The following is a 113,668-nucleotide window of genomic DNA, read 5'->3' as shown; positions in this document are numbered from 1 at the left end:
CCTGCTGCTGGACGAGCCGGCGGCGGGCCTGCGCTACCAGGAAAAGTGCGAACTGGCGGACCTGCTGAAGCGGCTGCGCGCCGAAGGCATGGCCATCCTGCTGGTCGAACACGACATGGACTTCGTGATGGGGCTGGTGGATCGCGTGGTGGTCATGGACTTTGGCGAGAAGATCGCCGAAGGCCTGCCGGCCGAGATCCAGCAGAATCCCGCGGTGCTTGAGGCCTATCTGGGCGGAGTGGAATGATGAGCGCGAAACTGCTGGAAGTGCGCGACCTGCGCGTGGCCTACGACAAGGTGGAAGCCGTCTCGGGCGTCGGCCTGGACGTCGGCGAAGGCCAGATCGTCACCGTGATCGGCCCGAACGGCGCGGGCAAGACCACCCTGCTGTCGGCCATCATGGGGGTGCTGCCCTCGCAAGGCCGGATCGTGTTCGGCGGCAAAGCGCAGGAACACGCCGAGATCGAGGAAATGGTGGCCGCCGGCATGAACCTGGTGCCCGAAAAGCGCGAACTCTTCGCCGAGATGACGGTGGAAGACAACCTCATGCTGGGCGCCTTCGACCGCTATCGGCGCGGCGTGCGCGACCAGGACCAGACCCTGGCCGAGGTCTATGGCCTGTTCCCCCGCCTGCAGGAGCGGCGCGACCAGCTTGCCGGCACGCTCTCCGGCGGCGAGCGCCAGATGCTGGCCGTCGGCCGCGCATTGATGGCCAAGCCGCGCCTGCTGATGCTGGACGAGCCGAGCCTGGGCCTGGCGCCGCGCATCGTGCGCGAGGTGTTTCGCATCGTCGCGCGGCTGCGGGAGATGGGCGTGTCCATCCTGCTCATCGAGCAGAACGCGCGCGCGGCGCTGCAGGTGGCCGACTACGCCTACGTGCTGGAGACCGGCACGGTCACGCTGGAAGGGCCTGCCGCCGAGGTGGCGCAGGACCCGCGCGTGGTGGAGGTATACCTGGGGCTGGGGCATGGCGCGCCCGCCTGATGTGGCCGGCCAGTAGCGGCGGCCTGTCGCGGCCTGCCTGACGCGCGCGGCGGTGCGGCTAGGCCACGCCGCGGCGGCGGTCGCGGCGGTACAGCGCATAGCCCAGCGGATACATCACCCCCACGAGAAACGCCGCGAGGGGGTTGTTGAGCCGGTAGGCCTGCACGGCCGTCGGCACGCCCGAGTGCTTCAGGTGCAGGCGAAAGCGCGTGTAGCGCGCCGCCGCCATCATGAATTCGCGCGGCCGGTAGCGGAAGAATTCCAGGTGGTGCTGCAGCATGTCCCAGGCCAGCAGGTACAGGCCCTGGGCATTGTTGGACACGGATACCGCGCCCTGGCTCAGGCCGCCGGGCGTGTCGTGGTAGGTGCGAACGACGCGGTTGATGAAGCGGCTCAGGTAGCCGGCACGCGCCACCGCCCACCAGACCAGGCTTTCCGGCACGAAACCCGCGACGTCCTCGGGAAAGGGGTACTTCCTGAGGATGTCGGTGCGCATACAGCCGAATTTCTCGCCCTTGATGCGATAGCGGAAATATACGTCGACCGCCGTGCTGTCGAAGACGTCCTGCGGGTAGCGGTCGCCCACGATGGAGCCGTCGGGACGCGCGCACAGGCCGGTGATGGCGAAATAGGATTCGCGCCGGGCGGGCGGGATGGCGTTCCAGGCCTCGTGAAAAATGGCCAGCGCGTCGGCCGGCATTTCGTCGTCGCTGTCCAGGCCGACGATCATCTGGCCGCGCGCCTCGCGCACGCCCCGGTTGAAGGCCGTCTTCTTGTGCTGATTGTTCTGCCAGACGTAGCGGATCGGAAAATCGGCCAGCGACTGCCAGTGCAGGATGGACTCGTGCGTGTTGTCGGTGGAGCCGTCGTCCACCACCACCCATTCGAAATTGCGGAAGCTCTGCCGGCAGAGCGATTCATAGACGCGGTGCAGAGTGCCTGCCCGGTTGTAGGTTGGCGTCAGAACGGTGAAAAAAATCGGTGTGTCGGTCATGCCTGCTGAGCCCCTTGCGATCTTCAGGAAACCGCTGCGGTCTTGGTTCTTATGTTGTCGCCTGCAGTGTAGGGGATATGCCTGGGCGAACCGATGCCACGGCATTTGAATTTGCAATCAAATCTGACAATCCGTGCGGCTTTTTCGATGCCCCGCGCGCCGCGGGTCATTGGGCCGTGCGCCGTCCTGGCGTAAACTCGGGCGGCCCAATTCGGAACGCCTATGGAAGCCTCGCCCGTCCAGCTTAATGACATCGCCCTGTTCGTGGAGGTTGCCAAGCGCAAAAGCTTCAGCCAGGCGGCGCGCGCGCTGGACATGCCGACCTCGACGCTATCGCGCCGGATCAACGAGCTCGAGCGCGCGATCGGGCTGCGCCTCATCAACCGCAACACGCGCCGGCTCGATCTCACGGAGGCGGGCGCGGCCTACATGCGCCGCTGCCAGGGCCTCATCGACGAAGCCCGCCTGGCGCACGAGCAGCTCCTGTCGCTGTCGGGCGGCCCGTCGGGCAACCTGCGGGTGTCCATGCCGTTCAGCCTGGCGATCTGGCTGCTGCCCGAAACCATCAACGAGTTCCTCGAACAGTATCCCGACGTGGAATGCGAGTTCGACCTGAGCATGATGACCGCCTCGGACGCGCAGGGCACGCCGTTCGACGTGGTGCTGCGCTTCGGCCGGGAGGCCGATTATCCGGTCGCGTCGACCGACAACGGCAACGGCAACGGCACGCCGCTGCGCGCCATCGAAGGCGCGGTGGTCCAGGAACTGGTGGTGCTGGAAACCCACCTGTACGCATCCGACCGCTATCTGGAACGCCACGGCGAACCGCAGACGGCCGCCGACCTGTCGCAGCATCAGTGCCTGCGCACGACCATCGACGAAGCGCACTCCTACTGGACGCTGCAAAACGGCGTCATCTCGCAGCGGGTGCCCGTCAAGGGCCATCTGGCCGCCAACAACATGAGCATCGCGGGCACGCTGGCCGGGCTGGACCTGGCCATCACCCGCATGCCGCATTGCCAGGCGCTGGAACCCATCATCCAGCGCAATTCGCTCCGGCGCGTGCTGCCGGGCTGGTCGGTGGACCCGATCTCGATCTACGTGGTGTACCCGTCCAGCATCCAGCCGGCCAAGACGCGCGCCTTCATGGATTTCATCCGGCCCAAGCTCGGTCCGCCGCAGGGCTAAGGCGCCCCCGCGCAGGCAAAAAAAAACCGCAAGGCTCGCGCCCTGCGGTTTTTTTTCCGGCCAGCCGGCCCAAGGATCCACCAGCCAGACACGTCGATTAGACGCGCTTGATCTTTTCCAGCATCTTGAACACACCCTTGGGCGACTTGACGAACAAGCGCTTGAAGGCCTTGCCCAGGCAACGGCGTTCCAGGGTGTTACGACGCACGCGTTTGCGTTCAGCCATGTTGATTTCTCCTGTTGAATTCGCGGAAATTGGCCCGCACAACCGGAAAATGGGCTGGCGGAAAAAAATTCGGATAACTTGGCATTTTAGCCTGAAATCTGAAAAGCACGCCAACGGGCCGATTCCAGGGGCTCAGCCGCCTGTTTTGAGGCGTTCCCACACCTGTTCGGCGCGCGGCAGGGGGTCGACCGCGCCATAGCCCAAGGTGGACAACGCCGCCGCCGTATTGGCATAGCGCACGGCCTCTTCCCAGGAATCCCCCTGGCACCGGCGCGCCAGCAGGCTGCCGGCAAAGCAGTCGCCCGCCCCTGTCGCGTCGACGGCCTGCACGCGCAGGGCCGGCATGGGCGTGCGGGTGCGCCCGTCGTCGATGATGGAGCCGTCCTTGCCCAGCTTCAGCACCACCACGCCCGGCGCGCCGCCGTCGCGGATCCAGTCCAGCGTGCGCTCGGGGTCGTCGTTGCCCGTCAGGTGCTGCATGTCGTCCATGCTGGGCAGGAAGAGATCCGCCGCACGCATCGCCTCGCGCAGGATGGCGCGGGCGCGGTCCACCGGCCACAGGCGCAGCCGCAGGTTCGAATCCAGGCTGACCTGGACGCCGGCGCCCTGCGCGCGCGCGATGGCGGCGAAGACCGTATCGCAGGCGCTGGTGCTGATGGCCATGCTGATGCCGGAAACGTGCAGGAAGCGGGCGCGTTCGATCAGTCCGCCGTCCAGGCTGGCCGGCGTCATCCGGCTGGCCGCGGAATCGCGCCGCAGATAGCTGAAGGCATGGCCGTCCGGCCCGTGCTGCACGAAGTACAGCCCTGTGTGCGCGTCGTCGTCCACCTGCACGCCAGACGTGTCGACGTTCTCGGTGCGCCACAGGTCCAGGAACTGCTGGCCGAAGGCGTCATTGCCGACCCGGGTCAGGTACGCGCAGCGCGCGCCCTGGCGGGCCGCGGCGATGGCCGCATTGGAGGTGTCGCCCCCGAAACCCTGCAGGTATTGGCGCTGGCCCTTGTGGGTCTGGTTCAGCTCGACCAGCGGCTCGCCCAGCGCAACGATGTCGAAATCAGCCATGGGCGGCCTCGCGGGTCCGGGTGATCTGGGCCACCAGCGCGGCGGTGTCGCGCGCGGCGAACGCGGCCTTGTCGTAAAGATTGCTGCCGATGCCGACCAGGCCGGCGCCGGCCGCGAAGTACGTGCCCATGTTTTCCTGCGTGATGCCGCCCGTGGGGCAGAAGATCGTGTCCGGGAAGACCGACTTCAGCGCGGCCAGGTGCCGGGGACCGCCGGTGTCCGCGGGGAAGACCTTCACCACGTCCACGCCCGCCCGGCGCGCGGCCAGCACTTCCGTGGGCGTGAAGGCGCCCAGCAGGCACAGGGCATCGGCGGCGTGCGCCATGTCCACGATTTCGGTCGACAGCGCGGGCGACACCAGGAAGTCCGCGCCCGCCACCAGCGCTTCGCGCGCCTGGGCCTCGTCCAGCACGGTGCCCACGCCCAGCAGCAGCGCCGCGCCGTGCTTGTCGCGCAGCGCGCGCACGAGATCCGTCACCCCCGGAATGGTCCAGGTGAGCTCGAGCGTGGTGCAGCCCGCCGCGACCGCGACTTCGGCCGCATACGCCGCGGTCGCGGCGTCGGTATAGCGCAGCACGGGCACGACCCGGGCGGCGAGCAGGGCGGCAAGCTTGGAGGCGATGGGAGCAGCAGTTGCGGTCATGGTTTTCCTCTGGGGCTGACGGTCAGGCGCCGCCGGACGATACCGGCAGGACGGCGAGTTTGGCCGCGGCGGCGTCGCGCAGCCGCAGCAGGGGTTCGATATAGGCCGACTGCGGGTCGTCGCGCCGGCGGAACAGCAGCGTGCTGACGCTGACGCCGGCGACCGGCCTGCCGGCCGCGTCGCACAGCGCCACCCCGTAGCAGACGATGCCGGGTTCGTTTTCTTCGTTGTCGATAGCGTATCCCCGCGCGGCCGCCTCGCCCAGCGCCTCGCGCAACGCGGACAGGCTGTTCAAGGTGGCGGGCATCCTGGCGGGCAGGGGCAGGTCGCGCAGCACGCGCTCGCGCGCGGCCTCGTCCAGCGCCGCCAGATAGGCCTTGCCCACCGCGCTGGAATGCAGCGCGACCGAGGCGCCCACGCGCGACACCATGCGCACGGGGCCGGGGCTTTCCAGCTTGTCGATGTAGATCATTTCGTGGCCGGCGGGAACGGCCAGGTGGACGGTTTCGCCGGTCTGGTCGCGCAGCGACTGGAGCTCCGGCGCCAGCGCCGCGCGCAGGTCGAACTGGCCCCACGCCCGGCTGGCCAGCGACATCAGGCGGTGCCCCAGGCGATACGCGCCGCCGGACTCGGACACCATGCCCTGCTCGGCAAGCGCCGCAAGGATGCGGTAGACGGTGGGACGGGGATAGCCGCAGGCGCGCGCCAGCACGGCGGCCGTGGGGGGCTGCGGCGCATCGGCCACGGCCTGCAGCACCGCCATGAACTTTCCGAACGCCGCCGCGCCGGCGACCTTGGATTCCTGCACAAACGTCCCCAAATAAAGGTGATGGCTCGGCAGATGCGCAACGCGCCCAGCGCGATTTTCAGACGAATCTGCGATACTGTTTATTTGTACAGCTAACGAGACCGGCTTTGTCCACATTATGGACAGCCGCCTCACAATATAGTCAATTATTCCATATCGACGCGCCCGGAACCAGCGATGGGTCGCCGCGCCGGCATGCTCCCTCATCAGGCTACGATACCGTCCATGAGCTCCCATATCCGCATCGTTGGCGCCCGCCAGAACAATCTCAAGAACCTGGACCTGACCATCGCCACCGGCGAACTGGTCGTCGTGACCGGCGTTTCGGGGTCCGGCAAAAGTTCGCTGGCCTTCGACACGCTGTACGCCGAGGGACAACGGCGCTATGTGGAAACCTTTTCGCCCTACGCGCGCCAGTTCCTGGACCGCATGGACAAGCCGCAGGTGGACCGCATCGAAGGCATCCTGCCGGCCATCGCCATCGACCAGACCAACCCGGTGCGCAGCTCGCGCAGCACGGTCGGCACGATGACCGAACTGAACGACCACCTTAAGCTGCTGTTTGCGCGCGGCGCGCGCCTGTATTGCCGCGGATGCGGCAAGCTGGTGCGGCGCGACACGCCTGAATCCGTCTACCACTCGCTGGCCGAGCGCGCCGCCGTCGCGGGCGATCCGCGCCTGGTCGTGACCTTCCCGATCGCCGTGCCCGCCAACTTCACCGAAGACGAAGTGCGCGGCTTCCTCGAACAGCAGGGCTACACGCGCGTGCATGCCGAGGAAACCGCCATTCCTCGCGCCGCCGCGCCCGCCAAGGGCGCCAAGAAGGGCAAGGCCGCGAAGGCCGCCACCGAAGCGCGCCGCATCCTGCACGTCATCCAGGACCGCTTCCGCTTTGCCGGCACCGAGCGCGAACGCGTCATGGAAGCCCTGGACACGGCGCTGCGCATGGGCGCCGGCCATATCGCGGTTTACGCCATGGACGCCGAAGGCGGCAACGCGCACCTCTGGAAGTACAGCGACCGCCTGCACTGCGCCGACTGCGACATCGAATACACCGATCCCCTGCCCAGCAGCTTCTCGTTCAATTCCCCGCTGGGCGCCTGCGAAGCCTGCCGCGGCTTCGGCCGCGTGATCGGCATCGACTTCGGCCTGGTCATCCCCGACGAGAAAAAGACCCTGCTGGAAGGCGCCATCAAGCCGTGGACGACGCCCTCCTACAAGGAGTGCCAGGACGACCTGCAGAAATACGCGCCGCGCGCCGGCGTGCCGCTGGGCGTGCCCTGGAAGGACATGAGCGAGGAGCACAAGCGCTGGGTGCTCTACGGCACGCCCGACTGGAAGGGCGGCAACGACGCCTGGAAGCACCAGTGGTATGGCGTGCAGCGCTTCTTCGACTGGCTGGAAACCAAGGCCTACAAGATGCACGTGCGCGTGCTGCTGTCCAAATACCGCAGCTACACGCCCTGCCCCACCTGCAACGGCGCGCGCCTGAAGCCCGACGCCCTGCTCTGGCGCCTGGGCAGCAAGGACGAGGCCGATGCGGTGCTGCCGCCCGAGGACGGCCGCTACAAGCGCTTCATGCCCGTCGGCACCACCTGGAGCCGAGAGCAGCTCGATGGCCTGGATGGGCTGTCCATCCATGACGTGATGCTGCTGCCCATCGAGCGCGTGCGCAAATTCTTCGACACGCTGTCCTTCTCCGGCGCGCTGGACGCCGCCACCGACCTGCTCATGACCGAGGTGCGCGCGCGCCTGAAGTTCCTGTGCGACGTCGGCCTGGGCTACCTGACGCTGGACCGCCAGAGCCGCACGCTGTCGGGCGGCGAAGTGCAGCGCATCAACCTGACCACCGCGCTGGGCACCTCCCTGGTGAACACGCTGTTCGTGCTGGACGAGCCCTCGATCGGCCTGCATCCGCGCGACATGCACCGCGTCGTGGAGGTCATGCACCGCCTGCGCAATGCCGGCAACACGCTGGTGGTCGTCGAGCACGATCCGCAGGTGATGGTGGCCGCGGACCGCATCATCGACATCGGCCCTGGCCCCGGCGAACGCGGCGGCCGCATCGTCTTCGACGGCACGCCGGCGCAGTTGCGCGCGGCGCCCACGCTGACGGGCGACTATTTGGGCGGCCGCATGCGCGTCGAAGCGCCGCGTCCCATGCCGGTGGCGGCCAACACGCCGCGCCTGCTGCTGGAAGGCGTCAACGCCCACAACCTGAAAAATGTCTCGGTCGAACTCCCGCTGGGCCGCCTGGTCTGCGTGACCGGCGTGTCCGGGTCCGGCAAGTCCACGCTGGTGCAGGACGTGCTGTACCCCGCGCTGCTCAAGCAGAAGGGCAAACCGTCGGAAGCGCCGGGCGCGTTCGACCGCCTGCTGGGCGCGGAACAGATCGCCGACGTGGTCATGGTGGACCAGACGCCCATCGGCAAGACCGCGCGCTCCAACCCCGCCAGCTACGTCGGCGCGTTCGACGCCATTCGCAAGCTGTTCGCCCAGGCCCCGCTGGCGCGTGAGCGCGCCTATACGGCCGGCACATTCAGCTTCAACGGCGGGGACGGCCGCTGCCCGACCTGCGGCGGCACCGGCTTCGAACACGTGGAAATGCAGTTCCTGTCCGACGTGTACCTGCGCTGCCCCGATTGCGACGGCAAGCGCTTCCGCCCCGAAGTCCTGGAAGTGCGCGTCGAGCACCTGGGCAAGAGCGCGTCCATCGACGAAGTGCTGGAAATGACGGTCAGCGAGGCGCTGGAGTTCTTCAAGGGCCTGCGCGACGTGCAGACCGGACTGGCGCCGCTGGCCGACGTGGGCCTGGAATACGTGCGGCTGGGCCAGCCCGTGCCGACGCTGTCGGGCGGCGAGGCGCAGCGCCTCAAGCTGGCCGGCCACCTGGCCGAGGCCGCGCGCAGCGGCATCTCGACGGCCAAGGTCGCCAAGAAAGGCAGCCTGTTCCTGTTCGACGAGCCCACCACCGGCCTGCACTTCGACGACGTCGCGCGCCTGATGCGCGCTTTCCGCAAGCTGCTGGCCGCGGGCCACACGCTGCTCGTCATCGAACACAACCTGGACGTGATCCGCGCAGCCGACTGGCTGATCGACCTGGGTCCGGAAGGCGGCGACGCCGGCGGCCTGGTGCTTGGCACGGGCACGCCGCAGGACCTGATGGACAACCCCAAGTCGCACACGGGCGCCGCGCTGCGCGACTATGAAACCAGCATCCTGCCCGCCGACGCCGTCGCCGGCGGACAGGCCGACGTGGTGGTCAGCAGCGACGCCGATGCACAGGAAGCCGAACAGGCGGGCCTGACGGCGCGCATCGCCGAACCCGAGGCCGATTATGGCGAGGGCGCGGACGTCGGCACGCCGCTGCAGTCGCTGGTGCGCAAACGCCGCCAGGGCAGCATGGCGATCGAAATCCGCAACGCGCGCGAACACAACCTGAAGAACATCAGCGTCGAGATCCCCCACGACAAGTTCACCGTCATCACGGGCGTGTCGGGCTCGGGCAAGTCCACCCTGGCCTTCGACATCCTGTTCAACGAAGGCCAGCGCCGCTATCTGGAATCGCTGAACGCCTACGCCCGCGCCATCGTGCAGCCGGCCGGCAAGCCCGACGTGGACGCCATCTTCGGCATCCCGCCCACCGTGGCGATCGAACAGCGCACCAGCCGCGGGGGCCGCAAGTCCACCGTGGCCACGATGACGGAAATCCACCATTTCCTGCGCCTGCTGTATGTGAAGCTGGGCACGCAATACTGCCCCGACTGCAATGTGGCGGTCGAGCCGCAGAACACCGACCAGATCGTGGCGCGCCTGCTGCGTGAGCACAAGGGCGTGCACATCGGCCTTTTGGCGCCGCTGGTCACCGCGCGCAAGGGCTATTACACGGACCTGGCCAAGTGGGCCGGCTCCAAGGGCCATTCTCACTTGCGCGTGGACGGCGAGTTCATCCCCGTGGCGCCGTGGCCGCGCCTGGACCGCTACAAAGAGCACACCATCGAACTGCCCGTGGCGGACGTGGTGGTGGACCCGGCCAACGAAGCCGAGCTGCGCGCGGCCGTCAAGAGCGCGCTGGAAAACGGCCAGGGCGTGATGTCGGTGGTCTGGCCGGTGAACAAGCTGCACGAGGCGCTGAACAGCGAACTGCAGCAGCAGCATTTCTCGGTCAAGCGTGCGTGCCCGTCGTGCGGCACGAGCTTTCCCGAACCCGATCCGCGCCTCTTCTCGTACAACTCCAAACATGGCTGGTGCACGGGCTGCTACGGCACCGGCCTGCAACTGCAGGGCTTTGACGAAGAGCAGACCGGCGAGGAAACCGCCTGGAACGCGTGGTACGAAGGCGAAGCCAAGACCTGCACGCAGTGCGACGGCCAGCGGCTGAACCGCGTGGCGCGCGCCGTGCGCTGGCGCGACAAGTCGATCGCCGAACTGGCCTCGCTGCCCGTGTCCGATGCGCACACCTTCTTCACCGGCCTGGTGGCGCGCGGCCGCGAAGGCGAGATCGCCCGCGACATCCTGGCCGAAATCCGCGGCCGCCTGAACTTCATGCAGGAAGTGGGCCTGAACTACCTGGCGCTGGACCGCGCCGCCCCCACGCTGTCCGGCGGCGAGGCGCAGCGCATCCGGCTGGCCGCGCAGCTCGGCTCCAACCTGCAGGGCGTCTGCTACGTGCTGGACGAGCCCACCATCGGCCTGCACCCGCGCGACAACCGCATCCTGCTGGACGCGCTGGCGCGCCTGGAAGGCAACGGCAACACGCTGGTGGTCGTCGAACACGACGACGACACCATCCGCCGCGCGTCCCACGTCATCGACATCGGGCCGGGCGCGGGCATCCGCGGCGGCCGCGTGGTGGCGCAGGGCACGGTGCAGGACGTGATCGATTCGCCCGAATCCGTGACCGGCCGCTACCTGAAGACACCGCTGGCCCACCCGCTGCAAGGCCGCCGTCCGGTCGAGGCCGACACGCCCATGATCGAGATCCGCGGCGCGCGCCTGCACAACCTGCGCAGCGTGAACGCGCGCATTCCCGTCGGCCGCCTTAGCGTGGTCACCGGCGTGTCCGGGTCAGGCAAATCCACCCTGGCGCGCGAAGTGCTGCTGGACAACCTGACCCAGGCCGTCTCGCAGGGCAAGGCGCCGGGATGGGCGGGCTGCGACAGCATCACCGGCTGGGAAGCGATCGACCGCGTGCTGGAAGTCGACCAGACCCCCATCGGCAAGACCCCGCGCTCGTGCCCGGCCACCTACGTGGGCTTCTGGGACGACGTGCGCAAGCAGTTCGCCGACACCCGCGAGGCCCGCATGCGCGGCTGGACCGCGGCGCGCTTCTCGTTCAATACCGGCGATGGCCGCTGCCCCATCTGCGAAGGCCAGGGCATGCGCACCATCGAAATGAACTTCCTGCCCGACGTCAAAGTGCCGTGCGACGCGTGCAACGGCGCGCGCTTCAACAACGACACCCTCAGCGTGCAGATGCGCGGCAAGAACGCCGGCGAGCTGCTGTCCATGGAAGTGGACGACGCCATCGGCTACTTCGCCGCCCATCCCAAGATCCACCGGCCGCTGCAACTGATGCAGGACGTGGGCCTGGGCTACCTGACGCTGGGCCAGCCTTCGCCCACCCTGTCGGGCGGCGAGGCGCAGCGCATCAAGCTGGTGACCGAACTGTCCAAGGCGCGCCTGACCGATGGCCTGATCAAGACCGGCCGCGCCTCGCGCATCCCGCACACGCTGTACGTGCTGGATGAGCCGACCGTGGGCCTGTCGATGGCCGACGTCGAAAAGCTGATCCACGTGCTGCACCGCCTGGTCGAGGCGGGCAACACGGTGGTGGTGATCGAGCACAACCTGGACGTCATCGCCGAAGCCGACTGGCTGCTGGACCTGGGCCCCGAAGGCGGCACGGGCGGCGGGCAACTGGTGGGCGAAGGCTCCCCCGAGCACGTGATGACGCTGGCCGGCCATTCCCATACCGGCCGGGTCCTGACGGAGTTCCTCGCGCAACAACAGCGCTAACGCATCATGGATTGTCGTTTTGAAGACCGGCTGGCCGGCCGCGCGTTGCGGCTGGACGGCTTCTGCTCCCGGATCGAGGCGCGCGCCGCCGCCGAGGTCGGCCCGGCGCTGGCTGCCATCGAGGCCGCGCGCCGGCAGGGGCGCTGGATCGCCCTGCTGCTGGACTACGAGCTGGGCGAATGGCTGCTGCCCGAAGCCACCCGGCCCGCGCCGGCCGGCCCGTGCCCCCCGCCCCGCGAAGACGGCCGCCCCCGCCTGACCGCGCTGGTGTTCGAGCGCAAGATCGACGAGGCGCCGTGGGCCGCGCCGGACGCGGACGCCCCTGCCGCGTCCATCAGCCTGCCCGCGCCGCGCATGACCGAGGCCGCCTACGTGCGCCAGATCGACGCCATCCGCGGCCTCATCCGCGACGGCGAGCTGTACCAGGTCAATTTCACGCAGCCGCTGGACGTGCAGTTCCAGGGCAATCCGGCCACGCTTTACCGCCGCATCGCCGCGCGCAATCCGGTCGCGCACGCCGCCTTCATCCAGGACGGCGACCGCACGGTGCTGTCGTTTTCGCCCGAGCTGTTCGTGCGGCGCGACGGCCCCCGGCTGACGACCCGGCCCATGAAGGGGACCGCGCCGCGCCATCCCGACCCGGCCGAGGACGAACGCCTGGGCCGCGAACTGCTGGCCAGCGACAAGAACCGCGCCGAAAACCTGATGATCGTCGACCTGCTGCGCAACGACCTCGGGCGGCTGGCCGAACCCGGATCGGTCAAGGTGGATGCGCTGTTTTCGCTGGAGCGCTACCCCACGGTCTGGACCATGACGTCCACCGTGTCGGCGACGGCCCCGCGCGCGACGCTGTCGGACGTGCTGCACGCCCTGTTTCCCTGCGGCTCCATCACCGGCGCCCCAAAAGTGGCCGCCATGCGCCGCATCCGCCAGATGGAAGCCGCCCCGCGCGGCCTGTATTGCGGCAGCATCGGCTGGCTGGCCCCGGATGGGGACTTCTCGCTCAACGTCGCGATCCGCACCCTGGTCCTGGACCGGGACGGCCACGGGGTCTACAGCGTGGGCGGCGGCATCGTCTACGATTCGGACCCCGCCGGCGAATGGCAGGAGTGCCACTGGAAGGCCCGCATCCTGCGCGCCTGAGCCGCAAACCCCGCCACCGGTAGTAGCATAGAGCGCGGCCCGCGCCCGCCATGTTCCAGGAGAGTCCCATGCAGCCCGAATTGATCGAGACCATCCTGGTGGAAGCCTCCGGCAACGTGCCTCTGCTGGCGCGTCACCTCCACCGCCTCGAAGCCTCCTGCAAGGCGCTGGGTTACGCCTGGGGCGGACGCGACGTCGAAGGCGACATCCTGGTCGCGGTGACGGCCCTGGGCACGCCCGGTCCGCACCGCCTGCGCCTGCTGGTCGCGCGCGACGGCAGCCGCCACATCCAGACCGCCGTCCTCCCCCCGCTGCCCGCGCATCAGGAAATCATGCTCGCGCCCGAGGCGCTGCGGTCGTCGGAGCCGCTGCTGCGCTACAAGACCACGCACCGGCCCTGGTACACCAAGACCATCGAATGGCTGCCCGCGCATCCGCACATTTTCGACCTGGTCTACCTGAACGAACGCGGCGAACTGTGCGAAGGCAGCCGCAGCAACATCTATCTGCGCCTGGGCGACGCCTGGTATACCCCGCCCGTGGACAGCGGCTGCCTGCCGGGCGTGCAGCGCGCGCATCTGCTGGAAGCCGGCAAGGCCAAGGAACGCGTGCTGACGCTGGCGGACCTGCACGCCGCCGACGAGATCCGGCTGTCGAATGCGCTGCGCGGGTGGTTCACGGTAACGTTCCGGGAAGCGTAGCTGCGGCGGCTGCGCGCCCGATCACTCCGCAAACACGTCCACGACCACCTGCCGCAGCCACTGGTTCGCGGCCTCGCGATGATTCCGGGCGTGCCAGAACACGTTGATCACGGATTCCGGGATCTTTACCGGACAGGGCGCCGCCGCCAGCCCGAACGGCCCGCAGGCGCAGTCGGCAAAGCGCTGCGGCACCACCGCGATCATGTCGGTGGCCTGCAGCACCGGCCCCACCGCCATGAAGTGCGGCACCGTCAGCCGCAGGCGGCGGCGGATGCCGGCGCGTTCGATCACCTCGTCCACCACGCCGTGCCCCGTGCCCTCGGACACGATGGCGACGTGTTCGGCCGCCCGGAACTGGCGGGCCGACACGCCGGAGCGCGCCAGCGGATGGTCCTGGCGGAAGATGCAGACATAGGGTTGGTGGAACAGCCGGCGCTGGAAGAAGCCGCCCTTGAGCCCCGGCAGGAAGCCCATGGCCAGATCCATGCGGCCGCGTTCCATTTCATCCCGCACGTCGATCGAGGTCGTGCGCACGGTGCGGATGGTGACGCCGGGCGCCACCTGGTCCAGCGCCCGCATCAACCGGGGCAGGAAGTAGGTCTCGCCCACGTCGTTCACGCCGATCACGAAAGCGCGTTCGCTGCGCGCCGGGTCGAACGCCACGCGCGCATTCAGCGTGCCGTGCAGCGCGCCGAGCGCATCGGCGATGGGCTGGGCCAGGCTCTCGGCATACGGCGTGGGCACCATCCCGCGCGAGGTCCGCAGAAACAGCTCGTCGCCCAGCAGCTTGCGCAGCCGGCCCAGCGCGTTGCTGACCCCGGGCTGCGAGATGCCCAGGCTTTCGGCGGCCGCCGACACCCGTCGATGCTTGTGCAATTCATTGAAGACGACGAGCAGATTCAGATCCACGTCTTTCAGGTTCATGCGCTTGTCTCCACCGGCACCAATATTGATTCTGGTGATTTATGTAATTAGCCAGATTCTATTTATTAATTTGATGCGCTGCCCGATGATGCGACAAACGCCTGCGCCCATGTCGCGCAAGGCTCTGCCCGGCCGCCACGCGGCCCGATGGAAAAATGGAGACACACCCCATGCGCGCCTGCCCGCAACGCATCGCCACGCCCTGTAAAAGGGGCCGTCCATGAACGCCCCCGAGCATCCCATCCATATCGTCCCGCCCTGGCAGGGCGACGGCTCCCATCGCATCCCCTTCGGCGTCTATACCGACGCCGCGCTGCACCAGCGCGAGCTGGAGCGCTTTTTCTACCGGGGCCACTGGAGCTACGTGGGCCTGGAGGCCGAAATCCCCCATCCCGGCGACTTCAAGCGCACGGTGGTGGGCGAGCGGTCCGTCATCCTGCTGCGCGACAACGACGGCCAGGTCCGCGTCGTGGAGAACGTCTGCGCCCATCGCGGCGTGCAGTTCTGCCGCGAGCGCGCCGGCAACCGCAGCGAATTCGTCTGCCCCTATCACCAGTGGAACTACGACCTGCAGGGCAACCTGATCGGCGTGCCCTTCCGACGCGGCGTCAAGCAGGACGGCAAGGTGAACGGCGGCATGCCGCCCGACTTCAAGCCCGAGGAGCACGGTCTCACCAAGCTGGCGGTGGCCTGCCGCAACGGCGTGGTCTTCGCCTCCTTCGACCACGACGTCGAGCCGCTGGAAGACTACCTGGGCCCGGACATCCTGCACTACTTCGACCGCGTCTTCGACGGCCGCCAACTGGTGATCCACGGCTACAGCCGCCAGCGCATTCCGGGCAACTGGAAGCTGATGCAGGAGAACATCAAGGACCCCTACCATCCCGGCCTGTTGCACACCTGGTTCGTGACCTTCGGGCTGTGGCGCGCGGACAACCGGTCGGAACTGAAGATGGACCGGCATTTCCGTCACGCCGCCATGATCTCCACGCGCGGCCAGGGCGGAAAAAGCACCGTCACCAGCGGCGTGTCCAGCTTCAAGGAACAGATGTCGCTGCACGACGACCGATTCCTCGACATCGTGCCGGAGCCCTGGTGGAACGGCCCGACCGCCGTGCTGATGACGCTGTTTCCCAGCGTCATCATCCAGCAGCAGGTCAATTCCCTGTCCACCCGCCACATCCAGCCCGTGGGCCACGACGCCTTCGACTTTGTCTGGACCCATTTCGGCTTTGCGGACGACACCCCGGAAATGACGCAGCGCCGCCTGCGCCAGGCCAACCTGTTCGGCCCCGCGGGCTTCGTGTCGGCCGACGACGGCGAAGTCATCGAGTTTTCGCAATCCGGCTTCGAACAGAAGCCCTGGCACCGCAGCGTCGCGGAACTGGGCGGCAAGACCGCCGAGAACACCGACCACATGGTCACCGAAACGCTGATACGCGGCATGTACGCCTACTGGCGCCGCGTGATGGAGGCCTGACATGCTGGACTTTCCGCTCTATTACCAGCTGTCCCGCCTGTACAGCGACTATGCCGCCGCCCTGGACGCCGGCGAATGGGAAAAGTGGCCGGACTTCTTCGTGGAGGACTGCATCTACAAAGTGCTGCCGCGCGAGAACTACGAACGCGGCTTTCCCCTCGCGACCATGGCATTCGAAAGCCGCGGCATGCTCAAGGACCGCATCTACGGCGCTACCGAAACGATCTTCCACGACCCCTACTACCAGCGCCACGTCGTGGGCGCGCCGCGCGTGCTCCTGGTGCAGGACGGGCGCATCGAAGCCGAGGCCAACTACGCCGTATTCCGCACCAAACCCAGCCAGCTCACCACCGTCTTCAACGTGGGGCGCTACCTGGACGTCATCCGCCAGACGCCGGACGGCCTGAAATTCCAGTCGCGGCTGTGCATCTTCGACAGCGAACTGATTCCGAACTCGCTGATCTACCCCATCTGAACCAGGAGACGACGCAATGACTGTGCAATGGATCAAGGCCATCGGACGCGACGACGTCCCGGAAGATGACGTCATCGCCGTGCAGGCCGGCGGGCGCGAGATCGCGCTGTACGGCGTGGACGGCGAGGTCTACGCCACCGACAACCTCTGTACGCACGGCAACGCCAGGCTGTGCGATGGCTTTCTGACCGGCCACGAAATCGAATGCCCGCTGCACCAGGGCCGCTTCGACGTGCGCGACGGCCGCGCCCTGTGCTCGCCGCTGCGCGACAACATCGCGACCTACCCCGTCCGCATCGAGGACGGCGTCGTGTTCGTGGCCATGTAAGGGCGCGCGCCGCCGCGGCCTTCAGACCGCCAGGCGCAACGCCTCGTTGGCCGCCGCCATGCCCATGGCGGCGGTCACGGTAACCACCGACCCATAGCCCGCGCACGACAGCCCCTGCGGCGCCAGCGTCAGCCCCGACGCCCCCATGTCGTCCTCGCCCTCGAACGGACGGGTCCACGCGTCGGGCAGGATCGCCGGCTGGTCGAACCACAAGGCATGCACGCCCATCTTGGGCACGCGCTTGAGCGCCTTGCCATTCTTGTCGGACGCCCGCGGAAACCCGTGTTCGCGCCGCAGCTTATTGCGCAGCTTGGCAAGCAGCGCATCATTGACCGCCGCGGACAGATCCCCCGCCCGCAGGGCCAGCGGATCCGTCTTGCCCCCCGCCCCGCCGCACAACAGCATCGGCACGCCCAGCGTGCGCGCATGCAGGATCATCGCAATCTTGGCGGCGGCCTGATCGGTGCAGTCGATGATGACGGTATACGGCCCCGGCAGCACGTCGCCCACATTCTCGGGCGACACGAAATCATCCACCCGCGTGATCCGGCATTCCGGATTGATGGCCAGCACCCGCTCAGCCATCGCATCCACCTTCGACTGCCCCAGGGTGGACGTCAGCGCGTGGATCTGCCGGTTGACGTTGGATTCGGCAATGTGATCCAGGTCGATCAGCGTCAACGCCCCGACACCGCAGCGCGCCAGCGCCTCGACGGTCCACGAGCCCACACCCCCCAGTCCGGCGACGGCCACGTGGGCATTGCGGATGCGGGCGGGCGCCTCGGGACCGTACAGGCGCGAAAGGGCGCCGAAGCGGCGGTCGAGGTCGGCGGGTTCAGGAAGCGGTTCGGGCGAGTTCATGAACGCGATTTTATTGCAGGCGCGGACCCTGCCCGCCTGGCGATATACGCGACATTCCACCGGCGCCGCGATCCGCCGGGCTTCCGATCGCGTGCGCCGCATCCTGTCACTCCCACGTAACGCCCGGATGGGGTAATACGCCGCCGCGGGCTGGCGACGGCGCGAACCGTCCTCACGCCCGCTCCCCACAATCAGGTGCCGCGCGCCGGCATCGTCCGACAGGGCGTAGTAATCACCATGGACCGCAGAAAATTCCTCAAATGGGGCAGCTTCCTGACCGTCTCCGCCGCCACCGCCGGCCTGGCCGGCTGTAATGGCAGCAACGACGACGATGACGACAATGGCGGTGGCGACGGCGGCAACGAGGGCGGCGGCGCCCCGGCGCGCTTCCAGTACCCGCAAGGCGTCGCCTCCGGCGACCCGCGGCCCGACAGCATCATCCTGTGGACGCGGGTGCTGGGAGACGATGGCGCGGCCGTGCCCGTGCGTGTGCAACTGGCCCGCGACGCATCCTTCACCCAGCTCCTGGTCGACGCCTCGATCAGCGCCGAGCCGGATTGGGATCACACCGTGCGCCACAAAGTCACGGGCCTGGACCCGGCAAGCAACTACTACTACCGTTTCGTGGCCGGCGGCAGCACCAGCCCCATCGGCCGGACGCGCACCGCGCCCGCCGAAAACGCCGCCGTGTCGCAACTGAAGTTCGCCTTCATTTCGTGCCAGGACTGGAGCGTGAACCACTGGGCGGCCTTCGACGACCTCGCCGCGCAGGACCTCGATTTCGTGGTGCACCTGGGCGATTACATCTACGAAACCGTCAAGGCGGGCTTCCAGACCGGCGGCGTGGAAAGCGCCCACGCGCCGCTATCGCTACCCGACGGCACCGCGCGGGCCGACGGCGCCATCTACGCCACCACCCTCGCCGACTACCGCAGCCTGTACCGCAGCTACCGCTCCGACCCCCGGCTGCAAGCCCTGCACGCGCGATTCCCCGTCATCGCCATCTGGGACGACCACGAATTCTCGGACGACTGCTGGCAGGACCACCAGACCTACGGCGTCGCCGACGACGAAACGCCCATCACATCGCGCCGCCGCGGCGCCAGCCAGGCCTGGTTCGAATTCATGCCGGCCGACGTGTCGCTGGACCTGACCAACCCGTCATTCCAGAACATCCAGATCTATCGCGCCTTCCGCTTCGGCAGCCTCGCCACCCTGCTCATGACGGACGAGCGCCTGTACCGGACCGACCACATCATTCCCGAACAACAAGTGGGAAGCGAAATCGGCAGCCGCTACTTCGTGCCCAAAAGCCTGCTGGCGCAAGTCGAGACCTTGAAAATGACCAACGCCGGCGGCCAGTTGACGCCCGTCTCGATCCTGGGCGACACCCAGCGCGACTGGTGGAAGGCCCAACTGGGCGCCAGCACCACGTCATGGAACCTCTGGGGCAACGAAGTCTCGCTGCTGCGCATGCAGTTCAACGGCACCCAGGCCGTCTCCGGCCTGCTCGCCCAGGGCCTGGCCGCCGCGCAATCCGCGCTGGCCCCCCTGGTCACGGCCATGGCCGCCGCGCTGGCGCAGGACCTCACGGCCGCCGACCACACCAGCGGCAAACCCGTCACGGCGTATCCCATGCTGTCGGGCCTGCTGGACATACAGGCCGGCATTCCCCCCGCCGCCTTCGCCGCACAGATCAAACCCCTGCTGGACGCCCAATTGCCGCCGTCGCTGCTGCTGAACGAATACCTGCTGAACGCCGACCAATGGGACGGCTACAACGCCGAGCGCAAACACCTCATGGCCTTCGTGCGCGACGCCGGCGTGCGCAACCTCGTCGCGCTGACGGGCGACATCCACGCCTTCTTCGCCGGCCCCGTGATGGACGACTACGACGCCGCCACCCCCAAGCCCGTGATGGTGGACCTGGTGACAGCCGGCATCTCCAGCAACTCCTTCTTCAGCTACTTCAAGACTGTCGTCGACACCGACCCAAGCTTCGCGGCCGCCAAGCCGCTGATCTATGGCGAGGCGGCAGGCAAGATCCAGAACGCGTTCAACGACACGCTGCGGCAGTTCAACGCAAACTGGATGCGCCACATCGACACCGACGCACAGGGCTACGCCGTCGTGACGTTGACCGAGACCGAACTGCGCTGCGTCTTCAACAAGCTCAAGCCGCTGGACGGCACGCAAGCCCCGTCGGCACCCGTCGTCGCATCGCAAACCGTGCTGAAGGTGGCGTCAGGCACGCCGGATGTAATCGTGACAACGTAAACGCCCGCCCCCCCCTGCGCAGCCCACACGCGAAGCGTCACCGCCACGACGCCAGACACCGCGTAAGCCCCCCAAGGCCGCCCGCGCGGCCGGCCGGGGGGCGGGCCCCGCAAGACGCTCCAAAGCCATCCCGACACCCGCAAGAACCTCAAGAACCCCACCCGTCCCAGCGCCCGGCAAGATCCAGCCGCCCGAGCCCGGTGTGGCGCGGGCCTGGGGTGGGCGGGGCGTTTAGGTGCGCCCGGCGGAATCCGAAGGCAGCCGCCGGAGGCGGCAACGAGGATGAGCACGGGGCAGTCCGGAGCGAAGGCTCCGGACCGCAACCGGAGCCCCGCCCGCCCCAGGCCCGCGCCGCGCCGGGCGTCAATAGAAAATAGCACCTACCCTCAAGCAACCAAAGCCGCCCGCCGCACCATACGCCCTAAGAACTCACATCCCCCGAAGCCGCGCCATCCACATCATCCCCGCCCAACGCCTGATAAACCGTCACCTGATTCACCAACCGGTTCAGCATGTTCTCGTCGCTGGCAACTTCCGCCGTCCTGCGCCGTTCCTGCGCATCCAGCCAATCCCGCAACGGCACAGCCCCCGCCCGGTATCGAACCTCGTACAGCCGCTCCGCCTCGCGCGCCGCCCGCAACGACAGCTCCAGCTGCTCGGCCCGCCGCGCCAACTGGGTGCGGTTCGACAGCGCATTCTCCACATCCGCCATCGCCTGATACAGCGACTGCCGGAAGCTCACCACCCGCTCCTCGTAATCCGCCTTGGAGATCTTGATATTGAGCTGCATCTGATTCCACTGCAGAAACGGCAGCGTCAGCCCCGCCCCCAACGTCGCAATGGGATTTTGCAGCACCTCCGACAGCGTCGGGCTCGAACTGCCCAGCGCCCCCGTCAGCGTCACCGGCGGATAAAAGCTCGCGCGCGTCGCATCCACCGTCGCCAGCGACTCGCGCAGCCGCAGCTCCGCCGCGCGCAAATCCGGCCGCCGCCCCAGCAGCTCCGCCGGCACGCCCGCGCGGGCCGCCGGCAACGCGCTCGACGGCAGGCGGGCCGGATCGGCCATGATCCGGTCCGGCGGACCGTCGAAAAGAATCGCCAGCGCATTCGTATACTCCACGCGCTGCTGCACCAGCAGCGCGTGCGCCGCCTGCTGGCTCGCCACCGTCTGCTCGGCCTCCGCCAGCTCCAGCGCCGACGCCCCGCCCGCCGCATACTGCGCCCGCACCAGCTCCTGCGTGCGGCGCGCATACGCGATGCTTTCCTCGCTGCTCGCGATGCGCTGATTGATGAACGCCGTCTGCCAATACAGCGTCGCCGTCGTGCCCACCAGCGACAGCGCGGCGCTCTGCCGGTCCTGCTCCGTCGCCAGCGCCTCCCACTGCGCCGCGTCCCGCTGGCGCGCCAGCTTGCCCCACAGATCCACCTGGTAGCTGACCGTCAGCTCCGCCGAATTCGCGCGCGTAATGGCGCGGTCCCCATAGAGATTGCGGATGCGCGACACATTCGCGTCCCCGCCGAACTGCGGCATAAGCTGGTCATCGGCCAGGCCCGCCTGATACTGCGCGCGGCGCACGCGGATCGCCGCGGCGGCCAGATCGTTGTTGCGCGCCAGCGCCGTCTCGACCAGCCCATTGAGCACCGGGTCGTCGAAATTGCGCCACCACGCGCCCCCTTCGAACAACATCACCTGCGCGCCCGTGTCCGCGTCCGCGCCGGCATGGGTCCAGGCCGCCGGCACGTTCGCGGCCGGCGGCTCATAATCCGTGCGCAGCAGACCGCTGCAACCGCCCAGCGCCAGCAGCAGCGCCAGAACGGCCGGTTTGCACATAGGGAAAACTGCTTTCATCGTCCTCATTCCCGGGCCAGCGCCTCGACGGGATCCAGGCGCGCCGCATTGCGCGCCGGCAGATAGCCAAAAATCACACCGATCAGCGTCGAGCACGTAAAGGCCGCCACCATCGATGCCGTGGAATAGATCATCTGGAACGAGCCGCCCGTCGCCTTGCTCACCAGCACCCCCAGACCCAGCGACAACAGGATGCCCACCGCACCCCCGATCAGGCAGACCAGCACCGCCTCGATCAGAAACTGCTGCATGATGTCGCTGCGGCGCGCGCCCACCGCCATGCGCACCCCGATCTCGCGCGTGCGCTCGGTCACCGACACCAGCATGATGTTCATCACCCCGATGCCGCCCACCATCAGCGAAATCAGCGCGATCAGCGACACCAGCAGCGTCATCGTGGCCGTCGTGCGCTCGATCGTCTTGCGCACCGCGTCCGTGTTGAACACAAAAAAGTCCTTCACCACATGGCGCCGCGTCAGCACCCGCACGATCGCCTGCTCGGCCGCCGCGGGCGGCGTGGCGTCATTCACGCGCACCGTAATGCTCTTGAGATGCTGCTGGCCCAGCACGCGCGACAGCGCCGTCGTATAGGGAATCCACACGTTCAGCGAATCATTGTTGCCAAAGACCGTGTCTTTCTTCTGCGTCACCCCGATCACGCGCGCCGGCATCGACCCCAGGAAGATCACCTGCCCGATGGGCTCGGTGTGCGAGCCGAACAGCTTGCGCCGCGTGCTCTCGTCGATCACCACCTCCTGCGCGCGGCGCGCCACGCTGGTCTCGTCGAAGAACTTGCCCTCGAAAAGCTTGATCCCGCGCACCCGGAAATACTGCTCCCCCACGCCCTGGATCGAGCCGTTCACCGACACATTGCGATACCGCAGCGTATTGCTGGTGGCCACCTCCGGCGTCACGCTGTCCACATAGGACTCGCGCGCCAGCGCGTCGGCGTCGGCCGGCACCAGCGTGCGGATGTTGACCGCCTTCTCATCGCCGAAATCCTTGCCCGGAAAGACCTCGACCGTATTCGTGCCGATCGCGCTGATGTCCTCCAGGATCTTGCGCCGCGAGCCCTCGCCCAGCGCCACCACCGACACCACGGCGGCGATGCCGATGATGATGCCCAGCATCGTCAGCGACGTGCGCAGCCGGTGCGCGTTCATGGCCAGCAGCGCCATGCGCAGCGCCTCGCCGCAACGGTCCAGATAGGCCTGCCAGGCCGGCCGCCGGGCCAGCGCCGGCGCCTCGTCTCGCGCGGCCTGCTGCCGCGGCGCTTCCGGATTGCGCTTGTCGGCGATGATCTCGCCGTCGCTGATCTCGATGATGCGCTGGGCATGGCGCGCCACATTCATATCGTGCGTGACGATGATGATCGTGTGCCCGGCCGCGTTCAGCTCCTCCAGGATGCGCAGCACCTCCTGCCCGGTATGCGTGTCCAGCGCGCCGGTGGGCTCGTCGGCCAGGATGATGTCGCCGCCGTTCATCAGCGCCCGCGCGATGCTCACACGCTGCTGCTGACCCCCGGAGAGCTGGCCGGGCCGGTGCCCGGACCGGTCGGCAAGCCCCAGCCGCGCCAGCAGGGCCGAGGCGCGCTCCAGCCGGGCCTCGCGGCGCTTGCCCGCATACACGGCCGGCACCTCCACGTTGCCCTGCGCGCTCAGGTCGGCCAGCAGGTGATAACGCTGGAAAATGAAGCCGAAGTGCTCCCGGCGCAGCTCGGCCAGCTCGTCCGGATCCAGCTCGCCGGTGCTGCGGCCATCGACCTTGTAGTCGCCGACCGTGGGGCGGTCCAGGCAGCCCAGGATGTTCATCAGCGTGGACTTGCCCGAGCCGGACGCGCCCACGATGGCGACCATCTCGCCGGCCTCGATCGTGAGGTTGATGTCCTTCAGGACGGCAATCGTCTGGTCGCCCGCGGGAAACTCGCGGCGCACCCCGGACAGGGAGATCAACGGGCCGGCCATGTCAGGCCCCCGGCTGCACGCCGGCCGCCGGGGCAGAGTCCGCCGACACGACGCGTTCGCCCACCTCCAGGCCTTCCAGCACCTGCGCCTGCACATTGTTGTTCATGCCGATGCGGACCTGCCGCGTCTCGGTCTTATTGCCGTCCAGCACCACCCGCACCGCATAGCGCCCGTCCTCGCCGCGCTTGCCCAGCGCCGAGGCGGGCACCACCACGGCATTCTTGGCCTCGCCCAGCACGATGAACACCTGCGCCGTCATCGAAATGCGCAGCTTCTCGTCCGGGTTGGGCACGTCGAACAGGCCGTTGTAATAAACCGCCGCGCTGGTCGACGTGCTGGTGGACGACGTCAGCGACGAGGTCGCATCGTCCTTCTGGATGGAATCCGGCGCCGGTTCCACCGCGCGCAGCGTCGCCCGGTAGCGCTCGTCGGGCTCGCCCAGGATGGTGAAGTAGACCGGCAGGCCCGGCTTGACCCGGGTCACGTCGGCCTCGGAAATCTGCGCCTTGATCGTCATGGTGTCCACCTGCGCCACCTTGATGATGGTCGGCGCGCTCTGGATCGAGTTCACCGTCTGGCCTTCCTTGGTCACCACCGCCACCACCATGCCGTCGATCGGCGAGACGATGCGCGTATAGCCCAGGTTGACCTGGGCGGTGTCGACCTGGATTTCCGCCTGGGCGATCTGCGCGTCCAGCGAGGCGATCTCGGCGCGGGTCACGCCCAACGTGGCCTCGGCGGATTCGTAGGCCTCGCGCGAGCTGGCGTCGGCCGCCAGCATCTGGCGCTGCCGCTTGAAGGCGAGCTCGGCCTGTTTCAGCATCGCGACCTTGGCGGCGCGCTCGGCGCGCCGCGTCTGCAGCGCGGCCTCGGCGTTGCGCAGCTCGTTCTGCTGGGTCAGGTCGTCGATCTCGGCCACGAGCTGGCCCTTCTTGACCCGGTCGCCCAGCTCCACCTTCAAGGACTTCAACTGGCCCGTGGCCTGGGCGCCGACGCTGACCCGTTCGATGGCGTCGATGGTGCCGCTGGCCAGGACGCTGTCTTCCAGGTCGGCGCGGGTGACCTCGGCCACCGCGAAGGTCGGCGGCGGCGGCGCGGAGAAGAACGCGGCCCGGGCGGCGAACACGAGAAGCAGGAGGATGACGGCGATCAGGCCATAGCGCTTGAGCTTGCTGCGGGACTTTTTCATTGAACTGGATAAGAGGGACGGCTGGCGCCGAGAACGGCGCCGGTGATGCTGGCGAATGACACCCGCCACGATTGTTCCGTTGCGAGAACGATACAACGAGTGCGGATCAAAGACGGAACCCTTTTTACCGCACCTGCCGTGAACGTGCTGTCATCTGTATGAATAAGAACACGACTTGGCGGCTAGATGACAGCTAACTCCCCGCCGTGACCCGCCCCCGATTGCGGCGGCGCAAAAAATCCTCGCCTCGACATAGGCGGATGTTACGAACAGAATGGCTGCAGTTAAGCCGTGTCTACCTCCAACAGATCCCCCTCCGCGCCATCCAGTTCCCCGGAATTTTCCGGGGCGGTGCTGTTGTGCCTGCTGGCCATGATGAATCACGTGGCGCTTACCGGGGGACGGATCACCGTTTCCCTCACCGCGCTGCAGATGGGGCTGTCGACATTCAAGGTCGGCACCCTGGTCGCCGTGTTCGCGGTGCTGCCGATGCTGTTTTCGGTGCGCGCGGGGCGCTGGGTCGATCGGGTCGGCATCGTGCGCCCCCTGGTGATCGGCACGGCTTTGGTCGCCTTCGGCACCTTACTTCCCTTTATCTCGCAGACCCAGGCTGCCCTGCTGGTCGCCTCGTGCTGCATCGGCATCGGGTTCATGCTGCATCAGGTCGCCACGCAGGATCTGCTGGGCCATGCCGAACCCGAACAGCGCCTGCGCAATTTCTCGTTCATGTCGCTGGCGCTGGCGGGCTCCGGTTTCTCCGGCCCGCTCATCGCGGGGCTGGCGATCGACCACCTGGGCACCCGCACGGCATTCGGCATCCTGGCCCTCGGGCCCCTGCTGTCGGCCGGCGGACTGTATGCGCTCCGTCACCAATTGAAGGCCGTGGACGCCGCGATCACCGTCGTGCGCGAGGCCCAGCGCCGCCGCGTCACCGAACTGCTGGCCGTCCCCGCCCTGCGCCGCATCCTCATGGTGAACACCATCCTGTCCGGCGCCTGGGACACCCATTTGTTCGTCGTGCCCATCTTCGGCGTGGCGATCGGCCTGTCGGCCACCACCATCGGCGTCATCCTGGCGTCCTTCGCGGCGGCAACGTTCGTCATCCGCCTGGTTCTTCCCTTGATCCAGCGGCGCGTCCGCTCGTGGACACTGGTGCGTGTGGCCATGGCCACGGCCGCCATCGACTTCATGTTTTACCCGCTGTTCACCGACGTTACCGTCCTGATCGTGCTGTCGTTCATCCTGGGCCTGGCGCTGGGCTGTTGCCAGCCCAGCATGCTGGCCTTGCTGCACCAGCATTCGCCGCCGGGCCGGGCGGCCGAGGCCGTGGGCCTGCGGATGGCCCTGATCAACGGTTCGCAGGTGTCGCTGCCGTTGACCTTCGGCGCGCTGGGTGCGGTAATTGGCGTTGCCCCGCTTTTCTGGGCCTATTCCGTGGCATTGATGGCCGGGGGCTGGGCCAATCGCAATCCTCCGCACGAGCCTGAACGGAAAACGTAGTCGTGAACAAAGCGTCATCCCCACCCGCCTCGGATCTCTCCGGCGCCTCCCTGCCCTTTCGCCTCTGGACCCCGGAGGAGCGGCAAGCCTCGCTCGAGGATGCGCTGCGGCACTGGCAGGAGGGCGAGGACGTCTGGGTATTCGGGTACGGATCGCTCATCTGGCGTCCCGATTTCGATTTCATGGAACGCCGGCTGGCCACCCTGCGCGGCCATCACCGGGCGCTCTGCCTCTGGTCGCGGGTCAACCGCGGCACGCCCGAATGTCCCGGCCTCGTGTTCGGACTGGACCGCGGCGGCTCCTGCCGCGGCGTCGTCTACCGGCTGGCCGGGGACCAGGTCCCCAATTATTTTCCCGCGCTCTGGGAGCGCGAGATGTCCACCGGCGCCTATCTGCCCCGCTGGATCCGCTGCGCGACCGACGAAGGCATCGTCCGCGCCCTGGTCTTCATCATGAACCGCAGCAACCCCGCCTATATCCGGGCCTTGCCCGAGCCGGAACTGCTGGCCATCGTGCGGCGCGCCGCGGGACGCTACGGCCCCTGCACCGACTACGTGGTGCAGACCGCCCAGGCCTTGCGCGCCGCCGGGATCCACGACGCCCGCCTGGACGCCATCGCCCGCCGGCTGGAAGTGGACGGCCATTCCCTGCCCGAAGGCGCCTGACGCCGCGGCGGCCGCCGGGCGCGGCGAACTTGCCCGGGGCCTGCGCGGGGTCAATGGGGAGCCGGTCTCCCAAGCGGTATAAACTCCCTGTTATCAACGCTGAACCCCCAAGACCATGTCCGTCTCAGATCTGCGTCAAAGCTATGAAAAGAACGTGCTGCTGGAAAGCCAGGCAGCCGCCTCTCCGTTCGAGCAATTCGCCCGCTGGTTCGACGAGGCCCTGGCCTCCAAGGTGCCGGAACCCAACGCCATGACCCTGGCCACCGTGGACGCCAGCGGTCAGCCCAGCGCCCGCATCGTCCTCATCAAGGGCTTTGACGAACAGGGCTTCACGTTCTTCACCAATTACGAATCGCGCAAGGGCCTGGACCTCCTGGCCGAACCGCGCGCCAGCCTGCTCTTTTTCTGGCAGCCGCTGGAGCGCCAGGTCCGCATCGAGGGCGTGGTGGAAAAGGTGGCGGCCGAAGAGTCCGATGCCTACTACCACAGCCGCCCGGCCGGCTCGCGCATCGGCGCCTGGGCCTCGCGCCAGAGCCAGCCCATCACCCGCGAAGAACTGGAAGCCCGCGAAAAGGAATTCCGCGAGCGCTTCGGCGAACAACCGCCGCGTCCACCGCACTGGGGCGGATATCGTCTCAAGCCCACCGCCTTCGAATTCTGGCAGGGCCGGCCGTCCCGCCTGCACGACCGCCTGCGCTACGTCGCGGACGGCGCGGCCTGGAAGATCGAACGCCTGTCGCCCTGATACCGGGCGCCCTCGCGCGGGGCGCCCCTACGCCGGGCGCGCCACCTGAGGGCGCCCGACCGAACTGTCTATTGCATGTCCGCCTCCTCCCCTGATTTCGACTCCGCCTTCTTTCGCACCGCACTGGGCCGCTACGCCACCGGCGTGACGGTCGTGACGACCGCCGGCCCGGATGGCGCGCCCATCGGACTGACCGTCAGCTCGTTCAATTCGGTATCGCTGAATCCGCCGCTGGTGCTGTGGAGCCTGTCGCTGGGCTCGTCGTCGCTGGCGGCCTTCGAACAGTGCGAGCGCTACGTCGTCAATGTGCTGAGCGCGGATCAGATCGCGCTGGCGCGCCGCTTCGCGACGGGCAAGACGCCGGACCGCTTTGCGGGGCTGACGGCGCACCGCGCGCCGGGCGGCACGCCCATGCTGGACGGCCATTGCGCCGCCTGGTTCGAATGCCGCAACCGCAGCCGCTATGTCGAAGGAGATCACGTCATCATGGTGGGAGAAGTCGAACGTTGCGGACACAGCGGCGAGCCGCCGCTGGTCTTTCACGCCGGCGGATTCGACCTGACGCCGGCCGGCGCCCGTTCCGGAAAGGCCGCCTCATGAGCGTCGACATCGATTGCGTCGTCATCGGCGCCGGCGTCGTGGGCCTGGCGATCGCCCGCGCCCTGGCCCAGTCGGGCCGCGAGGTGCTGGTGGCCGAGGCCACCGAGGCCATCGGCACCGGCACCAGCTCGCGCAATTCGGAAGTCATCCACGCCGGCATCTACTACCCGGCCGGCAGCCTGAAGGCGCGCCTTTGCGTGCGCGGCAAACACCTGCTGTATGCGTATTGCGCCGAACGGGGCGTGCCGCACAAGCGTCTGGGCAAGCTCATCGTGGCGACCAGCCCGGAACAGGCGACGCAGCTCGAAGGCATCGCGCAGCGCGCGCGCGCCAACGGCGTGGACGACCTGCAGTACATCTCGGGCGAGGAGGCCATGCGCCTGGAGCCCGCGCTGCAATGCACCGCCGCGCTGGTGTCGCCGTCCACCGGCATCGTGGACAGCCACGCGCTGATGCTCTCGTTCCAGGGCGAGGCCGAAAACGCGGGCGCCCAATGCGTGTTCCACACCCCGCTGGTGTCGGGCCGGGTGCGCCCCGAAGGCGGGTTCGACCTGCAATTCGGCGGCGAAGAAGCCATGACCCTGACCTGCAACGTGCTGATCAACGCGGCCGGCCTGCAGGCGCCGGCGCTGGCCCGCCGCCTCGACGGCGTGCCGGCGGACACCATCCCCACCGATTACCTGTGCAAGGGCAGCTATTTCACGCTGTCCGGCCGCGCGCCGTTCTCGCGCCTGATCTACCCCGTGCCGCAGCACGCCGGCCTGGGCGTGCACCTGACGCTGGACATGGGCGGCCAGGCCAAGTTCGGCCCCGACACCGAATGGGTCGGCACCGAGGACTACACGCTCGACCCGGCCCGCGCCGACGTGTTCTACGAAGCCGTCCGCAGCTACTGGCCCGCCCTGCCCGACGGCGCGCTGGCGCCCGGCTACACCGGCATCCGGCCCAAGATCTCCGGCCCGCACGAGCCGGCCGCGGACTTCGTCATCGCCGGCCCCGCCGTGCATGGCGTGCCCGGCCTGGTGAACCTGTTCGGCATCGAATCTCCCGGGCTGACCTCCAGCCTGGCCCTGGCGGAAGAAACCCTGGCGCGCCTGTCCGCCTGATCCCGCCCGACTCCTTTTTTCCCTTTCAGCCATCCCCGCCATGCAGCACAACGACTACATCCTGACCCTGTCCTGCCCCGACCGCACCGGCATCGTCTACCGCGTCAGCGGCCTGTTGTTCGAACTGGGTTGCAACATCCTGGATTCGCAGCAATTCGGCGACGAAGAGACGGGCCGCTTCTTCCTGCGCGTGCACTTCGACCTGCCGGTCAACGTGGCCGCCGACGACCTGCGCGCCCGCCTGGATACCCTGTCCGCCGATTACGGCATGGAACTCAAGCTGCACGACGCGCGCCGCAAGGAGCGCCTGCTGATCATGGTCAGCAAGCAGGGCCACTGCCTGAACGACCTGCTGTTCCGCGTGCACAGCGGCCATCTGCACGCCGACGTGGCGGCAATCGTCTCCAACCACAACGATTACGCCAGCCTGGCCGCGTCCTACGGCATCCCGTTCCACTACCTGCCGGTCACGCCCGACACCAAGCTGGAACAGGAAAAGCAGGTCCTGGAGATCGTCGACAAGGCAAACATCGACCTGGTCGTGCTGGCCCGCTACATGCAGATCCTGTCGGCCGACATGTGCCGCGCCCTGACCGGCCGCGCGATCAACATCCACCACAGCTTCCTGCCCAGCTTCAAGGGCGCGCGGCCCTATCACCAGGCCCATGCGCGCGGCGTGAAGATCATCGGCGCCACCGCCCACTACGTGACCTCGGACCTGGACGAAGGCCCGATCATCGACCAGGACATCGAGCGCGTCGATCACACGATGACCGCCCAGGACCTCACTCAGGTGGGCAGCGACATCGAATCGCTGGTGCTGTCGCGCGCCGTGCGCAGCCACGTCGAGCACCGCATCCTGCTGAACCGCAACAAGACCGTCGTGTTCCGCTGATCCTCACCCCGCGGCGGCGCTCGGCGGCGGCGGAAACGCCTGCGCCACCAGCGCCACCGCGCGCTCCTGCAGGGGCGAACGCGCCGTATCAGGCCAGATCACCTGGCTGATCGAGCGCGCCTTGTGCTCGAAAGCGATGAAGCGGGTGCCCGCCAGCCCGCTGCGCGACAGGCAGGCCGGCACGATCGACACCCCCAGCCCCTGCGACACCAGCGACGCCACGCTCAGCCAGTGGCGCACCTCGTGCCGGATCGCCGGCGTGAAGCCGGCCGACACGCACATCGACAGCACCGTCTCGTAATAGCTGGGCGAGGCCGCGCGGGCGAAAAACACGAAATCATCCGACGCCAGCTCCGCCAGCCCCACCGATTCGCGACCCGCCAGCGGATGCGCGTCCGGCAGGCAGACCACGAAGGGCTCGGCCATCAGGTCGCGCGCCTGCACCCCGTCCGGCACCGGATTGGCGTGGATGAAGCCCAGGTCCTGCTCGCCGCGCCGCACCGCCTCGATCTGGTCGTGCGAGTTCAGTTCGGTCAATACGTGTTCCACATCCGGCAGCGCCGCCCGCATGGCATTCAGCAGCGCGGGCAGGCCCCGATACAGCATCGATCCCACGAAGCCGATGCGCAGGCGCCCGCGCAGGCCCGCGTCCACCTGCCGCACCAGCGTGCGCACCTCCTCGGCCTGGCGCAGCAGGATGTGCGCCTCGCGATACAGCACCTGTCCGGCGTCGGTCAGTTCCACGTGCCGGCTGGTGCGGGCCAGCAGGCGCGCGCCGACGTTTTCTTCCAGCTGGCGGATCGCATAGCTGAGCGGCGGCTGGGAAATGTGCAGGCGCGCCGCCGCCCGGCTGAAATGGCGTTCCTCGGCCACGGCGATGAAATACCGCAGCAGGCGCGGGTCCAGGTCCATGCATCGCTCCCTAGGCAGATCTATATTTTCTTTGGATTGATCTACATCAAAACAGTATTTGAATAGATTAATCAAGCCCCGCACCATAGGCCATCTCCCGCCCTCGTCCCCGGATGCCGCCATGGATACCCCCGTCTTGCCCGTTGCCGCCACCACCACGCCCGTCCCGGACTCCCGGGGGCTGAACCTGTTCGACGCGGACCCCTATGCCGAGGCGCTCAGCCGCCGCTACCTGCCCGCCGACCTGCAGGCGCATCTGCTGCCGCACCTGCGGCGCCTGGGCGAACTGGCGGGCGGCCTCATGGACGAACTGGCGTCCGTGGCCGACAAGCATCCCCCCACGCTGTCGGTGCGCACCCGCGCCGGCACGGACGAGTCGCGCGTGGACAAGCACCCCGCCTACGTGGAACTGGAACGCCTGGCCTACAGCGAATTCGGCCTGGCCGCGCTGTCCCATCGCGGCGGCGTGCTCGGCTGGCCCGAACCCATGCCCGCGGCGGCCAAGTACGCGCTCAGCCATCTTTTCGTGCAGGCCGAATTCGGCCTGTGCTGCCCGGTCAGCATGACCGACTCGCTGGCGCGCACCTTGCGCAAGTTCGGCGATCCGGCGCTGGTCGAGCGCGTGCTGCCGCAAGTCACCTCGCAGGATTTCGACACGCTGCGCCAGGGCGCGATGTTCATGACCGAACAGGGCGCGGGCTCGGACGTCAGCGCCACCGAGGTCACGGCCCAGGCCCAGGACGACGGCACCTGGCGCATCCACGGCGACAAGTGGTTCTGCTCGAACCCCGACGCCGGTTTCGCGATGGTGCTGGCGCGCAGCGAGGCGCAACCCGGCCTGAAGGGCGTGTCGCTCTTTCTGCTGCCGCGCGACCTGGCCGACGGGACGCACAACCACTACCGCATCCTGCGCCTGAAGGACAAGCTGGGCACCCGCTCGATGGCCAGCGGCGAGATCCGCCTGGAAGGCGCGGTGGCATGGCTGGTGGGCGAACGCGGCCGCGGCTTCAAGCACATGGCCGACATGATCAACAACTCGCGGCTATCGAACGGCATGCGCGCCGCCGGCCTGATGCGCCGCGCCGTCACCGAGGCCGTCTACGTGTCGCAGCACCGCCGCGCCTTCGGCAAGCGGCTGATCGACATGCCGCTGATGCAGCGCCAGCTCGTCAAGATGACGGTGTGGGCCGAACAGGCGCGCAGCGTGATGTTCCAGACGGCGCGGGCGCTGGCCGACGCCGACCAGGGCGCGGCCGACCCCGCGCTGGCCCGCATCCTGACGCCGCTCATCAAGTTCCGCGCCTGCCGCGATGCGCGCAAGGTCACCGGCGACGCCATGGAAGTGCGCGGCGGCTGCGGCTACATCGAAGAATGGACCGAGCCCCGGCTGGTCCGCGACGCGCATCTGGGCTCCATCTGGGAGGGCACCAGCAACATCGTCGCGCTGGACGTGCTGCGCGCCATCAAGAAAGAAAATTCCCTGCCCGCGCTGCGCAGCCACATCGACCGCCTGCTGGCCGAGGGCGTGCCCTGCCCGGCCGGACTGGCCGACGCGCAGGCCGACGCCCTGGAAAAGACCTATGCGCTGGCCGAACACGCCGCGCAGGGCGACCACGCGGAACTGGCCCGCCAGGCCGCATCGTTGCTCTACCACGCCGTCTCGATGGCCGCCCTGCGCTGGGAAGCCACCGGCGCCGGCCTGGAAAGCCGCGCGCGGCTGGCCGACCAGGTGCTGCTGCACCGCCTGGCGCCGCGCGATCCCTACGCCATCCCCCCCGACGAGAGCGTGGCCTGCCGGGCCATCCTGCAATACGCGCTGTAGTGCGCACACCCCGCTTTGCCCTCACCCGACGCCGGCGGCACAGCCGGCGCGTCATTCACCGGAGACACCCATGAAACGCCATTTCGCCCCCCTTCTGCTGGCCGTTGCGGCCGCCGCAGCCGCCGTGACGGCGGCGCCCGCCGCAGCCGCCGACGCCTTCCCGACCGCGCGGCCCGTCACGCTAGTCGTGCCCTTCCCGCCCGGCGGGCCCACCGACGCGCTGGCGCGCCGTCTCGCCGATAAGCTGCGCGAGCCGCTCAAGCAGAACGTCATCGTCGAAAACCGGAGCGGCGCGGGCGGCAACATCGGTTCCGAATACGTCGCCGCCGCCAAGCCCGACGGCTACACCATCCTGTTCGGCACCTCGGGGCCGCTCGCCATCAACGTCAGCCTGTACAAGAACCAGGGCTACAACCCCGAGACCAGCTTCGCGCCCATCATCCGCATCGGCCACCTGCCCAACATCCTGGTCGTGAACCCGTCGGTGCCCGCCAACAATCTGCAGGAACTGATCGCCTACGCCCGCCAGAACCCGGACAAGCTGAGCTATGCCTCGTCGGGCAACGGCGCGTCGTCGCACCTGGCCGGCATCCTGTTCAACCGCATGGCCAACACCCAGATCATGCACATCCCGTACAAGGGCACCGGCCCCGCGCTGAACGACCTGCTGGGCGGACAGGTGTCGATGTCGTTCACCGACATCCTCACCGCGCTGCCGTACGTCAAGGCCGGCAAGCTGCGCGCCATCGGGCTGGCGAGCGCGCAGCGCTCCGACGCGCTGCCTGACCTGCCGACCCTGTCCGAGCAGGGACTGGCCGGCTATGACGTCAGCGTCTTCTTCGGCATCGTCGCCCCCAAGGACACGCCGGCCGAGGTCGTCAGCACGCTGAACCAGGCGTTCCGGACCGCGCTGTCAGACCCCGCCATCGGCCAGACCCTGCGCGCGCAGGGCATCGTCGAAGCGCAGGACAAGACGCCGCAGGGCCTGTCCGCGTTCATCGGCACCGAAGTCCCCAAGTGGCGCGCCCTCATCAAGAGCGCCAACGTCTCCATCGACTGAATCGACTGAAGCGAACCCATCATGGCCCCTACCCTACCCAACGCCGGCGCCCTCGCGGGCTGCAAGGTGATCGACCTGTCGCGCGTGCTGGGCGGTCCCTACTGCACCCAGATCCTGGCCGACCACGGCGCCGACGTGCTGAAGATCGAGCCGCCCGGCGGCGACGAGACGCGCGGCTGGGGCCCGCCCTTTCTGGGCGAGACGGCCTCGTATTTCATCGGAGTGAACCGCAACAAGGACGGCATGACGCTGGACCTGTCGCAACCCGCCGGCCAGGAGCTGCTGCGCCATCTGCTGGCCGACGCCGACGTGCTGGTCGAGAACTTCAAGCCCGGCACGCTGGAGAAGTGGGGCCTGGGCTACCAGGACCTCAAGCAGGCCTTTCCCGCGCTCATCCATTGCCGCGTCAGCGGCTTCGGCTCGGACGGCCCGCTGGGCGGCCTGCCGGGCTATGACGCCTGCGCCCAGGCCATGTGCGGCCTGATGAGCGTGAACGGCGAAGCGGACGGCGAGGCCACGCGGGTCGGCCTGCCGGTGGTGGACATGGTGACCGGCCTGAACGCGGCGGTCGCCATCCTGCTGGCGCTCAACGAGCGCGTGCGCAGCGGGCTGGGCCAGTTCCTGGACATCACGCTGTACGACTGTGCGCTGTCGCTGCTGCATCCGCATGCGCCCAATTATTTCTACAGCGGCAAGGCGCCGCAGCGCAGCGGCAACGCGCATCCGAACATCGCGCCGTACGAAACGCTGCCGACCGCGAGCGGCCCCATCTTCCTGGCGGTGGGCAACAACCGCCAGTTCGCGCTGCTGGCCCAGGCGCTCGACGCTCCCGCCCTGGCGCAGGATGCGCGCTATGCGACCAACGCGGACCGCCTGCGCAACCGCCCCGCCCTGCGCGAGGACCTCACGGCGCTGCTCGCCCGCCACGACGCCGCCGCGCTCTCGGACCGGCTTCTGCGCGCCGGCGTGCCCGCGGCCGCGGTGCAGACGGTGGAGCAGGCGCTGGCGCATCCGCATACCGCCCATCGCGGCATGGTGCTGGAACAGGGCGACTACAAGGGCGTGGGCTCGCCCATCAAGTTGTCGCGCACGCCCGCGACCCTGCGCAAGCTGCCGCCGTCGCTGGCGCCCCCGGCCGGGCAGCCCTGACCACGCCTGCGACCCAGCCCGGCTTGCCGGGCTTTTTTTCGCAAGCGCCCGCGCCGACGGGCGCACTGCCGATACACAGCCGCCAACAACTTAGACATTTGGTTTCAGGACACCGCCCGATTGCCGCCTTAGACTTTTTTCAGCGCCCTGCGTTGCCCAGGCACGCCTTCCCCGAGCCACATAAGCGGAAAAAAGACACTATGGCCACGAAAGACACGCAAAACACGCAAACCACGCAAACCACGCCAGACACACAAGACCACACGCAACTGAAACGGGTGATGGGCCCGAAGCTGCTGCTGCTGTTCATCGTCGGCGACATCCTGGGCACCGGCGTCTATGCGCTGACGGGACAAGTGGCCGCCGAGGTCGGCGGCGCGGCCTGGCTGCCGTTTCTGGTCGCCTTTGGGGTGGCCCTGCTGACCGCGCTGTCCTATCTTGAACTCGTCACCAAGTACCCCCGCGCCGCCGGCGCCGCGCTCTACGTGCACAAGGCCTTCGGCCTGCACTTCCTGACTTTCATCGTCTGCTTCACCGTCATGTGTTCCGGCCTGACCTCGGCCGCGACCGCGTCGCAGGCCTTTGCCGCCAACCTCTTCGTGGCCATGGGCTTTGAGGCCGACAAGCGCTGGATCACGCTGGGCGCGCTGGGGTTCATGCTGCTGATCATGGTGGTGAACCTGCGCGGCGCGACCGAGAGCGTGCGCGCCAACGTCATTCTCACGCTGATCGAACTGTCAGGCCTGCTGATGGTGATCATCCTGGGCTTCTACGCCATTTCCGGCGGGCAGGCGGACTTTTCCCGTGTCGTCGCGTTCGATACGCCCGAAGACAAGAGCGTGTTCCTCGCGGTGACCTCGGCCACCGCGCTCGCGTTCTTCGCCATGGTGGGCTTCGAGGACTCGGTCAACATGGCCGAGGAAACGCACGACCCCAGCCGCATCTTCCCGAAGGTCATGCTGACGGGCCTGGGCATCACGGCGCTCATCTATGTGCTGGTGTCGATCTGCGCCGTCGCCCTGGTGCCGGTGGGCGAACTGGCCAAGAGCAGCACGCCGCTGGTGCTGGTGGTCAAGCGCGCCGCGCCCAACCTGCCGGTCGAATACATCATGCCCATCATCTCGATGTTTGCCGTGGCGAACTCGGCGCTCATCAACATGATGATGGCCAGCCGCCTGTTGTACGGCATGTCGCGCCAGGGCGTGCTGCCTGCCTTCCTGGCGCACGTGCACCGCAAGAACCAGACGCCCTGGACCGCCATCCTGTTCACCACCGCGCTGGCGTTCGGCCTGATCATCCTGGTGGCGCTGGCCGATTCCCAGGCGATCCGCGCGCTGGGCGGCACCACGGCGCTCTTGCTGCTGGGCGTGTTCGCCTTCGTGAACATCGCGGTGCTGGTCCTGCGCCGCGACCAGGTGAAGCACCGCCACTTCACCATCAGCCGCGTCGTGCCCTGGCTGGGCGCGGCAGCCTGCCTGTTCCTCGTCACGCCGCTGACGGGCCGCGACGTCATCCAGTACCAGGTCGCCGGCTGGCTGCTGCTGCTGGGCGTCGTGATGTGGTTCGTGACCTGGTTCGCGCGGCGGCGCGAGTCGCGGATGGAACTGGACCCGTCCTCGCTGGAATGAGGGGGGAGTCCCAGCTGGGGCGCCTTAGCTGAAGCGCCACAGCAGGGGGGAGTCTCAGCCCCCCACCGCCAGCCCTTCGCGGCGCGGGTCCGCGCCGCCCTGCAGACCCTGCCCATCGATCACGATGCCGTGGATGCCGCTGGGAAACTCGGTGATGCGCACCGGGTGTCCCATGCGCTCCAGTTCCGGCGCCAGCGCTTCCAGCGCGGTGCCTTTTTCCAGTTCGGTGTCCTTGTTGCGGCTGCCCATGTTGGGCAGGTCGATGGCCGACTGGATGTCCAGATTCCAGTCCAGCACGCCCACGAGGGTCTTGGCCACGTAGTTGATGATGGCGCTGCCGCCCGGCGACCCCACCAGCATGTAGGGCTTGCCGTCGCGCAGCACCACCATGGGCGCCATCGAGCTGCGCGGGCGCTTGCCCGGTTCGATGCGGTTGGCGACCAGGCGTCCTTCGGGGTCCTGGAACGACGACGAAAAGTCGGTCATCTCATTGTTCAGCAGAAAGCCCCGCACGAAGATCTTGCTGCCGAACTCGCTTTCGATGGTGGTCGTCATGGTCAGCGCATTGCCTTGCGCATCCACGGCCACCAGGTGACTGGTGGACGGCAGCTCCAGCGCGTCGTCCTTGCCCAGCGACAGCAGCTTGCCTTCGGGGTCGCCGGGCAGCGCGACCTTCATGCTGCGGTCGGGCTGGATCAGCGCGCCGCGCGCGCGCAGATAGGCCGGGTCCAGCAACGCGCGCACCGGCACGCGCACGAAGTCGGGATCGGCCACGTAGAAGTCGCGGTCGGCGAAAGCCAGCCGGCCCGCCTCGGAAAAGTAATGCACCGCCTGCGCCGTGCCGGGCGCATAGCGGCCGAGCGGAAACTGTTCCAGCTCGCCCAGCATCTGCAGCACGGCGATGGGACCGCTGCTCGGCGGCCCCATGCCGCAGAGCTGGTAGCCGCGATAGGCGCCACAAACCGGATCGCGCGTCTTCGCGCGATAGCCCGCCAGATCCGCGAGGCTCAGGTCGCCCGGCTTGTCATGGCCCCGCACGGCCGCCACGATGTCGCGCGCGATGTCGCCCTGGTAGAACGCGTCGGCGCCCTGCGAGGCGACCGCGCGCAGGGTGCGCGCGAATTCGGGGTTCTTCAGCACATGGCCCACGGGCCAGGGCGCGCCGTCCGGCGCATAGAAATAGGCGGCGGCCGCCGCCTGCTGCGGCAGGGCCTTGTTGCCGGCCAGCAGCGCATGCAGGCGCGGCGACACCGCAAAGCCCTGCTCCGCCAGGTCGATGGCCGGCTGGAAGAGGTCGGCCCAGGGCAGCTTGCCCTGCGCTTTGTGCGCCAGTTCCAGCCCGCGCAAGAGGCCGGGCACTGCCACCGACATGCCGTTGTTGACGGCCTGCGCGAAAGGCAGCGGTTTGCCATCGGCATCCAGGAAGCGGTCGGGACGCGCGGCCGCCGGCGCGGTCTCGCGGCTGTCATAGGTGTGCAGGCGGCCGTCCTGGGCCGAATACAGCACCATGAACGCCCCGCCGCCGATGCCCGACGACTGCGGCTCCACCAGGTTCAGCACGAGTTGGGCGGCGATGGCGGCGTCGACCGCGCTGCCGCCGCGCCGCAGCATCGCTTCACCGGCCCGGCTGGCAAGCGGGTTGGCCGTCACCATCATGAAATGGGGCGCGCGCACGAGCTGGCGCGCCTGGACGCCGCTGGCGGCTTCCGGGTTCAGGTCCTCGGCCGCTTGCGGCGTGCGCGCCCAACCCGACGAAACAAACGGCAGCCCGGCTATCGCGGCGGCAAACAGCAGGACGGCGTGGCGGCGTAGGCGCATGATGGGCTCCGGTGGCGCCGGATGTCCGGCAGGCGTCCATGATAGTCAAAGGGCCGCGCCGCTGTCGCGCGGCGGCCGGCGCGGGCGCCGCTGTCCGCCGGCCGCATCCGGCATAGAATCGCGGTTCCGGAACACCACAGCCCCCGTTTGCGCCATGCGCCTGCGCCACATCGAGATCTTCGAAGCGATCCGCCGCACCGGCTCCCTGACGGAAGCCGCCGCGGCGCTGCACATCTCCCAGCCTGCCGCCAGCAAGTTGCTGGCCCACGCCGAAAGCCAGCTCGGCTTCCGGCTCTTTGATCGCGTGAAGGGCCGGCTGGTCGCCACGCGCGAGGCCGAGATCCTCACGCCCGAGATCGCGCGGCTGAGCCAGGACCTGAGCAGCGTGCGCCGGCTGGCGGCCAATCTGCGCGACCGTCCCCACGGCCACCTGCGCCTGGGATGCGCGCCCGCGCTGGGCCTGGGCCTGCTGCCCGGCGTGGTGCGCGACAGCCGCGACGCGCAGCCCGGCATCACCTTCGACATCCATACCCATCACAGCGCCGAGCTGGTGCAGGGACTGCTGACCCGCGAGCTCGATCTGGCCATCACGTTCGACACCAACGACTACCCGGGCCTGACGCGCATGGGGCTGGGCCATACGGAACTCGTGCACCTGAGCCGCAACGCGGCGCAGGGGCCGATGCGGCTGTCCGAACTGGGCGATGCGTCGGGCGGCACCCTGATCGTGCTGGATGCCGGCGATGCGTCCGGCGCGCTGCTGCAACTGGCGCTCGATGCGCAGGGCCTGGCCCCGCAGGTCGCCATCCAGGTGCAGACGCATTACGTCGCGTGCGCGCTGGTGGACGCCGGCTGCGGCGACGCCATCGTGGACGCCATCACCGCGCAGGCGATGCTGCGGCCGGGCATGAACCTGCGCCGCCTGGAGCCCGCCCTGCGCGTGCCGATCAGCATCATGACGCGCAACCAGGATCCGCTTTCGGCCTTGCACCGCGACCTGATCGAACGCCTGCGGGCGGCCTGCGCCGCGCGGCTGGCCGGGCTGGAAGCGCCCGCCTGAGCGGGCGCGCGGCCCGCAACGCACAACGGGCGCCCGAAGGCGCCCGTTGTGGTGTCGGCCGGGGCGCGGAACGCCCCGTGCGGCATCAGTTCAGCGTGATGTTCTGCTTCTTCACGACGTCCTGGGCCCAGTTGAACTGCTCCTGGATTTCCTTGGCGAACTCTTCCGGCGTGTTGCCCGACGGCGCCGAGCCTTGCTCTTCGAGCGCCTTGATGACCTTCGGGTCCTTCAAGGCCACGACGGCGGCGTCACGCAGCTTGTTCACCACGTCCATCGGCGTGCCCTTGGGGGCCAGCAGGCCATACCACACCGGCTGGTTCAGCACCGGGAAGCCCGCGTCCTTGAAGGTCGGGACGCCCTTGAGCGTGCCGATCTGCTCGGGCCAGGCGATGGCCATGGCGTTCAGCTTGCCGGCCTGGATCTGCGGCATCGACGACGGCAGGTTGTCGAACAGGATTTCGATCTGGCCGCCGACGGCATCAGCCAGCGCCGGGCCCGAACCCTTGTAGGGCACGTGCACGATGTCGGTGCCGGTGGCCATCTTGAACGATTCGCCCATCAGGTGCAGCACGCCGCAGGTGCCCGAGCTGCCGTAGGAGTACTTGCCCGGGTTCTTCTTCAGTTCTTCGACGAAGCCCTTGAAGTCCTTGGCCGGGAACTTCGGGTTCACGGCCACGACGTTGGCGGTGTTGGCGAAGTTGGTGACCGGCTGGAAGTCCTTGATCGGATCGTACGGCAGGTCCTTCGGACGGCAGGCGGGGTTCACGGCCATCGTGGAGACGGTGGCGATGGACAGCGTGTAGCCGTCGGCCGGCGCGCGCGCGGCTTCGGAAGCACCGATGGCGCCGCCAGCGCCGCCCTTGTTTTCCACGACCATGGGCTGGCCGAGTTCCTGGCTCATGCGCTGCGTCACGAGGCGCGCGATGATGTCGGTGGACCCGCCAGGCGCGAACGGAACGATCACGCGGATGGCCTTGCTGGGGTACTTGTCTGCGGCGTGCGCGACCGTAGCGCCCAACATGCCGGCTGCGCCGGTAGCAAAGGCGATGGCCACGGCCAGGGTGCGGACTTTATTCATAAATGTGTTTCCTCCAAGATTGCGAGCCCGTATGTAGACGGACCGTTGTGTGATGTGCCCGCCTGTAGGCGGACCAGCAGATAACGGTGCGGGCGCATTGCTTGTTTTGCTTTTGGACAGCGCGTCAGCGCTGCATTTATAGGTTGCTTGTGGCACACGCGCCCGCCAGAATGTCGGAGAATAGCAGCAAACGCTTACACCCGCATAGCGCGCCGAGCCCCGTTTGGCGCCAGACAAAAACCACTTTTCCCATGTCGGTTGCCCTCCTGGTTTTCCCCGATTTCATGCTGGTTGCGCTGGGTTGGGCGCTACGTCACAAACTCGGTTTCTCGCGCGAATTCTTCGCCGGCACGGAACGGCTCGTCTACTTCGTGCTGTTTCCCGCGCTGCTGTTCCAGTCCATCCTGCGCACGCCCATCACGGCGGGCAATGCGGCGCTCCTGCTGCAGGCCACCGCGGCCGTCATCACCGCCGGCGTGGCGATGGCCTGGCTGGCGGGCCTGGTGCTGCGGCCCTCGTCGCTGGGCCTGGCGTCCTCCGCGCAATGCGGCTACCGCTTCAATACCTACATCGGCCTGGCCCTGTCGGCCAGCCTGGCGGGCGCGCAGGGCCAGACCGTGATGGCGCTCATCGTCGGCTTCGCGGTGCCCATGGCCAACGTGGCCGCCGTCTACGGCCTGGCGCGGCACAGCGGCGGCAACCTGCTGCGCGAACTGGCGCGCAATCCGCTGGTGATCTCCACCGTGCTGGGCCTGGCCTGCAACCTGGCCGGGCTGCAATTGCCCGGCCCCGTGGACACGGTGCTCGCGCGCCTGGGCGCGGCCGCCATCGCGCTGGGCATCCTCTGCGTGGGCGCCAGCCTCGCCTGGGAAGGCGGCAAGGGCTACGGGCCGCTCATCGCCTGGATGCTGGCGGTCAAGCTCGTCGCCCTGCCCGCGGTCGCCCTGCTGGTGGCGCACCTGCTGGACCTGCCGCCCCTGGAGGCCCGCATGCTGCTGCTGTTCGCGGCGCTGCCCACGGCATCGGCCGCCTACGTGCTCGCGATGCGCATGGGCGGCGACGGCCGCATGGTGGCCGTGCTGATCTCCCTGGGCACCTTGTTTTCGGCGGTCACGATCCCGATGTGGCTGCTGCTGGCGGGCCGCCCCTAACGCCCGCAATGGCGCGGAGCCGCCTGAAAAAAACCTCCTGAAACAGGACAAGGCTGATTGCCCCTTTGCGCGCCCGCCGACCAGTATGACGTCGGCGTCTGAGGCACGGCGCGCCGACGGATATCGCCCATTCCCCCGGAAATCGTGGCGCGCCGGCCGCGCGGCGCGCCACGCACACCTTCCGACCAGGCTTAGGGGAACCAGGAATGAGCGAATACATAGTCCAACCCGGCGATTCACTCTGGAGCATCGCCCGCAAACACATGGGCGACGGCAGGCTTTGGAAGCGGCTGACCGTCACCAGCTTTACCGATACGCAACTCTATGTCGGCCAACGGATCTGGATCCCCGACGGCATGCGGCGAAACGGCACAGGCTCGATCCCGCAAACCGACGACGGCGAAGGCCGCCTGACGGCGCGGATCGCCCTGGCGCGCGGCTACATGTTCGTCGTGGTCGAGGCCTTGCCAGACATCGGCGTCGACGCCGTGATCCGCAAGGAGTCCGCGGGCAACGTGTGGCGTGGCGGGCAACCTCCGGCGGGCTCCCTGAGAGGAACCGTCAAGGTCATTGCCTTGCCGCGAGACTTTTCCATGGCGCCTTCCAACCCGGCGGCCATGTACAGTCCGGCCGAACATGCCCTGGGCAGGGGCCAGGGCGGCTATCTTTCCGCCAGTACGAAGCGCCTGGGCGCGCCCACCATGGACGGCGTCCCGCTCATCATCGACATGAACAAGGCCAGGGCGTCGGGCGCCCAGGTGTTTTCCGTGCCGGAAGTGGTGGCCGACCTCCGGCGCTTCGTCGCCGCCAATCCTGCTGCCCGCCACAGTGTGGAACGGCTGATCGACACCATCGTCGGCGCAGAGCAGGAAGTGCTGATCCGGAACACGAGATTCACGTCCGACTCCGTCCGGGTTGCCAGCGAAGTGCATCAGGTGCAGATCAATGCCGCCCGAAACGTCTGGAACGACCTGAGCGCGAACAAGATCAGCCGCGAACAGGCCATGCAGCGGCTTGCCCAACTGGAAAAGTCCTACGCCCTGGCTCGCACCATTGGCCGCTACGGCCGGGTGTTGACCGTGCTGGGGTTGATCATCACCGCGGTGGACGTGGCACGCGCGACACGGCAATCCGCTGAGCAACGATCGTTCCGGCCGATTGCGGCCGAAGCGGTTCGCCAGGCCGGGGGTTGGGGCGGGGCGTGGGCCGGTGCAAAAATCGGGTTCATCGGCGGCGCGGCGCTCGGCATTGAAACCGGCCCGGGATTGATCGTGACCGGCGCGCTGGGCGCCCTCATTTTTGGCGCGGCCGGCTATTTTGGCGCGGATTGGCTGGCGGACCACATATCACCGAACTGAAGGACGAATGCATGAAGCGATCTGCACCGCCGGCGTGTCGCAGCCCGCGCCCGCCCTGGATCGAATTTCCCGATCCGGCGGCCTGGACCGATGGGATCGAGCCCGCCGCATCGCGATGGTTCAACGGCGTCTGGTGGCCCTATTGGCAATCCTTGTCGTTGGCCGAAAAGATGGCCTACGAGGCGCAATGGCGCATGGCGGGCGGCTGCTTCCACCTGCAGCTTTCCTGGGCCTGGGACTGCGCGCGCAGGACGCGCCGCGCCTATGCCGGTGTGACCGGCACCGTGGCGCAACGCCGTCTGCCCCGCTGGGCGCTACGACTGTTCGGACGCGAGGACGATCGCCTGGGACCCGCCTTGCCCTTTCCCCTGCTTCCCGAGGATGACTACGCCCTGCCTCCCCCTTGGCTGTGCATGTTTGGCGACCAGGACAATCTGCCGCTGGTGATGCGGTATGGCACCCGGGACAGCTACTTCGGCGACATCTGGCTTGCGTTCTGGCAGACCCTGGACGCCGCGCAGCGGCGCGCTTACCTGGCCCGCTGGCCGCGAAACGCGCCATGGGAGAGATTTCTCGTGGCAGCCGGCGATCGGGGGCTGCTCGTTCCTCACCAGGACGTGGATCTGGAGAGCGACTCGTCCCGCCGTCTGGTCTGGGAAATCGTGGATGCCGCCTACGGCGACACCGAGACCTGAGCCCCCACGCGCCATGAAAATGGCCGCCCGTGGGGCGGCCATTCCGGATTGACGCGACGCGCGCGGGATTACGACGGCGGATTACGACGGCTTGTGCGCGTTAGTCATCGCGCCGGGCACGACCCATTCGGCGAACTGCGCTTCGGTCAGGTAGCCCAGGGCCAGCGCCGACTCCTTCAGCGACAGGCCTTCCTTGTGCGCCTTCTTGGCGATCTGCGCGGCCTTGTCGTAGCCGATGTGCGGATTCAGCGCGGTCACCAGCATCAGCGAACGGTCGACCAGTTCGGCGATGCGTTCGTGGTTGGGCTCGATGCCCGCCGCGCAGTGCTTGTCGAAGCTGGCCATGCCGTCCGTCAGGAGGCGCACGGACTGCAGGAAATTGTGGATCACCAGCGGCTTGTAGACGTTCAGCTCGAAGTTGCCGCTGGCGCCGCCGATGTTGATGGCCACGTCGTTGCCCATGACCTGCGCGGCCAGCATCGTGATGGCCTCGCACTGCGTGGGGTTGACCTTGCCCGGCATGATCGAGCTGCCCGGCTCGTTCTCGGGAATGCTGATCTCGCCCAGGCCCGAGCGCGGGCCGCTCGACAGCCAGCGCACGTCGTTGGCGATCTTCATGAGGCCCGCCGCCAGCGACTTCAGCGCGCCGTGGGCAAACAGCAGCGCTTCATGCGACGCCAGCGCCTGGAACTTGTTGGGCGCGGAGACAAAGGCCGTGCCGGTGGTGTGCGCCAGCTCGGCCGACACCTTGGCGCTGAACTGCGGATGCGCGTTCAGGCCGGTGCCGACCGCGGTGCCGCCGATGGCAAGCTGGTGCAGGCCCGGCAGCGTGGCGCGGATCTGCTGCTCGGCCAGGTCGAGCTGGGCCACGTAGCCCGAGATCTCCTGGCCCAGGGTCAGCGGCGTGGCGTCCTGCAGGTGGGTGCGGCCGATCTTGACGATGTCATAGAACTTGGCGCTCTTGGCGGCCAGCGTGGCGCGCAGCGCCTTCAGGGACGGCAGCAGGCGATGTTCGACCTCGACGGCGGCGGCCACGTGCATCGCGGTCGGGAAGGTGTCGTTCGACGACTGCCCGCGGTTGACGTGGTCGTTGGGGTGCACCTTGCGCTCTTCGCCGCGCACGCCGCCCAGCAGTTCCGAAGCGCGGTTGGCCAGCACCTCGTTCATGTTCATGTTGCTTTGCGTGCCAGAACCGGTCTGCCAGACGGACAGCGGAAACTCGTTGGGCCATTTTCCGGCGACGACCTCGTCGGCCGCGCGCATGATGGCGTCCGCGACCTTGGGGTCCAGCTCGCCCAGGTCGGCGTTGACCTTGGCCGCCGCGCGCTTGAGCCGCGCCATCGCGTTGGTCAGCGGTTCCGGCATTTTTTCGGTGGAAATCGCGAAGAAATGCAGGGAGCGCTGGGTCTGGGCGCCCCACAGGTGGTCTTCCGGCACCTCGATGGGGCCAAACGTGTCTTTTTCGATGCGGGTCTTCATGGCGCGTACAACTCCGTGGCGGCGTCAGTCGCGGGCGGCGGGAAGCCGTCGTTCACGACATTATTGAGAATAACAATCAGTTATAGGTTAGCAGAAACCCGCATTCCTATAATTGCTCCAATCTGTGCTCCGATCATCGTCTTTTACCACTCGCCCCGCGCCATGTCCGCCCCCCTCGCCACCCTGACTTTGCACTTGCCCGACGAAGCCGCCACCGAGTCGCTGGCGCGCCAGCTTGCGCCCATGGTGTCCGGAGGCAAAACCGGCCCGGCAGGCGCATGCATCCACCTTCAAGGGGACCTGGGTGCAGGAAAAACGGCCTTCTCCAGGGCATTGTTGCGGGAAAGCGGCATCACAGGCCGAATCAAGAGTCCAAGCTACGCGCTGCTTGAATCCTATAAAGTTTCTAACTTATACTTCTATCACCTTGATTTTTATAGATTTAGTGATTCGCGCGAATGGTTGGACGCAGGATTTCGGGATTTACTGCGTGAGGATGCGGTCGTTTTGATCGAATGGCCGGAGCGGGCCGAAGGTCTTTTGCCCCCGCCCGACCTGCTGATCAACCTCGCCTATGCAGGCGACGGACGTGACGCCACCCTGACCGCGTACACCGCCCGAGGACAAACATGGTTGAACGCGATTGTCCCCCCGCCCCTGACGGCGCCCTCCCCCCGGCAGGCGCCACCCGCCGACGCCTGATCAGCGTCGCTGCCACCCTGCTCGTCCTGCCTGTCGTGCCGACGCTGGCGCAGGCGGCAACGATCCTGGCCGTGCGGACCTGGCCTGCCGACGAATACACCCGCGTCACGCTGGAACTGGACAGCGAACTCAAGGCGGAACAATTCACCCTGGAAAATCCCCATCGCCTGGTGGTCGACATCGAGGGACTGACCCTCAGTGCGGCCCTGAACGATCTGGTCTCCAAGGTCCGCCCCGACGACCCCTACATCCAGAGCCTGCGCGTGGCGCAGAACCGCCCCAACGTGGTCCGGCTAGTGTTCGACCTGAAGCAGCCGGTGGCGCCGCAGGTCTTCACCCTCAAGCCGGTTGCCGACTACCAGTACCGTCTGGTGCTGGACCTGTACCCGAAGGTGGCGCAGGACCCGTTGATCGCGATCCTGAACAAGTCGAGCGGTCCCGACGTGGACGATCCGCTCGCGCGCATCCTCGAAGACATCCAGCGCAACCCGGTCACCCGCGCCGATCCCCCCGAGCCGCCCCGCGTGCGCGGCCAGCAGCCCGCCCCGCCCCTGCCCACGCCGCCCAAGCCGCCGGCCACGGCAAGCCGGGGCAAGCCGCGCATGCTGACCATCGCGCTGGACCCGGGCCACGGCGGCGAAGATCCCGGCGCCATCGGCAAGACCGGCCTGCGCGAGAAGGACGTGGTGCTGCGCATCGCGCGCCGCCTGAAGGCGCTGATCGACAGCCAGCCCTACATGCGCGCCTACCTGACGCGCGACGACGACTACTTCGTGCCCCTGCACGTGCGCGTCCAGAAGGCGCGGCGCGTGCACGCGGACCTGTTCATCTCGATCCATGCGGACGCGTGGGTCAAGCCGTCGGCCAACGGGTCGTCGGTGTTCGCGCTGTCCCAGCGCGGCGCCTCCAGCGCGCAGGCGCGCTGGATGGCCGACAAGGAAAACGCGGCCGACCTGATCGGCGGCGTCAACCTGGGCACCCACGACCGCCAGGTCGCCAAGGTGCTGCTGGACCTGTCCACCACCGCGCAGATCAATGATTCGCTCAAGGTCGGCAGCGCCTTCCTGGACGAGATCAAGAAGATCAACCGCCTGCACAAGAACAGCGTCGAACAGGCCGGCTTTGCGGTGTTGAAGGCGCCGGACATCCCGTCCGTCCTGGTCGAAACCGCCTTCATCAGCAACCCCCAGGAAGAAGCCCTGCTGCGCAGCTCCTCGCACCAGGACAAGCTGGCGCAGGCCATGATGACCGGCATCCAGCGCTACTTCACCGCCAACCCGCCGCTGGCCCGTTTGGGCGACGTCAGCTAGCCCGGGACCCGGCCCAACGAAAAAGGGCTATGCGCCCCGGCGCATAGCCCTTTTTGCTTACCCCATCTGGCGCCCTACTGCGTGCGGCGCGCGCGAAAGAGCTTGACCAGGGCGGCGCCCACCACCGGCACGATGGCCGCGGCCAGGCCCACCAGGACGATGGTGTTCAGGTGGTCGCGGATGATCGGGATGTTGCCGAAGAAATAGCCGGCCGCCACCAGGCTGATCACCCACAGCAGCGCGCCCAGGATATTGAACATCTGAAAGCGCGCCAGCGACATGTCGGCCACGCCCGCCACAAAGGGGGCGAAAGTGCGCACCACCGGAATGAAGCGCGACATGACGATGGTCTTGCCCCCGTGCTTTTCGTAGAACGCGTGCGTGCGCATCAGCGCGCCGCGGTCCAGAAAGCGCAGGTTCATCGAAAACACCCGCGGCCCGATGTAGCGGCCGATCGCGTAGTTCAGCGAATTGCCGGTCACCGCGGCGACGATGAGCAGCACCGACATCAGGATCGGATCGATGTGCCCCGTCGCGCCGAACGCGCCGGCGATGAACAGCAGCGAGTCGCCCGGCAGGAAGGGCAGCACCACCAGTCCGGTCTCGGCGAAGACGATGAGGAACAGCACCAGATACACCCACACCCCATACTGCTCGACCCACAGGCCGAGCGTCTGGTCGATGTGGAGCACCATATTGAAAAACTCAAGCATTGAAGCGGCCCCGATATCGGAAGGGAAATTTCCAGCGACTATAGCCGACCGGGGCATGACGCTAAAATCGTCCGCACTGCTACACAAGATCTGGGCCACATGACCGAACGTCGTTCCATCCTCGCGCTTCCCGACCTGCTGATCAGCCAGATCGCCGCTGGCGAGGTCATCGAGCGCCCCGCGTCGGTGCTCAAGGAAATCCTCGAAAACGCCATCGACGCGGGCGGGCGCGCCATCGAGGTCCGCCTCGAAGGCGGCGGCATCCGGCGCATCGCCGTCACCGACGACGGCGGCGGCATCCCCCCCGAAGAACTGCCGCTCGCCCTGGCGCGCCACGCCACCAGCAAGATCCGCTCGCTCAACGAGCTGGAATCGGTGGCGTCCATGGGATTCCGTGGTGAAGCGCTCGCGTCCATTGCCTCGGTGGCCCAGGTGTCCATCATTTCCCGCACGCGCGACGGCGACCACGCCTGGCAGATCGACGCCGGCAGCATGCAGGTCGGTCCGGCGTCGGGCCCGCCCGGCACCACCGTGGACGTGCGCCAGCTCTTTGACGCCGTGCCCGCCCGCCGCAAGTTCCTGCGATCCGAGGCCACCGAGTTCGGCCACTGCGTCGATGCCATGGAGCGCATCGCGCTGGCGCATCCGCAGATCGCCTTTCGCCTCTTTCACCACGACCGCGCGCAGCGCCAGTGGCTGCCGGCCGATCCGCCCCAGCGCATCCGCGACGTGCTGGGCGCGGAATTCGCCGAGCACGGCCTGCTGCTGTCGCATTCGGTCGGCACGGTCAGCCTGGCCGGCATGATCACCCGGCCAACCGCCGCGCGCGCCCGCGCCGACCGCCAGTACCTGTATGTGAACGGCCGCTACGTGCGCGACCGCACGGTCAGCCATGCGCTGCGGGCCGCCTATGCGGACGTGCTGCATGGCGACCGGCAGCCCGCCTACGTGCTGTTCCTGGATATCGACCCGGCCGCCGTGGACGTGAACGTCCACCCGGCCAAGCATGAAGTCCGATTCCGCGACAGCGGCGCCGTCCACCGTTTCGTCTCGCATGCGGTCAGCCAGACGCTGGCGCAGTTGGGCGGCTCGTCGGCGGTCGCCCCGGCGGGACAAACCGGCGACGCGGAATTCGAAACCGTCGCGCGACCCGCGGGCGAAACGGCCCCGCCTTCGCCCGCTTCCGCCCCGCCCGCCTACCGCCCCGCCGCGCAGGCCGAGTCCGAGTCCCCGCGCCCGGGCTACGGCGGCGTGAATGGCATGAACGGCATGAAAGGCGGGACAGGCGCCGGCTCAGGTTCAGGCAACGGCCCGGCCTACGGGCTGCGTCCGTCGCCCGCGCCGCAGCGCCCGCACACCCAGGTGCCCTTCCGTCTGCACGCGGAACCCGCCGGCATTCCGGCCGCCGACTGGCAATCCCTCTATCGCCCGCTGAACGACGACACCGCCGCCCGGACCGCGCCGCTGCGCGAGCCCGCTCCCGCGCCCGCCGCCGCGCTGCCCACCGATGAAGAGCATCCGCTGGGCATGGCGGTGGCGCAATTGCACGGCGTCTACATCCTGGCGCAGAACCGGCGCGGCATGGTGCTGGTGGACATGCACGCCGCCCACGAGCGCGTGGTGTACGAGCAGCTCAAGCAGGCGCTGGACGCGCGCAGCCTGCCGCGCCAGGACCTGCTGGTGCCCGTGGTGTTCCACGCCCAAGAGAAGGACGTGGCCCTGGTGGAAGAGTACGAAGAACAGTTGAACGAGCTGGGCTTCGAAATGCGGCCCTCGGGTCCCACGTCCATCGCCGTGCGGTCGGTGCCCGCCATCCTGGCCCGCGGCGACATCGAAACCCTGGCCCGCGCCGTGCTGCGCGACCTGGGAGCCGTGGGCGTTTCGCGCCTGCTTACCGAACAGCGCAACGAACTGCTTTCGACCATGGCGTGTCACGGCTCCGTGCGCGCCAACCGCAAGCTCACCCTCGAAGAGATGAACGGCCTGCTGCGGCAGATGGAATCCACGGAACGCGCCGACCAATGCAACCACGGCCGTCCCACCTGGGTGCAGTGGTCGATGTCGGACCTCGACAAGCTTTTCCTGCGCGGACAGTAGCTTGCCCTCCGACCTCACCCCCGCAACGCTTCCGGTCATCTGCCTGGCGGGCCCCACCGCGGCCGGAAAAAGCGCGTCCACGCTGGCCCTGGCCGAACGCTGGCCCCTCGAAATCATCAACGTGGATTCGGCCACGATCTACCGCGGCATGGACATCGGCACGGCCAAGCCCTCGCCCGAGGAACAGGCGCGCGTGCCCCAGCACCTGCTGGACATCCTGGATCCCGTCCAGTCGTATTCGGCCGCGGAATTCCGCGCCGACGCGCTGCGCCTGATCGACGACATCCGCGCGCGCGGCCGCATTCCGCTGCTGGCGGGCGGCACGATGATGTACTACAAGGCGCTGCGCGACGGCCTGGACGACCTGCCACAGGCCGATCCGGCCCTGCGCGCCGAACTGGAAGCGCGCGCCGCGCGCCTGGGCTGGCCCGCCCTGCACGCCGAGCTGGCGGCGCTGGACCCCGTCACCGCGGCGCGGCTCGCGCCCAACGACAGCCAGCGCATCCAGCGCGCCCTCGAAATCTGCCAGCTTTCCGGCCGGCCCATGTCGGCGCTGCTGCAGCGCGCGCAGCGCAAGCCGGACGACGACGCCAACCGCTACCTGACCATCAGCCTGGAACCCTCCGACCGCGCCGCCCTGCACGCGCGCATCGAACAGCGCTTCGATGCGATGCTGCGCCAGGGCCTGCTCGACGAAGTGCGCGGCCTGCACGCCCGCGCCGACCTGCACCCGGGCCTGCCGTCCGTGCGCTGCGTCGGCTATCGGCAGATGTGGGCGTACCTGGACGGCGAGGTCGACCTGGACACGGCCCGCGAACAGGGCATCGCCGCGACCCGCCAGCTCGCCAAGCGCCAGATCACCTGGCTGCGCGCGCAGCCCGAGCGCGTGATCGTGGATTGCCTGGCCGCCGACGCCGTCGCGCAGACCATCGACGCCGTGGCGCGGGCGCTGGCGCACTGACGGCGCCGCCCAGCCATCCGCCCCCCACTAAAAAAAAATGACCGCCCTCAAGGCGGTCATCTTTCTTGCTGCGCATTCGCCGCGGCGTCACACCACGAAGGTCTGCGCCATGCCGGCTTCCTGGGGGACGATTTCGCCCAGCTTGCTGACGGTCTCGCCCTGCTCGCGCAGCGTGGCGGCGATGGCGTCGGCCTGGGCCGGATCCACCACCAGCACCATGCCGATGCCGCAGTTGAACACGCGGTACATCTCGGTGTCTTCGACGCCGCCCTGCTCCTGCAGCCACTGGAACAGCTTGGGCATTTCCCAGGCGTCGCGGTGCAGTTTGGCGGCCAGGCCGTCCTGCAGGATGCGCGGCACGTTGTCCAGCAGGCCGCCGCCCGTGATGTGGGCCAGGCCCTTGATGGCCGTGCCGTGCTTGGCCAGCGCGGCCAGCACCTGCTTGACGTAGATGCGGGTCGGGGCCATGACGACATCGACCATCTTCTGGCCGTGGAAATCGTCGTCCGGCTTGGCGTTGGCGCGTTCGAGGATCTTGCGCAGCAGCGAATAGCCGTTGGAGTGCGCGCCGCTGGACGCCAGGCCCAGCACCACGTCGCCCGCCTTGATGGACTTGCCGTCGATGATCTTGGACTTTTCCACCGCGCCCACCGCGAAGCCGGCCAGGTCGTATTCGCCGTCCGGGTACATGCCCGGCATTTCGGCGGTCTCGCCGCCGATCAGGGCGCAGCCCGACAGTTCGCAGCCCTTGGCGATGCCGCCCACCACGGCGGCGGCCGTGTCCACCGACAACTTGCCGCAGCCGAAGTAATCCAGGAAGAACAGCGGTTCCGCGCCCTGCACCAGGATGTCGTTGACGCTCATGGCGACCAGGTCGATGCCGACCGTGTCGTGGCGGTTCCAGTCGAACGCCAGGCGCAGCTTGGTGCCGACGCCGTCCGTGCCGGACACCAGCACGGGCTCTTTATAGGTCTTCGGCACTTCGAACAGGCCGCCAAAGCCGCCGATACCGGCCAGCACCCCCGGGCGCATGGTGCGCGCGGCTAGGGGTTTGATACGGTCGACCAGGGCGTCGCCTGCGTCGATGTCGACACCCGCGTCGCGGTAGGTCAGGGGGGCTTTAGGTTGGTTCGTCATGAGAAATGCCGTGGGGTATGTAACAATTGCTGGGATTTTGGTGGAACGCCCTGCATTTTACGATGACGCGGGCGCCGACAGGCATGCGGGGCGCAAACCCGTGCCAGTGCAGGCGCTCGGACGCGACACCAGCCCCCCAGGTGGTTTAAAGTGTAGGGTTGGCCGGTATTGATTTTGCCAGTTTCTGGCAAGGCAAGCCCCCGGGCGGGTCCGGGCAGCCGTCCGGCAAGCCCCACGGCACAGTCCCCATGGGCCAGGCCGGGGCGCTTTTCGACCCGTGTATCACCGATTTTCTTGGCTTTTCCGGCGCCCCGGCAATGTTTGCCCGGCATGTCGCCCGCGGAAATCCCCTGCCTGGCGGCGCGGATTTCCGGTGGTTCCGAAAAAGCCCGATTGCTAACTCTCATGAACCGCCAGCTTCTGCTCGACGTTCTCCCCGCGCCAGCGCCATCGCTGAACAACTATATCGCCGGCCCCAACGGGGAAGCGGTGGCGGCCGTGCGTGCGCTCAAGCCGGGCCGGGCCCTGTACATCTGGGGCGCCGCCGGCTGCGGCCGCACCCACCTGCTGCGCGCGCTGACCGCGCGCCCCGACGCCGTCTTCATCGACCCCGCCAACGGCGAAAACATGCTGCGCCGCCTGGCCGAGGCCGATTCCAAATCGCCCATGCCCCAGTTCGTGGCGGTCGACGACGTGCACCGCATGGACGACAGCCGCCAGGCCGCGCTGTTCGCGCTGTACAACCGCTGGCGCGAATCCGCGGCCACCGGCCGGGCCTTCGCGCTGGCGCTGTCGGGCGACCGCTCGACGCTGTCGATGCCGCTGCGCGAAGACCTGCGCACGCGCCTGGGCTGGGACCTGGTGTTCCGCCTGGACCCGCTGTCCGACGCCGACAAGCTGGCCGCGCTGTCCGCCCAGGCGGCCGAACGCGGTCTGCACCTGGCGCCCGAAATCATCAACTGGATGCTCACGCACCACGAGCGCGACATCCGCAAGCTGGCGGCGCTGCTCGACGCGCTGGACCGTTATTCGCTGGCCACCGGCCGTCCCATCACCCTGCCCCTGCTGCGCGCCATGCTCGCAGATCCTGATTCACAACGCACATGACCACCCGACGTCTCGCCCTGTTCGACCTGGATCACACCCTGCTGCCGCTCGACAGCGACTACCAATGGGCCGACTATCTGGCGCGCACGGGCCGCGCGGGCGATCCCGTCCAGGCCCGCCGCCTGAATGACGAACTGATGGACCGCTACAACCGCGGCGAACTCACGGCCGAACAGGCCGCCGAGTTCATGCTGGGCCTGCTGGCCGCGCATGCGCCGCATGACCTGGCGGCCTGGCACGAAACCTTCATGGGCGAAGTCATCCGCCCGTCCATCACGCCCGCCGCACGCGACCTCGTGGACGCGCACCTGGAAGCCGGCGATCTCTGCGCGATCGTCACGGCGACCAACAGCTTCGTCACCGCCCCCATCGCCCGCGCCTTCGGCGTGCCCCACCTGGTCGCGACCGACGCCGAGTACCTGCGCGGCCGCTACACGGGCCGCATCCTGGGCACGCCCAGCTTCAAGGAAGGCAAGGTCGTGCGCGTCAACGACTGGCTGGGCGGCATGGGGCTGGGGCTTGCGGATTTCTCCGAATCGTTTTTCTATAGCGATTCGGTCAATGATGTGCCGCTGCTCGAAAAAGTGACCCGTCCGATTGCCGCCAACCCCAGCCCATCCCTGCGCGCCATCGCCCAGGAACGCGGCTGGCAAGTGATCGACCTGTTCGACCACATGGAAGATTCGAAGTCCTAATGATCACTGAAACCATAAAAAAATTCGTCGGCCGACTGTTCGCACCGACACCCAGGGGGCCGCTGCGCATCGGGCGCGACAAGCACGGCATCGACCGGCGCAACGTCTCGCGCCACGCCATCAAGGTGTGCGAAGTGCTGCGCCAGCATGGCTACGAAGCCTACATCGTCGGCGGCGCGGTGCGCGACCTCATCGTCGGCCTGGAGCCCAAGGACTTCGACGTGGCCACCAACGCCACGCCCGAACAGATCCGTCCGCTGTTCCGCCGCGCGCGCATCATCGGCCGCCGCTTCCAGCTCGTGCACGTCGTGTTCGGCCAGGAGATCATCGAGACCTCCACCTTCCGCGCGCCCGCCTCGGAAGACCAGGAAACCGACGAGCACGGCCGCATCCTGCGCGACAACGTGTTCGGATCGCAGGAAGAAGACGCCAAGCGCCGCGACTTCACCATGAACGCGCTGTACTACGACCCGCACAACGAGGAAGTCATCGACTACCACGATGGCGTGGCCGACCTGAAGAAGCGCCAGATCCGCATCATCGGCGACCCCGTCAAGCGTTACCGCGAAGACCCGGTCCGCATGCTGCGCGCGGTGCGCTTTGCCGCCAAGCTCAACGGCACGATCGATCCGGCCACGCGCCAACCGATCAGCACCATGGCGGACCTGATCGAGAACGTCCCGGCCTCGCGCCTGTTCGACGAAATGCTCAAGCTGCTGACCTGCGGCCACGCCATGGATTGCCTGCGCCAGTTGCGGGCCGACGGCCTGCACAACGGCCTGCTGCCGCTGCTGGACGTGGTGCTGGAACAGCCCGGCGGCGAGCATTTCGTGGAACTCGCGCTGGAACGCACCGACGCGCGCGTGCGCGCCGGCAAGACCATCAGCCCCAGCTTCCTCTTTGCCGCGCTGCTGTGGCAGCAGGTCGAGGTGCGCTGGAAGCAGTTGCGCGCCCAGGGCGAGCACACCATCCCGGCGCTGTCGTCGGCCGCGGACTCGGTGCTGGACGAACAGACGGAAAAGCTCGCCATCCAGCGCCGCTTCTCGTCCGACATGCGCGAAATCTGGTTCATGCAGCCGCGCTTCGAGCGCCGCATGGGCAAGACCATCTACCGCATGATCGAGCAGCCGCGCTTTCGCGCCGCCTGCGATTTCCTGCAACTGCGCGCCGCCGCCGGCGAATTCGACAGCGTGCTGGCGCAGTGGTGGATGGACCTGGCCAATGCCGACGACGCGACCCGCGCCGACATGATTGAAGAAGTCTCGCGCCAGCCGCGCGAGGCCGGCGACGCGCCCGCCTCCCCCGCCCGCCGGCGCCGCCGCCCGCGCCGCAGCGGCCCGCGCAGCGCGCCCGCCGCCGAGTAAACCCGTGCCGCAACCGCCTGTCCGCGCGTATGTCGGCCTGGGGGCCAACCTGGGCGACAGCGCGGCCACGCTGCGCCAGGTGCTGGCGCAACTGCAGGCGACGCCCGGCATCCGCACGGTGACGGCCTCGCCGTTCTACCGCAGCGCCCCGGTGGACGCCGCCGGCCCGGACTTCGTCAACGCCGTGGCCGCCGTGGATACCGTGCTTGCGCCGCTGGACCTGCTGGACGTCCTGCAGGCGCTGGAGAACCAGCATGGGCGCCAGCGCCCCTATCGCAACGCCCCCCGCACCCTGGACCTGGACCTGCTGCTGTACGGCGACACGCGGCTGGACCACGAGCGGCTGATCCTGCCGCATCCCCGCCTGCATCTGCGCGCGTTCGTGCTGCTGCCCCTGCGCGACCTCGCGCCCGGCATTCCGGTGCTGGGCAAACCGGTCGACGCCTGGATCGACGCCATCCACGACCAGCCCATCGAACGGATCGCCGGCTGATCGGCCCCCTCCGGCAGCCTGGCCGCGCGCGCGGCGTGCCGGACCCGGGACCTCATCCCTTGGGCGTGAACGCCATCATGGCGCGCTCGACGTCTTCCACCTGCGGCAACCCCGCTTCATTGCCCAGATGCTGGATCTTGTGCGCGGATGCGGCGCGCGCGAACGTGAAGTGTTCGATCCATGGCTGCTCCGGCCGCGTCAGGTAGGACCACACATAGGCGCCGTGAAACACGTCTCCGGCGCCCGAGGTGTCGATGATGCGCGACGCCGGCACGTCCAGCGAGGGCAGCGTGTCCACCCGTCCCGTCTCGTCGTACCAGAGCATCCCGCGCTCGCCCATCGTGACCGCGCCGATGCGGCAGCCGCGCGCCTTGAGCAGGTCCAGCAGCCCCTCGGGCGACAGGCCGAGCTGCTCGCACATGCGCTCGGCGCACACCGCCACGTCGATATACCGCAGCAACGCGTCGGTGTTCTCGCGCATGCCGCCGCCGTCCAGCGAGGTCAGCACGCCGGCCTGACGGCACACGCGCGCGTAATGCAGGGCGGCGTCGGGCTGATGGCCGTCCAGGTGCAGGACGCGGTAGCCGCCGATGTCCAGCCGGGGAAAATCGTTCAGGTAGTCGGCATCGCGCGCGCGCAGGATGGCGCGCTTGCCGTGGTTGGGCATGATGAACGACAGCGAGGACCGGCGCACCTGGCGCGCATGCAGCGTGACCCCGTGCGCGGCGGCCATGTCGGCATACATGTGGCCCAGCCAGTCGGGCGCCAGCGTGCAGATCAGGTCGGGCGGCAATCCCAGCCGCGCGCAGGCGAACGCCGCCGTGACCGCATTGCCGCCAAAGGACACGGCGTAATCCCGCGCCACGCGCTTCTCGTCGCCCGTGGGCCAGTCGTCGGCCAGCACGGTGACGTCGATGTAGGTATGTCCGATGAAAAGCGCCTCGCCCATGGGCCCGCCTTGTCAGGAAGCAGTGTGAGGAGTCCGACCGCGCCGGGCGCGTCAGGCGCGCGCGGGTTCGCCCGCCTGCGCCAGCACCAGCCGGGCCCGCGCGATGACGGGCGCGTCGACCATCTTGCCGTCCAGCATGAACGTGCCCGCGGCCGTGTCGCGATGGGCCGCGACCACGCGCCGCGCCCAGTCGAGCTCCTGTTGCGCCGGCACGAAGGCGGCATGGATGACCGGCACCTGCGTCGGATGGATGCACAGCATGCCGCCGAAACCCATCTGCTGCGCGCGGCCTGCGGCGGCCGCAAGGCCCGCCTGGTCCTGCACGCCGGGAAAGACGCCGTCCAGCGCGGGCGCCAGCCCGGCTGCGCGGGTATGCAGCAACACCTGCACCCGGGCCTGGTCCAGCACCGTTTCCGCGCCCGGGGTGTCGGGCGTGAGGCCCAGGTCCAGGCCGTAATCCAGGCTGCCGAACGCCAGCCGCGCCACGCCCGGCGTCGCGGCGATCTCGCCGGCATTGAGGATGCCCTGCGCGGTTTCAAGAATGGGGATCACCGGACAGCCGGCCTGCGCCGCATGCCGCACCTGCATCATGCCTTCGGCCTTGGGCAGCAGGATGCCGGCCACGTTGGCCCGGCCGCGGCAGGCCTTCAGGTCGTCGTCATGCCAGGAGGTCGATGCGTCGTTGATGCGCACCCAGAGCCGCGCCTGGGGATTGAGGCCCAGGAAATCGCACAGGGCCTCGCGGGCCGACGCCTTGGCCAGATGCTCCACGGCGTCTTCCAGGTCCACGATCACGGCGTCCGCACCGGCGGCCAGCGCCTTGGGGATGCGCTCGGGGCGGGAAGCCGGCACAAACAGCGCGCTACGAACGACGGGATGCATCACACGACCTCCGAGGCATGGAATTGCGCCACCTGTTCCGGCGCGTATCCCAGTGATGCTAGCACCGCATCGGTGTTTTGGCCCACCGCGGGCACCGCCCCCATGTGCGGCGCGAAGGCGTTGCTGCTGGCGGGCGGCAGCAGCGCCGGCAGCACGCCGGCGGGGCTGTCGACCTGGCTCCAGCGCTGGCGCGCCTGCAACTGCGGATGCGCCCACACGCCCGCCATGTCGTTGACGCGGGCATTGGCGATCTGCGCGTCCTCCAGGCGCTGCGTCACCTGTTCGATGGACAGGTCGGCGAACGCGGCAACGATCAGCGCGCGCAGGGCCTCGCGATTGGCCGTGCGCAGCGAGTTCGAGATGAAGCGCGGATCCTCGGCCAGCTCGGCCTGCCGCAGCACCTGGGCGCAGAAGACGCGCCATTCGCGCTCGTTCTGCAGGCCCAGCATGATGGTCGAGCCGCCGCCCACGGGAAACGGTCCGTAGGGATAGATGGACGCATGGGCCGCGCCGGCGCGAACGGGCGGCGCCGCGCCGTCGAAGGCGTAGTACATGGGAAAGCCCATCCATTCGACCATGCTTTCCAGCATAGACACGTCCAGGCGGCTGCCCAGGCCCGTGCGCTGACGCAGCAGCAGGGCATTGAGGATGGCCGAATAGGCGTACATGCCCGCGGCGATGTCCGCGATGGAACAGCCGGCCTTGACCGGATCGTCCTTTGTACCGGTCACCGACAGAAAGCCGCTTTCGCTCTGGATCAGCAGGTCATAGGCCTTCTTGTCCTGGTAGGGACCGCCCTCGCCGTAGCCCGAGATGTCGCAGACGATCAGGCGCGGGTACTTCGCGTGCAGCGCCTCGAACGACAGGCCCAGCCGCGCCGCGGCGCCGGGGGCCAGGTTCTGCACCAGCACGTCGGCCGATTCCAGCAGGCGGCCCATGATGCCGGCGGCCTCGTCGCGCTTGAGGTCCAGCGTCAGGCTTTCCTTGCTGCGGTTGGTCCAGACGAAGTGCGAGGACAGCCCCCGCACGCGTTCGTCGTAGCCGCGGGCGAAGTCGCCGCTGCCCGGGCGTTCGATCTTGATGACGCGCGCGCCCATATCCGCCAGCTGGCGGGTGCAGAAAGGCGCGGCGATGGCGTGTTCCAGGCTGACGACGGTGATGCCGTCCAGCGGTCGGGAGGCCTGCGTGTTCATTCGGTGAACCTCAATTCGGCTTGGTGGGCCAGCGTGCCGTCCTGCTCGGCCCAGAGCTGGGCGACGCCCGGCTCGGACAAGCGGCCGGCAACCTGGAAGGGCGCGGGAGAAATCAGCGGGCGCAAGCCGCGGTACGACAGATGCGTGGGGCGGGCCTGGGGATGGGCGCGCACGAAGGCGGCGACCATCTCGGTGGCGATGAGCGGTCCGTGCACGACCAGGCCGGGATAGCCCTCGACGCCGGTGACGTAGGGATGGTCGTAGTGGATGCGGTGGCCATTGAACGTGACGGCCGAATAGCGGAACAGCAGGACCGGGCTCGGGTTGACGGTATCGCGCCATTCGGCCAGCGGCGCAGGCTCGCTGCCCGCGAGCTTGGGCGGCGCGGGCTGGCGGTACACGATGTCCTGCTCTTCCAGGATGGCCACTTCGCCCGACTGCACGTATTCATGGCGCACCGTGACGAACAGCAGGGAACCGGTGCGGCCCGTCTTTTCCTTGACCTCGGCCACCGTGGACACGCGCTCGGCCGGCACGCCGACCTTGAGCGGCTGGCGGAATTCGACCCGGCCGCCCGCCCACATGCGGTTGCGGTCCTGGGCAGGCGGCAGGAAGCCGCCGCGCGAGGGATGCCCATCCGTCCCCAGCCCATCCATGCCCACCGTGGAAATGAAGAACGCCCATTGCCACAGCGGCGGCAGGTCGTCGCCCTGGCCCGGCACGGGTCCGCCCAGGGTGGCGGCGATGCGCGCGGCGTGGCCGGGATCCATGGCGTCCGCCTTGCGCTCGCCGCTGCCGACCCATGCGGCCGGATCTGTAGAAGTCATGCCGAGTCCCTCTGGTGGAGTTTTCACAGCCTGAAGCATGCCCGCAAGCCGTCGCCCCTGTGAATTCGTTTTTCCTCAAGGCGGGGTTTGCTGCGCCTGAATCGGCCATCCGCGCCGTAATATATGGCCCATGCACTTCGACCTTGCCGATCTCCGCCTGTTCATCCACATCGCCGAATCCCCCAGCCTGACCCAGGCGGCCAAGCGCGCGCACCTGTCCCTGGCCGCGGTCAGCGTGCGAATCAAGGCGCTGGAAAACCAGCTCAACACGCGCCTGCTGTACCGCGACAGCCGCGGCGTGGAAATCACGCCCGCGGGGCAGAAACTGCTGCAGCACGCGCGGGTCATCATGCGCCAGGTGGATCACCTGAAGCACGACTTCCAGGAACAGGCGGACGGCGACGCCGGGCACATCCGCATCTTCGCCAACACCACGGCCGTGACGGAATTCATGCCGGACATCCTGGCGCAATTCCTATCGGGCCATCCCGGCGTCACGGTGGACCTGCAGGAACGCCTGACGCGCGACATCGTGCGCGGCGTGCTGGACGGCACCACCGACCTGGGCATCGTCGCCGGGCCGGTGGACGCGCCCGAACTGCAGACCATCCACTTCAGCACCGACCGGCTGGTCCTGGTGGTGCCCAATGGCCATCCGCTGCAGGACCAGGACAAGGTCAAGCTGGCGGACGCGGTGCGCTATCCGTTCATCACCATGCATGAAGGCTCGACGCTGGTGGCCTTTCTGCGCGACCAGCTCGAACGCATCGGCCAGCGCCTGCCGCAGCGCATCCAGCTCTACAGCTTCGATTCGATCTGCCGGATGGTGCAGGCGGGCGTGGGCATTGGCGTCATTCCGGATTCGGCCGCGCGCCGGTATGGGTCGGAAACCCGGCTGCGCGTGGTGGAACTGGACGAGCCATGGGTGGTGCGCGAACGCAAGCTGCTGGTGCGCGACATCGACGCCCTGCCCGGCTGCGCGCGCGAACTCATCGAACAGATCCAGTCGCCCAGCGCGCCCTGAGTCCGCCGCGCCTCACCGGCCCTTGAAGGCCGGCGGCCGCTTTTCCGCGAAGGCGCGCATGCCTTCCAGGTAGTCGTCGGTGTAGCCCAGCTCTCGCTGCAGGCGGCATTCCAGGTCGAACTGCTGCGCCAGCGTGTTGCCGCTGGACGCCTGCAGCGCCGCCTTGGTGGCCGCGTAGGCGCGGGTGGGGCCGGCGGCCAGCGTATCGGTCACCTGGCCGATCGTGTCCGTCAGCGCCGCGTCGGGAACGACCCGCCAGATGAGGCCCCAGGATTCGGCCTGCGCCGCCGACACCGATTCGCCGAAGAGCGCGGCGCCCATCGCGCGCGCCGAGCCCACCAGCCGGGGCAGGAACCAGGTTCCGCCGGCATCGGGCAAGAGGCCGATCTTGCTGAACGCCTGCACGAAACGCGCCGATTCCACGGCAAAGACCACGTCGCAGGCCAGCACCAGGCTGGCGCCCGCGCCCGCCGCCACGCCGTTCATCACGCACACCACCGGCACCGGCAGGGCGCGCAGCCGGTTGATGAGCGGGCGATAGCATTTTTCCAGCATGAGGCTCAGGTCGCGGCGCGAGCCGTCCTCGGCGGGCTTGCGTTCGCCCAGGTCCTGCCCGGCGCAGAAGCCGCGGCCCGCGCCCGTGATCACCAGGCCGCGCAGGCCCTCGTGGCCTTCCAGCACGTCCAGCGCCCGCGCCAGCTCGCCGTGCATCACCTCGGTGAAGCTGTTCATGCGCTCGGGCCGGTTGAGCGTGATGACGCCTACGCCGCGCTCAAGCGTGAATCGGATCTGTGTGAATTCCGGTGCCGGCGCGCTCATGCGAGTTCCTCCAGGACGGCCAGTTGCTCGGCGCTGTCGCCCATCAACAGGTCCACGACCGTCAGGCGCTTGAAGTAGTCGCCGACTTCCAGTTCGTCCGTCATGCCCATGCCGCCGTGCAATTGCACGGCCAGTTGCGCCACCAGCCGCCCGGCGCGCGCGGCCTCCAGCTTGGCCGATGCGATCATGCGGCGCCGCTGCGCGGCGTCGGGTTCGGTCAGCGCCGCCACCGCCACGTAGGCCATGGACAGCGCCAGCTCTTTGGCCACCAGCATCTCGGCCAGGCGATGCTGCAATGCCTGGAACGCGGCCAGCGGCTGGCCGAACTGCTTGCGGGTTTTCAGATAGTCGACCGTGATCTCCAGCAGGCGCTCCATGGCGCCCGCCGCATGCGCGCACAGCGCGGCCGTGCCCCACTGCAGGGCCTGGGCCAGCGCGTGGTCGGCAGCCTCGCCCTGCGCCAGCAGCGCGTCCCGGGGCACACCCACCGCGTCCAGGTCCAGCCGCGCGCAGCGCGCGCCGTCCAGCGTGGGCGTGTCCGTGACGCGCACCCCGGCGGCATCGGCCGGCACCGCCAGCAGGACGGTCTGGCCGTCGTCGCCGCGCGCGCTGATGAACCAGACATCCGCCGCCGCGCCGTGCCAGACCAGGTGCTTGGCGCCGTCCAGCCGCCAGCCGTCGGCGGTCTGGGCGGCGCGGCAGTCCCGCGGCTCGGCCGCGTAACGGCGTCCGGGCTCCTGCCACGCCACGCTGACGATGGCCTCGCCCGAGGCGATGGCCGGCAGCCACCGCTCGCGCGCCGCGTCGCCGCAGGCGTCGATGAGCGCGCCGCCCATCACGGCGCTGGGAATGACCGGCTCGGACACCAGCCCGCGCCCCAGCACGACGTGCACCGGCAGCAGGCTCGCGGGCACTTCGCCGTAGCCGCCGTGGTCCTGGGAAATGTTCAGCCCCAGCACGCCCAGCTCGGCCAGCGCATGCCAGGCCTGCCGGTCCAGCGCGCCCGCGGCTTGCCGGGCGCGGCGCTGGGGAAAGGTCCATGCCTGGTCCACCAGGCGGCGCAGGCTGTCGGCCAGCATGCGCTGTTCTTCGGTGTAGATGAAATCCATGCGTCGTGTTCCTGTCGGGTTGCGGCGGCGCCTGTGCGCTATACGCCCAGCACCAGCCGGGCGATGATGCCCTTCTGCACTTCGGTCGTGCCGCCGTAGATCGAGGTCTTGCGCATATCGGCGTAGCCCGCGCCCGCCGCCGCGGCCATCTCGGGCCCCGGGCCGTGAAAGTCGGCGTCCGCCCGCAGCCAGTCGGGGTCGTAGGGCCAGGCATCCGGCCCCGCGACCTCCATCTGCAGCATGGCCAGGTCCTGCTGGATTTCCGAGCCGCGGATCTTCAGCACCGAGGCCTCCGGTCCCGGGGTGCCATCGTTGCTGGCGGCCACGCGCAGCAACAGCATTTCCAGCGCCATGATGTCGACCTCGATGCGCGAGATGCGGTCGCGCATGCGGCTGTCCTGCAGCAGCGGCCTGCCGCGCGATTGCGCGCGCGCCGCCATGTCCTTCAGGATGCCCAGCTCGCGGTGGCAGTGGCCCAGGCCCGCGATGCCGGTGCGCTCGTGGCCCAGCAGGTATTTGGCGTAGGTCCAGCCCTGGTTCTCTTCGCCCACGAGGTTGGCCGCCGGCACGCGCACGTCTTCGAGCCAGACTTCGTTGACGTCGTGGCCGCCGTCCAGCGTGCGGATGGGGCGCACGGTGACGCCGGGCGAGCGCATGTCCAGCAGCAGCATCGAGATGCCGCGCTGGGCGCGCGCTTCCGGGTCGGTGCGCACCAGGCAGAACATCCAGTCAGCGTACTGGGCGAGCGTGGTCCAGGTCTTCTGGCCGTTGACGATGTAATCGTCGCCGTCGCGCACGGCCCGCGTCTTCAGCGACGCCAGGTCGGACCCCGAGCCCGGCTCGGAATAGCCCTGGCACCACCAGTCCTCCACGCGGATCATGCGCGGCAGCAGGCGCGCCTTCTGGTCGGCGCTGCCGTATTTCATCAGCACGGGGCCGATCATGGACAGGCCGAACGGCAGCAGCCGCGGCGCGCCGGCCTTGAAGCATTCCACCTCAAAGATCAGGCGCTGCAGCGCGTTCCAGCCCGTGCCGCCGTGCTCGACGGGCCAGTTGGGCGCGCCCCAGCCCTGATCGGCCAGGATGTTGTGCCAGCGCACGTAGTCGTCCCGCTCCAGCCGCTGGTGCCGCAGCACCTTGCCGCGGATGTCGTCCGGCAGCCTGGCGGCGGCGAAGGCCCGCACGTCTTCACGGAATTGGCGCTCTTGCGGCGTCCAGGTCAGGTTCATGGTCCACCTCCTTTGCCCGGTATCTAGCCACGGCCCGCACGGCCGGACAATCTGCCTCTTCCGAAGACCGGCTTCGCGCGGCGTGTAGGGCGCCCGGCCCACTACGGATTGGCAAAAGTCCTGCTTCAGCAATGAAGAATGGCCGAAGCGGGGCCACAGTGCCGACACTAGGGCCTGTTCAGATTCAACCCGTCATCACCGGAAACCCATCGCACCATGACTGCTCCCGATCAGACGGATAGCGTGTCGCAAGGCGTCGAGGCGCAGTACCGCCAGGCGCTCGACGACGGCCGCTTTCTCATCCAGCGCTGCGCCGGCTGCGACCGCGCCGTGTTCTATCCCCGTATGGTCTGCCCCCATTGCGGCGCGGACAAACTCGCCTGGGCAACGCCCGACGGACGCGGCACCGTCTATTCCACCACCGTGGTGCGGCGCAAGCCCGAAGCGGGCGGCGACTACAACGTGGCGCTGATCGACCTGCACGAGGGCGTCAGGCTCATGAGCCGCGTCGACGGCGTGGCGCCGGACGCGGTCCGGATCGGCATGGCGGTGCGCGCGCAGGTGGTCCAGCAGGACGGGCGCGGGCTGGTCGTATTCACCCCCAACAAGGAGGCGCCATGACGCTGAAGGATCTGCGCGGCGCCGTGGCCGTGGCCGGCGTGGGCCATGCCGGCCTGGGACAGGCCACGGGCTACACCGAAATGGAAATCCTGGTCCAGGCCGCGCAGCGCGCCGTGGCGGACGCGGGCCTCACGATGCGCGACATCGACGGCATCTGCACCGCCAGCGTGGCCGCGCCGATGTGGGCCATGCCGGTGATCGAACACCTGGGCATCCGCCCCACCTTCATCGACAGCACCATGCTGGGCGGCTCCAGCTTCGTGGCGCACCTGATGCCCGCGCTGCACGCGCTGGCCTCGGGCCAGTGCAACGCGGTGCTGGTCTGCTATGGCAGCACGCAGCGCACGTCCACGCTGAGCCGCGCCGAGATCGGCCGCGTGCGCAAGCAGTTCGATCCGCAACCTTACGAAACGCCCTACGACCCGCTGAGCCCGCTGTCGTCGTATGCGCTGGCCGCAGCCCGCCACATGCACCAGTACGGCACCCGCCGCGAAGACCTGGCGCGCGTGGCGCTGGCGGCCAACCAATGGGCCCGGCTCAATCCCGAGGCGCAGTTGCGCGAACCCACGACGCTGGAGCAGATCCTGTCCGCGCGCATGGTGTCCGATCCCCTGAGCGTGCGCGACTGCTGCCTGGTCACCGACGGCGCGGGCGCCTACGTGCTGGTGCGCGCCGACCGCGCGCGCGACCTGCCCCGCCCGCCCGTCTATGTGCTGGGCAATGCCACGGCGGTCTGGAACCGGCAGATCTCCTCCATGGAAGACCTGACCGTGACCGCCGCGTCGGAATCGGGCCGCCGCGCGTACGACATGGCCGGCGTGGCCCCCAAGGACATCGACGTGGTGGAGCTCTACGACGCCTTCACCATCAACACGCTGCTGTTCCTGGAGGACCTGGGCTTCTGCGCCAAGGGCGAAAGCAAGGAGTTCATCGCGGACGGCGCCATCGCGCCGGGCGGGCGGCTGCCCGTCAACACCAATGGCGGCGGCCTGTGCTGCGTGCATCCCGGCATGTATGGGGTGTTCATCATGATCGAGGCGGTGCGCCAGTTGCGCGGCGAATGCGGCGAACGGCAGGTCGCGGATGCCCAGCTTGCGCTGGTGCATGGCAATGGCGGTACGCTGTCCAGCCAATCGACCGCCATCCTGGGCACCCAGGCAACCCTCTGATCCGACCGTAACACCCATGCCCCACGCAGAACCGATCACTCGCATCCACCACGTCCTGGCGCTGCAGGCGCGCCGGCAGCCCGACGCCATCTGCCTCTACGAGGAAGGCGGCGGCACGCTCACCTATGGCCAGTTGTGGCGGCGGGCGCAGGACACGGCGGACTGGCTGCGCGCCCAAGGCGTGCAGGCCGGCCACCGCGTGATGATGGTGGGCGAGAACAGCACGGCCATGATCGCCGCGTTGTTCGGCTGCGGCGTGGCGGGTGCGTGGCCGGTGGGCGTGAATGCGCGCCTGTCCGCCCGCGAGATCGACAACATCCGCCAGCACGCGCAACCCGAACTGGTGCTGTACACCAGCGGCGTGTCGCCGGCCGCCGCCGCCCATGCCGCGGACGCCGGCGCCATCGCGGCGGACGCCGCCGCGTGGGGCCCCGGCGTGCGGTTCTGGCGCGCGGCCGTGCCCACGCAGCCGGAAACCGGCGAACTGGCCGGCGAAGTCGCCACGGTGATCTACACGTCCGGCACCACGGGCGCGCCGAAAGGCGTGATGGTGCCGCATCGGGGGCTGGTGCATTTCGCGCGGGTGTCGGCGGCCTCGCGCCGCCTGACGCCCCGGGATATCGGCTACGCGGCGCTGCCCATGTCGCACATCTTCGGCATCGCGACCGTGCTGATGGCCACGCTGCACGCGGGCGCCAGCCTGGTGCTGCGCAGCCGCTTCGATCCGGACGACGTGTTCAAGGCGCTGACGCATCCCGGCGTCAGCATCCTGCAGGGCGTGCCGACCATGTTCAGCCGCCTGATGGCGGCGGCGCCGCCGCGCGCGGACCTGCGCGCCCCCGCCCTGCGCTACCTGTACACCGGCGGCGCGGCGCTCGACCCGACGCAGAAGCGCGACGCCGAACGCTATTTCGGCGTGCCAATGCACCACGGCTACGGGATCACGGAATACGCGGGGTCGATGTTCATCACCGATATCGACGCGCCGCGCGAGGACTGCTCGGCGGGCCACGCGGTGGACGGCGTCGAGCTGCGCATCGGCAGCCCGGACTCGGCGACCGTCCCCGGCGAACGCGGCGACCTCCTGATCCGCGGTCCCGGCGTGATGCTGGGCTATTACCGCAACCCGGAGCAGACCGCGCTGGCGCTGCTGCCCGGCGGCTGGCTCAACACGGGCGACATCGGCTACGTGGACGACAGCGGCGCGCTCTTCATCTCGGGCCGCTCCAAGGACCTGATCATCCGCTCGGGCTTCAACGTCTATCCGATCGAGGTCGAGTCGGTCATCAACGCCTTTCCCGGCGTGCGCCTGTCCGCCGTGGTGGGCCGCGACACCGCCGACCACAACGAAGAGGTCATCGCCTTCGTCGAGGCCCTGCCCGGCGCGACGATCGACACGCACCTGCTGATGCTGCACCTGCGCGCCCAGCTTGCGCCGTACAAGCGGCCGGCGCGGATCATTCCCATCGAGACGATTCCCACCACCGTCAGCGGCAAGATCCTCAAACAACCGCTGAAAGAAAGGCTGGCGTAGGCGCGGACAGGCGTTCCGCTCCACGACCGGCCCCCATGCACAAGGAGACAAGAGCGTGAACATCAAGACCCTCTTCGCCGCGGCCACCGCCGTGGCCGCCCTCGCCGGCACGGCCGCCGTCCAGGCGCAGACCTATCCCGACCGCCCCATCCGCCTGCTCGTGGGCTACGCCCCCGGGGGGCCGGTGGACACGACGGCGCGCGTCTTCGCCAAGTACCTGGGCGACAAGCTGGGACAGTCCGTGGTGGTCGAGAACCGGGCCGGCGCGAGCGGCATGATCGCTTCGGACGCGACCGCGAAGGCGGCGCCGGACGGCTATCTGCTGGGCTTTGCCGCCAGTCCCACGCTGACCATGTCGCCGCAGGTCCAGCGCAGCACGCTGTTCGATCCGCGCAAGGATTTTTCGCTGATCGGGCTGGTCGTGGATTACGCGAATGTGCTGCTGATCGGCCCGCAGATTCCCGCGAAGAGCGTGGGTGAACTGGTGGACTACGCCCGCGCGCATCCGGACGCGGTGTCGTTCGGATCGGCGGGGATCGGCGCGTCGAATCACCTGTCCGCCGAGCTGCTCAAGAAGCAGACCCAGTCGCCGATGCTGCACGTTCCGTACCGCGGCAATTCGCCCGCGATGATGGACGTGGTGAGCGGCAAGGTGACGTTCATGTTCGACATCACCAGCACGGCGATCCCGTTCATCAAGAGCGGCAAGGCGCGCGCGCTGGCGGTGACGTCCAGGACGCGCAATCCTGAATTGCCGGACGTGCCGACCATGGTGGAAGCGGGCATGAAAGACTACGAGGTCGTCGGCTGGTACGCGCTGGTCGGCCCGAAGAAGCTGCCCGACGCGGTCACGACACGCCTCACGCGCGCGCTGGCCGAGGTTTCCAAGGACCCCGCGTTCCGCCAGGCCATGACCGAGGGCGGTTACGCGATCAACACAGGCGATTCCGCCGCCTTGCAGGCCCGCATCGACCGCGAGTACGCGCTGTGGTCCGACGTCATCCAGACCGCCAATATCCAGGCCAACTGACCCCACCCGGAGCATCACGATGAATCCCCCGCCCCCCCTGCGCGACCAGATCCGCCTGCCCGTCATCGGCGCCCCCATGTTCCTGGTCTCGGGGCCGCAACTGGTGGTGGCGCAGTGTGCGGCGGGCATCATCGGCACGTTTCCGTCGCTCAATGCGCGGCCGCAGGAACAGTTGCACGAGTGGATCACGCAGATCGAGGACGGCCTGGCGGCCAGCCGGCGCGCGGCCCCGTCCACGATGGTGGCGCCCTACGGCGTGAACCTGATCATCCACCCCAGCAACCCGCGCTGGCAGGGCGACCTGGCCATCTGCGCGGAACGCCGGGTGCCGCTGCTGATCACGTCGCTGCACGCACCGGAAGCCGTGGTGCAGGCGGCGCACGCCTATGGCGGCCTTGTCTATCACGACGTCACGAACGTGCGCCATGCGAAGCGGGCGCTGGAGGCCGGCGCGGATGGATTGATCCTGGTGGCGGCCGGCGCGGGCGGCCATGCGGGACAGATCAATCCGATCGCGCTGGTGAATGAAATCCGGGCGTTCTATGACGGGCCCTTGGCGCTGTCCGGCTGCATCAGCCACGGCAAGGACATTCTTGCGGCGCAGGTGCTGGGTTGCGACTTCGCGTACATGGGCACGCGGTTCATCGCGACGCAGGAGTCGCTGGCGGGGGACGACTACCGCGAAATGGTGCTGGCGGCGCAGGCCGCGGATGTGACCTATACGCCCTATTTTTCCGGCGTGCCGGCGAATTATCTGTCGGCGAGCATCCGGTCCGCGGGACTGGACCCGGTGGCGCTGGCGGCCAACGGCGTTGCGCCGCCCCCGAACATGGACAAGAACTCGCGGCCGAAGGCCTGGAAGGATGTGTGGAGCGCCGGGCAGGGCGTTGGCGCGGCGCAGGAGATCCTGGCGGTGGGGGAGTTGGTGGAGCAGTTGGCGCAGGAGTATCGGGGGGCTCGGGAGGCGATGCTGCGGGGGGATTTTGATGGTTGATGGAGGCTTCGGGCCTGAGGCCTGAGGACTGAGGCCTGAGGACTGGGACTTGGGACTGGGACTGGGACTGGGACTTGGGACTGGGACTTGGGACTGGGACTGGGACTGGGACTGGGACTTGGGACTTGGGACTGGGACTGGGACTTGGGACTGGGACTTGGGACTGGGACTTGGGACTGGGACTTGGGACGGGTAAGTTGGGTTCTTTAGACGCCCGGCGCGGCGTGGGCCTGGGGTGAGCGGGGCTCCGGTTGCGGTCCGGAGCCTTCGCTCCGGACTGCCCTAGGCGGGCCCCCCCATCCTCATCCTCGTCCTCGCCTTCGGCGACTCCTTCGGATTCCGTCGGGCGCACCTGAACGCCCCGCCCACCCCAGGCCCACGCCACACCGGGCTTTGGTGGTTTCAGCTTTGCGGGCGCTGGGGCGGGTGGGGTTCTTTAGGTTCTTGCCTGCGTTGGTTGGGTGTTGGAACGTCTTGCGGGGCCCGCCCCCGGCCGGCCGCGCGGGCGGCCTTTGGGGGCTTACGCGAGGGCTTGCGTCGGAGCTATGACGCTTCGCGCTCGCGGGTGCGTCTCTAGGTGTCTGACACCCTCGTGAGATCCGCTACATACCTAGTGCACCTCTCGCGGGTGTCAGACACCGGCTTGGCCGGCAATAGCATCTCACGGGTGTCAGACACCGGCTTGGCCGGCAATGGCATCGTTTCGATGCAATAGTCGGCGCCGCGCCTCGTGGCGGCTTCCAGGATGCGTGGACACCGGTAAACTGCGCGGTCATGCGGCGCGGCGCCAGTCGGTGGCCGGGGGTGCGCATCATCTGGAGAGCATTGCATCATGATTCGTCATCTGGTCCTTTCAGCGTCTCTGGCGATTGCCGGCAGCGCGGCGGCCGCGCCGTCGTTCAATTGTGCCAAGGCCGCGACGCCGGTTGAAAAGTCCATCTGCGGCAATTCGGTGCTGGCGAACCAGGACGCGGCGATCGCGCAGCAGTACAAGGCCGTGCGCGGTGCGCTGGATGCGGAGGCGGCCAAGGCGCTGAATGCCGATCAAAAGTACTTTCTGAGCGTGCGCGACAATGCCTACGCGGAGCCCTACTCGCAAACCACGCCGTTCAAGGCGCTCAGCGACACCATGCGTTACCGGCTGGAATTCCTGAAGGCCATCAATCCGAAGCCGGCCCCTGGCTTCGTGGGCAAGTGGAAGAACATCGAAGGCGAGATCGAGATCACGCAGAACGCGCATGGCGAGTTGCTGGTGGCCGCCAATTCGGCGCAGCCGTACAACGGGCGCTGGGTCTGCGATTTGAGCGGCAAGGCGGTCGAGTCCGGGGACACGCTGACGGTGACCTATCAGGACGGTGCGCCGTGGACGCTGACGCTGACGCGTCGCGGCGCGGTGCTGGTGGCGCGTGAAACGCCGCCGGCCGGCGCGAAGGAAGAGGGCTTTGGTCCGCCCTTCTGCGGGATGAACGGCAGCTTTTACGGCGACTGGTTCGCCGTGCGCTGACTGCCGCCCCCCTTCCCTGTCGACGCTCCCGTGGCCTGAGCCGCGATCCCCCACGCAGTCCGGTCACTCCAGCTTGATGTTCGCGGTCTTGATCAGATCGCGCCACTTCACGATCTCGTCCCGCACGAACGCCCCGAACTGCTCCGGCGTACCGGGCTTGGGCTCCGCGCCCGCCGCGATCATCGCCTTGGCCGTGCCCGCGTCCGACAAGACCTTGACCATGTCCGCGTTGATGCGTTTGACGATGTCGGGCGGCGTGCCTTTCGGGGCCATCACGCCGCTCCAGGAATAGGCCTCGTAGCCCGGCAGGCCCGATTCCGCGATGGTCGGGATGTCGGGCACCATGCTGGATCGCGTCGGATTGCCGACGCCCAGCGCGCGGATCTTGCCGCCTTTCAGGTGGGGCACCGCCGACGGGCCATCGGCGAACATGACCTGGACCTGGCCGCCCAGGAGGTCCTGCATGGCCGGTGCGCTGCCGCGGTAGGGCACGTGCTGGATGCGCACGCCCGCCATGGCGTTGAAGAGTTCGCCGGCCAGATGCGTGCCGCCGCCGGTGCCGGACGACCCAAAGGAGAGTTTGCCGGGGTTCTGCTTCGCGTAGGCGATCAGTTCGCCGACCGTTTTCACCGGCAGCGAGGCATTGACGACGAGGATGATGGGAAATACCGCCGCCATGCCCACGGGCACGAAATCGGTGGTGATGTCGTAGCTGAGGTTGGTGCGCAGGCTGGGCAGCACGGCGTGGTGGATGGACGCGAAAAAGAAGTTGTAGCCGTCGGGTTCGGCCTTGGCGGCGAACTGGGCGCCGACGATGCCGCCCGCGCCGGATTTGTTGTCGACGACCGTGGGCACGGACCACATCTGGCCCAGGGGCTGCGTCGTGAATCGCGCGGTGGTGTCGACCGGGCCGCCCGCGGGAAAGGGAACGATGAAGGTCACGGCGTGGCCCGGCCAGGTGGCGGCGCGGGCCCAGGAAGGAAGCATGGCGGCGCCGCATGCGGCGCCCAGCCCCGCGAGGACGCGGCGGCGGTCTTGATTGGTCACGGCAGTCTCCTGAGTCTTGTTCTGGTCGCGATCGGGCATGGAGCGCTGCCGCCCGCCGCTGTTTTTTATTATTTGCCGAATGCAGGAAGCCGCCGCTACGTATTTGCAAAAGCCCCTCTTTCGCGCGGCGCGGAAGTCCGGTTGCCGGACACCCCGTTTTTCACCATGGCCGCGCAACAGGCCGCTACCGCGCACGGCCTAGGACATACGGGCCAGGGGAACCCCCGACAAGGCGGCGGGCGCCTTGCGAAAGGCCGCGCGCCTACTGCCCGCGCGCCGCGCGCTGCACGTGGCCGATGAAGCATTCAGCGAAGCTGGGCAGGTCGCGGCCGCGCTGGCGGCACAGCAGGCGGTCGCGCAAGGCCCAGGGATCGTCGAGCTTGAGCACGTGCAGGGCGTCGGGTCGGCTGTAGCGCGCGGCGCAGGCGCGCGGCACGACGGCGATGCCGGCCCCGGCCTCGACCATGCGGCACACGGCCTCGAAGCTGCCCACGTGCACACGCTGGCAGAGGCGCTTGCCCAGGCCGCTGGCGATGTCTTCCAGGAAGGTCTGGATGGCGCTGTCAGGATGGATGCCGACGAACTGATAGGCATCCACCAGGTCCGCGAAATGCGCGGTCTTCTGGGCAGCCAGCGGATGGTCCAGCGCGGTCACCACGGTGAGTTCGTCGCGGAACAGCGGCGTGACGTCCAGGCCCTCGACGTCGATGTTGCCCGCGACGAGGCCCAGGTCCCCCGCCCCCGCGCGGATCGCGATGACGATGTCGCCGGAGATCTTTTCTTCCAGCTCGACGTCGACGTCCGGGTTCTCGGACAGGAACGTCGACAGCGCGTCGGCCAGGAAGGAATTGGTGGCGGTGGTGTTGGCCAGCAGCCTGAGCCGGCCCTTCAGGCCGCTTGCATAGGGCTGCAGGTCGGCGTTCAGGCATTCGAGCTGGCGGAAGACGGCGTTGGCGTGCTTGAGCAGCACCTCGCCGGCCGGCGTCAGCGCCACCCCCGTGGCCATGCGCACCAGCAGCCGGGCCTTGAACGCCTCTTCCATGTGCTTGACCCGCGCGCTTGCCGCCGGCAGGGACAGAAACGTGCGCTCCGCCGCACGGGTCAGATTGAGTGTTTCTCCCACGTTCAAGAACAAACGCAGGTCAGTCAGATCATGTCTCATGTTCCACCACGCAGAAGGGGGGCATTTCTAATTTTGAATTCTTCGAATGCCGTGTCGAATCTACCATGAGGCATGCCCATGAACCAGACGGGTTGATGCGGAACTGTTTTCCACACACGGCGTGCGCGCCGCAGCACAGGAGTCAGATGCAATGAGCGGCTTGGTATCCGGAAAAGTGGTGATCGTGACGGGCGCGGGCGGCGGCATCGGCCGCAGCGTCGCGCTGGCGATGGCGCAGGCGGGCGCCAAGGTCGTGGTGAACGACATCGGCGTGTCGCTCGCGGGCGAAGGCGGCGCGGACGGTCCCGCGCAGGCCGTGGTCAAGGAGATCGCCGAAGCGGGCGGCGCCGCGGTGGCCAACACCGACAGCGTGGCCGCGTACGACAGCGCCAGCCGCGTGGTGCAGACCGCCATCGACGCCTTTGGCCGCATCGACGCGGTGATCAACAACGCGGGCAACCTGCGCGACCGCGTTTTCCACAAGATGAGCGAAGAAGAATGGCGCCAGGTGATCGACGTGCACCTGAACGGCTCGTTCTACATGAGCCGCGCGGCGGCGCCCTACTTCCGCGAGCAGGAGTCCGGCGCGTTCGTGCACATGACGTCCACGTCGGGGCTGATCGGCAACTTCGGCCAGGCCAATTACGCGGCCGCCAAGCTGGGCATCGTGGCGCTGTCCAAGTCCATCGCGCTGGACATGGCGCGCTACAACGTGCGGTCCAACTGCATCGCACCGTTTGCCTGGAGCCGCATGACCAGCTCCATCCCCGCAGAAACAGACGAAGAGAAGGCGCGCGTCGAAAAGCTCAAGAAGATGGAAGCCGGCAAGGTGGCCCCCATGGCGGTGTTTCTGGCCAGCGACGCGGCCAGCGAAATCACGGCGCAGATCTTCGCCGTGCGCGCCAACGAGATCATGCTGATGAGCCAGCCGCGCCCGCTGCGCACCGTGCACCACGCGGAAGGCTGGACGCCGGAGCGCATCGCCGAGATCGCGGCGCCCGCCATGCGCAAGCACTTCTACGCGTTGGAGCGTTCGCCCGACGTGATCGACTGGGATCCCATCTGAGGCCGCCACATGCCGTTGGACTATGCAACCGTGAAGGACTGGCGTTTCGACGACGTGCGCCAGCGCTACGACCAGAAGGACACGATGCTGTATGCGCTGGGCATCGGCCTGGGGCAAGACCCCGAAGACACGGGCCAGCTTCGCTACGTGTACGAAAAAGACCTGCGCGCGTTTCCGACGATGAGCGTGATCCTGGGCTATCCGGGCTTCTGGGTCAGCGACCCGCGCTCCACCGTCGACTGGGTGAAGGTCGTGCACGGCGAACAGCGGCTGACGCTGCATGCGCCGCTGCCCGTGGCGGGCGTGGTCATCGGCCGCACCCGCAACACGCATGTCATCGACAAGGGCGCGGACAAGGGCGCCATCATCGTCAGCGAACGCACGCTGCACGATGAAGACGGCGCGTGCCTGGCCACGCTGCGCAGCAGCACGTTCTGCCGCGGCGATGGCGGCTTCGGCGATGGCGACGCCAGCCCCGAGCCGCTGCCCGCCGCCCCCGACGGGGATCCCGAACTGCGCTGCGAATTGCGCATCCCGCCCAGCGCGGCGCTGCTGTACCGCCTGAACGCCGACCGCAACCCGCTGCACGCCGATCCGGACGTCGCGCGCCAGGCCGGCTATCCGCGTCCCATCCTGCATGGCCTGTGCTCGTACGGCGTCGCCGCGCACGCGCTCGTCAAGACGTTCTGCGACTACGACGCGACGCGGCTCACCAGCCTGAACACACGATTTTCGGCGCCCGTGTATCCCGGCGAAACGCTGCAATGCGACATGTGGCGCCTGCCTGACGGCCAGATCCGCTTCATCGTCCGCGCCAAAGAGCGCGGCGTCGTGGTCATGAGCCACGGCACCGCGACGGTGCAATCATGAGCCGCCCGCCGCCGCTCGATGGCATCCGCGTGCTGGACCTGTCGCGCATCCTGGCCGGCCCGTGGTGCACGCAGAACCTGGCCGACCTGGGCGCCGACGTCATCAAGATCGAACGGCCGCGCGTGGGCGACGACACCCGCGCCTGGGGACCGCCCTACCTGAAGGACGGCAACGGCCAGGACACCGATGAATCGGCCTATTACCTCAGCGCCAACCGCAACAAGCGTTCGGTCGAGGCCGACATGGCCACGCCCGAAGGCGCCGCGCTGATCCGCGAGCTGGCCGCGGTCAGCGACATTCTGGTCGAGAACTTCAAGGTGGGCGGCCTGGCCAAGTACGGGCTGGACTACCAGAGCCTGAAAGCGGTCAATCCGCGCCTCATTTATTGCTCGGTCACCGGCTTCGGCCAGGACGGGCCCTTTGCGCAGCGCCCCGGCTACGACTTCATGATCCAGGGCATGGGCGGGCTGATGAGCATCACGGGCGAACGCGACGACCTGCCCGGCGGCGGACCGCAGAAGGCGGGCGTGGCCGTCACCGACATCGTCACCGGCATGTACGCCACCGTGGCGGTGCTGGCGGCCCTGCAGGAGCGCCATCGCAGCGGCCAGGGCCAGCACCTGGACATCGCGCTGCTGGACAGCCACGTGGCGCTGCTGGCCAACCAGAACTCCAACTACTTCAATTCGGGCGTCGCGCCCACGCGCGCCGGCAATGCGCACCAGAACGTGGTGCCCTACCAGGTGTTCGGCGCCAGCGACGGGCACCTGATCGTGGCCACGGGCAACGAATCGCAATATCGCGCCTACTGCCGCGCCATCGGCGTGCCGGAACTGGGCGACGACCCGCGCTTTGCCACCAACCGGCTGCGCGTCACCAACCGCGTCGAACTGATCGGCATCCTGACAGCGATCATGCGCGAAGGCCGCCGCGACGACTGGATCGCCAAGCTGGAGGCCGTGGGCGTGCCCTGCGGACCGATCAACGACATCGCCCAGGCGTTCGCGCACCCGCAGGCGCAGGCGCGCCAGTTGCGGCGCGACATGCCGCATCCGGCCGGCGGCGTGGCGCCGGTGACGGCCAGCCCGTTGCGGTTTTCGGATTCGCCCGTGGTGTACCGGCGCGCGCCGCCGCTGCTGGGCGAGCACACCGAGGAAGTGCTGCGCGACGTGCTGGGCAAATCCGCGCAGGCGATTGCGGCGTTCAAGAGTGGCGCATAGGCGTAACGGGGCGTGGAGGCCCGATCACGCCTTTGCGGCGACGGGAAGCCGGAACGGGGCGCCCAGCCGATTGAACGCATTCATGGCCGCGATCGTGATCGTGAGGTCGACCAGGTCTTTGGGCTCGAACGCGGCCGAGGCGGCGGCATAGGCTTCGTCCGAGGCATGGGTTTCGCTCACCCGCGTCACTTCCTCCGCCCAGGCAAGCGCCGCTCGTTCCTGGTCGGAGAACAGGTGAGGCACCTCGTCCCATACCGGCAACAGCGTGATCTTGTCGACCGACATGGTTTTCCGGAGGTCGCGGCTGTGCAGGTCGATGCAGTGCGCGCAGCCATTGATCTGCGAGACGCGGAGAAAAACGAGATGAACGAGTTCCTGCGGCAGGTTCGTTCGTGTCGTGACGTAGTGGTAGACGCCAAAGAGGGCCTTCGCGCCTTCGGGGGCAATCTCTTGCCAGTTCATGCGGGTCATTTCAGTCCTTTGCGTTCGTCGAAAGTGAACACCGCCACCTTACCTGCCGGCGACCTGTCGAAACAGGTCCAAGAATCGGCGTATTGACTGAGCCAAGATCCGCGCGGGAACGCCCAAAAAATTGGCCGCTGTCTCCAGCGGCCAATTCCTCTGCACTTAGGACCTAGGACTTAGGACTTAGGCAACGGCAACCGGGATCTTCCCGATCTTCGCCTGCCATTCCTTCGGTCCGGTCGTATGGACCGACGTGCCCTGGGCGTCGACCGCCACGGTCACCGGCATGTCTTTCACGTCGAACTCATAGATGGCTTCCATGCCCAGGTCGGCAAAGCCGAGCACCTTGGCGCCGCGGATCGCCTTGGACACCAGGTAGGCCGCGCCGCCCACGGCCATCAGGTAGGCCGAGCCGTGCTTCTTGATGGCGTCGATGGCGACCGGGCCGCGCTCGGACTTGCCGATCATCGCGATCAGGCCGGTCTTGTCCAGCATCATGTCGGTGAACTTGTCCATGCGGGTCGCGGTGGTGGGGCCGGCGGGGCCGACCACTTCGTCGCGCACCGGATCGACCGGGCCCACGTAGTAGATGACGCGGTTGGTGAAGTCCACGGGCAGTTGCTCGCCCTTGGCCAGCATGTCCTGGATGCGCTTGTGCGCGGCGTCGCGGCCGGTGAGCATCTTGCCCGACAGCAGCAGGGTCTGGCCCGGCTTCCAGCTGGCGACTTCTTCGCGGGTCAGGGTGTTCAGGTCGACCTGCTTGGACTTGTTGTAGTCGGGCGCCCAGTGCACTTCCGGCCATTCGGACAGCGACGGCGGGTCCAGGCGCGCGGGGCCCGAGCCGTCCAGCTCGAAGTGCGCATGGCGGGTGGCCGCGCAGTTCGGGATCATGGCGACGGGCTTGGATGCCGCGTGCGTGGGGAACGTGTTGATCTTGACGTCCAGCACGGTCGTCAGGCCGCCCAGGCCCTGCGCGCCAATGCCCAGCGCGTTGACCTTTTCGTACAGTTCGATGCGCAGCTCTTCCAGCTTGTTCTGCGGGCCGCGGGCCAGCAGTTCGTACATGTCGATGTCTTCCATCAGCGACTGCTTGGCCATCAGCATGGCCTTTTCAGCCGTGCCGCCAACGCCGATGCCCAGCATGCCGGGCGGGCACCAGCCGGCGCCCATCGACGGAACGGTCTTGAGCACCCAGTCCACCAGCGAATCGCTGGGGTTCAGCATGGCGAACTTGGTCTTGTTTTCGGAGCCGCCGCCCTTCGAGGCGATCTGCACGTCGACTTTGTCGCCCTGGACAAGTTCGACGTGCAGGATACAGGGCGTGTTGTCGCGCGTGTTCTTGCGCGCGAACAGCGGGTCGTCCAGCACCGAGGCGCGCAGCGGATTGTCCGGGTTCAGGTAGCCGCGGCGCACGCCTTCGTCGCACAGTTCCTGCAGGGTGCGCTTGGTGTCGAAGCGCACGCTCATGCCGATCTTCAGGAAGACGTTGACGATGCCGGTGTCCTGGCACAAGGGGCGCTTGCCCTCGGCGCACATGCGCGAGTTGGTCAGGATCTGCGCCATCGCATCGCGCGCGGCCGGGCTTTCCTCGCGCTCGTAGGCGCGCGCCAGGTGGCGGATGTAATCGACGGGGTGGTAATAGCTGATGAACTGGATCCCGTCGGCGATCGACTGGATGAAGTCTTCTTCTTTAATGATGACGGACATGGCGATTTGCAGGTCTGGAGGGAAAACGTGAAAGCGCGGCGGGCGTTGGCGGCCCGCCGCGCGAGGTAAACGCTATTTTTGCCGTGGCCCCGCCTGAAGGCAAATGGGGTTGCCGGGGACAGGTTCCGGCGCTGCGGCGTGGCGCTTCGAATTCAATTCACTTGCCTTGCCACACGGGCTTGCGCTTTTCGGCAAAGGCGGTGGCGCCTTCCTTGGCGTCGGCCGACGTGAAAATGTGCGCGATGAGCGGACGCTGGCGGTCGAACATGCCTTCCTGGTCCCAGTCGCCCGCCTGCGCGACGATGCTCTTGGCGGTCTGGACAGCCAGGGGGCCGTTCTCGACGATGGCGCGGGCCAGTTCCAGCGCGCCGGCCAGGGCGCCGCCGGGCTCGGTCAGGCGGTTGACCAGGCCGAAGGCGTGGGCGCGCTCGGCGCTCAGCATTTCGCCGGTCAGGATGACTTCCATGGCGATGTGGTACGGCAGGCGGCGCGGCAGGCGCAGCAGGCCGCCGGCGCCGGCCACCAGGCCGCGCTTGACTTCGGGCAGGCCGAACTTGGCGTTGCTGGCGGCCACGATCAGGTCGGAGGCCAGGGCCATTTCGCAGCCGCCGGCCAGGGCATAGCCTTCAACCGCCGCGATCAGCGGCTTCTTGGGGGGACGCTCGTTCAGGCCGGCGAAGCCGCGGCCGTCCACGTAGGGGCGCTGGCCCGACGCGGCGAACGCCTTCAGGTCCATGCCCGACGAGAACGTGCCGCCGCCCCCGGTCAGGATGCCGATGCGCACATCGTCACGGCTGTCCAGCTGGTCCAGCGCGGCGGCCATGGCCACGGCGGTTTCCAGGTTGATGGCGTTCTTGGCCTCGGGACGGTTGATCGTGATGATCTGGATGCCGTCGGTGACTTCCACCGTGATCAGGTCGGACATGGGACTGCTCCTTTTTCGCGAATTTCTCGGAATCGGGTTCCGGGTTTTATATAAGACTCAGGCTCAACCCGGAATCATACGACCATTGGGCGGCGGGCGCTGCCGCCCCGGGCCGATCAGTATATTCACCAGCCCGCAGCGCTCCGTCCCCGAGCCGCGGGGCGCGTGGCGCCTGCATGGCGGCGAGCTGCGCGGGCGCGGCGCGACTACGGCGGCCCCGCGCCCGGCGGGCCGCCCCGTTCAATATAGTTACCACCCCCGCGCCGGCGTGAAACAACGGCCTGGGCCGCTCTTATAGTGGCCTTCATCCGCAACGCTTCAGCCACGAAGAGCCTTTCATGTCAGCCACCCGCCATCTGAATTACATCAAAGCCCCCGCCGCCCGCGCCGAGGACAGCGCCAGCGCCATCGAGGACACGGTGCGAGAAATCATCGCGCAGGTCCGCGCCCGCGGCGACGCCGCGGTCCGCGAGTACTCGCTGAAATTCGACGGCAAGGACACGCCGGCCCTGGAGGTGTCCATGGAGGCGCGTCTCCAAGCCGTCGCCGACCTGGACGACCAGACGCGCAAGGACACCGAATTCGCCATCGCACGCGTCCGGGCCTTTGCCGAGGCCCAGCTGGCCACGGTGCTGCCCCTGGAGATCGAAACGCTGCCCGGGCTGCACCTGGGGCATCGCGTCATTCCGGTGCAACGCATCGGCGCCTATGTCCCCGGCGGGCGTTATCCGATCCTGTCGGCGCCGGTCATGACGATCGTGCCCGCCAAGGTCGCCGGCTGCGACGAGGTCATCGCCTGCCTGCCGCCCGGCGCCCACCCCGCCATGATCGCGGGCTGCCACCTGTCCGGCGCGGACCGCATTTTCCTGGTCGGCGGCGCGCAGGCCATCGCCGCCATGGCGTGCGGCACGGAATCCATTCCCGCCGTGGACAAGATCGTCGGCCCCGGCAACGCCTATGTCAACGAAGCGAAGCGCCAGGTGTTCGGCGAAGTCGGCATCGACCAGCTTGCCGGGCCCAGCGAGATCTTCGTGGTGGCGGACGACAGCGGCGACGCGGACATGATCGCGACGGACCTGCTGGCGCAGGCCGAGCACGACGTGCGCACGCGGGTGGGCCTGATCACGACCAGCGAGCGGCTGGCCCGCGAGACGCTGAGCGCCGTGGAGCGCCAGCTCCAGGACTTGCCCACCGCCCCCGTGGCGGCCCGCGCCTGGGCCGACTACGGCGAGATCGTGCTGTGCGCCGACGAGGCCGCCATGCTGGCCTATTCGGACCACGTGGCCGCCGAGCACCTGCAGGTCCATACGCGCGATCCGCACGCCACGGCCGGCCAGCTGCGCAACTACGGATCGCTGTTCATCGGCACGCAGGCCAGCGTCGTGTATTCCGACAAATGCTGCGGCACCAACCATACGCTGCCCACGATGCGGGCCGGCCGCTACACCGGCGGCCTGTGGGTGGGCTCGTTCCTGAAGATCTGCACCCACCAATGGCTGGATGCGCGAGGCGTGGCTGCCGTTGCGCCGCCGGCCGAACGCCAGAGCCGCACCGAAGGCATGGAAGGCCACCGCCGCGCCGCCGCGCTGCGCATGGGCTGAGCCCGTCCTGCCGCCGGACCGGGACCGTCCGGCGGCCAATCCAACGAATCGTCCACAAGGGGAAAAAAATGAAACTTGGCATCATCATCAGCGCGCTGGCGATCGCCGGCGCAAGCCTGGCGGCGCCCGTCCAGGCGCAGCAACCCTATCCGACGCGCCCCATCAAGCTCGTCGTGCCGTTCCCGCCGGGCGGCACGACGGACGTCCTGGCCCGCACCATCGCCGACCCGCTGGGCAAGCTGCTGAAGCAGACCGTCGTCGTGGAAAACCGCAACGGCGCGGCGGGGCGCATCGGCAGCGAGTACGTCATCCGCGCCGATCCGGACGGCTATACGCTGGGCATCGCCACGGTCAGCTCGCACGCGGTGACCCCGGTTGTCTACGACAACATCTCGTACGACGTCACGCGCGACCTGGCGCCGATCACCAAGCTCGCGTCGGTGCCTAACGTCCTGACCATCGGGCCGAAGGTGCCGGCGACGGACATGGCGTCCTTCATCAAGCTGCTCAAGGAAAAGCCCAACGTCTACACCTACGGGTCCGCCGGCACCGGTTCCGAGGCCAACATGATGGGCGAGCTGTTCAAGCTGAGCACCGGCACCGAGATGATGCACGTGCCCTACCGCGGCTCCAGTCCCGCGCTGCAGGACGCGCTGGGCGGCCAGATCGCGGCGGTGTTCGACAACCTGCCTTCCTCGCTGCCGTTCATCCGCAGCGGCGACCTGAAGGCGCTGGCGGTCGCCTACCCGCAGCGCATCGACGCGCTGCCCGACGTGCCGACCTTCGCCGAAGCCGGCCTGCCCGACGTCAACGATGCGTCGTGGTTCGGGCTGGTGGCGCCCCGGGACACCCCGCCAGCCGTGGTGGAGCAGATCTACCAGGCGGTCGCCCAGGTGCTGGCCATGCCCGACGTGAAGGAAAAGCTGGCGGGATTTTCCGCCGTGCCGGTGGGCAATCCGCCCGCCGAGTTCGCCGCGCAGCTCAAGGCCGAGATCGACAAGCAACGGGCGACGGCCAAGCGCGCCCACATCAGCCTGAAGTAGATTCCCGTCACGCAGTCCGACGCCGGAGGCCCAGACATGCCCGCCCGCTATCGCATCCTGGTCGCGCAGCTATTCCAGGAAACCCACGGATTCACCCCGGTGAATACGCCCCTGTCCGCCTTCGAGATCGAACGCGGCCGGGCCATGCTGACGGCCAATGCCGGCGCCGACTCGGTGCTGGGCGGCATCCTGCGCACCTTGAAGGCGCGCGGCTGCGAGACCGTCCCCACGCTCGCGGCGCGGGCGCGGCCGGGAGGCCGGGTCGACGACGCCGCCTACGCCCTGCTGCGCGAAGGCGTCCTGGACGGCGCACGGGCGGGCGGCTTCGACGCGATCGCGCTGTGCCTGCACGGCTGCATGCAGACCGTGGGACTGGACAGCGCCGAAGCCGACCTGCTCGCGGCGCTGCGCGCCCTCGTCGGGCCCGACATGCCCATCGTCGCCGGGTTCGACCTGCATGCCCACGCCGTCCCCGCCCTGCTCCGCCAACTGGATTTCGCCTCGGCCTACAAGACCAACCCGCATGCGGATGCCGCCGAGACCGGCACGCGGGTGGCCACACAGCTTCTGCACATGCTGGACACGGGCGAACGGCCCGCGGGCGTCAGCGTCCTGGTGCCCATGCTGACGCGCGGCAACGACGAGACGTCACAGGGGCCGTTGGCCGCGCTGCACGCGCGGGCGCGGGCGGCCGTGCAGGCAGACGCGGCCCTGCTGGATGTCTCCCTTTTCAACGTCAATCCGTTCATCGACGGCGAGGGCGTGGGGCAGACCGTCCTGGTCTATGCGCGCACCGCGGACGGGCTTGCCCAGGCCCGCACGCTGGCCGCCGCGCTGGCCCGCGATCTGTGGGAAGGGCGCGACGCGTACGTCCACGACCTGCCGGACATCGACGCGCTGCTCGCGGGCCATGCGGGCACGGGGCGAAAACTCATCGTCGGCGACTTCGGCGACCGCGTGCTGGCCGGCGGGCCGGGCGACAGCCTGCACGCGCTGCAGCGGGCGCTCGCCCTGACCCCGGGACGCATCGCCGCCATCGTGACGGATCCCGCCGCGCTGCGCGCCTGCGAGCAGGCCGGGGCAGGCGCTCTGGTCCAACTGCGGGCCGGCGGACTGTATAGCGTGGATTGCCCGCCGATGCTGGTGTCGGGCCGCGTCACCGCGCTGGGCAGCGGCGTCTTTCGCAACCGCGGCGCGTTCATGCGCGGCGCCACGCTGCGGCTGGGGCCGTATGCCGTGTTGCGCAACGAGCGCTACGACCTGCTGATCACCCAGGATGCCGTCATGTCGCAGGATCCCGGCTGCTACCTGGATGCCGGCGTCGATCTGGACGCGGTGGACATGATCGTGGCCAAGTCCGGCTACCACTTCAAGCTGGCCTTTGCCGACATGGGAGACTGTGCCTGCGCCGAGACGCCAGGGCTGACCGGCTACCACCCCGAACGCCTGCCCTTCGACAAGGCCAGGCCGCTCTACCCCCTGGACTCGCCGGCATACCGTCCCCAAATAACCGAACTGCGGGTTCCCCAAGCAGCGCCGGACTGAGCGCCGCCCCGTGTATCCTGCAATCCGGAAAGAACGCCGGACCGGCCGGCCCGCAGGAGGAGACACGATGCCGAGAATCGGCGCAGACATCAGGGAATTACGCCGCCGCCGCGGCTTGGGCATACGCGAGGTGGCGCAGCGCTCGGGCGTGTCCCACGCCTCCATCTCGCTGATCGAGCGCGACAAGATCAGCCCGTCGCTCGACACCCTGGCGGCCGTGCTGGACGCCCTGGGCACCACCATCGTGGGATTTTTCTCGAACAGCAGGCTGCTGGTGGCGGAATCGCCCTTCTACGCGCCGGAGGACCTGCCGGAAATCGGCAATCCCAACGCCATTTCCTACCGGATGATAGGCAGCCGCTTCGCCAACCGCGCCATGCTCATGATGCAGGAGCGCTATCAGCCCGGGGCCGACTCCGGCGAATTCTTCAGCCATCCGGCCCAGGAAGCCGGGCTGGTGCTGTCCGGGGCGGTGGAAGTCACCGTCGGCGACAAGACCCGGGTGCTCCAGGCGGGCGACTCCTACTACTTCGACAGCCGGGTTCCGCATCGCTTTCGCAACGTCCACGACGGCCCCAGCGAAATCGTCAGCGCGGTCACCCCGCCGACCTATTAGCCCCGTTCGGGACGCGCCGCCCGGCGCCAGTTAAAATGCCAGGTTTCCCACGCGCAGGGCAGCCCTTGCCTGGCGGCCGAATTCCAAGAATCCTATGCTCACCTTTCAGCAAATCATCCTTACGCTCCAGGAATACTGGGACAAGCAGGGTTGCGCCCTGCTGCAGCCCTACGACATGGAAGTCGGCGCCGGCACCTCGCACACCGCCACGTTCCTGCGCGCGATCGGTCCGGAGCCCTGGCGCGCGGCCTATGTGCAGCCCTCGCGCCGGCCCAAGGATGGCCGCTACGGCGAAAACCCCAACCGCCTGCAGCATTACTACCAATATCAGGTGGTGCTCAAGCCCGCGCCCCCCGAAATCCTGGATCTGTACATCGGTTCGCTGAAGGCGCTGGGCATCGATCCCGCGCAGCACGACATCCGCTTCGTCGAGGACGACTGGGAAAACCCCACGCTCGGCGCCTGGGGCCTGGGCTGGGAAGTCTGGCTGAACGGCATGGAAGTCACGCAGTTCACGTACTTCCAGCAGGTCGGCGGCCTGGACTGCACGCCCACCACCGGTGAAATCACCTACGGCCTGGAACGCCTGGCCATGTACCTGCAGGACGTGCAGAGCGTCTACGACCTGGTCTGGACCGAAGGCGCCAACGGCAATCGCGTGCTGTACCGCGACGTGTTCCACCAGAACGAAGTCGAGCAGTCCACCTACAACTTCGAGCATTCGTCGGCCGAGATGCTGTTCTCGCATTTCAACGACTACGAAGCCGAGGCCAAGCGCCTGATGGACGTGCCGCTGGCGCTGCCCGCCTACGAGGCCGCGCTCAAGGCCGCGCACACCTTCAACATGCTGGACGCGCGCGGCGCGATCAGCGTGACCGAACGTGCCGCCTACATCGGCCGCATCCGCAACCTGTCGCGCGCCGTCGCGCAGGCCTACTACGATTCCCGCGAACGACTGGGCTTTCCCATGCTGGGCCGCGACAAGGCCGCCGGGGAGGCTGCATAAATGACGACGAACATCCGCCCGCTGCTGGTCGAACTGCTGACCGAAGAACTCCCGCCCAAGGCCCTGCAAAAGCTCGGCCAGGCCTTTGCCGAAGGCGTGCGCGCCACGCTGGACCGCCACGGCCTGCTGGCCGACGGCTGCGCCGTGACCGCGTATTCGACGCCGCGCCGCCTGGCCGTGCACCTGTCGGCCGTGCTGGCCCAGGCGCCCGACCAGGCCTACGCCGAAAAGCTGATGCCCGTGAAGATCGGCCTCACTGAAGACGGCAAGGCCACGCCCGCGCTGCAGAAGAAGCTGGCCGCCAAGGGCCTGGAAAACATCGACGTATCCACGCTGGACCGCGAATCCGACGGCAAGCAGGACTACCTGGTCGCGCGCGGCACCGCCGCGGGCGCCCAACTGGCCGCCGGCCTGCAGGAAGGGATCGACGCCGCCATCGACGGCCTGCCCATCCCCAAGGTCATGCGCTACCAGTTGGCCGACGGCGTCACCACCGTCAAGTTCGTGCGCCCGGCGCACGGCCTGATCGCCCTGTTCGGCGCGGACGTGGTGCCGGTGTCGGCGCTGGGCCTGACCGCCGGCCGCGACACCCTGGGCCATCGCTTCATGAGCCAGGGCGCCGTGTCCATCGCCGATGCCGACGCCTACGCCGCCACGCTGGCCGAAAAGGGCCGCGTCGTGGCCTCGTTCGAGACCCGCCGCGACGAGATCCAGCGCCAGCTGCAGCAGGAAGCGACCCGCCTGTCGGCCACCCTGGGCGACGACCCCGAAGTGGCCGCGCTGCTGGACGAAGTGACCGCGCTGGTCGAGCACCCCACGGTCTACGTGGGCCAGTTCGAGGAACAGTTCCTGCAAGTGCCGCAGGAGTGCCTGATCCTGACCATGCGGCTGAACCAGAAGTACTTCCCGCTGTTCGATCCGGCCACCGGCCGCCTGACGCACCGCTTCCTGATCGTGAGCAACATGCGCACGGACAATCCGGTGAACATCGTCGAAGGCAACCAGCGCGTGGTGCGTCCCCGCCTGGCCGACGCGCAGTTCTTCTTTGAAACCGACCGCAAGACGCCGCTGGCCGCGCGCGTCGAGCAGTTGGGCTCCATCGTCTACCACAACAAGCTGGGCACCCAGCTCGAACGCGTGGAGCGCGTGCGCGCCATCGCGCGCGGCATCGCCGGCCAGATCGGCGGCGACCAATCCGCCGCCGACCGGGCCGCCATGCTGGCCAAGGCCGACCTGGGCTCGAACATGGTGGGCGAATTCCCCGAGCTGCAAGGCATCATGGGCGCCTACTACGCCGCCGGCGACGGCGAGCCCGCCAGCGTCGTCGAGGCCCTGCGCAGCCAGTACCGCAACCGTTACGACGCGCCGGTGACGCAGGACACGCTGACTGCCGCGACGCTGTTCATCGCCGAACGCGTGGAAACGCTGGTCGGCATCTGGGCGATCGGCCTGGCCCCCACCGGCGAGCGCGACCCCTTCGGCCTGCGCCGCGCCGCGCTGGGCCTGATCAGCGCCTTCGAACAACTGGCCGCGGGCGGCTGGCTGAAGATCAGCCAGGACGGTCCGCTGAGCCTGGACGGCCTGCTGGCGTTGGCCGCGGGCACGTTCCCCGAGGGCAAGATCCCGGCCGGCACGCTCCCCGAGGTCCGCGCCTTCATCTACGAACGCTACCGCAACCAGCTCATCAACGACTTCGACCGCAATGCCGTCGAGGCCGTGATCGCGCTGACCCCGCCGCTGCACCAGGTGGCCGAGCGCGTGCGCGCCGCCGCGGCCTTTGCGCAGTTGCCCGAGGCCGCCAGCCTGGCCGCCGCCAACAAGCGCATCGGCAACCTGCTCAAGAAGGCCGAAGGCGAGATCGGCGCGGTGAACGACGCGGCGCTGGTGGAACCGGCTGAAAAGGCCCTGGCCGCCGCCGTGGCGGCCCTGCGTCCCAAGGCCGAGGCGCAACTGGCCGCGGGCGACTTCGCCGGCAGCCTGTCCACGCTGGCCCAGGCACGCGAACCCGTGGACGCCTTCTTCGCGGACGTCATGGTCATGGCCGACGACCCCGCCGTACGCGCCAACCGGCTGGCCCTGCTCGGCCAGCTTCATGGCCTGATGAACCAGGTCGCCGACATTTCCAGGCTCGCACAGTGAAGCTCATCATTCTCGATCGCGACGGCGTCATCAATCAGGACAGCGACGCCTTCGTCAAGACGCCCGACGAGTGGATCGCCCTGCCGGGCAGTCTGCAGGCCATTGCGCGGCTCACGCAGGCCGGATGGAAAGTGGTGCTTGCCACCAACCAGTCGGGCCTGGCGCGCGGCCTCTTCGACATGGACACGCTGACGGCCATCCACACCAAGATGCGACGCGAGCTCGCCGCCGTGGGCGGTAGCATCGACGCCATCTTCATGTGCCCGCACGGCCCCGACGACGACTGCGCCTGCCGCAAGCCGCGCCCGGGCATGTTCGAGCAGATCGGTCACCGCTACGACGTCGACCTGGCCGGCGTGCCGGCGGTGGGCGATTCGCTGCGCGACCTGCAGGCCTCGTCCGCGGCCGGCTGCTCGCCCTGGCTGGTGCTGACGGGCAACGGCGCCAAGACGCTCGCCAAGGGCGGCCTGCCCGACAACGCGCGCGTCTGCGACGACCTGTCGGCCGTGGTCGACACCCTGCTGCAGGACGCGTGACCCGATGGCCCGGCTCCGTTCGCTGCTGTATTTCCTGTTCCTGTCCGTCACGGTCATCCCCTACGCCTTCGCCTGCATCCTGTGGGCGCCGCTGCCGCTGCACTGGCGCTACAAGCTGACGGTCGGCTGGCCCCGGCTGGCCATCTGGGGCGCCAAGGTCATCTGCGGCATCCGCTGGCAGGTCAAGGGCTGGGAAAACCTGCCCGACGGCCCGGCGGTGCTGCTGTCCAAGCACCAGTCGGCCTGGGAAACCCTGTTCTTTCCGGCCTACATGCCGCGCGAGGTCTGCTTCGTCTACAAGAAAGAGCTGCACATGGTGCCGTTCTTCGGCTGGGGCCTGGCGCTCCTGCGCATGATCGCCATCGACCGCGCCAAGGGCCGCGACGCCTTCGAGCAGGTGGTCAAACAGGGCCAGACCCGCCTGGACGAAGGCCGCTGGCCGCTGCTGTTTCCCGAAGGCACGCGCGTGGCGCCGGGCAAGACAGGACGCTTCAAGATGGGCGGCGCCCTGCTGGCGTCGCGCACCGGCGCGGCGGTCATTCCCATCGCGCACAACGCGGGCGAATGCTGGCGGCGCAACGCCTTCGTCAAGCAGCCCGGGCTGATTACCCTGTCGATCGGTCCCGCGATAGAATCCAAGGGTCTCTCCCCCGAAGAACTGAACCAGAAGGTGCAGGACTGGATCGAAGGGGAAATGCGGCGTCTCAACCCAGAAAGGTATGCCCAGCACTGATCAGCTCGAACTCCTGTTCGACTCGCAGGAACACGACGCGCCCACGGGCGCGCCGCCGCTGATCGCCGCGCCGACGCCGCCGGCCGCGCCCCGGCCGCCGGCTTCCGGACCCGGCGCCCCTCGGCCGGTCCCACCCGCCAACCTGTTTCCCGACGCCGCCTCGGCCCCCGCGCCCGCGGGCGAACCGCTGCTGACGCCGTCGCCCAACGCGACGGCGCGCGTGCCCACGCCCTGCCCCAATCCGCTGCCGCCCGGCGCGCGCTGGCGCGAGGTGCCCACCGAGCAGCAGCTCATCGGTTTTGTCCTGTTGCGCTCGCGGCGCCGCAGCATCGGCTTCGTGATCACCGACGACGGCCTGCGCGTCACCGCCCCCAACTGGGTGACGCTGACGCAGATCGACGACGCGGTGCGCGAGAAATCGCGCTGGATCCTGACCAAGCTGCGCGAATGGCACGCCCGCAAGCAGCAGCTCGCCATGGCGCACACCCGCTGGCAGGCCGGCGGCGAGCTGCCCTACCTGGGCCGGCGCATCATCATCGGCGTGGGCGGCGACAGCCGCCAGGCCAGCCTGTCCGGCGACGCCGAGGCGCCGCAGGACGGCGACACCCTCTGGCTGGCGCTGCCGTCCCATGCCGACCAGGGACGCATCCGCGACGCGGCGCAAGCCTGGCTGCAACAGCGCGCGGGCGCCTGGTTCGGCGCGCGCCTGGCGCATTTCCTGCAGGTCAGCGGGTTGAAGATCCGCCGCTGGCGCCTGTCGTCGGCCGCCACCCGCTGGGGCTCGTGCACCAGCGACGGCAACATCATGCTGAACTGGCGCCTGATCCATTTCGCGCCCGCCATCATCGACTACGTCATTGCGCACGAGCTTGCCCATTTGCGCGAGATGAACCACAGTCAGGATTTCTGGCGCGAAGTGGGCCAGATCCTGCCCGATTTCGAAGACGCCAAGGCCATCCTGCGGCGTCACGATCCCGCTTCGCTGCCCCAGTTCTGAGGCCCGGGGCGCCCCAGCGCCCCTGTTCCCCCAACCCCTCACCGCTTAAGGAATCCTCCCATGCGTCTGCTCCACACCATGCTGCGCGTCGGCAACCTCGACAAGTCCATCGACTTCTACACCAACGTGCTGGGCATGCGGCTGCTGCGCCGCAACGACTACCCGGACGGCAAGTTCACGCTGGCCTTCGTGGGCTACCAGGACGAAGCCGACGGCGCGGTCATCGAACTGACCCACAACTGGGACACCGACAAATACGACCTGGGCAACGGCTACGGCCACATCGCCCTGGAAGTCGACAACGCCTACGAAGCCTGTGACAAGGTCAAGGAACGCGGCGGCAAGGTCACCCGCGAGGCCGGCCCGATGAAGCACGGCAAGACGGTCATCGCCTTCGTGGAAGATCCCGACGGCTACAAGATCGAGTTCATCCAGAAGAAAGACCGCCAGGACTGACCGGGACGCCCGCCATGATCCATCCCATCCTGAAAATGGGCGACCCGCGGCTGCTGCGCGTGGCGACGCCGGTCGAGCGCTTCGACACCCCGGAACTGCACGCCCTGATCGACGACATGTTCGAGACCATGGCGGCCGCGCAGGGCGTGGGGCTGGCCGCGCCGCAGATCGGCGTGGACCTGCAACTGGTGATCTTCGGGTTCGACCGCAACGACCGCTATCCCGACGCGCCGCCGGTGCCGCAGACCATCCTGTGCAATCCGGTCATCACGCCGCTCTCGGACGAGATGGAAGACGGCTGGGAAGGCTGCCTGTCGGTGCCGGGCCTGCGCGGGCTGGTGCCGCGCTACCGCCACATCCGCTACAGCGGCCGCGACCCGTACGGCCAGGTGATCGAACGGGAAGCCGAAGGCTTTCACGCGCGGGTCGTGCAGCACGAGTGCGACCACCTGATCGGCCGCCTGTATCCGTCCCGCATCCAGGATTTCAGCAAGTTCGGGTTCACTGAAATCCTGTTTCCGGGCATGGATCCCAATCAGGACGACTAGACGTTGTCGCCGGGTTCCGGCGCGGCCGGGGGATGCTCCCCCTGCTGCCCGCCGGCCGGCGCCCCGCCGCCTTGGGGCGTCCGCGCTTGCGGCATCGGTGCATCCGGCGTCGTTGCATCCGGCGTCAGTTCCTGCGGCGCGAAATCATCCACCTGCAACACCCGCAGCACCGTCGCTTCGGCGGCCTCGAGCTGCGCCGCCTGCGCGTCCGTGATCGCCCCGCGCTGATGGGCCTGGCGCCAGTCGCGCACATTGGACTGGCGCAGGCGGTCGCGGATAGGCTGCACCGCGTCGGCCAGCGCGAACGCGCGGGTCAGGAGGCCCAGCGGATCGTCGCCCGGCTCGCGCTGCAGGTCAGCCGCCAGGCGCGCGTGGGTCGGCGACGGCTTGAGCAGCAGCTCGGCGCATTCCCGCGTGAGCGCGTCGCCCGGCCCCTTGGCCAGGCGCACGGGCAGGATGGCCGCGCGCAAGCCCCAGGACAGCAGCTTGACCGGCAGGTTGCGCAGCACCTGGTCCATGCTGTGTTCGATGCTTGCATAGCCGCGTTCCATGCACCACCGCACCAGCGGCAGGTCATCGTGCTTGCGGCCTTCGTCTTCCCAGCGCTTGAGCACGGCGGACAGCAGATAGAGTTCGGACAGAATGTCGCCCAGGCGCGCGGAGATCATCTCGCGGCGCTTCAGCCCGCCACCCAACTGGGCCAGCGTGGCATCGGCCAGCAGCGCGAAGCCCGCGGCATAGCGTCCAAGCCGGCGGTAGTGGACGGCCACCGGCCCGGAGGCCGGCGCGGGCGCCAGCAGGCCGCCCGTCCAGGCGCGGCCGATAGCGCGCAGCGCGTTCAGGCCGGCGTGGCGCAGATGGCGCCAGAAGACATCGTGGAAGACCTCGATGCCGCGTTCCTCGTCCGGATTGCCCAAGGCCAGGATTTCCGGCATCAGGTAGGGATGGGCGCGGATGGCGCCCTGCCCGAAGATGATGAGGTTGCGCGTCAGGATGTTGGCGCCCTCGACCGTGATGGCGATGGGCACGGCGCGGTACAGCGCCCCCAGGTAATTGCTGGGGCCGTCCATGACGGCGCGGCCGGCGTGCACGTCCATGGCGTCGTTCACCGAGACCCGCATGCGTTCGGTGGCGTGGTATTTCATGATGCCCGAGACGACCGCGGGCTTGACGCCCTGGTTGAGCGCGGCGCAGGTCAGCCGGCGCGCGGCCTCGACCAGATACGCGTTGCCGGCCAGGCTGGCCAGCCGTTCCTGCACGCCCTCGAACTTGCCGATCGGAATGCCGAACTGTTCGCGCACCCGGGCGTACATGCCCGTGGTGTGCGCGCACATCGACGTGGCGGCGGCCGACAGCGATGGCAGCGAAATGCCGCGCCCGGCGGCCAGCGCGCCCATCAGCATCTGCCAGCCCTGCCCGGCGCGTTCGACGCCGCCGATCAGCGCATCCAGGGGCACGAAGACGTCGCGCCCTGAATTGGGCCCGTTCTGGAAGACCTGCATCGCCGGCAGATGCCGGCGGCCGATTTCCACGCCCGGCGCGTCGGTGGGCACCAGCGCCACCGAGATGCCGATCTCCCTGGCGCCGCCCAGGATGCCGTCGGGGTCGGACATCTTGAACGCCAGGCCGAGCACCGTCGCCACCGGCCCCAGCGTGATGTAGCGCTTGTGCCAGTTGAGCCGGATGCCGATGAGTTCGCGGCCGTCCACGATCTGGCGGCACACGATGCCGGTATCGACCATGGAGGCTGCGTCGGAGCCGGCTTCGGGGCTGGTGAGGCCGAAACACGGCACCTCGCGGCCATCGGCCAGCCGGGGTAGCCAGTAATCGCGCTGGGCGGGCGTGCCGAACTGCATGAGCAGCTCGCCGGGCCCCAGCGAGTTGGGCACCATGACCGTCACGCCCGCGGTGATGGAGTAGGCGGAAATGCGCCGGACCACCTCGGAGTGCGCATAGGGCGAGAACCCCAGGCCGCCGTGGCGCCGCGGAATGATCATGCCGAAGAAGCGTTGCGACTTGAGGAATTCCCAGACCTGCGGCGGCAGGTCGCGCCGGTTCCAGGTGATGTCCCATTCATCCAGCATGGCGCACAGTTCGCGCACGGGACCGTCGATGAAGCGTTGTTCGTCCGGCGTCAGCGTGGCGGGCGGGACGCTCAGCAGCTTGCGCCAGTCGGGGTTGCCGGTGAACAGATCGGCGTCCCACCAGCTGTCCCCGGCTTCGATGGCTTCGCGTTCGGTGGCCGACATGGCGGGCATCGCGTTGCGCGCCCAGCGGTATGCGGGTTCCGAAATGCGGCGCCGGCGCCAGGCGTTGAAATCCATGAATCCCCCTTGTATTCGCGACAGGACGTACCGGGGCAAAGTACCAGAATTGGCGCTGCCCGGCCAAGCTGCGGCTTGCCGACTCTGCGACAATGGGCGTCGCCGCGCAGATGCGCATTCAACCGCTGTCCGGGCTCGTCCGCATGCTGAACAAACTCTGGCTAGGCTTCTTTCTCACCGCCGCCGCGGCCGCGCTGTACCGCTGGCTGGTCGTCGGAGATCCCGAGGTGTTTCGCCAGATGGTCGCCAGCCTGTTCGACATGGCGCGCGTGTCCGTGGACGTGATGGTGCTGCTCTTCGGCACGCTGACCCTGTGGCTCGGATTCCTGCGCATCGCCGAAGGCGCCGGCCTGGTCGAGAAGCTGGCGCGCCTGCTGGGGCCGCTGTTTGCGCGGCTGATGCCGGAGGTGCCGCGCAATCATCCGGCCATCGGCCTGATCACCTTGAACTTCGCGGCCAACGGGCTCGGGCTGGACAATGCCGCCACGCCCATCGGCCTGCGCGCCATGCGCGAGCTGCAATCGCTGAACCCCACGCCGCAAACCGCGAGCAATGCGCAGATCCTTTTCCTGGTGCTCAATGCGTCCTCGCTGACGCTGCTGCCCGTCACGCTGTTCATGTTTCGCGCGCAACAGGGCGCGCCCGACCCCACCCTGGTCTTCCTGCCCATCCTGCTGGCCACCAGCGCGTCCACGCTGGCCGGCTTTCTGGCGGTGGCGATCTGCCAGCGCCTGCGCCTGGCGGACCCGGTCGTGATGCTCTGGCTGGGCGGCGCGGCGCTGGCGCTGGGCGGTTTCATGGCCCTGCTGGCCAGCATGTCGGCCGCCGCCATTGCCTCGCTGTCCTCGCTGATGGGCAACCTGGCGCTCTTCGGCATCCTGCTGGCCTTTCTCGTCGTGGGCGCCTGGAAAAAGGTGCCCGTGTACGAAGCCTTCATCGAAGGCGCCAAGGAAGGCTTCGATATCGCCAGGAGCCTGCTGCCCTATCTGGTGGCGATGCTGTGCGCCGTGGGGGTGCTGCGCGCGTCCGGCGCGCTGGATTTCCTGCTGGACGGCGTCCGCTGGCTGGCGCTGCAGGCCAGTTGGGACACGCGCTTCGTCGACGCGCTGCCGACCGCGCTGGTCAAGCCGTTTTCGGGCAGCGCGGCGCGCGCGATGATGCTGGAGACCATGACGCATTTCGGCGTGGACAGCTTTCCCGCGCTGCTGGCCGCCGTCATGCAGGGCAGCACCGAGACCACGTTCTACGTCCTGGCGGTGTACTTCGGATCGGTGGGCATCCTGCGGGCCCGCCATGCGGTGGGCTGCGCGCTGATCGCCGATCTGGCCGGGGTGCTGGCCGCGATCGGCGTCTGCTACTGGTTCTTCGGATAGGGCGGGCGATTCGCGGCGGCTCAGTCCACCAGCAGGATCTTCATCCCATTGGTGCCGCCGCTGTCGCGGTAGAAATCGCCCTTGGTCAGGATCACCCAGTCGCCCGTCTGCACCAGATTGCGCTTGCGCAGCTCTTCGATGGCGGCGTTGGACAGCTCGGCGGGATCGTAGTCCGACGGCGCGAACGGAATCGTGTACACGCCCCGGAACATCGCCACGCGGTTCTGCGTCAGGCTGTGCGGGCTGTAGCAGTAGATCGGCACGCCCGAGCGGATGCGCGACATGATCAGCGGGGTATGGCCGCTTTCCGTGAGCGCGATGATGGCCTTCACGCCCGGGAAATGGTTGGCCGCGTACATGGACGCCAGCGCGATCGTCTCATCGCAGCGCGTGAAGGTTTCGCCCAGGCGGTGATGCGATTTCGTCGAGGTGGGGTGCTTTTCCGCGCCCAGGCACACGCGCGCCATGGCCTGCACGGCTTCGACCGGATACTGGCCCGATGCGCTCTCGGCCGACAGCATGACGGCGTCGGTGTAGTCCAGCACCGCGTTGGCCACGTCGGAGACTTCCGCGCGGGTCGGCATGGGGCTGGAGATCATCGACTCCATCATCTGCGTGGCGGTGATGACCACCTTGTTCAGCGTGCGCGCGTGCTGGATGATGCGCTTCTGGATGCCCACCAGTTCGGCGTCGCCCACTTCCACGCCCAGGTCGCCGCGCGCCACCATCACGCCGTCGCTCGCGCGGATCAGCGCGTCCAGGGCCTCGTCGTCGGCCACCGCTTCGGCGCGCTCGATCTTGGCGATGATCCATGCCTGGCTGCCGGCGGCCGCCAGCAGCGTGCGCGCCTCGTCGATGTCGCTGCCATAGCGGGGAAAGGACACGGCCACGTAGTCCAGTTCCATTTCGGCGGCCAGCTTGATGTCGACCCGGTCCTTGTCGGTCAGGCTGGGCGCGGACAGGCCGCCGCCGCGGCGGTTGATGCCCTTGTTGTTGGACAGCGGCCCGCCGACCGTGACGGTGGTGTGGACCTCGTCGCCCTCGACGCGGTCCACGACGAGCACGACGCGGCCGTCATCGAGCAGCAGTTCGTCGCCCACGCGGCAGTCGGTCACGAGTTCCGGGTAATCGATGCCGACGATGCTGGCGGTGCCCGCATCCTTGGGATGCGCGCGCGACAACGTGAACGGCTGCCCCACCTGAAGCTGGACCAGCTTGTCGGTGAAGCGGGCAATGCGGATCTTGGGCCCCTGCAGATCGCCCATGATCGCGACGAACCGGCCCTGCCTGGCGGCAATCTCGCGCACCAGGCGCGCGCGTTCGCGATGATCGTCGGCGCTGCCGTGCGAGAAGTTCAGCCGCGCCACGTCCAGCCCCGCGCGGATGAGCGCGTCGATGCGTTCGGGCGACGAGGTCGAGGGTCCCAGGGTGGCGACAATTTTTGTGCGGCGCAATACAGGCATGGCGGTCCACTCTCGCAAAAACAACGGAAGCGCTATGGTACGCCGGCCGCGTTCGCACGGGTATCATGGGGCTCACATCGACCTTCAACGCGCCCCTCGACACCCGTGAAAATCGTCATCGCTCCCGACTCGTTCAAAGAAAGCGTTTCCGCGCCCGATGCGGCCGCGGCCATCGCGCGCGGCGTCAAGGCCGCCTTCCCCGGCGCGCACACCGTGTGCGTGCCCATGGCCGACGGCGGCGAAGGCACCGTCGAGGCCGTGCTGGCGGCCACCGGCGGCAAGGAGCAGCAGATCACCGTGAACGACGCGCTGGGCCACAAGGTCGACGCCGTCTGGGGCCTGCTGGACGATGGCACCGCCGTCATCGAGATGGCCGCGGCGGCCGGGCTTGAATTGATCTCGCCGTCCAAGCGCGACCCCATGCGCGCCAGCAGCCACGGCGTCGGCGAGATGATGCGGGCCGCGCTGGACGCGGGCGCCACGCGCATCATTCTGGGCCTGGGCGGCTCGGCCACCAACGACGCGGGCGCCGGCATGCTGACGGCGCTGGGCGTGCGCCTGCTCGATGCCGGCGGCAACAGCCTGCCGCCCGGCGGCGGCGCGCTGGGCCAGCTTGCCTCGCTGGACACGCGCGGCCTGGACCCCCGGCTGGCCCGCATCCGCATCGACATCGCCTCCGATGTCGACAACCCTTTGTGCGGTCCGCACGGGGCGTCCCACATATTCGGCCCGCAAAAAGGCGCCACGCCGGAACAGGTGCAGACGCTGGACGCGATGCTCGGCCACTTCGCCGACATCTGCGCGCGCCACCTGCATGCCGATCACCGCGACGCGCCCGGCGCGGGCGCGGCCGGCGGACTGGGCTTTGCCGCCAAGGCCTTCCTCAATGCGCATTTCCGGCCGGGCGTGGAGATCGTCGCGGAACTCGGCGGGCTGGCCGAGGCCGTGCAGGGCGCGACCCTCGTCTTCACGGGCGAGGGCCGGATGGACGCGCAGACATTGCGTGGCAAGACGCCCGCCGGCGTGGCCAGGATCGCGCAGCGCGCGGGGGTGCCCGTCGTGGCGCTGGCCGGTTCGCTGGGAGAAGGCTACGAGGCCCTGCACACCTGCGGCATCAGCGCCGCGTTCAGCCTGGCTCCCGGCCCCATCACGCTGCAGCAGGCCCTGGCGGACGCCGAACGCCTGCTTGCGGATCGGGCGCGCGACGTGATGCAGCTCTGGATGGCGGCCCAGAAACGCATGCTGTGAAATGCAATCTGTGAAATGCAATCTGTGAAATGCAATCTGTGAAATGCAATCTGTGAAATGCACAAAGGCCCCGCGGGGCCTTTGTGCATGCGAATCCGACGGGGCGGTTCAGTCCCGCGGCAGCACGCCCGCCTGGACCAGCGCATCCGACAGGCCGATGTAGCGGTCCACCGAAATGTCCTCGGCGCGCGCGGTCGGCGCGATATCCAGCGCTTCCCAGGGCACCTGCGGCGCCCAGTCCGCCAGCACCCGGCGCAGCATCTTGCGGCGCTGCGAAAACGCGCGCGCCACCACGGTTTCAAAAGCGCGCTCGCTGATGGGCCGCAGGCGGTCCGCCGGCAGCGGCACCATGCGCACGATGGCCGACACCACCTTGGGCGGCGGATCGAAGGCCTCGGGCGGCACGTCGAACAGCTTGTGCATGCGATAGCGCGATTGCAGCATCACAGACAGCCGGCTGAAGTCGCCGGAGCCCGGCTTGGCCACCATGCGGTCGATCACTTCGCGCTGCAGCATGAAATGCTGGTCGCGGATATGGTCGGCCCAGGTCATCAGGTGGAACAGCAGCGGGCTCGAAATGTTGTAGGGCAGGTTGCCCACCACGCGCAGCGCGCTGCCGAACTGCGAGAAATCGATCGTCAGCGCATCGGCCTCGACCACCGTCAGGCGCGAGGCGTCGAACTGCTTGCGCAGCCGGGCGGCCAGGTCGCGGTCGATTTCCACCGCGGTCAGGTGATCCAGGCGTTCGAGCAGCGGCCTCGTCAGCGCGGACAGGCCTGGGCCGATTTCGACCACGGCATCGTCGCGGGCGGGCGCCACCGCCCGGACGATGGACTCGACGACGCTGTCGTCGGTCAGGAAGTTCTGGCCGAAGCGCTTGCGCGCCTGGTGCTGAGACATGAAAAGCCCGTGATGCGTTTAGCGGTTGTTCTGCTGGATTTGCTGCTGCTTTTCGAGACGGTTGTCCACGTAAGCCTGCGCGCGCAGTTGCTCGAGCCAGTCTTCGAAGGCGGGTTGCGCACGCCGTTCGAACAGCGTCTGGCGGGCACGCATGCGCGCCAGGTCGTCGGTGGCATCGTGGTCGCGCCGTTCTTCCACCTGGATCAGGTGCCAGCCGAAAGGCGTCTGCACCGGCTGGCTGATCTCGCCAGGCTGCAGGGCGTTCATGGCGGCCTCGAACGGCGGCACGGTTTCGCCAGGATTCAGCCAACCCAGTTCGCCGCCTTGCGGCGCGGTGGCGTCCTGCGAATACTGGCGCGCCATTTCCTCGAACTTGGCATCGCCGTTCACCAGGCGCTGACGCACCTGCTGCAGGCGCTGGCGGGCGAGGTCGTCGCTCATGACGGTCGAAGTCTTGATCAGGATGTGGCGGGCGCGGGTCTGGACCACCTGCGTGGGACCCTGCGGCGCCTGCGGACGCGCGGCGGGCTGCGGCGCGGGCTGCGGCGGCGCCGGGGCGCGGGCGGTGCGGCCGGGCGCGGGCTGGGCGGTGCCGCGGTCCATCACCTTGATGATGTGAAAGCCGTTGCCGCTCTGGATGAGCTGGCTGACCTGGCCCTTCTGCAGGTTGCTGATGGCCTTGACGAAGAGGTCGGGCCAACCGTCCAGCGGGCGCACGCCCATGACGCCGCCCTGCAGGGCCTCGGGACCGTCAGACGAGGCGGCGGCCAGGCTGGCGAAGTCGTCCCCGCGCTTGGCCTGGGCCAGCAGGCCCTCGGCCTTCTTGCGCAACAGCGCCAGTTGTTCGGGCGACGAGCCTTCCGGCACGCGCACCAAAATCTGGGCCAGCGCATACAGCATGGGGCCGGCGGGCACCGCGGCCTGCTCCGGCGCGGGCTGCGGCTGCGGTTGGGGCTGCGCTTGCGGCGCCGCGCCGAACGCCGGGTTGCGGCGCTGGTCCTTCAGGAAGGCATCGACTTCCGCATCCGAAATGACGATGGTCGAGTCCACCGCGCGCTGGCGCAGGCGATCCGTGCGGATCTCGTCGCGCAGCGACTTGCGGTAAGCCTCCCACGACGTGCCGGCCTTTTCCAGTTCCTGGCGCAACTGGGCCACGGTGATCTTGTTGCGGGACGCGATGGCCTGGACGGCGGTATCGATCTGCGCGTCGTCCACCCGGATGCCGAGTCGATCGGCTTCATGGCGCTGCACGCGCTCCATGATGAGGCGCTGCAGCACCTGGTGCTGCAGCGTCTGGTCGTCCGGCACCTGGATGCCGCGCGCCTTCAATTCGCTCGCGATGCGCTGGGAGGCCTCGCGCAGTTCGCGCAGCGTGATCACGTCCTTGTCGACGATCGCGGCGATGCCGTCCACGAACTGCTCGCCCTTGGGCGCGGACGCGTCTTTGTTCTGCGCGACGGGAGCGGCCTTGGCGCCGCTGTTCGCGCCCCGGGCGGCTTGCTCGGCCGCGTGCGCGGCGGGCAGGCCGGCGCACAGGGCCAGCAGCAGCGCATTGCCGGAGAGCCGGCGCAAAGAGTGCAACCTACGCATCATTCATACCTTTCAAATGTGGTCCCGGCAGGCACGGGCGGCGTGATGCGCGTGTAACCGGGGATACTTCTGTTCAGCAGGTTCATCGGGTCGGTTCCGAGGGAACCCAGGCCCGTGAGCTCAAGCTGGAAGAACAGCGCGGAGTTGGTGTCCGCCGCCGATACGGCGTAGCGCTGGTAGACCATGCGGCCCACCCAGCAGCAGTCGCCCTTGTACTCCAGGCCGGCGATGGCCTGCGTCACGCGGGGGGATTCCGTCGTGTTGGCCACCGTGCTGGACGGGCCCGAACGCAAAGAATAGTCCACCCGGCCCACGCCGTACCAGCGCTTGCTGAACGGCCACTGGACCGCCAGGCTGATCTGGTTCTGTCCCTGCGGCTGGTAGCGCACGCCCGGCTGGGGGTCGCGCTGGTAACGGTAGGCCAGGGCCACCGTGGTCAGACGCTGCGGCGACCAGCGGGCGCTGACGAGCCCGCGCGACCAGTTGTTGTCGTACGGGTTGTACTGGGCGGCGATGTCGGTGTTCAACGAGTCGGTCAGGGCCGCGCTGGCCCCCACCAGGAAGTCGGAACGCACGTTCTCGCGCGGCGTCTCGCCGGGCAGCGTGACCTCCTGGTCCTCGAAGTACAGGCGTTGGGCCACGCCCAGCGACATGCGCTCAAAGCCGGTGTTGGCGTCCAGCCAGCGCGTGGTCAGCGCCGCCGTGAGCTGGTTGGCGTTGGCGATGCGGTCCCAGCCGCCGGTGTAGATGTTTTCCTCAAAAGCCTGCGAGAAGCTGAAGTCGGACAACGAGGTGTCATAGACCGGCAGCGTGGACTGGTCGCGATACGGCACGCGCAGGTAATACAGGCGCGGTTCGAGCGTCTGCGTGGAGGACTTGCCGAACAGCGTGGTGTCGCGCTCGAAAATCAGGCCCGCGTCCAGGGACATGATGGGCAGCGTGCGCGACTGCGAACGGGGCAACCCCACCGCCGATCCGTTGTTCAGGCCCAGCGCATCCACGCCATACCATTTGGTCTGGTAATGGGTGTAGTTGATGCCCGCCTTGGGAATGATGAACCAGCCCGGACGCACAACAGGATAGGATGCTGTCAAATACGTTTGGAGGCGGTCACCGTCAGGATACCGCGCGACGGCGCCGAAATCCGGCATGCTGAAACGCACGGCGGTCGAGGTCCAGTCCACGTCGAAGCCGCCCCAGTCGTAGCGGGCGCCGCGCAGGTAGAGCTCGGGTTCCTTGTCGTACGGGGGCACCAGCGGCGCGTCCGGGTCCTGCAGCGTCTGGTACTTGTAGACCTGGGCGAACGCGCTCCAGTAGCCGGAGGCCCAACCCACGCGGCCGCGTTGCGGCAGGTAGGTCGTGGAAGCCTGGTTCAGGCCCAGTTGCGAAATGTCGCGGAAGTAATTGTCGTCGGAGACCTTGGCGATGTCCCAATCCGCGTAGAAGCCGCGGGAGAACGTCTGCTGGTGGCGCCACCAGTACATCCAGCGGTCTTCGCCGGTGACGTGGTCATCGGGCAGGTAGGTGCCGTTCAGGGTCCCCAGGTAGCTGGACCCCAGGTAACGGAATTCACCGCCCAGCTGCATGCCGCGCTTGGAAAAGTAGCGCGGCTGCACCGTCATGTCGTAATTGGGCGCCAGGTTCAGGTAGTACGGGATCGAGATGTCGAAGCCGCCCTGGCTGGTCGTGCCGTACGTCGGGATCAGGAAGCCCGACTTGCGTTCGCGCTTGACCGGGAAGGTCATGTAGGGCGAGGCCAGGATCGGCACGTCCTTGAAATACAGCACGCCGCCGCGGGCCACGCCCTCGTTTTCGTCGAAATCGATGTCGACCGAGTTGGCCTTGATGTACCAGGAGGGCTCCGGGCACGGGCATCCGCTGTACGTCACCGTGTGCAGCCGCATCTGCGACTTGCTAAAAATGTCCGCTTGGTCGGCCACGGCAAAGCCGCCCGTGGCGCCCAGCCAGAAGTTCGGCTTTTCGACCTCGCCGGAATACCGGTCCACGTTGAACTTGGCGCGCGGCCCCGTCACCAGCGTGCCGTCGCGCATCATGCGCGCGCTGCCGCGGACGTCGACTTCGCCGGTGTCCTTGCGGTAATTGATCTCGTCGCCCTTGATCACGCCATCGATGCGGCGCACCTGGGCATTGCCCGACAGCGTCAGCTCGTAGTCGGGATCGCCCGAGATGCTGTCCGCTTCCATGAAGGCGGGAATGCTGTCGTCCGGCAACCGGTGCATCCGCAGGCCGGGAGACGTGCGCAATTCCGGAGTTGACGTGGCCGACGGCGCGGAAGCAGCGGCGCCCGGGCTACCTTGAGCCTGGACGGCTCCGGCGGCGACGCTGACAACGGAGAGGATCAACCACGGAACCTTGCGCACGAATGAAAACAGCCCTTTTTGACCATCGGAGAGCCGGACAAAGGCTCCCTGGCGGGGCCAATGCTGACGGAAACGAGCCGGTATTATAGAGAAGCCGCGAACAACGCCCAGCCTTAAGTTCGCCCGACCCAAATTTCAGCAATATTGCCCTTCTGACACGGATCTTCCTTGAAAAACGATCACGACCCCCGCCTGGCGCAAGTGCGCAACTGGCTGGAAGGCCTGCCTCCCGCCCTGAACCTGGCCGTGCAGACCCTGCGCCCCGCGTCGGCCGACGCGAGCTTTCGCCGGTACTTCCGGCTGGACGCGGGCCCGCGCACCCTGATTGTCATGGACGCCCCGCCCCAGCACGAGGACTGCCGCCCGTTCCTGCGCGTGGACAAGCTGCTGGCCGACGCCGGCCTGAACGTGCCGGCGGTGCTGGCCCAGGACCTGGACCAGGGCCTGCTGCTGCTGTCCGACCTGGGCGAGCAGACCTACTATCAGCGCATCCAGGCCGGGCTCGACGACGCCACCCTGCAGACGCTGTACCGCGAGGCGCTGGCCGCCCTGGTCAAGCTGCAGCAGGCCTCGACCGCCGGACTGGGCACCTATGACAGCGCGCGCCTGGCCGACGAGCTCACGCTCTTTCCCGAGTGGTACGTGCAAAAGCATCACGGCGTGACGCTGGACGACAAGACCGCCAACGCCCTGCAAAAGATCTTCGCGCTGCTGTCGGCCAGCAATGGCGGACAGCCGCAGGTGCTGGTGCACCGCGACTTCCACTCGCCCAACCTGATGGTCTGCGACCAGCCGCAATACGGCCCCAATCCCGGCGTCATCGACTTCCAGGACGCGCTCTCGGGCCCCATCACCTACGATCTCGCGTCGCTGGTGACCGATGCCCGCACCACCTGGGAAGAACCGCAGCAGCTCGACTGGGCCATCCGATACTGGGAAATGGCGCGCGCCGCCGGCCTGCCCGTCGATGCCGATTTCGCGGAATTCCACCGCGCCTATGAATGGATGGGCCTGCAGCGCAACCTGCGGATCCTGGGCGTTTTTGCCCGCCTGAACCACCGCGACGGCAAGGCCCACTACCTGGCCCACATCCCGCGGGTGAACGGCTACGTGCGCCAGGTCGCGCAGCGCTACGGCGTCTTCACGCCGCTCCTGCGGCTGCTGGACCGCCTGGACGACCGCCAGGTCAGCGTCGGATACACGTTCTGATGCGCGCCATGATTCTTGCCGCCGGCCGCGGCGAACGCATGCGCCCGCTGACCGACCGCCTGCCCAAGCCCATGCTTCCGGTCGGCGGCAAGCCGCTGATCGTCTGGCATCTGGAACGCCTGGCCGCGGCGGGCATCCGCGACATCGTCATCAACCATGCCTGGCTGGGCCACGAAATCGAGGGCGCCTTGGGCGATGGCGCGGCCCAGGGCGTGCGCATCCGCTATTCGGCCGAAGCCCGCGCCCTGGAAACCGCGGGCGGCATCGCGCAGGCCCTCCCCCTTCTGGGTGACGACCCGTTCCTGGTCATCAACGGCGACATCTGGTGCGACTGGGATCCGGCCCAGGCGCATGACCTCGCGTCGCGCGCGCAGCCGGGCGGCGCCTGGCTGCTGCTGGTGGACAACCCCGCGCACCATCCTGCCGGCGACTTCGTCCTGACGGCCGATGGCCGCGTGCAGGCGCAGGGAACCCCTCGTTTGACCTTTGCCGGCGTCGGCGTCTACCATCCGTCGTTGTTCATGGATGTGCCGCGCGGCCAGGCAGCGCCCCTGGCGCCGCTACTCAGGCAGGCCATGGAGCGGGATCTGGCGCGGGGTGCCCGTCATACCGGCCGATGGACCGACGTGGGAACGCCGCAGCGGCTGGCCGACCTGGACGCGGAACTGGCCGACGGGGCCGCTTGACGTCCACATATTTCACAATATCAAGGTGCGCAACGAGGCTTGTCTGCGCACGCATCGCCCCCGGCTGACGGGGTATTCTCTGACGCTTTGGCATGCGCGCGCCGCCTGCCCACGAGCACACACACAGGAAGTTTTCTAGGAATGGGGATGTTTGGAAGATCGCAACGGGCCGTATTCAAGCCCTCCGTGTACCAGCCGGGTCAACGCACGCGCCGCATGCCGCGCTGGCTTGTGCTGCTGCTGGTTGGCATTGCGCTTGGCGCGGGCGGCGTGCTCTTCCTGCAAACCAACTACGGTCCGCAACGCCTGACCGTCGAACAATCCGAACAGCTGCACACTGAACTGAGCGCCGCCAACATGGAGCGCCAGCGCCTGCAGGCGCAGCTGGAAGAAGCCACGCAACAGCGCGACGCCAACAAGGCCGGCCACGAAAAGCTCACCAGCGACCTCTCCGAGGCCCGCGCCCGGATCGAAACCCTGAACAAGGAACTGGTGCTGTTCCAGGACGCCATGCCGCCCGACCCCCGCGGCGGCAACCTGGGCATCCGCTCGGCCACCTTCAAGCGCGCCCCCGGCCAGTTGGACTACCAGGTGCTGGTCATGCGCGAAGACCGCGAGGGCGCGCCCTTCAACGGCACGCTGACCTTCGCCATCGAAGGCTCCTATCCCAACGGGCGCGCCGCCACGGTCACGCCCGAAGGCCCGGCCCTGAAGGTCGACCGCTACGACTACGCGCTGGGCCAGCTCAAGCTGCCTGACGGCTTCACCCCGAGGGTCGTGGTGCTGCGCGTGATGGATGGCAACCAGAAGCAGCACGCCATGCGCATCTACAACGTGCGCAACTGAGGTCCGCCTCGCCTCCCTTAAAAACCCGCTTTGCGGGTTTTTTTACGTCCGCCGAAAATAGTTGCGCACGCAACCTATCAGGCATATAGTTGCGCAAACAACCAAATCCTGGAGACAGCATGACGCTCCCCTCGCACGTTCCCGTCCTGATCGCCGGCGGCGGTCCGGTCGGCCTCACCCTGGCCGCGCTGCTGGCCGAGTACGGCATCGCCTCGCTCACCGTGGAAGCCGACGAAGGCTATTGCAGCGGCAGCCGCGCCATCTGCATGTCGCGCCGTTCGCAGGAAATCCTGGGCTGGATCGGCGCGGACCGGCCGCTGATGGCCACCGGGCTGGCCTGGACCGGCGGGCGCAGCTACTTCCGCGACCGCGAAGTGCTGCACTTCCAGATGCCGCACGATCCCCTGCAGCGCTACGCGCCCATGGTCAACATCCAGCAGTACTACGTCGAGGAATACGCGCACCAGGCCATGCAGCGCCACCCCGGCCTCGCCACGCTGGCGTGGTCGGCGCGCGTCACGGGCGTGCAGCCCGGTCCCGACGGCGTCTCGGTCGAGGTCGAATCCGGCGGAACGCGCCAGACCGTGCGCGCCGACTGGCTGGTCGCCTGCGACGGCGGCCGCAGCACCGTGCGCGACGCCATGGGACTGAAGCTGGAAGGCATGCAATACGAAGGCCGCTACGTCATCGTCGACATCGAGCAGGCGTCGCAGCGGCCCGTCGAACGCCTGGCCTGGTTCGACCCGCCTTCCAACCCGGGGTCCACCCTGCTCATGCACCGCCAGCCCGGCAACGTATGGCGCGTGGACTACCAGATCCGCGACGATGAAGATCCCGACGAGGCCGTCAAGCCGGAAAACGTGCTGCCGCGCGTGCAAAGCCATCTGGACATGATCGGCGAGACCGCGCCCTGGAAGCCGCTCTGGATTTCGATCTACAACGCCAAGTGCCTGACGCTGGACAGCTACCGCCACGGCCGCGTGCTGTTCGCCGGCGACGCCGGCCACCTCGTGCCGATCTTCGGCGTGCGCGGCTTGAACTCCGGTCTGGACGACGCCGGCAACCTGGCCTGGAAGCTTGCCTGGGTGCTGAAGGGCCAGTCGCCCGACAGCCTGCTGGACAGCTACAGCATCGAACGCGTGCACGCCACGCGCCAGAACCTGGCCTACGGCGCCAAGAGCACCGAGTTCATGGCGCCGCCGGACTACGGTTTTCGCCTCATGCGCGAGGCCGCGCTGCGGCTGGCGCTGGTGGATGAAGGCGTGCGGTCGCTGATCAATCCGCGTCAGTCCGCGCCCATTTCGTACGACACCTCGCCGCTGAATCAGGAAGACCGCGCTCCGCAGGCCGGACCGGCGGCGGCGCCCGGCCAGCCCGCGCCCGATGTCCTGCTGCAGGACGGCGACGCGCCCCAGTACCTGACCGCCCGCTTCGGCGCGGGCTTTGTTGCGCTGGCCATTGCGCCGGACGCGGCCCTATCGGCAGCGCTGGATGCGCTGGCCCGGACCACCCAGGCGGCGCCGCACCCGCTGCAGGTGCTGCGCACAGGCGACGGCGGCCTGGCCGACCCGCACGGCCAGCTCCGCCAGCGCTATGGCGGCGAGCCCGGCACCGTCTATCTGCTGCGGCCGGACGGCTACGTGCTGGGCCGCTGGATGGCGCCCGCCGCCCATGACCTGCGCGCCGCGCTGGCGCCCTACTACCCCTCGGTTTCCCTGAACCCGAATGCCACGACGAAAGGCCAAGCATGAACCACGAAGAACTGGACCAGGTCTATACCAGCATGGCGCAGGCGCTCACGCGCGTCGGCGAATCGCGCGCGCCGCTCTTTCTGTCGATACTGGGATTGTCCCTGCTCAGCCGCCTGCCCTCGGCGCAAGAAGCCAAGGCGCTCCTCGACCAGGCCGAGGCGGCCAGCCTGGAGGACAACGCTGTGGCAAACTATTCGGCCTGCGCCCCCACGGCCCCCTCCTCCGCCCGCCCGACGTGACAACGCCTGCCCTGGAACGATTCCTGACCTACCGCCTGCACGTGCTCAACAAGATCACGGACCGGGACACGAATCGCGCCTATCTCAAGGACTGCGACATCCCGCTGGGCGAAGCGCGCTGCCTCGCCGCCATCGGCCGCTACGCGCCTCTATCGGTCAATGACCTGGCGCGCGCCGCGAACCTGAACAAGGGCCAGGCCAGCCGCTCGGCGCAGGCGCTGGTGGACCGCGGGCTCGTGGAAAAAACGGTCTCCGCTTCCGATGGCCGCGGCGTGGTGCTGGCGCCGACCCCCGAGGGCATGACGCATTACCGCCGCATCATCGATCTCATCGCACGCCGCAATCAGGAGATCTTCGGCTGCCTGAGCGCCGAGGAACAGCGCCGGTTCGGCGACATGCTAGACCGGCTGATCGGCCACCTGCAGGCCGAAGCGAACGAATCGAACGACTCGAACGAAGCGGACGAAGCCGGCGGCTGACCGGTCGCCCGCAGCCGGTCGCCCCATTCAGGGTTGCGCCTTGGGCGCGGTGGCGCCGGCCTGCTGCGCGACCTCGTCCATGAACTGCGCCATGCGCACGTCCAGCTCGGTCACGCCGCCCGCGTCGTGCGTGGTCAGGGTCACGTCGACGCGGTTATAGACGTTGGTCCATTCGGGATGATGATTGAGCTTTTCCGCGAACATCGCCACGCGCGCCATGAAGCCGAACGCGGCGTTGAAGTTGGGAAAGCGATACCGCTTTTCGATGGCATCGCGCATGGCCACGGCCTGCCAGCCGGTGAGCGCGGCGACGGCGGTCTCGGTGCCGATGCGGGCGGGAGGAAAGTCGCTCATGTCAGACTCCGGAAAGAAAAGGCGGCGGCGCATCGCGCCCGCCGCCTGTCAGCAAGGAACGCGCCCCGCGCCTACTGCCGGACCGCGTACAGGTAGATTTCCACGCGCCGGTTCAGCGCGCGCCCTTCGGCGGTCGCATTGTCGCCGATCGGATCGTTCGGGCCACGGCCCTCCACGCTCAGGCGGCCCGCCGCCACGCCCTGCCGGGCCAGGTAATCCGTCACGCTCTTGGCGCGGTTCACCGACAGGGTCTGGTTGTGCGCCAGCGATCCGGTGCTGTCCGTATGGCCCACCACCTTTGCCCGCAGTTCGGGATGCTGATTCAGCGAACGCGCCACGCTGTCCAGCACCGGCAGCAACGCCGGCTTGAGCTGCGTCTTGTCCGTGTCGAACGACACGCCGCTCGGAATATTGACCTTCAGGCTGCCATCGGGCATTTCCACGACGTCGATGCCCAGCGACGAGGCCCCGGATTTCTGCACGTCTTCCTTGACGACCTTCCAGTTGTAGCCCACCAGGCCGCCCGCCACCGCACCGATGCCGGCGCCGATGGCCGCGCCCTTGCCGTGTCCGATCAAGGCGCCGATACCCGCGCCCAGCGCCGCACCCGCACCCGTTCCCACGGCGGTATTCGTTTGCTGTTGCGTGGCGCACCCTGCCAGCAACACGCCCGCCGTCGCAAACACGGCGATCCGGTTGATTGTTCTTGAATTCATGGCAACCTCCACTGTCCATCCAGAAACCGGTTCATTCCGGCGTGGATCATGCTAGCAAGGGCAGCCGGGGCGACGGGCAACATTTTGTATGCCTCGCCGGCGCCGTCCGGGGCCGGCAGACGCCGGCCACGTTAAGATCGCGCGATCGGAGAAAACATCCATGACAGTCGCTCGCACCTACTTTTTCAACCGAATGGCCGACAACGAGCTGGCCGGGTTGTGCGGCGCAAAAGACGACTTCTTTCTGGAAAACATCGACGACCTGGAATCCGCCGTCGCCCGCATCCGGGCCATGCTCAAGCAGGCAGGCATGCGCAGCGAGGTGGAGCACGCCCCGCTCAACGCCGCCCCGGGCATCGGCGATCTCCTATCGGCTGTCGCGCCGGCCGTCGGCCTGATCTGGGCGTCCGTGCGCGCGCTGGAATCGACGGGACGTCCTCGTGCCGACGCGACGTTGCGCCTGACGTCGAACAGTTCCCTCAGCGTGGTGTTCTCCCGAGCGCCGCGCCCGCCCACCGCGCAATGAGCCGCGAGGCGGCAATATGCCGCCGGTCGGCGCCTGTCACCCCCGCCGGCCAAACAGCATCGCCAATCCGAACAACGCCCCCAGCCCGCCGACGATGGCCAGCGATATCGACGGCTCGCGCAGGTTCAGCGCCATGATCGCCGACCCCGCCCCCAGGGCGGTGATCCCCAAACCCACCAGGCGCCCGGCCGTGGAGCCGTAGAAATGCGTACGGCGCGCCGCCTGCGTGCCCGCGGGCTGGCGCTTCTGCCAGGCCGCCAATGCCTGCTCGAACTCGCGCAACAGGCGTTCCCGGCTGGGCAGGTCCACCGCGCTGACGAGCAACGTCGGCAGGCCGGCGCGGACCAGCTTGAGATAGTCGTCCGTGCCCCAGCTGGACAGATCGGCAAAGGCCACGGAAGACCGGCGCGAAAACTCCAGCCCATCGGCCGTCACCCTGACGGCATTGCGCGTGGGAAAGCCCTTGTACGCAATCAGCGGCGGCACGAGCAGGCCAAGCAGCGCAAGCCCGGCGGCCAGGCCCATCGGTCCGCGGTTGAACACCACGAGCATGAAACTGCCTGCCGCCAGCGCGAAGGCCAAGGGCACCGACCACTGGTGCCATCGGGTATAGACCGAGACCTGAATCCCTTCGTTGCTGTTCATGCCTGCATCTCGTCAGTTGTTTGCTTTCACCAGGTTGGAACCGTTGGCGCCCATCGGCACCGAGCGGATGTCGGGCATGCGGTCCGGGTCCGGCCAGTATTCGACCTTGATGACCGCTTCCTGGAAGATATCGTCATCGACCAGCACTTCCGTGCGCAGGATCGCGCAGCCATTGCTCACGTGGAATTGCACCGACTCGTCCCAGGGCTTGGCCGTGAACTCGATGGACTGGCTTCGATCCTTGCGTATCCAGCGCCAGGCATCCGCCCAGCCGGGACGAGACTGCATATTGTCCACGTATTGGTCCACGCGGTCGGCCCACGTTTCCTCGCGCGGACGGCCCTGCACTAATTGGGCATTGGACGGTCCGCGCGGCTGCAACTCGGGGTCCCGCGATCGCGCGGACCCCTTGCTTGCCACCACGGCGCTGACGCCCTGCCCGACCAGCTTGAGGTTATACGCGTAGTCGCTATGCTCGGAATAGCCCGGCATCACCACTTCCAGCACCAGGCGGTCCCGGCCGAACACCTCGCCCTGCCAAAGCCCGTTCCAGTCCAGCGTCACGCGCACGCCGAACACGGCCCGGTTGAACGCCTCCAGTTCCTCCACGCGCGTTTCGTAGAGGGTGCGTTCCTTCACGTCCGTGTACGCAGCGGAGCGCATGCAGCAGCAGGTGAACCAGATCTCCAGCTCGCTTTCCTTGGCGCTGTCGCCCCAGAACTTGAAGTACAGCCCGGCCGCCAGCAGGCACAGGCCCAGCGCAATCCAGCCCCACACCGGAATCCCCAGCAGCACGGTGCCGCCGCTGGTCAGGCCGACCATGGCGCTGCCAAAGCCCCCCGCGCCCGCCACCACGCCGGCCGCGCTGAAGGCCCCGCCCAGCGAAACCAGCGCCGTGGCGACGCCGGTCAGCCCGGACAGCAGCAGGAACACGGACGAGGTCGCATACGCGCTGCCCGCTTCGTAGTTCTTCACGTCGTACTGGTCGATCGCGCTCAGCGCGTTGTTGGCCCCGTCGACGAACGTGGCCGCCGCCGCGAACACGGCGCCCGCCGTCCGCACGGCCGTCAGGCGCATGTTCAATTTCAGGTTCATCGTGAAGGCCGTGTTGGCGCCCACCCGCGCGCCGATCGCGCCGGCCGTCACTTCGATCGCCACGCTGCCCACGCCCAGCACGCCCGAGGTGATGCCGAACCAGGCCTTGCGCGCGGCCTTGGCGTCATGGATGACCTGCGCCTTGCGCAGATCCGACACCGACGAATACAGCGCCACCAGCGTCATCACACCCGTCGCGCCCGCATTGGCGCCGTCCTTGGTCCTGGCCCACTTGATCAGGCCCGCCAGCGGCGACATGGTCGGCGCGGGCAGGGCAAGCACCGGCGGGGGCGCCGGCAGCGACAGTTGCGGCGTTGCGCCGGCCCCGGGCTGCGGCCGCGCCGCGGCGGCGGCGTTCAATTGCGCGTCGACTTCCTCGGGAATGATGTAGTTGAGCGTGACCGGCGTGGAGCGCTCGGCCTGGGTGCCCATCCAGCCAGACTGCATATGCGAGTTCGCATAAATGCCGTTCCCACCGCCCACCGTCACCGACGTCCGCTCCGGTTCCCAGACGATCTGGTGCATGTCCGCAATCATCCGGGGCACCGTGGTGGTGTGCGTACGCACCGCCATCACGATGTTCATGCGCGCCGACATCGTCAGCGTGACGCGCGCGGCGACGCGCTCGGCAATGGGATCGCCAGCCAGCGTCAGCCGCAGCAATTGCGTCGCCATGAAGCGGCCGATCGCCGCGGTCGCCACCCGCATCGGCGGCAATTGCCCCTTGGCCGCCCGCTCCTTGAGCCAATCGTTGTAGCTCTTGATCATCCGGCGCACGCTGGATATCTGCTTGGAGATGACCTTGCCCTTGGCCTCGCGGTCCAGAAAGCCCAGCAGCTCGCCGTCGTTCGCCGCCAGCGCGCGCCAGATCGCCGCATAGGTGCTGGAGCCGTCCTCGTCCTTCAGCGAATCGTCGATGGCCTTGTGTTCGCTTTCGATCGCGCCCGCGCCGTCCACGCACAGCGCCATGTCCTCCTCCAACCGCTCGCCGGCGGCGGCGTCCTGGGACGAATAGGCCTTGAGCGCCAGCCAGAACGTGTCGCGGCCATACCACCACGCCCAGTCCTTGCCGGCGCCCTCGATCTTCTCGCGCATCCGGGCGATGGCAGCCTTGTTGTCGCTGAGCGTCTTGGCGACCTTGCCCGTGTCGATGCGTTCGCGCAGGCGCGTGATCTCATCGCCCGTGGAGCCCATCTGCTTCTGCAGGCCATCGATGATTTGCGCCACGCCCACTTCGCGCATGCGCGTCGGGTCCAGATGGTGTTCGGCCAGTTCGCCCATGCACTTATTGCGCCACGTCGCCACGTCCGCCAGGATGCCCACGGGATCCCGCAGCGCCAGCACGATGCCGCCCTTGGGCGTCATCTGCCGCATCTTGGCCGCCATGGCCGCGGCCTGCCCGCCGAATACGCTCACGGCCGGCGCCAGCGTATTGCCGAACAGGGTGGCGGCGCCCGCCGCATCGCGGAACTCAATGGCGTGCTTGGCCAGGTTGGCGCCGTCCTCCGCCACGCGATAGCCGGTCTCGGGCTTGGGATGGCCGCCTCCCCACACCGCCTTGGCGTCCAGTTCCACCATGATCTTCTTGCGCCAGCGGTCGTCGCGGGCCAGGTCGCGGCGGATGTCCCGCGTCCACCATACCCGTGAATAACCCACCCACACCGTGCGCGACGCGTTGGCGGGCGCCTCCACGTTGATCAGCGACGATTCCAGGCCATGGCCTTCCCGCGTGCAGGTGAACGTGGGCTGTTCGGCCGGGCGGTTGTCGTCGTCGACCGGGACTTCCTTCATCTGGCCGGTCGCCGTCGCCGCGAACGCGCGCCACCCGTAGCTGCGGCGCGGATCCCAGATATAGACATAGCCCGCCGTGATCGCGCGCAGCATGTACGCGCCCTGGCGCAGGGTCTCGTAATACAGCTCCGGGTCCACGTACACCCCGTCGGGCAGGTCGTTCTTGCCGCCCGGCACGTAGGCGATCCGCATCGGCAGGATGGGCAGCCCCGGCCGGCCGCAGAACTTGCCCTTGCAGGGCAGCGCGTCGTAGTCAGTCGTCATGCTTGCAGATCCTCCCGAGCCTGCGCCTCGTGCGCAAACCCCTGCCATTCCTCATCGTCCATGTCCTCGGCGGCGCGATACAGGCGGCCGCCTTCCTCGCGCACTTCACGCAGCAGCGCCAGGAACGAGGGCGCGCGTTCCAGCGGCGCCGCCAGGCGCACCCGCCAGGCGGCGAACAGCGCCGCGTCATCGTCATCCTCGATGCCGCAGGCCGCGGCGGCGTCCAGCGCGCGCCGCACGGGTTCCAGCGCCGACGCCCCATGGCGCAGGCCGTCCGCGTTCAGCCGTTGCAGCACCGCATTGACGCGGCCCAGCCGCGCCAGCCGGGGCCAGTCCGGCGTGACGGTCTGCATCGGGCCGCCCGCGTCCGGCAGGGCCTGCCACTGCCCAAACCCGTCCACGCTCATCCACGTCACGCCCGCGATCCAGGAGGACGGCACCGTGCCCGCGTACAGCTCGCTCTGGAATTGCGTGGTGCGCGGGTCCCAGAACCGCAGGATGCGCACGCGCCCCCGCGCATCGCGCAGGCGCGCACGCTGGACCAGGCGCTGTGCGACTTCCCCCAGTGGCAGGTCGGTGGCCAGCCACGCCGACATCGACCTCGCCCGCCGGACGGCCGGCGCCGGGCGCACGGCTTCATCCACCGCCAGCCGCAGACTGGCGTTGACCAGGCGCTCGTGCCGCACTTCGTCCGGCACTTCGGCCAGATACAGGGGCGGCGCGGTCGCGCCTTGTGAAAGCAGGTCGACCTCGCGGCGCGCCAGGCCGGCCGAGGCGATCTGCCTTGCCAGCGGATCGCCCAGCGTCG

The 113,668-nt window shown here is 68.3% G+C and carries 100 protein-coding genes (2 of these 100 only partly in view); 62 read left to right on the top strand and 38 right to left on the bottom strand.

Features of this window, described 5'->3' with window-relative positions:
* Together BXA00_RS13870 and BXA00_RS13865 are read left to right on the top strand one after the other, a co-directional pair.
* Window positions 1-247, top strand: partial view of an ATP-binding cassette domain-containing protein gene (locus tag BXA00_RS13870; protein WP_076519013.1) — the 3' portion only. Its footprint begins 1,547 nt before the window's first position; only the last 247 of its 1,794 coding nucleotides appear in the window; the start codon falls outside the window, past its left edge; its stop codon occupies window positions 245-247.
* On the top strand, window positions 247-984 hold the full coding sequence (locus BXA00_RS13865) for an ABC transporter ATP-binding protein (protein ID WP_076519012.1): 738 nt from the start codon (window positions 247-249) through the stop codon (window positions 982-984). The genes BXA00_RS13870 and BXA00_RS13865 overlap by 1 nt, the downstream gene beginning before the upstream one ends.
* A gap of 58 nt (window positions 985-1,042) precedes the next feature.
* On the opposite strand, the gene BXA00_RS13860 is transcribed toward BXA00_RS13865, so the two are convergent.
* Window positions 1,043-1,978, bottom strand: coding sequence for a glycosyltransferase family A protein (locus BXA00_RS13860; protein WP_076519011.1), 936 nt, complete (start codon window positions 1,976-1,978; stop codon window positions 1,043-1,045).
* A 222-nt stretch (window positions 1,979-2,200) separates the two neighbouring features.
* Between BXA00_RS13860 and BXA00_RS13855 the strand changes: the two genes are divergently transcribed.
* The gene (locus BXA00_RS13855) at window positions 2,201-3,166 is read left to right on the top strand and encodes a LysR family transcriptional regulator (protein WP_076519010.1); all 966 of its coding nucleotides are present in this window, start codon (window positions 2,201-2,203) and stop codon (window positions 3,164-3,166) included.
* Between the two features lie 97 nt (window positions 3,167-3,263).
* Here BXA00_RS13855 and BXA00_RS29395 read toward each other — a convergent pair whose 3' ends face one another.
* The 4 genes from BXA00_RS29395 to BXA00_RS13840 all read right to left on the bottom strand — a co-directional run bounded on the left by BXA00_RS29395 (window position 3,264) and on the right by BXA00_RS13840 (window position 5,905).
* Window positions 3,264-3,392, bottom strand: coding sequence for a hypothetical protein (locus tag BXA00_RS29395; protein ID WP_006226408.1), 129 nt, complete (start codon window positions 3,390-3,392; stop codon window positions 3,264-3,266).
* Between the two features lie 132 nt (window positions 3,393-3,524).
* Window positions 3,525-4,454: a sugar kinase gene (locus BXA00_RS13850; protein WP_076519009.1), complete on the bottom strand. Its 930-nt coding sequence runs from the start codon at window positions 4,452-4,454 to the stop codon at window positions 3,525-3,527.
* Window positions 4,447-5,097 (bottom strand): bifunctional 4-hydroxy-2-oxoglutarate aldolase/2-dehydro-3-deoxy-phosphogluconate aldolase, encoded by a 651-nt coding sequence (locus BXA00_RS13845; protein ID WP_076519008.1) that lies wholly within the window; start codon window positions 5,095-5,097, stop codon window positions 4,447-4,449. Before BXA00_RS13845 ends, BXA00_RS13850 begins: the two co-directional genes overlap by 8 nt.
* A 22-nt stretch (window positions 5,098-5,119) precedes the next feature.
* Window positions 5,120-5,905, bottom strand: a complete 786-nt coding sequence (locus BXA00_RS13840) for an IclR family transcriptional regulator (RefSeq protein ID WP_076521948.1) — start codon at window positions 5,903-5,905, stop codon at window positions 5,120-5,122.
* Between the two features lie 225 nt (window positions 5,906-6,130).
* On the opposite strand from BXA00_RS13840, the gene uvrA reads away from it, so the two are divergent.
* From uvrA to BXA00_RS13825, 3 genes are all read left to right on the top strand, one after another.
* On the top strand, window positions 6,131-11,923 hold the full coding sequence (gene uvrA / locus BXA00_RS13835) for an excinuclease ABC subunit UvrA (RefSeq protein ID WP_076519007.1): 5,793 nt from the start codon (window positions 6,131-6,133) through the stop codon (window positions 11,921-11,923).
* Between the two features lie 6 nt (window positions 11,924-11,929).
* Window positions 11,930-13,066, top strand: coding sequence for an aminodeoxychorismate synthase component I (locus BXA00_RS13830; RefSeq protein WP_076519006.1), 1,137 nt, complete (start codon window positions 11,930-11,932; stop codon window positions 13,064-13,066).
* A 68-nt stretch (window positions 13,067-13,134) separates the two neighbouring features.
* Entirely contained in the window at window positions 13,135-13,767 is a 633-nt protein-coding gene (locus BXA00_RS13825) for an aminotransferase class IV family protein (protein WP_076519005.1), read from the top strand.
* A gap of 21 nt (window positions 13,768-13,788) precedes the next feature.
* Here the strand turns inward: BXA00_RS13825 and BXA00_RS13820 are convergent, their stop codons facing one another.
* Complete coding sequence (locus BXA00_RS13820) at window positions 13,789-14,691, bottom strand: LysR family transcriptional regulator (protein ID WP_076519004.1); 903 nt, start codon at window positions 14,689-14,691, stop codon at window positions 13,789-13,791.
* 220 nt (window positions 14,692-14,911) lie between these two features.
* On the opposite strand from BXA00_RS13820, the gene BXA00_RS13815 reads away from it, so the two are divergent.
* From BXA00_RS13815 to BXA00_RS13805, 3 genes are read left to right on the top strand one after another with little or no spacing between them, the layout of a single operon-like run.
* Window positions 14,912-16,171, top strand: a complete 1,260-nt coding sequence (locus BXA00_RS13815) for an aromatic ring-hydroxylating dioxygenase subunit alpha (protein WP_076519003.1) — start codon at window positions 14,912-14,914, stop codon at window positions 16,169-16,171.
* Between the two features lies 1 nt (window position 16,172).
* Window positions 16,173-16,646 carry a nuclear transport factor 2 family protein gene (locus tag BXA00_RS13810; protein ID WP_076519002.1) on the top strand — a complete coding sequence of 158 codons (474 nt, stop codon included), beginning with the start codon at window positions 16,173-16,175 and terminating at the stop codon, window positions 16,644-16,646.
* A 16-nt stretch (window positions 16,647-16,662) separates the two neighbouring features.
* Complete coding sequence (locus tag BXA00_RS13805) at window positions 16,663-16,974, top strand: non-heme iron oxygenase ferredoxin subunit (RefSeq protein WP_076519001.1); 312 nt, start codon at window positions 16,663-16,665, stop codon at window positions 16,972-16,974.
* A 21-nt stretch (window positions 16,975-16,995) separates the two neighbouring features.
* Here the strand turns inward: BXA00_RS13805 and BXA00_RS13800 are convergent, their stop codons facing one another.
* Window positions 16,996-17,835: a ThiF family adenylyltransferase gene (locus BXA00_RS13800; protein ID WP_076521947.1), complete on the bottom strand. Its 840-nt coding sequence runs from the start codon at window positions 17,833-17,835 to the stop codon at window positions 16,996-16,998.
* A 237-nt stretch (window positions 17,836-18,072) separates the two neighbouring features.
* Between BXA00_RS13800 and BXA00_RS13795 the strand changes: the two genes are divergently transcribed.
* A complete protein-coding gene (locus BXA00_RS13795) occupies window positions 18,073-20,112 on the top strand; it encodes an alkaline phosphatase (protein ID WP_076519000.1) in 2,040 nt (679 codons plus the stop codon).
* 421 nt (window positions 20,113-20,533) lie between these two features.
* On the opposite strand, the gene BXA00_RS13790 is transcribed toward BXA00_RS13795, so the two are convergent.
* Genes BXA00_RS13790 through BXA00_RS13780 form a run of 3 tightly spaced genes read right to left on the bottom strand, consistent with a single transcriptional unit; the run spans window position 20,534 to window position 25,114 of the window.
* Entirely contained in the window at window positions 20,534-21,961 is a 1,428-nt protein-coding gene (locus BXA00_RS13790) for an efflux transporter outer membrane subunit (protein WP_076518999.1), read from the bottom strand.
* Between the two features lie 5 nt (window positions 21,962-21,966).
* Window positions 21,967-23,925 carry a MacB family efflux pump subunit gene (locus BXA00_RS13785; protein WP_076518998.1) on the bottom strand — a complete coding sequence of 653 codons (1,959 nt, stop codon included), beginning with the start codon at window positions 23,923-23,925 and terminating at the stop codon, window positions 21,967-21,969.
* Window position 23,926: 1 nt separating this feature from the next.
* Complete coding sequence (locus tag BXA00_RS13780; RefSeq protein ID WP_076518997.1) at window positions 23,927-25,114, bottom strand: efflux RND transporter periplasmic adaptor subunit; 1,188 nt, start codon at window positions 25,112-25,114, stop codon at window positions 23,927-23,929.
* Between the two features lie 291 nt (window positions 25,115-25,405).
* On the opposite strand from BXA00_RS13780, the gene BXA00_RS13775 reads away from it, so the two are divergent.
* The 6 genes from BXA00_RS13775 to purU all read left to right on the top strand — a co-directional run bounded on the left by BXA00_RS13775 (window position 25,406) and on the right by purU (window position 30,625).
* Complete coding sequence (locus tag BXA00_RS13775) at window positions 25,406-26,614, top strand: MFS transporter (RefSeq protein WP_092581897.1); 1,209 nt, start codon at window positions 25,406-25,408, stop codon at window positions 26,612-26,614.
* Window positions 26,615-26,616: 2 nt separating this feature from the next.
* The gene (locus tag BXA00_RS13770; protein WP_156902799.1) at window positions 26,617-27,279 is read left to right on the top strand and encodes a gamma-glutamylcyclotransferase; all 663 of its coding nucleotides are present in this window, start codon (window positions 26,617-26,619) and stop codon (window positions 27,277-27,279) included.
* A 115-nt stretch (window positions 27,280-27,394) separates the two neighbouring features.
* Entirely contained in the window at window positions 27,395-28,024 is a 630-nt protein-coding gene (pdxH, locus tag BXA00_RS13765) for a pyridoxamine 5'-phosphate oxidase (protein WP_076518996.1), read from the top strand.
* Between the two features lie 75 nt (window positions 28,025-28,099).
* Window positions 28,100-28,624 carry a flavin reductase family protein gene (locus tag BXA00_RS13760; protein WP_076518995.1) on the top strand — a complete coding sequence of 175 codons (525 nt, stop codon included), beginning with the start codon at window positions 28,100-28,102 and terminating at the stop codon, window positions 28,622-28,624.
* Window positions 28,621-29,730: an NAD(P)/FAD-dependent oxidoreductase gene (locus tag BXA00_RS13755; RefSeq protein ID WP_076518994.1), complete on the top strand. Its 1,110-nt coding sequence runs from the start codon at window positions 28,621-28,623 to the stop codon at window positions 29,728-29,730. Before BXA00_RS13760 ends, BXA00_RS13755 begins: the two co-directional genes overlap by 4 nt.
* A 40-nt stretch (window positions 29,731-29,770) precedes the next feature.
* On the top strand, window positions 29,771-30,625 hold the full coding sequence (gene purU / locus BXA00_RS13750; protein ID WP_076518993.1) for a formyltetrahydrofolate deformylase: 855 nt from the start codon (window positions 29,771-29,773) through the stop codon (window positions 30,623-30,625).
* A 3-nt stretch (window positions 30,626-30,628) separates the two neighbouring features.
* Here purU and BXA00_RS13745 read toward each other — a convergent pair whose 3' ends face one another.
* A complete protein-coding gene (locus BXA00_RS13745; RefSeq protein ID WP_076518992.1) occupies window positions 30,629-31,537 on the bottom strand; it encodes a LysR family transcriptional regulator in 909 nt (302 codons plus the stop codon).
* Window positions 31,538-31,658: 121 nt separating this feature from the next.
* Here BXA00_RS13745 and BXA00_RS13740 point away from each other — a divergent pair, with 121 nt between their 5' ends.
* The 4 genes from BXA00_RS13740 (at window position 31,659) to BXA00_RS13725 (ending at window position 37,196) form a co-directional block, all read left to right on the top strand.
* A complete protein-coding gene (locus BXA00_RS13740) occupies window positions 31,659-33,359 on the top strand; it encodes an acyl-CoA dehydrogenase family protein (protein ID WP_076518991.1) in 1,701 nt (566 codons plus the stop codon).
* Between the two features lie 70 nt (window positions 33,360-33,429).
* Window positions 33,430-34,419 (top strand): tripartite tricarboxylate transporter substrate binding protein, encoded by a 990-nt coding sequence (locus BXA00_RS13735; protein WP_076518990.1) that lies wholly within the window; start codon window positions 33,430-33,432, stop codon window positions 34,417-34,419.
* A 21-nt stretch (window positions 34,420-34,440) separates the two neighbouring features.
* The gene (locus BXA00_RS13730; RefSeq protein WP_156902798.1) at window positions 34,441-35,568 is read left to right on the top strand and encodes a CaiB/BaiF CoA-transferase family protein; all 1,128 of its coding nucleotides are present in this window, start codon (window positions 34,441-34,443) and stop codon (window positions 35,566-35,568) included.
* A 281-nt stretch (window positions 35,569-35,849) separates the two neighbouring features.
* Entirely contained in the window at window positions 35,850-37,196 is a 1,347-nt protein-coding gene (locus tag BXA00_RS13725) for an amino acid permease (protein WP_076521944.1), read from the top strand.
* 54 nt (window positions 37,197-37,250) lie between these two features.
* Here BXA00_RS13725 and ggt read toward each other — a convergent pair whose 3' ends face one another.
* Window positions 37,251-39,014 (bottom strand): gamma-glutamyltransferase, encoded by a 1,764-nt coding sequence (gene ggt, locus BXA00_RS13720; RefSeq protein WP_076518988.1) that lies wholly within the window; start codon window positions 39,012-39,014, stop codon window positions 37,251-37,253.
* A 154-nt stretch (window positions 39,015-39,168) separates the two neighbouring features.
* Between ggt and BXA00_RS13715 the strand changes: the two genes are divergently transcribed.
* Window positions 39,169-40,074, top strand: a complete 906-nt coding sequence (locus tag BXA00_RS13715) for a LysR family transcriptional regulator (RefSeq protein WP_076518987.1) — start codon at window positions 39,169-39,171, stop codon at window positions 40,072-40,074.
* Window positions 40,075-40,159: 85 nt separating this feature from the next.
* Here the strand turns inward: BXA00_RS13715 and BXA00_RS13710 are convergent, their stop codons facing one another.
* A complete protein-coding gene (locus BXA00_RS13710; protein ID WP_076518986.1) occupies window positions 40,160-41,152 on the bottom strand; it encodes a tripartite tricarboxylate transporter substrate binding protein BugE in 993 nt (330 codons plus the stop codon).
* A 170-nt stretch (window positions 41,153-41,322) separates the two neighbouring features.
* Between BXA00_RS13710 and BXA00_RS13705 the strand changes: the two genes are divergently transcribed.
* The 3 genes from BXA00_RS13705 (at window position 41,323) to BXA00_RS13695 (ending at window position 44,356) form a co-directional block, all read left to right on the top strand.
* Window positions 41,323-42,303 carry an AEC family transporter gene (locus BXA00_RS13705; RefSeq protein WP_076518985.1) on the top strand — a complete coding sequence of 327 codons (981 nt, stop codon included), beginning with the start codon at window positions 41,323-41,325 and terminating at the stop codon, window positions 42,301-42,303.
* A 206-nt stretch (window positions 42,304-42,509) separates the two neighbouring features.
* Entirely contained in the window at window positions 42,510-43,661 is a 1,152-nt protein-coding gene (locus tag BXA00_RS13700; protein WP_076518984.1) for a LysM peptidoglycan-binding domain-containing protein, read from the top strand.
* A gap of 11 nt (window positions 43,662-43,672) precedes the next feature.
* Window positions 43,673-44,356: a hypothetical protein gene (locus tag BXA00_RS13695; protein WP_076518983.1), complete on the top strand. Its 684-nt coding sequence runs from the start codon at window positions 43,673-43,675 to the stop codon at window positions 44,354-44,356.
* An 81-nt stretch (window positions 44,357-44,437) separates the two neighbouring features.
* On the opposite strand, the gene fumC is transcribed toward BXA00_RS13695, so the two are convergent.
* The gene (gene fumC, locus BXA00_RS13690; RefSeq protein WP_076518982.1) at window positions 44,438-45,835 is read right to left on the bottom strand and encodes a class II fumarate hydratase; all 1,398 of its coding nucleotides are present in this window, start codon (window positions 45,833-45,835) and stop codon (window positions 44,438-44,440) included.
* A gap of 162 nt (window positions 45,836-45,997) precedes the next feature.
* On the opposite strand from fumC, the gene tsaE reads away from it, so the two are divergent.
* Both tsaE and BXA00_RS13680 read left to right on the top strand, forming a co-directional pair.
* The gene (tsaE, locus tag BXA00_RS13685; protein ID WP_076518981.1) at window positions 45,998-46,537 is read left to right on the top strand and encodes a tRNA (adenosine(37)-N6)-threonylcarbamoyltransferase complex ATPase subunit type 1 TsaE; all 540 of its coding nucleotides are present in this window, start codon (window positions 45,998-46,000) and stop codon (window positions 46,535-46,537) included.
* The gene (locus BXA00_RS13680) at window positions 46,465-47,847 is read left to right on the top strand and encodes an N-acetylmuramoyl-L-alanine amidase (RefSeq protein ID WP_076518980.1); all 1,383 of its coding nucleotides are present in this window, start codon (window positions 46,465-46,467) and stop codon (window positions 47,845-47,847) included. Before tsaE ends, BXA00_RS13680 begins: the two co-directional genes overlap by 73 nt.
* Before the next feature lie 74 nt (window positions 47,848-47,921).
* Here BXA00_RS13680 and BXA00_RS13675 read toward each other — a convergent pair whose 3' ends face one another.
* A complete protein-coding gene (locus tag BXA00_RS13675; RefSeq protein ID WP_092581879.1) occupies window positions 47,922-48,560 on the bottom strand; it encodes a VTT domain-containing protein in 639 nt (212 codons plus the stop codon).
* Window positions 48,561-48,659: 99 nt separating this feature from the next.
* Between BXA00_RS13675 and mutL the strand changes: the two genes are divergently transcribed.
* Both mutL and miaA read left to right on the top strand, forming a co-directional pair.
* Complete coding sequence (gene mutL, locus BXA00_RS13670; protein ID WP_076518979.1) at window positions 48,660-50,657, top strand: DNA mismatch repair endonuclease MutL; 1,998 nt, start codon at window positions 48,660-48,662, stop codon at window positions 50,655-50,657.
* A 1-nt stretch (window position 50,658) separates the two neighbouring features.
* The gene (miaA, locus tag BXA00_RS13665; protein WP_076518978.1) at window positions 50,659-51,618 is read left to right on the top strand and encodes a tRNA (adenosine(37)-N6)-dimethylallyltransferase MiaA; all 960 of its coding nucleotides are present in this window, start codon (window positions 50,659-50,661) and stop codon (window positions 51,616-51,618) included.
* A gap of 87 nt (window positions 51,619-51,705) precedes the next feature.
* Here miaA and purM read toward each other — a convergent pair whose 3' ends face one another.
* Window positions 51,706-52,755, bottom strand: coding sequence for a phosphoribosylformylglycinamidine cyclo-ligase (gene purM, locus BXA00_RS13660; RefSeq protein WP_076518977.1), 1,050 nt, complete (start codon window positions 52,753-52,755; stop codon window positions 51,706-51,708).
* 405 nt (window positions 52,756-53,160) lie between these two features.
* Between purM and hda the strand changes: the two genes are divergently transcribed.
* The 4 genes from hda to BXA00_RS13640 are packed head-to-tail and all read left to right on the top strand — an operon-like array spanning window position 53,161 to window position 56,414.
* Window positions 53,161-53,862 (top strand): DnaA regulatory inactivator Hda, encoded by a 702-nt coding sequence (hda, locus tag BXA00_RS13655; protein ID WP_076518976.1) that lies wholly within the window; start codon window positions 53,161-53,163, stop codon window positions 53,860-53,862.
* On the top strand, window positions 53,859-54,557 hold the full coding sequence (locus BXA00_RS13650; protein ID WP_076518975.1) for an HAD family phosphatase: 699 nt from the start codon (window positions 53,859-53,861) through the stop codon (window positions 54,555-54,557). The genes hda and BXA00_RS13650 overlap by 4 nt, the downstream gene beginning before the upstream one ends.
* The gene (gene pcnB / locus BXA00_RS13645) at window positions 54,557-55,921 is read left to right on the top strand and encodes a polynucleotide adenylyltransferase PcnB (protein ID WP_076518974.1); all 1,365 of its coding nucleotides are present in this window, start codon (window positions 54,557-54,559) and stop codon (window positions 55,919-55,921) included. The genes BXA00_RS13650 and pcnB overlap by 1 nt, the downstream gene beginning before the upstream one ends.
* Window positions 55,922-55,925: 4 nt before the next feature.
* A complete protein-coding gene (locus tag BXA00_RS13640) occupies window positions 55,926-56,414 on the top strand; it encodes a 2-amino-4-hydroxy-6-hydroxymethyldihydropteridine diphosphokinase (protein WP_076518973.1) in 489 nt (162 codons plus the stop codon).
* A gap of 52 nt (window positions 56,415-56,466) precedes the next feature.
* Here the strand turns inward: BXA00_RS13640 and BXA00_RS13635 are convergent, their stop codons facing one another.
* From BXA00_RS13635 to BXA00_RS13620, 4 genes are read right to left on the bottom strand one after another with little or no spacing between them, the layout of a single operon-like run.
* A complete protein-coding gene (locus BXA00_RS13635) occupies window positions 56,467-57,363 on the bottom strand; it encodes a sugar kinase (protein WP_076518972.1) in 897 nt (298 codons plus the stop codon).
* 51 nt (window positions 57,364-57,414) lie between these two features.
* Entirely contained in the window at window positions 57,415-58,248 is an 834-nt protein-coding gene (locus BXA00_RS13630) for a CoA ester lyase (protein ID WP_076518971.1), read from the bottom strand.
* Window positions 58,245-59,438 (bottom strand): CaiB/BaiF CoA-transferase family protein, encoded by a 1,194-nt coding sequence (locus tag BXA00_RS13625; RefSeq protein ID WP_076518970.1) that lies wholly within the window; start codon window positions 59,436-59,438, stop codon window positions 58,245-58,247. The genes BXA00_RS13630 and BXA00_RS13625 overlap by 4 nt, the downstream gene beginning before the upstream one ends.
* Complete coding sequence (locus BXA00_RS13620) at window positions 59,435-60,265, bottom strand: MaoC family dehydratase N-terminal domain-containing protein (protein WP_076518969.1); 831 nt, start codon at window positions 60,263-60,265, stop codon at window positions 59,435-59,437. The genes BXA00_RS13625 and BXA00_RS13620 overlap by 4 nt, the downstream gene beginning before the upstream one ends.
* A 130-nt stretch (window positions 60,266-60,395) precedes the next feature.
* Between BXA00_RS13620 and BXA00_RS13615 the strand changes: the two genes are divergently transcribed.
* Window positions 60,396-61,289 (top strand): LysR family transcriptional regulator, encoded by an 894-nt coding sequence (locus BXA00_RS13615; RefSeq protein ID WP_076518968.1) that lies wholly within the window; start codon window positions 60,396-60,398, stop codon window positions 61,287-61,289.
* A 12-nt stretch (window positions 61,290-61,301) separates the two neighbouring features.
* On the opposite strand, the gene paaG is transcribed toward BXA00_RS13615, so the two are convergent.
* From paaG to BXA00_RS13600, 3 genes are read right to left on the bottom strand one after another with little or no spacing between them, the layout of a single operon-like run.
* A complete protein-coding gene (paaG, locus tag BXA00_RS13610; RefSeq protein ID WP_076518967.1) occupies window positions 61,302-62,108 on the bottom strand; it encodes a 2-(1,2-epoxy-1,2-dihydrophenyl)acetyl-CoA isomerase PaaG in 807 nt (268 codons plus the stop codon).
* Window positions 62,105-63,217, bottom strand: coding sequence for an acyl-CoA dehydrogenase family protein (locus BXA00_RS13605; RefSeq protein ID WP_076518966.1), 1,113 nt, complete (start codon window positions 63,215-63,217; stop codon window positions 62,105-62,107). Before BXA00_RS13605 ends, paaG begins: the two co-directional genes overlap by 4 nt.
* A gap of 38 nt (window positions 63,218-63,255) precedes the next feature.
* On the bottom strand, window positions 63,256-64,446 hold the full coding sequence (locus BXA00_RS13600) for an acyl-CoA dehydrogenase family protein (protein ID WP_076518965.1): 1,191 nt from the start codon (window positions 64,444-64,446) through the stop codon (window positions 63,256-63,258).
* Between the two features lie 216 nt (window positions 64,447-64,662).
* Here BXA00_RS13600 and BXA00_RS13595 point away from each other — a divergent pair, with 216 nt between their 5' ends.
* From BXA00_RS13595 to BXA00_RS13570, 6 genes are all read left to right on the top strand, one after another.
* On the top strand, window positions 64,663-65,067 hold the full coding sequence (locus BXA00_RS13595; protein WP_076518964.1) for a Zn-ribbon domain-containing OB-fold protein: 405 nt from the start codon (window positions 64,663-64,665) through the stop codon (window positions 65,065-65,067).
* The gene (locus tag BXA00_RS13590; protein ID WP_076518963.1) at window positions 65,064-66,236 is read left to right on the top strand and encodes a thiolase; all 1,173 of its coding nucleotides are present in this window, start codon (window positions 65,064-65,066) and stop codon (window positions 66,234-66,236) included. The genes BXA00_RS13595 and BXA00_RS13590 overlap by 4 nt, the downstream gene beginning before the upstream one ends.
* Before the next feature lie 16 nt (window positions 66,237-66,252).
* Window positions 66,253-67,770: a class I adenylate-forming enzyme family protein gene (locus tag BXA00_RS13585; RefSeq protein WP_076518962.1), complete on the top strand. Its 1,518-nt coding sequence runs from the start codon at window positions 66,253-66,255 to the stop codon at window positions 67,768-67,770.
* A gap of 55 nt (window positions 67,771-67,825) precedes the next feature.
* Window positions 67,826-68,800, top strand: a complete 975-nt coding sequence (locus BXA00_RS13580) for a tripartite tricarboxylate transporter substrate binding protein (protein WP_076518961.1) — start codon at window positions 67,826-67,828, stop codon at window positions 68,798-68,800.
* Between the two features lie 19 nt (window positions 68,801-68,819).
* Entirely contained in the window at window positions 68,820-69,794 is a 975-nt protein-coding gene (locus tag BXA00_RS13575; protein ID WP_076518960.1) for a nitronate monooxygenase family protein, read from the top strand.
* 832 nt (window positions 69,795-70,626) lie between these two features.
* On the top strand, window positions 70,627-71,298 hold the full coding sequence (locus BXA00_RS13570; RefSeq protein WP_076518959.1) for a lysozyme inhibitor LprI family protein: 672 nt from the start codon (window positions 70,627-70,629) through the stop codon (window positions 71,296-71,298).
* Window positions 71,299-71,361: 63 nt separating this feature from the next.
* Here BXA00_RS13570 and BXA00_RS13565 read toward each other — a convergent pair whose 3' ends face one another.
* Both BXA00_RS13565 and BXA00_RS13560 read right to left on the bottom strand, forming a co-directional pair.
* Entirely contained in the window at window positions 71,362-72,384 is a 1,023-nt protein-coding gene (locus BXA00_RS13565; RefSeq protein ID WP_076518958.1) for a tripartite tricarboxylate transporter substrate binding protein, read from the bottom strand.
* Window positions 72,385-72,607: 223 nt separating this feature from the next.
* Complete coding sequence (locus tag BXA00_RS13560) at window positions 72,608-73,507, bottom strand: LysR family transcriptional regulator (RefSeq protein ID WP_076518957.1); 900 nt, start codon at window positions 73,505-73,507, stop codon at window positions 72,608-72,610.
* Window positions 73,508-73,658: 151 nt separating this feature from the next.
* Here BXA00_RS13560 and BXA00_RS13555 point away from each other — a divergent pair, with 151 nt between their 5' ends.
* From BXA00_RS13555 to BXA00_RS13545, 3 genes are read left to right on the top strand one after another with little or no spacing between them, the layout of a single operon-like run.
* The gene (locus BXA00_RS13555) at window positions 73,659-74,573 is read left to right on the top strand and encodes an SDR family NAD(P)-dependent oxidoreductase (RefSeq protein ID WP_076518956.1); all 915 of its coding nucleotides are present in this window, start codon (window positions 73,659-73,661) and stop codon (window positions 74,571-74,573) included.
* A gap of 9 nt (window positions 74,574-74,582) precedes the next feature.
* A complete protein-coding gene (locus tag BXA00_RS13550; RefSeq protein ID WP_076518955.1) occupies window positions 74,583-75,443 on the top strand; it encodes a MaoC/PaaZ C-terminal domain-containing protein in 861 nt (286 codons plus the stop codon).
* A complete protein-coding gene (locus BXA00_RS13545; protein ID WP_076518954.1) occupies window positions 75,440-76,663 on the top strand; it encodes a CaiB/BaiF CoA-transferase family protein in 1,224 nt (407 codons plus the stop codon). The genes BXA00_RS13550 and BXA00_RS13545 overlap by 4 nt, the downstream gene beginning before the upstream one ends.
* Before the next feature lie 24 nt (window positions 76,664-76,687).
* Here BXA00_RS13545 and BXA00_RS13540 read toward each other — a convergent pair whose 3' ends face one another.
* The 3 genes from BXA00_RS13540 to BXA00_RS13530 form a co-directional block, all read right to left on the bottom strand.
* Window positions 76,688-77,134 (bottom strand): carboxymuconolactone decarboxylase family protein, encoded by a 447-nt coding sequence (locus BXA00_RS13540; RefSeq protein WP_076518953.1) that lies wholly within the window; start codon window positions 77,132-77,134, stop codon window positions 76,688-76,690.
* A 177-nt stretch (window positions 77,135-77,311) separates the two neighbouring features.
* A complete protein-coding gene (locus BXA00_RS13535; RefSeq protein WP_076518952.1) occupies window positions 77,312-78,835 on the bottom strand; it encodes a fumarate hydratase in 1,524 nt (507 codons plus the stop codon).
* Between the two features lie 157 nt (window positions 78,836-78,992).
* Window positions 78,993-79,760 (bottom strand): crotonase/enoyl-CoA hydratase family protein, encoded by a 768-nt coding sequence (locus BXA00_RS13530; RefSeq protein ID WP_076518951.1) that lies wholly within the window; start codon window positions 79,758-79,760, stop codon window positions 78,993-78,995.
* Window positions 79,761-80,098: 338 nt separating this feature from the next.
* Here BXA00_RS13530 and hisD point away from each other — a divergent pair, with 338 nt between their 5' ends.
* The 11 genes from hisD to def all read left to right on the top strand — a co-directional run bounded on the left by hisD (window position 80,099) and on the right by def (window position 90,980).
* Window positions 80,099-81,361: a histidinol dehydrogenase gene (gene hisD / locus BXA00_RS13525; RefSeq protein WP_076518950.1), complete on the top strand. Its 1,263-nt coding sequence runs from the start codon at window positions 80,099-80,101 to the stop codon at window positions 81,359-81,361.
* Window positions 81,362-81,429: 68 nt separating this feature from the next.
* Entirely contained in the window at window positions 81,430-82,404 is a 975-nt protein-coding gene (locus BXA00_RS13520) for a tripartite tricarboxylate transporter substrate binding protein (protein ID WP_076518949.1), read from the top strand.
* A 36-nt stretch (window positions 82,405-82,440) separates the two neighbouring features.
* Window positions 82,441-83,949, top strand: coding sequence for a M81 family metallopeptidase (locus BXA00_RS13515; protein ID WP_076518948.1), 1,509 nt, complete (start codon window positions 82,441-82,443; stop codon window positions 83,947-83,949).
* A gap of 67 nt (window positions 83,950-84,016) precedes the next feature.
* Window positions 84,017-84,565, top strand: coding sequence for a cupin domain-containing protein (locus BXA00_RS13510; RefSeq protein ID WP_076518947.1), 549 nt, complete (start codon window positions 84,017-84,019; stop codon window positions 84,563-84,565).
* A 94-nt stretch (window positions 84,566-84,659) separates the two neighbouring features.
* Window positions 84,660-85,571, top strand: coding sequence for a glycine--tRNA ligase subunit alpha (glyQ, locus tag BXA00_RS13505; RefSeq protein ID WP_059371532.1), 912 nt, complete (start codon window positions 84,660-84,662; stop codon window positions 85,569-85,571).
* Window positions 85,572-87,710, top strand: a complete 2,139-nt coding sequence (gene glyS / locus BXA00_RS13500; protein ID WP_076518946.1) for a glycine--tRNA ligase subunit beta — start codon at window positions 85,572-85,574, stop codon at window positions 87,708-87,710. It abuts the gene before it with no gap.
* Entirely contained in the window at window positions 87,707-88,246 is a 540-nt protein-coding gene (gene gmhB, locus BXA00_RS13495) for a D-glycero-beta-D-manno-heptose 1,7-bisphosphate 7-phosphatase (RefSeq protein ID WP_076518945.1), read from the top strand. The genes glyS and gmhB overlap by 4 nt, the downstream gene beginning before the upstream one ends.
* Before the next feature lie 4 nt (window positions 88,247-88,250).
* On the top strand, window positions 88,251-88,979 hold the full coding sequence (locus tag BXA00_RS13490; RefSeq protein ID WP_076518944.1) for a 1-acyl-sn-glycerol-3-phosphate acyltransferase: 729 nt from the start codon (window positions 88,251-88,253) through the stop codon (window positions 88,977-88,979).
* Window positions 88,966-89,976 (top strand): M48 family metallopeptidase, encoded by a 1,011-nt coding sequence (locus BXA00_RS13485; RefSeq protein ID WP_156902796.1) that lies wholly within the window; start codon window positions 88,966-88,968, stop codon window positions 89,974-89,976. The genes BXA00_RS13490 and BXA00_RS13485 overlap by 14 nt, the downstream gene beginning before the upstream one ends.
* A gap of 60 nt (window positions 89,977-90,036) precedes the next feature.
* Window positions 90,037-90,432 (top strand): lactoylglutathione lyase, encoded by a 396-nt coding sequence (gene gloA, locus BXA00_RS13480; RefSeq protein WP_056320907.1) that lies wholly within the window; start codon window positions 90,037-90,039, stop codon window positions 90,430-90,432.
* Window positions 90,433-90,446: 14 nt separating this feature from the next.
* Window positions 90,447-90,980 carry a peptide deformylase gene (gene def, locus BXA00_RS13475; protein ID WP_076518943.1) on the top strand — a complete coding sequence of 178 codons (534 nt, stop codon included), beginning with the start codon at window positions 90,447-90,449 and terminating at the stop codon, window positions 90,978-90,980.
* Here the strand turns inward: def and BXA00_RS13470 are convergent.
* A complete protein-coding gene (locus BXA00_RS13470) occupies window positions 90,977-93,304 on the bottom strand; it encodes an acyl-CoA dehydrogenase (RefSeq protein WP_156902795.1) in 2,328 nt (775 codons plus the stop codon). The genes def and BXA00_RS13470 overlap by 4 nt on opposite strands.
* A 143-nt stretch (window positions 93,305-93,447) precedes the next feature.
* Between BXA00_RS13470 and BXA00_RS13465 the strand changes: the two genes are divergently transcribed.
* Window positions 93,448-94,677, top strand: a complete 1,230-nt coding sequence (locus BXA00_RS13465) for a nucleoside recognition domain-containing protein (protein ID WP_076521941.1) — start codon at window positions 93,448-93,450, stop codon at window positions 94,675-94,677.
* 20 nt (window positions 94,678-94,697) lie between these two features.
* On the opposite strand, the gene pyk is transcribed toward BXA00_RS13465, so the two are convergent.
* Window positions 94,698-96,140: a pyruvate kinase gene (pyk, locus tag BXA00_RS13460; protein WP_076518942.1), complete on the bottom strand. Its 1,443-nt coding sequence runs from the start codon at window positions 96,138-96,140 to the stop codon at window positions 94,698-94,700.
* A 105-nt stretch (window positions 96,141-96,245) separates the two neighbouring features.
* On the opposite strand from pyk, the gene BXA00_RS13455 reads away from it, so the two are divergent.
* Window positions 96,246-97,388 (top strand): glycerate kinase, encoded by a 1,143-nt coding sequence (locus tag BXA00_RS13455; RefSeq protein WP_076518941.1) that lies wholly within the window; start codon window positions 96,246-96,248, stop codon window positions 97,386-97,388.
* Window positions 97,389-97,496: 108 nt separating this feature from the next.
* Here BXA00_RS13455 and rsmA read toward each other — a convergent pair whose 3' ends face one another.
* Genes rsmA through BXA00_RS13440 form a run of 3 tightly spaced genes read right to left on the bottom strand, consistent with a single transcriptional unit; the run spans window position 97,497 to window position 102,259 of the window.
* Window positions 97,497-98,288, bottom strand: coding sequence for a 16S rRNA (adenine(1518)-N(6)/adenine(1519)-N(6))-dimethyltransferase RsmA (rsmA, locus tag BXA00_RS13450; RefSeq protein ID WP_076518940.1), 792 nt, complete (start codon window positions 98,286-98,288; stop codon window positions 97,497-97,499).
* An 18-nt stretch (window positions 98,289-98,306) separates the two neighbouring features.
* A complete protein-coding gene (locus BXA00_RS13445; protein WP_076518939.1) occupies window positions 98,307-99,881 on the bottom strand; it encodes a peptidylprolyl isomerase in 1,575 nt (524 codons plus the stop codon).
* Window positions 99,878-102,259, bottom strand: a complete 2,382-nt coding sequence (locus BXA00_RS13440; protein ID WP_076518938.1) for an LPS-assembly protein LptD — start codon at window positions 102,257-102,259, stop codon at window positions 99,878-99,880. The genes BXA00_RS13445 and BXA00_RS13440 overlap by 4 nt, the downstream gene beginning before the upstream one ends.
* A gap of 168 nt (window positions 102,260-102,427) precedes the next feature.
* Between BXA00_RS13440 and BXA00_RS13435 the strand changes: the two genes are divergently transcribed.
* The 6 genes from BXA00_RS13435 (at window position 102,428) to BXA00_RS13410 (ending at window position 107,469) form a co-directional block, all read left to right on the top strand.
* A complete protein-coding gene (locus BXA00_RS13435) occupies window positions 102,428-103,468 on the top strand; it encodes an aminoglycoside phosphotransferase family protein (protein ID WP_076518937.1) in 1,041 nt (346 codons plus the stop codon).
* Window positions 103,468-104,154, top strand: coding sequence for an N-acetylmuramate alpha-1-phosphate uridylyltransferase MurU (gene murU / locus BXA00_RS13430; RefSeq protein ID WP_076518936.1), 687 nt, complete (start codon window positions 103,468-103,470; stop codon window positions 104,152-104,154). The genes BXA00_RS13435 and murU overlap by 1 nt, the downstream gene beginning before the upstream one ends.
* 147 nt (window positions 104,155-104,301) lie before the next feature.
* Complete coding sequence (locus BXA00_RS13425; protein WP_076518935.1) at window positions 104,302-105,000, top strand: DUF6776 family protein; 699 nt, start codon at window positions 104,302-104,304, stop codon at window positions 104,998-105,000.
* 119 nt (window positions 105,001-105,119) lie between these two features.
* Window positions 105,120-106,751: an FAD-dependent oxidoreductase gene (locus BXA00_RS13420; protein ID WP_076518934.1), complete on the top strand. Its 1,632-nt coding sequence runs from the start codon at window positions 105,120-105,122 to the stop codon at window positions 106,749-106,751.
* Entirely contained in the window at window positions 106,748-106,990 is a 243-nt protein-coding gene (locus BXA00_RS13415) for a hypothetical protein (protein WP_076518933.1), read from the top strand. The genes BXA00_RS13420 and BXA00_RS13415 overlap by 4 nt, the downstream gene beginning before the upstream one ends.
* Window positions 106,987-107,469 (top strand): MarR family winged helix-turn-helix transcriptional regulator, encoded by a 483-nt coding sequence (locus BXA00_RS13410; RefSeq protein WP_076518932.1) that lies wholly within the window; start codon window positions 106,987-106,989, stop codon window positions 107,467-107,469. The genes BXA00_RS13415 and BXA00_RS13410 overlap by 4 nt, the downstream gene beginning before the upstream one ends.
* A gap of 27 nt (window positions 107,470-107,496) precedes the next feature.
* Here BXA00_RS13410 and BXA00_RS13405 read toward each other — a convergent pair whose 3' ends face one another.
* Both BXA00_RS13405 and BXA00_RS13400 read right to left on the bottom strand, forming a co-directional pair.
* On the bottom strand, window positions 107,497-107,823 hold the full coding sequence (locus BXA00_RS13405) for a 4a-hydroxytetrahydrobiopterin dehydratase (protein WP_076518931.1): 327 nt from the start codon (window positions 107,821-107,823) through the stop codon (window positions 107,497-107,499).
* A 71-nt stretch (window positions 107,824-107,894) separates the two neighbouring features.
* Window positions 107,895-108,539 carry an OmpA family protein gene (locus BXA00_RS13400; RefSeq protein ID WP_076518930.1) on the bottom strand — a complete coding sequence of 215 codons (645 nt, stop codon included), beginning with the start codon at window positions 108,537-108,539 and terminating at the stop codon, window positions 107,895-107,897.
* 160 nt (window positions 108,540-108,699) lie between these two features.
* Between BXA00_RS13400 and BXA00_RS13395 the strand changes: the two genes are divergently transcribed.
* Window positions 108,700-109,065 (top strand): hypothetical protein, encoded by a 366-nt coding sequence (locus tag BXA00_RS13395; protein WP_076518929.1) that lies wholly within the window; start codon window positions 108,700-108,702, stop codon window positions 109,063-109,065.
* Window positions 109,066-109,101: 36 nt separating this feature from the next.
* Here the strand turns inward: BXA00_RS13395 and BXA00_RS13390 are convergent, their stop codons facing one another.
* The 3 genes in view from BXA00_RS13390 to BXA00_RS13380 are tightly spaced (at most 12 nt apart) and all read right to left on the bottom strand, a layout consistent with a single transcriptional unit that may run on beyond the window.
* Complete coding sequence (locus BXA00_RS13390; protein ID WP_076518928.1) at window positions 109,102-109,710, bottom strand: hypothetical protein; 609 nt, start codon at window positions 109,708-109,710, stop codon at window positions 109,102-109,104.
* A 12-nt stretch (window positions 109,711-109,722) separates the two neighbouring features.
* Window positions 109,723-112,860: a T6SS effector BTH_I2691 family protein gene (locus tag BXA00_RS13385; protein ID WP_076518927.1), complete on the bottom strand. Its 3,138-nt coding sequence runs from the start codon at window positions 112,858-112,860 to the stop codon at window positions 109,723-109,725.
* Window positions 112,857-113,668, bottom strand: partial view of a DUF4123 domain-containing protein gene (locus BXA00_RS13380; protein ID WP_076518926.1) — the 3' portion only. It continues 136 nt past the right edge of the window; 812 of the gene's 948 nt are visible here — the last part of the coding sequence; its start codon lies beyond the right edge, outside the window; its stop codon occupies window positions 112,857-112,859. Before BXA00_RS13380 ends, BXA00_RS13385 begins: the two co-directional genes overlap by 4 nt.

This window comes from Achromobacter sp. MFA1 R4, from assembly GCF_900156745.1.
In the GTDB taxonomy this organism is placed as follows: Bacteria; Pseudomonadota; Gammaproteobacteria; order Burkholderiales; family Burkholderiaceae_B; genus Achromobacter.
This window is presented reverse-complemented; position numbering and strand designations above follow the sequence as displayed.

Coding starts and splice junctions, on each gene's coding strand:
- BXA00_RS13560 (WP_076518957.1), bottom strand. CDS start 73,507: ATGAGACATGATCTGACTGACCTGCGTTTGTTCTTGAACGTGGGAGAA.
- BXA00_RS13445 (WP_076518939.1), bottom strand. CDS start 99,881: ATGATGCGTAGGTTGCACTCTTTGCGCCGGCTCTCCGGCAATGCGCTG.
- BXA00_RS13485 (WP_156902796.1), top strand. CDS start 88,966: ATGCCCAGCACTGATCAGCTCGAACTCCTGTTCGACTCGCAGGAACAC.
- BXA00_RS13815 (WP_076519003.1), top strand. CDS start 14,912: ATGAACGCCCCCGAGCATCCCATCCATATCGTCCCGCCCTGGCAGGGC.
- BXA00_RS13390 (WP_076518928.1), bottom strand. CDS start 109,710: ATGAACAGCAACGAAGGGATTCAGGTCTCGGTCTATACCCGATGGCAC.
- def (WP_076518943.1), top strand. CDS start 90,447: ATGATCCATCCCATCCTGAAAATGGGCGACCCGCGGCTGCTGCGCGTG.
- BXA00_RS13555 (WP_076518956.1), top strand. CDS start 73,659: ATGAGCGGCTTGGTATCCGGAAAAGTGGTGATCGTGACGGGCGCGGGC.
- BXA00_RS13790 (WP_076518999.1), bottom strand. CDS start 21,961: ATGAAAGCAGTTTTCCCTATGTGCAAACCGGCCGTTCTGGCGCTGCTG.
- BXA00_RS13605 (WP_076518966.1), bottom strand. CDS start 63,217: ATGGATTTCATCTACACCGAAGAACAGCGCATGCTGGCCGACAGCCTG.
- BXA00_RS13855 (WP_076519010.1), top strand. CDS start 2,201: ATGGAAGCCTCGCCCGTCCAGCTTAATGACATCGCCCTGTTCGTGGAG.
- BXA00_RS13415 (WP_076518933.1), top strand. CDS start 106,748: ATGAACCACGAAGAACTGGACCAGGTCTATACCAGCATGGCGCAGGCG.
- BXA00_RS29395 (WP_006226408.1), bottom strand. CDS start 3,392: ATGGCTGAACGCAAACGCGTGCGTCGTAACACCCTGGAACGCCGTTGC.
- BXA00_RS13700 (WP_076518984.1), top strand. CDS start 42,510: ATGAGCGAATACATAGTCCAACCCGGCGATTCACTCTGGAGCATCGCC.
- uvrA (WP_076519007.1), top strand. CDS start 6,131: ATGAGCTCCCATATCCGCATCGTTGGCGCCCGCCAGAACAATCTCAAG.
- mutL (WP_076518979.1), top strand. CDS start 48,660: ATGACCGAACGTCGTTCCATCCTCGCGCTTCCCGACCTGCTGATCAGC.
- BXA00_RS13680 (WP_076518980.1), top strand. CDS start 46,465: ATGGTTGAACGCGATTGTCCCCCCGCCCCTGACGGCGCCCTCCCCCCG.
- pdxH (WP_076518996.1), top strand. CDS start 27,395: ATGTCCGTCTCAGATCTGCGTCAAAGCTATGAAAAGAACGTGCTGCTG.
- pyk (WP_076518942.1), bottom strand. CDS start 96,140: ATGCCTGTATTGCGCCGCACAAAAATTGTCGCCACCCTGGGACCCTCG.
- BXA00_RS13405 (WP_076518931.1), bottom strand. CDS start 107,823: ATGAGCGACTTTCCTCCCGCCCGCATCGGCACCGAGACCGCCGTCGCC.
- BXA00_RS13590 (WP_076518963.1), top strand. CDS start 65,064: ATGACGCTGAAGGATCTGCGCGGCGCCGTGGCCGTGGCCGGCGTGGGC.
- BXA00_RS13565 (WP_076518958.1), bottom strand. CDS start 72,384: ATGCCCGATCGCGACCAGAACAAGACTCAGGAGACTGCCGTGACCAAT.
- BXA00_RS13550 (WP_076518955.1), top strand. CDS start 74,583: ATGCCGTTGGACTATGCAACCGTGAAGGACTGGCGTTTCGACGACGTG.
- BXA00_RS13830 (WP_076519006.1), top strand. CDS start 11,930: ATGGATTGTCGTTTTGAAGACCGGCTGGCCGGCCGCGCGTTGCGGCTG.
- paaG (WP_076518967.1), bottom strand. CDS start 62,108: ATGAGCGCGCCGGCACCGGAATTCACACAGATCCGATTCACGCTTGAG.
- BXA00_RS13850 (WP_076519009.1), bottom strand. CDS start 4,454: ATGGCTGATTTCGACATCGTTGCGCTGGGCGAGCCGCTGGTCGAGCTG.
- BXA00_RS13695 (WP_076518983.1), top strand. CDS start 43,673: ATGAAGCGATCTGCACCGCCGGCGTGTCGCAGCCCGCGCCCGCCCTGG.
- purU (WP_076518993.1), top strand. CDS start 29,771: ATGCAGCACAACGACTACATCCTGACCCTGTCCTGCCCCGACCGCACC.
- BXA00_RS13575 (WP_076518960.1), top strand. CDS start 68,820: ATGAATCCCCCGCCCCCCCTGCGCGACCAGATCCGCCTGCCCGTCATC.
- BXA00_RS13615 (WP_076518968.1), top strand. CDS start 60,396: ATGCACTTCGACCTTGCCGATCTCCGCCTGTTCATCCACATCGCCGAA.
- BXA00_RS13420 (WP_076518934.1), top strand. CDS start 105,120: ATGACGCTCCCCTCGCACGTTCCCGTCCTGATCGCCGGCGGCGGTCCG.
- purM (WP_076518977.1), bottom strand. CDS start 52,755: ATGACGAACCAACCTAAAGCCCCCCTGACCTACCGCGACGCGGGTGTC.
- BXA00_RS13395 (WP_076518929.1), top strand. CDS start 108,700: ATGACAGTCGCTCGCACCTACTTTTTCAACCGAATGGCCGACAACGAG.
- BXA00_RS13740 (WP_076518991.1), top strand. CDS start 31,659: ATGGATACCCCCGTCTTGCCCGTTGCCGCCACCACCACGCCCGTCCCG.
- BXA00_RS13745 (WP_076518992.1), bottom strand. CDS start 31,537: ATGGACCTGGACCCGCGCCTGCTGCGGTATTTCATCGCCGTGGCCGAG.
- BXA00_RS13535 (WP_076518952.1), bottom strand. CDS start 78,835: ATGTCCGTCATCATTAAAGAAGAAGACTTCATCCAGTCGATCGCCGAC.
- BXA00_RS13425 (WP_076518935.1), top strand. CDS start 104,302: ATGTTTGGAAGATCGCAACGGGCCGTATTCAAGCCCTCCGTGTACCAG.
- hda (WP_076518976.1), top strand. CDS start 53,161: ATGAACCGCCAGCTTCTGCTCGACGTTCTCCCCGCGCCAGCGCCATCG.
- glyQ (WP_059371532.1), top strand. CDS start 84,660: ATGCTCACCTTTCAGCAAATCATCCTTACGCTCCAGGAATACTGGGAC.
- BXA00_RS13510 (WP_076518947.1), top strand. CDS start 84,017: ATGCCGAGAATCGGCGCAGACATCAGGGAATTACGCCGCCGCCGCGGC.
- BXA00_RS13785 (WP_076518998.1), bottom strand. CDS start 23,925: ATGGCCGGCCCGTTGATCTCCCTGTCCGGGGTGCGCCGCGAGTTTCCC.
- rsmA (WP_076518940.1), bottom strand. CDS start 98,288: ATGTCTCAGCACCAGGCGCGCAAGCGCTTCGGCCAGAACTTCCTGACC.
- BXA00_RS13400 (WP_076518930.1), bottom strand. CDS start 108,539: ATGAATTCAAGAACAATCAACCGGATCGCCGTGTTTGCGACGGCGGGC.
- BXA00_RS13620 (WP_076518969.1), bottom strand. CDS start 60,265: ATGACTTCTACAGATCCGGCCGCATGGGTCGGCAGCGGCGAGCGCAAG.
- tsaE (WP_076518981.1), top strand. CDS start 45,998: ATGTCCGCCCCCCTCGCCACCCTGACTTTGCACTTGCCCGACGAAGCC.
- BXA00_RS13515 (WP_076518948.1), top strand. CDS start 82,441: ATGCCCGCCCGCTATCGCATCCTGGTCGCGCAGCTATTCCAGGAAACC.
- BXA00_RS13730 (WP_156902798.1), top strand. CDS start 34,441: ATGGCCCCTACCCTACCCAACGCCGGCGCCCTCGCGGGCTGCAAGGTG.
- BXA00_RS13635 (WP_076518972.1), bottom strand. CDS start 57,363: ATGGGCGAGGCGCTTTTCATCGGACATACCTACATCGACGTCACCGTG.
- BXA00_RS13860 (WP_076519011.1), bottom strand. CDS start 1,978: ATGACCGACACACCGATTTTTTTCACCGTTCTGACGCCAACCTACAAC.
- BXA00_RS13470 (WP_156902795.1), bottom strand. CDS start 93,304: ATGGATTTCAACGCCTGGCGCCGGCGCCGCATTTCGGAACCCGCATAC.
- BXA00_RS13820 (WP_076519004.1), bottom strand. CDS start 14,691: ATGAACCTGAAAGACGTGGATCTGAATCTGCTCGTCGTCTTCAATGAA.
- BXA00_RS13570 (WP_076518959.1), top strand. CDS start 70,627: ATGATTCGTCATCTGGTCCTTTCAGCGTCTCTGGCGATTGCCGGCAGC.
- hisD (WP_076518950.1), top strand. CDS start 80,099: ATGTCAGCCACCCGCCATCTGAATTACATCAAAGCCCCCGCCGCCCGC.
- fumC (WP_076518982.1), bottom strand. CDS start 45,835: ATGAAGACCCGCATCGAAAAAGACACGTTTGGCCCCATCGAGGTGCCG.
- BXA00_RS13735 (WP_076518990.1), top strand. CDS start 33,430: ATGAAACGCCATTTCGCCCCCCTTCTGCTGGCCGTTGCGGCCGCCGCA.
- BXA00_RS13540 (WP_076518953.1), bottom strand. CDS start 77,134: ATGACCCGCATGAACTGGCAAGAGATTGCCCCCGAAGGCGCGAAGGCC.
- BXA00_RS13650 (WP_076518975.1), top strand. CDS start 53,859: ATGACCACCCGACGTCTCGCCCTGTTCGACCTGGATCACACCCTGCTG.
- BXA00_RS13805 (WP_076519001.1), top strand. CDS start 16,663: ATGACTGTGCAATGGATCAAGGCCATCGGACGCGACGACGTCCCGGAA.
- BXA00_RS13465 (WP_076521941.1), top strand. CDS start 93,448: ATGCTGAACAAACTCTGGCTAGGCTTCTTTCTCACCGCCGCCGCGGCC.
- ggt (WP_076518988.1), bottom strand. CDS start 39,014: ATGCGCCTACGCCGCCACGCCGTCCTGCTGTTTGCCGCCGCGATAGCC.
- BXA00_RS13545 (WP_076518954.1), top strand. CDS start 75,440: ATGAGCCGCCCGCCGCCGCTCGATGGCATCCGCGTGCTGGACCTGTCG.
- BXA00_RS13780 (WP_076518997.1), bottom strand. CDS start 25,114: ATGAAAAAGTCCCGCAGCAAGCTCAAGCGCTATGGCCTGATCGCCGTC.
- BXA00_RS13800 (WP_076521947.1), bottom strand. CDS start 17,835: ATGAACTCGCCCGAACCGCTTCCTGAACCCGCCGACCTCGACCGCCGC.
- BXA00_RS13865 (WP_076519012.1), top strand. CDS start 247: ATGAGCGCGAAACTGCTGGAAGTGCGCGACCTGCGCGTGGCCTACGAC.
- glyS (WP_076518946.1), top strand. CDS start 85,572: ATGACGACGAACATCCGCCCGCTGCTGGTCGAACTGCTGACCGAAGAA.
- murU (WP_076518936.1), top strand. CDS start 103,468: ATGCGCGCCATGATTCTTGCCGCCGGCCGCGGCGAACGCATGCGCCCG.
- pcnB (WP_076518974.1), top strand. CDS start 54,557: ATGATCACTGAAACCATAAAAAAATTCGTCGGCCGACTGTTCGCACCG.
- BXA00_RS13845 (WP_076519008.1), bottom strand. CDS start 5,097: ATGACCGCAACTGCTGCTCCCATCGCCTCCAAGCTTGCCGCCCTGCTC.
- BXA00_RS13530 (WP_076518951.1), bottom strand. CDS start 79,760: ATGTCCGACCTGATCACGGTGGAAGTCACCGACGGCATCCAGATCATC.
- BXA00_RS13725 (WP_076521944.1), top strand. CDS start 35,850: ATGGGCCCGAAGCTGCTGCTGCTGTTCATCGTCGGCGACATCCTGGGC.
- BXA00_RS13385 (WP_076518927.1), bottom strand. CDS start 112,860: ATGACGACTGACTACGACGCGCTGCCCTGCAAGGGCAAGTTCTGCGGC.
- BXA00_RS13585 (WP_076518962.1), top strand. CDS start 66,253: ATGCCCCACGCAGAACCGATCACTCGCATCCACCACGTCCTGGCGCTG.
- BXA00_RS13715 (WP_076518987.1), top strand. CDS start 39,169: ATGCGCCTGCGCCACATCGAGATCTTCGAAGCGATCCGCCGCACCGGC.
- BXA00_RS13795 (WP_076519000.1), top strand. CDS start 18,073: ATGGACCGCAGAAAATTCCTCAAATGGGGCAGCTTCCTGACCGTCTCC.
- BXA00_RS13710 (WP_076518986.1), bottom strand. CDS start 41,152: ATGAATAAAGTCCGCACCCTGGCCGTGGCCATCGCCTTTGCTACCGGC.
- gloA (WP_056320907.1), top strand. CDS start 90,037: ATGCGTCTGCTCCACACCATGCTGCGCGTCGGCAACCTCGACAAGTCC.
- BXA00_RS13705 (WP_076518985.1), top strand. CDS start 41,323: ATGTCGGAGAATAGCAGCAAACGCTTACACCCGCATAGCGCGCCGAGC.
- BXA00_RS13755 (WP_076518994.1), top strand. CDS start 28,621: ATGAGCGTCGACATCGATTGCGTCGTCATCGGCGCCGGCGTCGTGGGC.
- BXA00_RS13490 (WP_076518944.1), top strand. CDS start 88,251: ATGGCCCGGCTCCGTTCGCTGCTGTATTTCCTGTTCCTGTCCGTCACG.
- BXA00_RS13810 (WP_076519002.1), top strand. CDS start 16,173: ATGCTGGACTTTCCGCTCTATTACCAGCTGTCCCGCCTGTACAGCGAC.
- BXA00_RS13675 (WP_092581879.1), bottom strand. CDS start 48,560: ATGCTTGAGTTTTTCAATATGGTGCTCCACATCGACCAGACGCTCGGC.
- BXA00_RS13625 (WP_076518970.1), bottom strand. CDS start 59,438: ATGAACACGCAGGCCTCCCGACCGCTGGACGGCATCACCGTCGTCAGC.
- BXA00_RS13825 (WP_076519005.1), top strand. CDS start 13,135: ATGCAGCCCGAATTGATCGAGACCATCCTGGTGGAAGCCTCCGGCAAC.
- BXA00_RS13595 (WP_076518964.1), top strand. CDS start 64,663: ATGACTGCTCCCGATCAGACGGATAGCGTGTCGCAAGGCGTCGAGGCG.
- BXA00_RS13600 (WP_076518965.1), bottom strand. CDS start 64,446: ATGAACCTGACCTGGACGCCGCAAGAGCGCCAATTCCGTGAAGACGTG.
- BXA00_RS13520 (WP_076518949.1), top strand. CDS start 81,430: ATGAAACTTGGCATCATCATCAGCGCGCTGGCGATCGCCGGCGCAAGC.
- BXA00_RS13760 (WP_076518995.1), top strand. CDS start 28,100: ATGTCCGCCTCCTCCCCTGATTTCGACTCCGCCTTCTTTCGCACCGCA.